Origin of the sequence: Glycomyces amatae, from assembly GCF_020991375.1 — a bacterium.
Classification (GTDB): domain Bacteria; phylum Actinomycetota; class Actinomycetes; order Mycobacteriales; family Micromonosporaceae; genus Glycomyces; species Glycomyces amatae.
The window spans coordinates 225,118-336,238 of record NZ_JAJLQZ010000001.1 but is presented as its reverse complement, the minus strand read 5'-3'; the positions used below and the strand labels follow the sequence as shown (position 1 = coordinate 336,238).

General features: G+C 71.5%; 117 protein-coding genes, 1 tRNA gene and 1 pseudogene (2 of these 119 running past the window's edge). 65 read left to right on the top strand and 54 right to left on the bottom strand.

Annotated features, from left to right (window positions below; translation table 11 throughout):
• The 4 genes from LO763_RS01645 to LO763_RS01630 all read left to right on the top strand — a co-directional run.
• Positions 1–1,226, top strand: the 3' portion of a protein-coding gene (locus LO763_RS01645) for an FtsK/SpoIIIE domain-containing protein (protein WP_230600105.1). Its footprint begins 1,195 nt before the window's first position; the window shows 1,226 of its 2,421 coding nt (coding positions 1,196–2,421); the start codon falls outside the window, past its left edge; it ends in the stop codon at positions 1,224–1,226.
• On the top strand, positions 1,223–1,849 hold the full coding sequence (locus tag LO763_RS01640) for a hypothetical protein (RefSeq protein WP_230600104.1): 627 nt from the start codon (positions 1,223–1,225) through the stop codon (positions 1,847–1,849). The genes LO763_RS01645 and LO763_RS01640 overlap by 4 nt, the downstream gene beginning before the upstream one ends.
• Before the next feature lie 94 nt (positions 1,850–1,943).
• Complete coding sequence (locus LO763_RS01635) at positions 1,944–2,828, top strand: hypothetical protein (RefSeq protein ID WP_230600103.1); 885 nt, start codon at positions 1,944–1,946, stop codon at positions 2,826–2,828.
• Positions 2,829–2,837: 9 nt separating this feature from the next.
• A complete protein-coding gene (locus LO763_RS01630; protein ID WP_230600102.1) occupies positions 2,838–3,155 on the top strand; it encodes a hypothetical protein in 318 nt (105 codons plus the stop codon).
• Positions 3,156–3,205: 50 nt separating this feature from the next.
• On the opposite strand, the gene LO763_RS01625 is transcribed toward LO763_RS01630, so the two are convergent.
• The gene (locus LO763_RS01625) at positions 3,206–3,604 is read right to left on the bottom strand and encodes a hypothetical protein (RefSeq protein WP_230600101.1); all 399 of its coding nucleotides are present in this window, start codon (positions 3,602–3,604) and stop codon (positions 3,206–3,208) included.
• Positions 3,597–3,962: a hypothetical protein gene (locus LO763_RS01620; RefSeq protein ID WP_230600100.1), complete on the bottom strand. Its 366-nt coding sequence runs from the start codon at positions 3,960–3,962 to the stop codon at positions 3,597–3,599. The genes LO763_RS01625 and LO763_RS01620 overlap by 8 nt, the downstream gene beginning before the upstream one ends.
• Positions 3,963–4,074: 112 nt before the next feature.
• Between LO763_RS01620 and moaC the strand changes: the two genes are divergently transcribed.
• Genes moaC through LO763_RS01600 form a run of 4 tightly spaced genes read left to right on the top strand, consistent with a single transcriptional unit; the run spans position 4,075 to position 6,624 of the window.
• Positions 4,075–4,563, top strand: coding sequence for a cyclic pyranopterin monophosphate synthase MoaC (gene moaC / locus LO763_RS01615; RefSeq protein ID WP_230600099.1), 489 nt, complete (start codon positions 4,075–4,077; stop codon positions 4,561–4,563).
• Positions 4,560–5,051, top strand: a complete 492-nt coding sequence (locus tag LO763_RS01610; RefSeq protein ID WP_230600098.1) for a MogA/MoaB family molybdenum cofactor biosynthesis protein — start codon at positions 4,560–4,562, stop codon at positions 5,049–5,051. The genes moaC and LO763_RS01610 overlap by 4 nt, the downstream gene beginning before the upstream one ends.
• Positions 5,048–6,214, top strand: a complete 1,167-nt coding sequence (locus LO763_RS01605; protein ID WP_230600097.1) for a molybdopterin molybdotransferase MoeA — start codon at positions 5,048–5,050, stop codon at positions 6,212–6,214. The genes LO763_RS01610 and LO763_RS01605 overlap by 4 nt, the downstream gene beginning before the upstream one ends.
• Positions 6,211–6,624, top strand: coding sequence for a molybdenum cofactor biosynthesis protein MoaE (locus LO763_RS01600; protein ID WP_230600096.1), 414 nt, complete (start codon positions 6,211–6,213; stop codon positions 6,622–6,624). Before LO763_RS01605 ends, LO763_RS01600 begins: the two co-directional genes overlap by 4 nt.
• 324 nt (positions 6,625–6,948) lie before the next feature.
• Here the strand turns inward: LO763_RS01600 and LO763_RS01595 are convergent, their stop codons facing one another.
• Positions 6,949–7,593: a copper resistance CopC family protein gene (locus tag LO763_RS01595; RefSeq protein ID WP_230600095.1), complete on the bottom strand. Its 645-nt coding sequence runs from the start codon at positions 7,591–7,593 to the stop codon at positions 6,949–6,951.
• Between the two features lie 195 nt (positions 7,594–7,788).
• Between LO763_RS01595 and LO763_RS01590 the strand changes: the two genes are divergently transcribed.
• On the top strand, positions 7,789–8,781 hold the full coding sequence (locus tag LO763_RS01590) for a Gfo/Idh/MocA family protein (protein ID WP_255671495.1): 993 nt from the start codon (positions 7,789–7,791) through the stop codon (positions 8,779–8,781).
• A 4-nt stretch (positions 8,782–8,785) separates the two neighbouring features.
• Here the strand turns inward: LO763_RS01590 and LO763_RS01585 are convergent, their stop codons facing one another.
• The 14 genes from LO763_RS01585 to LO763_RS01520 all read right to left on the bottom strand — a co-directional run bounded on the left by LO763_RS01585 (position 8,786) and on the right by LO763_RS01520 (position 21,400).
• Complete coding sequence (locus tag LO763_RS01585) at positions 8,786–9,667, bottom strand: hypothetical protein (RefSeq protein ID WP_230600093.1); 882 nt, start codon at positions 9,665–9,667, stop codon at positions 8,786–8,788.
• A 34-nt stretch (positions 9,668–9,701) separates the two neighbouring features.
• On the bottom strand, positions 9,702–10,970 hold the full coding sequence (locus LO763_RS01580) for a hypothetical protein (protein WP_230600092.1): 1,269 nt from the start codon (positions 10,968–10,970) through the stop codon (positions 9,702–9,704).
• A 4-nt stretch (positions 10,971–10,974) separates the two neighbouring features.
• The gene (locus LO763_RS01575; RefSeq protein WP_230600091.1) at positions 10,975–12,282 is read right to left on the bottom strand and encodes a hypothetical protein; all 1,308 of its coding nucleotides are present in this window, start codon (positions 12,280–12,282) and stop codon (positions 10,975–10,977) included.
• 48 nt (positions 12,283–12,330) lie between these two features.
• Positions 12,331–12,732, bottom strand: coding sequence for a YbaB/EbfC family nucleoid-associated protein (locus LO763_RS01570; protein WP_230600090.1), 402 nt, complete (start codon positions 12,730–12,732; stop codon positions 12,331–12,333).
• Positions 12,729–13,067 carry a YbaB/EbfC family nucleoid-associated protein gene (locus tag LO763_RS01565; RefSeq protein WP_230600089.1) on the bottom strand — a complete coding sequence of 113 codons (339 nt, stop codon included), beginning with the start codon at positions 13,065–13,067 and terminating at the stop codon, positions 12,729–12,731. The genes LO763_RS01570 and LO763_RS01565 overlap by 4 nt, the downstream gene beginning before the upstream one ends.
• A gap of 227 nt (positions 13,068–13,294) precedes the next feature.
• Positions 13,295–14,977, bottom strand: coding sequence for a WXG100 family type VII secretion target (locus tag LO763_RS01560; RefSeq protein ID WP_230600088.1), 1,683 nt, complete (start codon positions 14,975–14,977; stop codon positions 13,295–13,297).
• A 2-nt stretch (positions 14,978–14,979) separates the two neighbouring features.
• Positions 14,980–15,723 carry a hypothetical protein gene (locus tag LO763_RS01555; protein ID WP_230600087.1) on the bottom strand — a complete coding sequence of 248 codons (744 nt, stop codon included), beginning with the start codon at positions 15,721–15,723 and terminating at the stop codon, positions 14,980–14,982.
• A gap of 44 nt (positions 15,724–15,767) precedes the next feature.
• Positions 15,768–16,091 carry a hypothetical protein gene (locus LO763_RS01550; RefSeq protein ID WP_230600086.1) on the bottom strand — a complete coding sequence of 108 codons (324 nt, stop codon included), beginning with the start codon at positions 16,089–16,091 and terminating at the stop codon, positions 15,768–15,770.
• Between the two features lie 269 nt (positions 16,092–16,360).
• Entirely contained in the window at positions 16,361–16,699 is a 339-nt protein-coding gene (locus tag LO763_RS01545; RefSeq protein ID WP_230600085.1) for a hypothetical protein, read from the bottom strand.
• Between the two features lie 15 nt (positions 16,700–16,714).
• A complete protein-coding gene (locus LO763_RS01540; RefSeq protein WP_230600084.1) occupies positions 16,715–18,268 on the bottom strand; it encodes a hypothetical protein in 1,554 nt (517 codons plus the stop codon).
• Between the two features lie 239 nt (positions 18,269–18,507).
• Positions 18,508–19,395 carry a PPE domain-containing protein gene (locus LO763_RS01535; RefSeq protein ID WP_230600083.1) on the bottom strand — a complete coding sequence of 296 codons (888 nt, stop codon included), beginning with the start codon at positions 19,393–19,395 and terminating at the stop codon, positions 18,508–18,510.
• Positions 19,396–19,405: 10 nt separating this feature from the next.
• Positions 19,406–19,708, bottom strand: a complete 303-nt coding sequence (locus tag LO763_RS01530; protein ID WP_230600082.1) for a hypothetical protein — start codon at positions 19,706–19,708, stop codon at positions 19,406–19,408.
• Between the two features lies 1 nt (position 19,709).
• The gene (locus tag LO763_RS01525) at positions 19,710–20,444 is read right to left on the bottom strand and encodes a hypothetical protein (RefSeq protein WP_230600081.1); all 735 of its coding nucleotides are present in this window, start codon (positions 20,442–20,444) and stop codon (positions 19,710–19,712) included.
• 92 nt (positions 20,445–20,536) lie between these two features.
• A complete protein-coding gene (locus tag LO763_RS01520; RefSeq protein ID WP_230600080.1) occupies positions 20,537–21,400 on the bottom strand; it encodes a hypothetical protein in 864 nt (287 codons plus the stop codon).
• 332 nt (positions 21,401–21,732) lie between these two features.
• Here LO763_RS01520 and LO763_RS01515 point away from each other — a divergent pair, with 332 nt between their 5' ends.
• From LO763_RS01515 to LO763_RS01485, 7 genes and pseudogenes are all read left to right on the top strand, one after another.
• The gene (locus tag LO763_RS01515) at positions 21,733–22,011 is read left to right on the top strand and encodes a hypothetical protein (protein ID WP_230600079.1); all 279 of its coding nucleotides are present in this window, start codon (positions 21,733–21,735) and stop codon (positions 22,009–22,011) included.
• A 45-nt stretch (positions 22,012–22,056) separates the two neighbouring features.
• Positions 22,057–22,446, top strand: coding sequence for a hypothetical protein (locus LO763_RS01510; RefSeq protein WP_230600078.1), 390 nt, complete (start codon positions 22,057–22,059; stop codon positions 22,444–22,446).
• A gap of 233 nt (positions 22,447–22,679) precedes the next feature.
• Positions 22,680–25,637, top strand: a pseudogene (locus LO763_RS29520) (ATP-binding protein); the annotation flags it as partial.
• Positions 25,634–27,556: a hypothetical protein gene (locus tag LO763_RS01500; protein ID WP_230600075.1), complete on the top strand. Its 1,923-nt coding sequence runs from the start codon at positions 25,634–25,636 to the stop codon at positions 27,554–27,556. The pseudogene LO763_RS29520 and the gene LO763_RS01500, both read left to right, overlap by 4 nt.
• A gap of 3 nt (positions 27,557–27,559) precedes the next feature.
• Complete coding sequence (locus LO763_RS01495; RefSeq protein ID WP_230600073.1) at positions 27,560–28,099, top strand: hypothetical protein; 540 nt, start codon at positions 27,560–27,562, stop codon at positions 28,097–28,099.
• A complete protein-coding gene (locus tag LO763_RS01490; protein WP_230600072.1) occupies positions 28,096–29,244 on the top strand; it encodes a M23 family metallopeptidase in 1,149 nt (382 codons plus the stop codon). The genes LO763_RS01495 and LO763_RS01490 overlap by 4 nt, the downstream gene beginning before the upstream one ends.
• A gap of 284 nt (positions 29,245–29,528) precedes the next feature.
• The gene (locus LO763_RS01485; RefSeq protein WP_230600071.1) at positions 29,529–30,185 is read left to right on the top strand and encodes a hypothetical protein; all 657 of its coding nucleotides are present in this window, start codon (positions 29,529–29,531) and stop codon (positions 30,183–30,185) included.
• A 139-nt stretch (positions 30,186–30,324) separates the two neighbouring features.
• Here the strand turns inward: LO763_RS01485 and LO763_RS01480 are convergent, their stop codons facing one another.
• The 3 genes from LO763_RS01480 to LO763_RS01470 all read right to left on the bottom strand — a co-directional run bounded on the left by LO763_RS01480 (position 30,325) and on the right by LO763_RS01470 (position 32,685).
• Complete coding sequence (locus tag LO763_RS01480; protein WP_230600070.1) at positions 30,325–30,645, bottom strand: hypothetical protein; 321 nt, start codon at positions 30,643–30,645, stop codon at positions 30,325–30,327.
• A complete protein-coding gene (locus tag LO763_RS01475; protein ID WP_230600069.1) occupies positions 30,642–31,610 on the bottom strand; it encodes a hypothetical protein in 969 nt (322 codons plus the stop codon). Before LO763_RS01475 ends, LO763_RS01480 begins: the two co-directional genes overlap by 4 nt.
• Before the next feature lie 211 nt (positions 31,611–31,821).
• Complete coding sequence (locus tag LO763_RS01470) at positions 31,822–32,685, bottom strand: hypothetical protein (RefSeq protein WP_230600068.1); 864 nt, start codon at positions 32,683–32,685, stop codon at positions 31,822–31,824.
• Positions 32,686–32,892: 207 nt separating this feature from the next.
• On the opposite strand from LO763_RS01470, the gene LO763_RS01465 reads away from it, so the two are divergent.
• Positions 32,893–35,196 carry a hypothetical protein gene (locus LO763_RS01465; protein ID WP_230600067.1) on the top strand — a complete coding sequence of 768 codons (2,304 nt, stop codon included), beginning with the start codon at positions 32,893–32,895 and terminating at the stop codon, positions 35,194–35,196.
• A 50-nt stretch (positions 35,197–35,246) separates the two neighbouring features.
• Here the strand turns inward: LO763_RS01465 and LO763_RS01460 are convergent, their stop codons facing one another.
• The gene (locus LO763_RS01460; RefSeq protein ID WP_230600066.1) at positions 35,247–35,981 is read right to left on the bottom strand and encodes a hypothetical protein; all 735 of its coding nucleotides are present in this window, start codon (positions 35,979–35,981) and stop codon (positions 35,247–35,249) included.
• A gap of 373 nt (positions 35,982–36,354) precedes the next feature.
• On the opposite strand from LO763_RS01460, the gene LO763_RS01455 reads away from it, so the two are divergent.
• The 4 genes from LO763_RS01455 (at position 36,355) to LO763_RS01440 (ending at position 40,111) form a co-directional block, all read left to right on the top strand.
• Complete coding sequence (locus tag LO763_RS01455; RefSeq protein ID WP_230600065.1) at positions 36,355–37,089, top strand: DUF7873 family protein; 735 nt, start codon at positions 36,355–36,357, stop codon at positions 37,087–37,089.
• A gap of 594 nt (positions 37,090–37,683) precedes the next feature.
• Positions 37,684–37,983 (top strand): hypothetical protein, encoded by a 300-nt coding sequence (locus LO763_RS01450; protein ID WP_230600064.1) that lies wholly within the window; start codon positions 37,684–37,686, stop codon positions 37,981–37,983.
• A gap of 333 nt (positions 37,984–38,316) precedes the next feature.
• Positions 38,317–39,021, top strand: a complete 705-nt coding sequence (locus tag LO763_RS01445; RefSeq protein ID WP_230600063.1) for a sensor domain-containing protein — start codon at positions 38,317–38,319, stop codon at positions 39,019–39,021.
• Between the two features lie 199 nt (positions 39,022–39,220).
• Complete coding sequence (locus LO763_RS01440) at positions 39,221–40,111, top strand: class I SAM-dependent methyltransferase (protein ID WP_230600061.1); 891 nt, start codon at positions 39,221–39,223, stop codon at positions 40,109–40,111.
• A gap of 12 nt (positions 40,112–40,123) precedes the next feature.
• Here LO763_RS01440 and LO763_RS01435 read toward each other — a convergent pair whose 3' ends face one another.
• A complete protein-coding gene (locus LO763_RS01435; RefSeq protein WP_230600060.1) occupies positions 40,124–41,269 on the bottom strand; it encodes a hypothetical protein in 1,146 nt (381 codons plus the stop codon).
• A 440-nt stretch (positions 41,270–41,709) separates the two neighbouring features.
• Here LO763_RS01435 and LO763_RS01430 point away from each other — a divergent pair, with 440 nt between their 5' ends.
• The 6 genes from LO763_RS01430 (at position 41,710) to LO763_RS01405 (ending at position 49,840) form a co-directional block, all read left to right on the top strand.
• Positions 41,710–42,558 (top strand): hypothetical protein, encoded by an 849-nt coding sequence (locus LO763_RS01430; protein ID WP_230600059.1) that lies wholly within the window; start codon positions 41,710–41,712, stop codon positions 42,556–42,558.
• A 184-nt stretch (positions 42,559–42,742) separates the two neighbouring features.
• Positions 42,743–43,588: a putative endonuclease domain-containing protein gene (locus LO763_RS01425; RefSeq protein WP_230600058.1), complete on the top strand. Its 846-nt coding sequence runs from the start codon at positions 42,743–42,745 to the stop codon at positions 43,586–43,588.
• Between the two features lie 411 nt (positions 43,589–43,999).
• Positions 44,000–44,437 (top strand): hypothetical protein, encoded by a 438-nt coding sequence (locus LO763_RS01420; RefSeq protein ID WP_230600056.1) that lies wholly within the window; start codon positions 44,000–44,002, stop codon positions 44,435–44,437.
• A gap of 5 nt (positions 44,438–44,442) precedes the next feature.
• On the top strand, positions 44,443–45,039 hold the full coding sequence (locus tag LO763_RS01415) for a DUF1707 SHOCT-like domain-containing protein (RefSeq protein ID WP_230600055.1): 597 nt from the start codon (positions 44,443–44,445) through the stop codon (positions 45,037–45,039).
• A 301-nt stretch (positions 45,040–45,340) separates the two neighbouring features.
• Positions 45,341–48,337, top strand: coding sequence for a S8 family peptidase (locus LO763_RS01410; RefSeq protein ID WP_230600054.1), 2,997 nt, complete (start codon positions 45,341–45,343; stop codon positions 48,335–48,337).
• A gap of 417 nt (positions 48,338–48,754) precedes the next feature.
• A complete protein-coding gene (locus LO763_RS01405; RefSeq protein WP_230600053.1) occupies positions 48,755–49,840 on the top strand; it encodes an arabinan endo-1,5-alpha-L-arabinosidase in 1,086 nt (361 codons plus the stop codon).
• A gap of 57 nt (positions 49,841–49,897) precedes the next feature.
• Here LO763_RS01405 and LO763_RS01400 read toward each other — a convergent pair whose 3' ends face one another.
• The 4 genes from LO763_RS01400 to LO763_RS01385 form a co-directional block, all read right to left on the bottom strand.
• A complete protein-coding gene (locus tag LO763_RS01400; RefSeq protein ID WP_230600052.1) occupies positions 49,898–50,170 on the bottom strand; it encodes a hypothetical protein in 273 nt (90 codons plus the stop codon).
• Between the two features lie 214 nt (positions 50,171–50,384).
• Entirely contained in the window at positions 50,385–52,100 is a 1,716-nt protein-coding gene (locus LO763_RS01395) for a hypothetical protein (RefSeq protein WP_230600051.1), read from the bottom strand.
• A 5-nt stretch (positions 52,101–52,105) separates the two neighbouring features.
• Positions 52,106–52,423 (bottom strand): hypothetical protein, encoded by a 318-nt coding sequence (locus LO763_RS01390; protein WP_230600050.1) that lies wholly within the window; start codon positions 52,421–52,423, stop codon positions 52,106–52,108.
• 291 nt (positions 52,424–52,714) lie between these two features.
• On the bottom strand, positions 52,715–53,437 hold the full coding sequence (locus LO763_RS01385) for a winged helix-turn-helix domain-containing protein (protein ID WP_255671492.1): 723 nt from the start codon (positions 53,435–53,437) through the stop codon (positions 52,715–52,717).
• 367 nt (positions 53,438–53,804) lie between these two features.
• On the opposite strand from LO763_RS01385, the gene LO763_RS01380 reads away from it, so the two are divergent.
• The 4 genes from LO763_RS01380 to LO763_RS01365 all read left to right on the top strand — a co-directional run bounded on the left by LO763_RS01380 (position 53,805) and on the right by LO763_RS01365 (position 57,217).
• On the top strand, positions 53,805–54,827 hold the full coding sequence (locus tag LO763_RS01380) for a hypothetical protein (protein ID WP_230600049.1): 1,023 nt from the start codon (positions 53,805–53,807) through the stop codon (positions 54,825–54,827).
• 46 nt (positions 54,828–54,873) lie between these two features.
• Complete coding sequence (locus LO763_RS01375; RefSeq protein ID WP_230600048.1) at positions 54,874–55,596, top strand: LmeA family phospholipid-binding protein; 723 nt, start codon at positions 54,874–54,876, stop codon at positions 55,594–55,596.
• 427 nt (positions 55,597–56,023) lie between these two features.
• Positions 56,024–56,875, top strand: coding sequence for a sulfurtransferase (locus LO763_RS01370; RefSeq protein WP_230600047.1), 852 nt, complete (start codon positions 56,024–56,026; stop codon positions 56,873–56,875).
• A 30-nt stretch (positions 56,876–56,905) separates the two neighbouring features.
• On the top strand, positions 56,906–57,217 hold the full coding sequence (locus LO763_RS01365) for a DUF1416 domain-containing protein (RefSeq protein WP_230600046.1): 312 nt from the start codon (positions 56,906–56,908) through the stop codon (positions 57,215–57,217).
• Positions 57,218–57,729: 512 nt separating this feature from the next.
• Here the strand turns inward: LO763_RS01365 and LO763_RS01360 are convergent.
• Positions 57,730–58,248, bottom strand: coding sequence for a winged helix-turn-helix transcriptional regulator (locus tag LO763_RS01360; protein WP_230600045.1), 519 nt, complete (start codon positions 58,246–58,248; stop codon positions 57,730–57,732).
• Between the two features lie 83 nt (positions 58,249–58,331).
• On the opposite strand from LO763_RS01360, the gene LO763_RS01355 reads away from it, so the two are divergent.
• Positions 58,332–59,675, top strand: a complete 1,344-nt coding sequence (locus tag LO763_RS01355) for an MFS transporter (protein ID WP_230600044.1) — start codon at positions 58,332–58,334, stop codon at positions 59,673–59,675.
• Between the two features lie 407 nt (positions 59,676–60,082).
• Here the strand turns inward: LO763_RS01355 and LO763_RS01350 are convergent, their stop codons facing one another.
• Both LO763_RS01350 and sigJ read right to left on the bottom strand, forming a co-directional pair.
• Positions 60,083–60,523, bottom strand: a complete 441-nt coding sequence (locus tag LO763_RS01350) for a carboxymuconolactone decarboxylase family protein (protein WP_369431898.1) — start codon at positions 60,521–60,523, stop codon at positions 60,083–60,085.
• Between the two features lie 74 nt (positions 60,524–60,597).
• The gene (sigJ, locus tag LO763_RS01345; protein WP_230600042.1) at positions 60,598–61,530 is read right to left on the bottom strand and encodes an RNA polymerase sigma factor SigJ; all 933 of its coding nucleotides are present in this window, start codon (positions 61,528–61,530) and stop codon (positions 60,598–60,600) included.
• A gap of 73 nt (positions 61,531–61,603) precedes the next feature.
• On the opposite strand from sigJ, the gene LO763_RS01340 reads away from it, so the two are divergent.
• Positions 61,604–62,251 carry a hypothetical protein gene (locus LO763_RS01340; RefSeq protein ID WP_230600041.1) on the top strand — a complete coding sequence of 216 codons (648 nt, stop codon included), beginning with the start codon at positions 61,604–61,606 and terminating at the stop codon, positions 62,249–62,251.
• Between the two features lie 16 nt (positions 62,252–62,267).
• Here LO763_RS01340 and LO763_RS01335 read toward each other — a convergent pair whose 3' ends face one another.
• Positions 62,268–63,353: an NADH-quinone oxidoreductase subunit D gene (locus LO763_RS01335; RefSeq protein WP_255671578.1), complete on the bottom strand. Its 1,086-nt coding sequence runs from the start codon at positions 63,351–63,353 to the stop codon at positions 62,268–62,270.
• A gap of 160 nt (positions 63,354–63,513) precedes the next feature.
• Here LO763_RS01335 and LO763_RS01330 point away from each other — a divergent pair, with 160 nt between their 5' ends.
• From LO763_RS01330 to LO763_RS01305, 6 genes are all read left to right on the top strand, one after another.
• On the top strand, positions 63,514–63,954 hold the full coding sequence (locus LO763_RS01330) for a DUF1707 SHOCT-like domain-containing protein (RefSeq protein ID WP_230600039.1): 441 nt from the start codon (positions 63,514–63,516) through the stop codon (positions 63,952–63,954).
• Between the two features lie 245 nt (positions 63,955–64,199).
• Positions 64,200–64,604, top strand: coding sequence for a hypothetical protein (locus LO763_RS01325; RefSeq protein WP_230600038.1), 405 nt, complete (start codon positions 64,200–64,202; stop codon positions 64,602–64,604).
• Between the two features lies 1 nt (position 64,605).
• Complete coding sequence (locus LO763_RS01320) at positions 64,606–64,920, top strand: type VII secretion target (protein WP_230600037.1); 315 nt, start codon at positions 64,606–64,608, stop codon at positions 64,918–64,920.
• Between the two features lie 17 nt (positions 64,921–64,937).
• Positions 64,938–65,651, top strand: coding sequence for a hypothetical protein (locus LO763_RS01315; protein ID WP_230600036.1), 714 nt, complete (start codon positions 64,938–64,940; stop codon positions 65,649–65,651).
• A 14-nt stretch (positions 65,652–65,665) separates the two neighbouring features.
• Positions 65,666–66,379, top strand: coding sequence for a hypothetical protein (locus tag LO763_RS01310; RefSeq protein ID WP_230600035.1), 714 nt, complete (start codon positions 65,666–65,668; stop codon positions 66,377–66,379).
• Between the two features lie 8 nt (positions 66,380–66,387).
• The gene (locus tag LO763_RS01305) at positions 66,388–66,750 is read left to right on the top strand and encodes a hypothetical protein (protein ID WP_230600034.1); all 363 of its coding nucleotides are present in this window, start codon (positions 66,388–66,390) and stop codon (positions 66,748–66,750) included.
• Between the two features lie 109 nt (positions 66,751–66,859).
• Here LO763_RS01305 and LO763_RS01300 read toward each other — a convergent pair whose 3' ends face one another.
• Positions 66,860–67,225, bottom strand: a complete 366-nt coding sequence (locus LO763_RS01300) for a VOC family protein (RefSeq protein ID WP_230600033.1) — start codon at positions 67,223–67,225, stop codon at positions 66,860–66,862.
• Positions 67,226–67,311: 86 nt separating this feature from the next.
• On the opposite strand from LO763_RS01300, the gene LO763_RS01295 reads away from it, so the two are divergent.
• On the top strand, positions 67,312–68,259 hold the full coding sequence (locus LO763_RS01295; protein ID WP_230600032.1) for a helix-turn-helix transcriptional regulator: 948 nt from the start codon (positions 67,312–67,314) through the stop codon (positions 68,257–68,259).
• A 26-nt stretch (positions 68,260–68,285) separates the two neighbouring features.
• Here the strand turns inward: LO763_RS01295 and LO763_RS01290 are convergent, their stop codons facing one another.
• Entirely contained in the window at positions 68,286–68,615 is a 330-nt protein-coding gene (locus tag LO763_RS01290) for a hypothetical protein (RefSeq protein WP_230600031.1), read from the bottom strand.
• Positions 68,608–69,000 (bottom strand): hypothetical protein, encoded by a 393-nt coding sequence (locus LO763_RS01285; RefSeq protein ID WP_230600030.1) that lies wholly within the window; start codon positions 68,998–69,000, stop codon positions 68,608–68,610. The genes LO763_RS01290 and LO763_RS01285 overlap by 8 nt, the downstream gene beginning before the upstream one ends.
• A gap of 333 nt (positions 69,001–69,333) precedes the next feature.
• On the opposite strand from LO763_RS01285, the gene LO763_RS01280 reads away from it, so the two are divergent.
• The 6 genes from LO763_RS01280 (at position 69,334) to LO763_RS01255 (ending at position 73,671) form a co-directional block, all read left to right on the top strand.
• Positions 69,334–70,182, top strand: a complete 849-nt coding sequence (locus tag LO763_RS01280; RefSeq protein ID WP_230600029.1) for a Scr1 family TA system antitoxin-like transcriptional regulator — start codon at positions 69,334–69,336, stop codon at positions 70,180–70,182.
• A complete protein-coding gene (locus tag LO763_RS01275; protein ID WP_230600028.1) occupies positions 70,136–70,387 on the top strand; it encodes a DUF397 domain-containing protein in 252 nt (83 codons plus the stop codon). The genes LO763_RS01280 and LO763_RS01275 overlap by 47 nt, the downstream gene beginning before the upstream one ends.
• Before the next feature lie 208 nt (positions 70,388–70,595).
• On the top strand, positions 70,596–71,144 hold the full coding sequence (locus LO763_RS01270) for a hypothetical protein (RefSeq protein WP_230600027.1): 549 nt from the start codon (positions 70,596–70,598) through the stop codon (positions 71,142–71,144).
• 154 nt (positions 71,145–71,298) lie between these two features.
• A complete protein-coding gene (locus tag LO763_RS01265; RefSeq protein WP_230600026.1) occupies positions 71,299–72,039 on the top strand; it encodes a hypothetical protein in 741 nt (246 codons plus the stop codon).
• Positions 72,040–72,308: 269 nt separating this feature from the next.
• Positions 72,309–73,181: a peptidoglycan-binding protein gene (locus LO763_RS01260; protein ID WP_230600025.1), complete on the top strand. Its 873-nt coding sequence runs from the start codon at positions 72,309–72,311 to the stop codon at positions 73,179–73,181.
• 100 nt (positions 73,182–73,281) lie between these two features.
• Positions 73,282–73,671, top strand: a complete 390-nt coding sequence (locus tag LO763_RS01255) for an HXXEE domain-containing protein (RefSeq protein WP_230600024.1) — start codon at positions 73,282–73,284, stop codon at positions 73,669–73,671.
• Positions 73,672–73,750: 79 nt separating this feature from the next.
• Here LO763_RS01255 and LO763_RS01250 read toward each other — a convergent pair whose 3' ends face one another.
• From LO763_RS01250 to LO763_RS01225, 6 genes are all read right to left on the bottom strand, one after another.
• On the bottom strand, positions 73,751–74,173 hold the full coding sequence (locus tag LO763_RS01250) for a hypothetical protein (protein WP_230600023.1): 423 nt from the start codon (positions 74,171–74,173) through the stop codon (positions 73,751–73,753).
• Positions 74,174–74,189: 16 nt separating this feature from the next.
• On the bottom strand, positions 74,190–74,687 hold the full coding sequence (locus LO763_RS01245) for a hypothetical protein (RefSeq protein WP_230600022.1): 498 nt from the start codon (positions 74,685–74,687) through the stop codon (positions 74,190–74,192).
• Position 74,688: 1 nt separating this feature from the next.
• On the bottom strand, positions 74,689–75,177 hold the full coding sequence (locus LO763_RS01240; RefSeq protein ID WP_369431897.1) for a WXG100-like domain-containing protein: 489 nt from the start codon (positions 75,175–75,177) through the stop codon (positions 74,689–74,691).
• A gap of 136 nt (positions 75,178–75,313) precedes the next feature.
• Positions 75,314–75,637, bottom strand: coding sequence for a WXG100 family type VII secretion target (locus LO763_RS01235; protein WP_230600020.1), 324 nt, complete (start codon positions 75,635–75,637; stop codon positions 75,314–75,316).
• A gap of 1 nt (position 75,638) precedes the next feature.
• The gene (locus LO763_RS01230; RefSeq protein ID WP_230600019.1) at positions 75,639–76,043 is read right to left on the bottom strand and encodes a YbaB/EbfC family nucleoid-associated protein; all 405 of its coding nucleotides are present in this window, start codon (positions 76,041–76,043) and stop codon (positions 75,639–75,641) included.
• A gap of 201 nt (positions 76,044–76,244) precedes the next feature.
• Positions 76,245–77,234 (bottom strand): glycoside hydrolase family protein, encoded by a 990-nt coding sequence (locus LO763_RS01225; protein WP_230600018.1) that lies wholly within the window; start codon positions 77,232–77,234, stop codon positions 76,245–76,247.
• Between the two features lie 228 nt (positions 77,235–77,462).
• On the opposite strand from LO763_RS01225, the gene LO763_RS01220 reads away from it, so the two are divergent.
• Genes LO763_RS01220 through LO763_RS01210 form a run of 3 tightly spaced genes read left to right on the top strand, consistent with a single transcriptional unit; the run spans position 77,463 to position 79,740 of the window.
• Positions 77,463–78,206, top strand: a complete 744-nt coding sequence (locus tag LO763_RS01220; protein WP_230600017.1) for a LamB/YcsF family protein — start codon at positions 77,463–77,465, stop codon at positions 78,204–78,206.
• The gene (locus LO763_RS01215; RefSeq protein WP_230600016.1) at positions 78,203–78,853 is read left to right on the top strand and encodes a 5-oxoprolinase subunit B family protein; all 651 of its coding nucleotides are present in this window, start codon (positions 78,203–78,205) and stop codon (positions 78,851–78,853) included. Before LO763_RS01220 ends, LO763_RS01215 begins: the two co-directional genes overlap by 4 nt.
• A complete protein-coding gene (locus tag LO763_RS01210) occupies positions 78,850–79,740 on the top strand; it encodes a 5-oxoprolinase subunit C family protein (protein WP_230600015.1) in 891 nt (296 codons plus the stop codon). Before LO763_RS01215 ends, LO763_RS01210 begins: the two co-directional genes overlap by 4 nt.
• A 392-nt stretch (positions 79,741–80,132) precedes the next feature.
• Here the strand turns inward: LO763_RS01210 and LO763_RS01205 are convergent, their stop codons facing one another.
• The gene (locus LO763_RS01205; protein ID WP_230600014.1) at positions 80,133–82,199 is read right to left on the bottom strand and encodes a bifunctional copper resistance protein CopD/cytochrome c oxidase assembly protein; all 2,067 of its coding nucleotides are present in this window, start codon (positions 82,197–82,199) and stop codon (positions 80,133–80,135) included.
• Positions 82,200–82,417: 218 nt separating this feature from the next.
• Between LO763_RS01205 and LO763_RS01200 the strand changes: the two genes are divergently transcribed.
• Entirely contained in the window at positions 82,418–83,533 is a 1,116-nt protein-coding gene (locus LO763_RS01200) for a DUF5925 domain-containing protein (protein WP_439650256.1), read from the top strand.
• A 128-nt stretch (positions 83,534–83,661) separates the two neighbouring features.
• Here the strand turns inward: LO763_RS01200 and LO763_RS01195 are convergent, their stop codons facing one another.
• Positions 83,662–84,060: a carboxymuconolactone decarboxylase family protein gene (locus LO763_RS01195; protein WP_230600012.1), complete on the bottom strand. Its 399-nt coding sequence runs from the start codon at positions 84,058–84,060 to the stop codon at positions 83,662–83,664.
• Between the two features lie 12 nt (positions 84,061–84,072).
• Complete coding sequence (locus LO763_RS01190; RefSeq protein WP_230600011.1) at positions 84,073–85,299, bottom strand: MFS transporter; 1,227 nt, start codon at positions 85,297–85,299, stop codon at positions 84,073–84,075.
• 73 nt (positions 85,300–85,372) lie between these two features.
• Here LO763_RS01190 and LO763_RS01185 point away from each other — a divergent pair, with 73 nt between their 5' ends.
• The 3 genes from LO763_RS01185 to LO763_RS01175 all read left to right on the top strand — a co-directional run bounded on the left by LO763_RS01185 (position 85,373) and on the right by LO763_RS01175 (position 88,691).
• Entirely contained in the window at positions 85,373–86,329 is a 957-nt protein-coding gene (locus LO763_RS01185; RefSeq protein WP_230600010.1) for a TetR/AcrR family transcriptional regulator, read from the top strand.
• 173 nt (positions 86,330–86,502) lie between these two features.
• Complete coding sequence (locus LO763_RS01180; protein ID WP_230600009.1) at positions 86,503–88,020, top strand: collagen-binding domain-containing protein; 1,518 nt, start codon at positions 86,503–86,505, stop codon at positions 88,018–88,020.
• Positions 88,020–88,691, top strand: a complete 672-nt coding sequence (locus LO763_RS01175) for a DUF1275 family protein (protein ID WP_230600008.1) — start codon at positions 88,020–88,022, stop codon at positions 88,689–88,691. Before LO763_RS01180 ends, LO763_RS01175 begins: the two co-directional genes overlap by 1 nt.
• 205 nt (positions 88,692–88,896) lie before the next feature.
• Here LO763_RS01175 and LO763_RS01170 read toward each other — a convergent pair whose 3' ends face one another.
• A complete protein-coding gene (locus LO763_RS01170; RefSeq protein ID WP_230600007.1) occupies positions 88,897–89,886 on the bottom strand; it encodes a TIGR01777 family oxidoreductase in 990 nt (329 codons plus the stop codon).
• Positions 89,887–90,186: 300 nt separating this feature from the next.
• On the opposite strand from LO763_RS01170, the gene LO763_RS29515 reads away from it, so the two are divergent.
• Complete coding sequence (locus LO763_RS29515) at positions 90,187–90,849, top strand: pentapeptide repeat-containing protein (protein WP_230600006.1); 663 nt, start codon at positions 90,187–90,189, stop codon at positions 90,847–90,849.
• Between the two features lie 208 nt (positions 90,850–91,057).
• Here LO763_RS29515 and LO763_RS01160 read toward each other — a convergent pair whose 3' ends face one another.
• Positions 91,058–91,411, bottom strand: a complete 354-nt coding sequence (locus LO763_RS01160) for a MoaF-related domain-containing protein (protein WP_230600005.1) — start codon at positions 91,409–91,411, stop codon at positions 91,058–91,060.
• A gap of 129 nt (positions 91,412–91,540) precedes the next feature.
• Positions 91,541–92,833 (bottom strand): hypothetical protein, encoded by a 1,293-nt coding sequence (locus LO763_RS01155; protein ID WP_230600004.1) that lies wholly within the window; start codon positions 92,831–92,833, stop codon positions 91,541–91,543.
• Between the two features lie 422 nt (positions 92,834–93,255).
• On the opposite strand from LO763_RS01155, the gene LO763_RS01150 reads away from it, so the two are divergent.
• Positions 93,256–96,309, top strand: a complete 3,054-nt coding sequence (locus LO763_RS01150; RefSeq protein ID WP_230600003.1) for an ATP-binding protein — start codon at positions 93,256–93,258, stop codon at positions 96,307–96,309.
• A 13-nt stretch (positions 96,310–96,322) separates the two neighbouring features.
• Here the strand turns inward: LO763_RS01150 and LO763_RS01145 are convergent, their stop codons facing one another.
• The 7 genes from LO763_RS01145 to LO763_RS01115 all read right to left on the bottom strand — a co-directional run bounded on the left by LO763_RS01145 (position 96,323) and on the right by LO763_RS01115 (position 102,097).
• Positions 96,323–96,643 carry a DUF952 domain-containing protein gene (locus tag LO763_RS01145; RefSeq protein WP_230600002.1) on the bottom strand — a complete coding sequence of 107 codons (321 nt, stop codon included), beginning with the start codon at positions 96,641–96,643 and terminating at the stop codon, positions 96,323–96,325.
• Positions 96,644–96,754: 111 nt separating this feature from the next.
• Positions 96,755–97,414, bottom strand: coding sequence for a hypothetical protein (locus LO763_RS01140; RefSeq protein WP_230600001.1), 660 nt, complete (start codon positions 97,412–97,414; stop codon positions 96,755–96,757).
• 171 nt (positions 97,415–97,585) lie between these two features.
• Positions 97,586–98,386, bottom strand: a complete 801-nt coding sequence (locus tag LO763_RS01135) for a DUF4097 family beta strand repeat-containing protein (protein ID WP_230600000.1) — start codon at positions 98,384–98,386, stop codon at positions 97,586–97,588.
• Positions 98,383–99,042, bottom strand: a complete 660-nt coding sequence (locus tag LO763_RS01130; RefSeq protein WP_230599999.1) for a response regulator transcription factor — start codon at positions 99,040–99,042, stop codon at positions 98,383–98,385. The genes LO763_RS01135 and LO763_RS01130 overlap by 4 nt, the downstream gene beginning before the upstream one ends.
• Positions 99,030–100,289, bottom strand: coding sequence for a sensor histidine kinase (locus LO763_RS01125; protein ID WP_230599998.1), 1,260 nt, complete (start codon positions 100,287–100,289; stop codon positions 99,030–99,032). The genes LO763_RS01130 and LO763_RS01125 overlap by 13 nt, the downstream gene beginning before the upstream one ends.
• Before the next feature lie 95 nt (positions 100,290–100,384).
• Entirely contained in the window at positions 100,385–101,029 is a 645-nt protein-coding gene (locus LO763_RS01120) for an excalibur calcium-binding domain-containing protein (protein WP_230599997.1), read from the bottom strand.
• A 228-nt stretch (positions 101,030–101,257) separates the two neighbouring features.
• Positions 101,258–102,097 carry a helix-turn-helix transcriptional regulator gene (locus tag LO763_RS01115; RefSeq protein ID WP_230599996.1) on the bottom strand — a complete coding sequence of 280 codons (840 nt, stop codon included), beginning with the start codon at positions 102,095–102,097 and terminating at the stop codon, positions 101,258–101,260.
• A gap of 101 nt (positions 102,098–102,198) precedes the next feature.
• Here LO763_RS01115 and LO763_RS01110 point away from each other — a divergent pair, with 101 nt between their 5' ends.
• The gene (locus LO763_RS01110; RefSeq protein ID WP_230599995.1) at positions 102,199–102,906 is read left to right on the top strand and encodes an SDR family oxidoreductase; all 708 of its coding nucleotides are present in this window, start codon (positions 102,199–102,201) and stop codon (positions 102,904–102,906) included.
• Positions 102,907–103,272: 366 nt separating this feature from the next.
• On the opposite strand, the gene LO763_RS01105 is transcribed toward LO763_RS01110, so the two are convergent.
• Both LO763_RS01105 and LO763_RS01100 read right to left on the bottom strand, forming a co-directional pair.
• Positions 103,273–103,349: transfer RNA gene (locus LO763_RS01105), tRNA-Pro, on the bottom strand.
• A 126-nt stretch (positions 103,350–103,475) separates the two neighbouring features.
• Positions 103,476–104,372, bottom strand: a complete 897-nt coding sequence (locus tag LO763_RS01100; RefSeq protein WP_230599994.1) for a metallophosphoesterase — start codon at positions 104,370–104,372, stop codon at positions 103,476–103,478.
• A gap of 24 nt (positions 104,373–104,396) precedes the next feature.
• Between LO763_RS01100 and LO763_RS01095 the strand changes: the two genes are divergently transcribed.
• The 9 genes from LO763_RS01095 to LO763_RS01055 form a co-directional block, all read left to right on the top strand.
• On the top strand, positions 104,397–104,852 hold the full coding sequence (locus LO763_RS01095) for a GatB/YqeY domain-containing protein (RefSeq protein WP_230599993.1): 456 nt from the start codon (positions 104,397–104,399) through the stop codon (positions 104,850–104,852).
• Between the two features lie 92 nt (positions 104,853–104,944).
• Positions 104,945–106,576 (top strand): peptide chain release factor 3, encoded by a 1,632-nt coding sequence (locus LO763_RS01090; RefSeq protein WP_230599992.1) that lies wholly within the window; start codon positions 104,945–104,947, stop codon positions 106,574–106,576.
• A complete protein-coding gene (gene rsmA, locus LO763_RS01085) occupies positions 106,576–107,445 on the top strand; it encodes a 16S rRNA (adenine(1518)-N(6)/adenine(1519)-N(6))-dimethyltransferase RsmA (RefSeq protein WP_230599991.1) in 870 nt (289 codons plus the stop codon). Before LO763_RS01090 ends, rsmA begins: the two co-directional genes overlap by 1 nt.
• 2 nt (positions 107,446–107,447) lie before the next feature.
• A complete protein-coding gene (locus tag LO763_RS01080; RefSeq protein ID WP_230599990.1) occupies positions 107,448–108,401 on the top strand; it encodes a 4-(cytidine 5'-diphospho)-2-C-methyl-D-erythritol kinase in 954 nt (317 codons plus the stop codon).
• Positions 108,402–108,565: 164 nt separating this feature from the next.
• Positions 108,566–108,925, top strand: coding sequence for a YbaB/EbfC family nucleoid-associated protein (locus tag LO763_RS01075; protein WP_230599989.1), 360 nt, complete (start codon positions 108,566–108,568; stop codon positions 108,923–108,925).
• A gap of 3 nt (positions 108,926–108,928) precedes the next feature.
• Positions 108,929–109,261 carry a hypothetical protein gene (locus LO763_RS01070; protein ID WP_230599988.1) on the top strand — a complete coding sequence of 111 codons (333 nt, stop codon included), beginning with the start codon at positions 108,929–108,931 and terminating at the stop codon, positions 109,259–109,261.
• The gene (locus LO763_RS01065) at positions 109,258–110,400 is read left to right on the top strand and encodes a hypothetical protein (RefSeq protein WP_230599987.1); all 1,143 of its coding nucleotides are present in this window, start codon (positions 109,258–109,260) and stop codon (positions 110,398–110,400) included. Before LO763_RS01070 ends, LO763_RS01065 begins: the two co-directional genes overlap by 4 nt.
• Positions 110,401–110,639: 239 nt before the next feature.
• On the top strand, positions 110,640–110,966 hold the full coding sequence (locus LO763_RS01060; protein ID WP_230599986.1) for a YbaB/EbfC family nucleoid-associated protein: 327 nt from the start codon (positions 110,640–110,642) through the stop codon (positions 110,964–110,966).
• A gap of 4 nt (positions 110,967–110,970) precedes the next feature.
• A protein-coding gene (locus LO763_RS01055) for a hypothetical protein (protein ID WP_230599985.1) crosses the window boundary here: on the top strand, positions 110,971–111,121 show its 5' end (the start). Its footprint extends 182 nt past the window's final position; 151 of the gene's 333 nt are visible here — the first part of the coding sequence; the start codon lies at positions 110,971–110,973; its stop codon lies beyond the right edge, outside the window.

The following is a 111,121-nucleotide window of genomic DNA, read 5'->3' as shown; positions in this document are numbered from 1 at the left end:
TCCTCACCAGCTTGAACGAGGAGATGACGCGCCGCTCCACGGTGATGAAGCGCCACGGCGTGGCCTCCTTCTCGGGGCTGCGCGAGCACGAGGCGTACCCGCGGATCGTGTGCGTGGCCGACGAGTTCCAGGTGCTCCTGGCCGGGAACGACCGGGTCGCCTCCGAGGCCGTCGCGCTCCTGGAGAACCTGGCCCGCAAGGGCCGCTCGTACGGGGTGCACCTGGTGCTCGCGTCGCAGACGATCTCCGGCATCGAGGCGCTGTGGGCCAAGAAGGACTCGATCTTCGGGCAGTTCCCGATGCGCGTCGCCCTCCCCGGCGCCCGGACCGTGCTCGACCACAACAATGACGCGGCGACCCGGATCTCCCTCGGCCAGGTCGTGGTCAACCCCGAGGGCGGCACCGCCGGGGCCGACCGGATCGCGCGCTTCCCCGACACCGACCCCGGGGTCATGCTGCGGCTGCGCGAGCAGCTCGGCGCGGCCCACGCCGGGGTCGGCGCGCCGCGCGTCTTCTACGGGTACCGGCCGGTGCACCTGGACGAGACCCTGCCGGGCGAGCGGCGCCCGGGCCGGGCCCTGGTGGGCCGGGAGGTCTCGCTGCGGCTCGACGCCGCCGGCGTCGACCTCGACCGCAGGCCCGGCAGGCACCTCGCGGTGCTCGGCTCCGACCCCGTGGGCGGCGAGGCCCTCGAAGCGGCCGTGGCGTCCCTCGCCGGGAACGGCGCGCGGGTCCGGGCCGTCGACTTCACCGGCACCGCCGCCCTCGGTGCGGCCGAGCGGATCGCGCCCGAATCGTTCGTCGCGGCGCTCGCCGAGGTCCCCGACGACACGATCGTGGCCGCATGGGGGCTCGACGCGGCCGCGTTCGACACGAAGGCGCAGCAGGCCCTGCGCGCCCTGCTGCGCACCGGCCCGGCCCGGGGCGTGCACCTGCTCGCCTGGTGGCGGAACTTCCGGCGCTTCACCGACGACATCGGCGGCAGCGCCGGACGCGAGGACGTCGCGTGCGCGCTCGTCCTCAACCTGCCCGGCGGGGAGATCATGTCGCACTTCGGCACCCAGTTCCAGCACTGGAACCCCCGGTCCGGGCGGGCGCTCCTGGTCGACCGGCACGCCGACACCGGGAGCGGGCGGCTCGTCGTCCCGTTCTCGCGGCCCGACGGCCCGGGGCCGGGACCGCAGCGCAGCGGCGAGACGACGCCGATGGAGAGGACCCGCCCGTGACCGCCTTCGACGACTACCTCGCGCAGCTGCGGCGCCTCGACGAGGCGCGGCGCAGCGCCGACGAGGCCGCCGCGCGCACCGCGACCGCGACCGAGTCGCTCGGCCAGCGGGCCGCGCGCCTCGCCGAGCAGGCGGCCGCGCAGCGGGCGGCCGTGGACGAGCTGGCGGGCGCCGCGCGCACGGCGCCCCCGCATCGGGCGCCGGCCCCGCCGCCGCTGGGCGACCCGGTGGCCGAGATCGACGCCGCCGAAACCGAACTGCGTTCAGCCGCGACGCAACTGGAGGAGGCGCGGTTCCTCGCGCACCGGCCGCCGTGGCTGCCGCGGTGGCGCTCGGACGAGCGCAACGGCCTGATCTACGGGGCGTTCGCGGCGGTGTGCGTGGTGGCGCAGCTGCTGGTGCTGCGCACGTTCAGGGCCGATGACATCGGGGCCGCGATCATGCTGGGCGCCCTCCTGATCGCCGCACCGCTCGCGGCGTTCTGCCTGGGCTGGTTGACCATCGGCGTGGCCGCGCGCCCGAGGATCGGCGACGAGTCGGCGAGACTCGAACGCAACTTCCGCCTCGGCCTGGTCCTGTGCGGCTCGACGCTGCTGGTCGCCTGCATGGGCTTCTTCAGCTGAGCCGCAAGCACTGTCGCAAACCCGACAGCTGCTGATCGGCACCCCGGCGCGTCATTCGCCCGGTGTTCGAACAGGCCCCCATAGCGTCTGCTCCGTGACCACGTACGAACATGAAGCGCCCCTGCGGCTTCTGCAAGACAATCCGAAGCTGGCCGAAGAGCTGTACTGCGGGCTGCTGGGTCGCCGCCTCCCGGACTACACCGGCGTCGAGACAGGGTCGGAGGCGATGACCCGCGAGCATGAAGCGGTGGTCCGCAACTGCGACAACGTCACCGTCTTCTACAGGGACGGCGAGGCGGTCTTCGCGCTGCTCTTCGAAGTGCAGCGAAGTGAGGACAAGCGCAAGCACTACAGCTGGCTCGACTACATCGCCTCGGCACGAAGCCGGCTCAAGTGCCCGGTGGCACTGGTCGTCATCACTTTCGACGAGGTGACCGCGAAGTGGGCGGGCGAGCCGATCGACACAGGCCACCCGAGTCTGATCCTCTACCCGCTGGTGATCGGTCCCTGTCAGATCCCGGCCATCACCGATCCGAGAGAAGGGCGCGAGAATCTGGCGGTCTCCCTGCTCTCGCTGATCGCGCACTGTCGAGGTGCGCGGGGACCGGCGGTCATGCGGTCCTACTACGAATCGATTCGTCACCTCGACCAGGAGGACTGGACGAGATACGCTGAATTGGCGCTGAATGCGCTGGGAGAGGAAGACTTGATCATGAGCCTTCAGGAGATGATCGTGAACGACGGCAATCTGCCCAAGAGCTACAGGGTGGGTCTCTTCGGCGAGCGGTACGACAGAGGCAGGGCCGACGGAAAGGCCGAAGGCGAGGCGATCATGCTCCTGCGGATCCTCGAATCGCGCGGAGTCGTCATCAATGAGGCCGCCCGCGGTCGCATCCTGGAATGCGGCGACAGCGAACAGTTGGAGCGCTGGGCCGACCATGCACTGTCCATCGAGCACATCGAAGAACTCTTCGTCTGAAGCACGATCATGATCGACGCGCAGACCTACCGGAAACTGATCGAATCAGACCCGGCGCATTCGCCTTATTGGCCGGGCAGTCTTTTCAACCTGGCCTATTTGGCGGGATACACACGCTCCCTCGGATTGGCCGGCGCCGAAGAACTGTCCGCGGAGTTGGTCGCGGCACTGCGACCGGGCGTGCACCTCCGAGCCGATCAACTCGGTGTCTCGATCCCAGACGAATTGCGGGTGCGCATAGATTCGTGTACCGACTGGGAGCAGTGGGGACCGCTGATGACCGAATTCGATGCCGTCGTCGACCGTGTGCGCGACCAGACCGGCTGAGCTTCGATCGATGGAGACGGCGCGGTTCCCCACTCGGGGACCGCGCCGTCTCACCTGCGGCGCTTCAGCAGGTACACCAGGCCCGCGACCGGCAGCACCAGCGGCACGTACCCGTAGCCCGAACCGAAATGCGACCACACCGACGGCTCCGGGAACCAGTCCGGCACCGCGAAGCTCAACGCCCCCACCGCGACCACGCCGGCCAGCTCGACGCCCACGGCCGCCAGCGCGAGCCCGGCCGCCCCCCGGATGATCGCGACCGCGGCCACCAGGTAGATCGCCGCGGCGATCGCGCTCAGCGCGAAGCTCACCGGCGCCTCGCCGAACTTCGTCGCCACCTGGAACAGCGCCCGCGCCCCCGCCGACACCGCGAACACGACGTAGACGAGCACGATGAGCCGCCCGAAGCCCGCCGCGAGCGAACGCGGGTCGGCGGTGCGGTCAGCCATGGATCTGGAACTCCCAGATCTGGTGGACGCGCAGCATCAGCGCCGCGACGACGAGCCCCGAGGCGGCCACCGTCCCGATCCCCCAGCGGCTGCGGTCGATCGAGCCCCAGAAGGTCGCCGCGACCGGCACCAGCAGCGTGGTCACCAGGTAGGAGAAGAACAGCGCCTTCCCGCCGCCCGCCTCCCCGGGCACGATCGCGATCGACGCCGCGAGCTGCGCCAGCAGGAGCGCCTCCAGTACCGCGACTCCGACGAGGTGGCGGCGGCCCACCCGCTGCGAGCGGGCCGTGTCGACGAAGAACCACGCGCTCATCGCCAGCGCGGCGGCCTGGACGGCGAGGTAGAGCCATTCGATCACGCACCTGACGCTAATACAGGCCCCCCGCGGCGAATCCGAGGCCGCACCGCGAAGTGGCCGCCGCGGCGCCGAAGGCTCGGCGGCGTCGGCCCCCGCGACTAGACTTCGCGGCATGGCTGACCTCACGCACGTCGACTCGACCGGCGCCGCCCGGATGGTCGACGTCTCCGGCAAGGACGTCTCGCAGCGCTCGGCGCTGGCCACGGGACGGCTCGCGACGACCCCGGAGGTGGTCGCGGCCCTGCGGGACAACTCCCTGGCCAAGGGCGACGCGCTCGCCACCGCCCGGATCGCGGGGATCATGGCGGCGAAGCGGACGCCCGACCTGGTGCCGCTGTGCCACCCCATCGCGATCAGCGGCGTGAAGGTGGAGCTCACGGTCACCGACGAGGGCGTCGACATCGCCGCGCGCGTGAAGACCGCCGACCGCACCGGCGTCGAGATGGAGGCCCTGACCGCCGTCACGGTGGCGGCCCTGACGCTCGTGGACATGGTGAAGGCCGTCGACCCGGCCGCCGCGATCACCGACGTCAAGGTCGAGGAGAAGCTCGGCGGGAAGACGGGCGCGTGGCGGCGCGAAGCGCCGGGGGCGGCCCGGTGACCGCCGTGAGCGCGCTCGTCGTGGTCGCCTCGAACCGGGCGGCCGACGGCGTGTACGAGGACGAGTCCGGGCCGATCCTCGTCCAGGGGTTCGCCGCCTGCGGGTTCGGCGTGGCCGGCCCGGTCGTCGTCCACGACGGCGACGAGGTCGAGCAGGCCCTGCGCGACGCCGTCGACGACGGCTTCGACCTGGTCGTCACCTCCGGCGGCACCGGCCTCACCTCGAAGGACCTCACCCCGGAGATGACGCGCCGCGTCATCGACCGGGAGGTGCCCGGCATCGCCGAGGCGATCCGCGCCGCCGGGCTCGCGAAGACCCCGCACGCGGCCCTGTCGCGCGGCGTCGCCGGATGCGCGGGCACGACCCTGATCGTCAACCTGGCCGGATCGAAGGGCGCCGCGAAGGACGGGCTGGCGGTGCTCACCGCCGCGCTCATCGAGCACGCGGTCGCCCAGCTGCACGACGGCGACCACGAGAGGAACCCATGAGCGACACCCCCATGCCCTGGGCCGAGGCCCGCGAGACCGCCTGGGCCGCCGGCTACGAGGCCCGCCCGGCCGCCGCCGAGCTCCCGTTCGACCAGGCCCTGGGCTCGGCGCTCGCCGCGCCGCTCATGGCCGTCTCCGACCTGCCCGCGTTCCCCACCTCCGCCGTCGACGGCTGGGCCGTCGCCGGGCCGGGCCCGTGGCGGATCGGCGGCGCGGTCCTCGCCGGTCAGGTCCCCGAGGCGCTCGGGCCGGGCCTGGCCGTCACCATCGCCACCGGCGCGCAGGTCCCCGAAGGCGCCGAGGGCCTCATCCGCTTGGAGCACGGCCGGGTCGAAGACGGCGCGGTGGAGGGCCCGGTCGCGCGCGAATGGCGCGGGGCCGGGGAGGAGGCCGCGCGCGGCGAGGAGCTGCTGCCCGCGGGCACGCCCGTCACCCCGCCCGTGGTCGGGCTCGCCGCCGCGGCCGGGCACCTGACGCTGCCCGCGCACGGCAGGCCCGGCGCGCGCGTCGTCGTCTTCGGCGACGAGCTGCTCGCCACCGGCGTCTCCGAGAAGGGCCGGGTCCGCGACTCGCTGGGCCCGATGGTCCCCCACATGCTGGCGGCCGCGGGCGCCGAGACGGCGCCGAGCCTCGGGCCGGTCGAGGACACCCTGGACGCGCACGTCGCGGCCCTGCGGGCGGCGCTGGGCGAGGCGGACCTGGTGTGCACCACCGGCGGCACCATGGTCGGCCCGGTCGACCACCTGCACGCCGCGCTCGCCGAGGTCGGCGCCGAGTACGTGCTCAACACCGTCGCAGTGCGGCCGGGGTTCCCGATGCTGCTGGCGCGCACCGGGGACGGGAAGTTCGTGGCCGGGCTGCCGGGCAATCCGCAGTCGGCGGTGATCGCGGTGGTCACCGTGGTCGCGCCGCTGCTCGCGGGCCTGCGCGGGCTGCCGCTGCCGCCGCTCGGGTCGATCCTCCTGTCCGAGGACGTGCCGGGCCGGGGCGACTTCACGCACCTGGCCCTGGTCGACCCGGCCGGGCGCCGGCTCGCCCACCACGGGTCGGCGATGCTGCGGGGCCTGGCGGGCGCCGCCGGTTTCGCGGTCGTCGGGCCGCACGACAACGCGACCGCGGGCGCCGCGGTCGCACTCGCACACGTCCCTGGAGCAGATTCATGATCCGCGCACGCGTCCTCGACGCACCGCTCGATGCCGCCGAGCACGAACGGGCGGTCGCCGCCGCCGAGGCCGGGGCGGTCGTCTCGTTCTCGGGCGTCGTCCGCGACCACGACCACGGCCGGGGGGTGCTGTCGCTGTCGTACGAGGGGCACCCGTCGGCGGGCGAGACGCTGCGCGAGGTCGCGGAGGAGATCGCGGCGCGGCCCGGGGTGCGCGGCGTGGTGGTCTCGCACCGGGTCGGGGACCTCGCGATCGGGGACCCGGCGCTGGTCGCGGCGGTCGCGGCCGAGCATCGCAAGGAGGCGTTCGAGGCGTGCGCCGACCTGGTGGACGAGGTGAAGGCGCGGCTGCCGATCTGGAAGCACCAGTTCTTCGACGACGGCACCGACGAGTGGGTCAACTGCCCCTGAGCGGGCGCAACGGTCCGGCTTTCCGCCGGGCCGCGGCCGCGCGCTCGCGCGGGGCCGGCGTGGGGAGTGGCATCGGCGTTCGCATGTCCGACCGCGTTCGCGCGATGCCGACGCAAGGACCGCTCCGGCCAGTCCCGGGAGCGCGCCCGCGCGGTCCGGGGGAGGCGCCGCCTCCGGCCGCGCCGCGTTCACCCTTTCGGGTGGAACGGGCGCGGCAGGGCCGCTTCGGGGCCGTTTTCTGTCAGACCCGCCTGCCAGGATCGCGGCAGACTTCCCTCCCCTCTCGGGAGGGTGGGGGTTTGGGATGGTAAAGGCCTTAAGCCCTCATTCACCCTTCTCGCCCTCGGACCCGCCGTCCTTCGGCTCGTCGCCGGACTGCTTGCGGCCCACGGTCCTCACCAGGATCACGCCGCCGCCCACGACCACCAGCAGGCCCAGCAGGATCGCGGCCAGGGTCGCGCCCGTGTTCGAGTCCTCCGGCTCCGCGGCGTCCGTCGCCTCCGGCTCGGCGGCCTCCTCGGTGGTCGGCGCGGCGGACGTCGCCGCGTCGCTCGAGGGCGCCTGCGTCGGCGCCGAGCCCGGCGCGTACAGGTCCTCGGGGATCGCCTCGACGGTGAACGACAGCGAGCCGTCCACCCGGTGCCCGTCCTCCGAGATCACCCGGAACGCCACCGTGTACTCGCCCGGCGCGGTGTACAGCATCGGCTGCGTGAAGGTGTCGCCGTCGAACGTCGGGTCGGCCACGTCCACCGTCGCGCCGGTCGCGTCGGTCACGGCGATCTCGGTGGAGGGCCCGTCGAGGGTCTCGGAGAAGGTCGCGGAGACCGAGGCCGGGGCCTCGGCGAGGACCGCGCCGTCCTCAGGGTCGGTGCCCGTGAGCGCGGCGTGCGCCGAAGCGGGGGAGGCGAGTCCGAGCGCCAGCGCACCGCCCGCGGCGGCGGCCAGCAGGAGCGCGGCGGTCCGTTTCATGGGAGTTCTCTGCATTTCGCCATAGTGCCATGGGGTCCGCGGCGCCCCGGTGGGTGAATGGTCACACCGGCCACCGGACCGCGGACCGCCGGTCACGCTGCGTAGGCGTCTTCAGTGGAAATGGGCCTCTTAGCGGAGATAGTACCGCTGACCCTCGTGTTGACGATCGCCAGAAGTTGTGGTGTGCTTACGTCCATGGTTGAACCGATCCGATGGGGAATCCTGGCGACCGGCGGAATCGCATCGACCTTTGTGGAAGATCTTGCCCTCCTCGACGATTGCCGCGTCACCGCTGTGGCCTCTCGATCGGCGGAGCGCGCCGCCGCGTTCGCCAAGAAGTACGACATCCCCCACGCCTGGGACTCCGCCCAGGCGCTCGCCGCTGACGACGAGGTCGACATCGTCTACGTCGCCACCCCGCACTCCCACCACTACCTGCCGACCCTGCAACTGCTCGAGGCGGGCAAGCACGTCCTGTGCGAGAAGGCGTTCGCCTACAACGCCGCCCAGGCCCGCACCATGTTCGACGTCGCCCGCGAGCACCAGCGGTTCCTCATGGAGGCCATGTGGACCCGCTGCAACCCGGCCATCCGGGAGATGCGCCGGGCCATCCAGGAGGGCATGATCGGCGAGGTCGTGTCCGTCCACGGCGGCTTCTCCCTCGCGGGCGACATCCCGCCCAGCCACCGCCTGCGCAACATCGAGCTCGCCGGCGGGGCCCTGCTCGACCTGGGCGTCTACCCGCTCACGCTGGCGCACCTGGCCCTGGGCGCCCCCGAGTCGGTGTCGGCGACCGCGGTCATGGACACCACCGGCGTCGACGCCCAGACCGCGATCACCCTCAAGTACCCGAACGCGATCGCGCAGCTGTCGTGCTCCTACCGCGGCGGGCCGGGCAGCGAGGTCACCATCGCGGGCACCGAGGGCCGCATCGAACTGCGCGACTACGCGTACCGCCCCAGCGGCTACACGCTGGCGCGGTACAACGAGGCGCCGCGCGAGTTCGAGGCCCCGTACGTGGGCCACGGCTACGTGCACGAGGCCCTGGAGGTCCACCGGGCGCTGCGCCAGGGCCGGCTGGAGTCCACGCTCGTGCCCCCGCAGAGCACCATCGAGGTCATGGAGATCATGGACGAGGTGCGCGCCCAGATCGGGCTGCGCTACCCCGGCGAGACCCACCCGAAGTAGGGGGTCAGTACTCGATCTCCCTGCGGGCGGCCTCCCGTTTCGCGACGATGGCCGCCTGCTTCTCCCGCAGCCAGGCGACGCGCGCCTCGGCGTTCTCGATCGTGGTGTCCTCGGCCTGCTCGACGACGACGCCGCGGCGCTCGGCCTCCTCCCGGAACACCTGGTCGAGGCCGGGCAGCAGCGCCATGACGGGGCCGGTGAAGAAGCCGGTCGCGGCCTCCTTCGTGAAGATCCAGCCCTTGTACTCGATCTCGCACACGACCTGGCGGCGCCCGGCCTCGGGGTCGCGGAGGGCGAGGTCGCCGACCATGGCCCACAGGGTGAAGATCGCGGCGGTGGCCCGCTCGGAGACCCAGCCGCGGCCGGGGACCGGCGGCAGCAGGTTCTCGATGGACTCGGTGAAGGTGTCGGTGGAGAGCTTCTGGATGATCCCGTCCAGGGACCGGGTTCGGATGGCCTTCACCTTGTGCCACTTGGCGGTGCCGCCGTCGAAGCCGACCTCGTCGGGGCCGATGTCGATGGTCCCGAAGTTGTCGAGCAGCCCCAGGAGCATCCCGGTGCCGGTGGGGGGCTTGTTGCCGGCGGTGATGAGCTTGCCGAGGCTCCACTGCCACTCCTCGGTCACGGGCGAGGCCGGGAGCGGGAGGCGGGCGAGCAGCTCCTCGAAGTCGCCCTCCTTGAAGGCGGACTTGGTGCTGGAGGCGAGGTTCTGGGCGGCGTCGCGCCGCTCGGCGGCGTAGCCGGTCGCGGCGTCGACCTTGCCGCGGGCGAAGCCCGCCGCGGCGTCGCGCTTCTCGCGGGCGGTCTCGACGCCGACGTCGACGACCATCTTCCCGGCGTCCTGCGCGCGCTGCTTGATCTGCTCGAGGCGGTCTTTCATTCCCATGCGAGCAAGATACAGCTTTGTGGCCACCGGGTGGTCACCCAGCGGCGCGAGTCCGGAAGGGCTTCTTGGCCTTCAGGTCCAGCCGCGGCGTGAAGGACTCGATATGGCCGCTCTCGGGCCGCCACACCCGGTAGACGTCGGCGCGGACCCGCAGGTCGGCGACCATGCCGGGGGCCACGGCGATCTCGGCCTCGGCCCGGGCGGCGGTCTCGCCGGTGTGGACGGCGGTGCCGCGCACCGGCGCGAACCGGCCGTCGACGGCGACGGTGAGGCGGTGGGCGCCGGGCGCGAGCGGGTAGAACCAGCTGCCCCACGACACCGGCACCGCGGTGCCGTCCACGGCGGCCTCCGGCGCAGCGGCGTAGGCGGCCGACAGGTCCGGGACGTCGCCTTCGTGCGCGACCACCGCGCCGGGGCGCCGCTCGGCGCTGACCCGGTGCTGGCGCAGCTGGAAGCGGACCAGCACGCCGGTGGCGCCGGACGGGAGCACGTCGCGGTGGCGCCACCCGTCGGCCACCTGCACCGCGGTCCCGCCCTCGACCGGTTCGACGCGTCCCAGGCGGAAGTCGAGGTGGTCGCGGACGCGGCGCTGGAGCCTGCTCCGGTCCCAGCTGAGCGCGAGGCCGCCGAGGAAGAGCACGACCAGGGCCGCCGGGCACGACAACCAGAACACGAGCTGCCCGGTGCCGGTCGGATAGACCCGCGCGAACGGGCCCGAGCCCACCCGTTCGGCGGTCTCGTAGGTGAACACGGTCGCGGCGACGCACAGCAGGAGGCCCGCGGCGATGAGCGCCCAGCCCGCCGTGCGGGCGGTCTTCGAGCCCGAGCCCCGGGGGCGCAGCCGTTCCAGGGTGTCGACGCGGGCGATCGGGGAGACGTGCCGGTCGGTCGAGACCAGGTCCCCGGTCTGGTCGGTGGTGAGGCAGACCCGCTCCCCCGCGCTGACGTCGACGTGCGCCTGCGCCGCGCCGCGGCCCTGCGCCTCCACGAGGTGCGGTCCCGGCTCGACCTGCACCTGGTGGCGGCCGTCGCCGCAGCCGACCACGGCGCCGTCGACGAGCAGGACGCCGGCCGCGCCGCCGCCCGCGCGGGTGCTGAGCAGCACGTCGATCACGCCGAGGCCCGGGCCCGGGGCGGCCTCGGCCGTCCTGCCGGCGGTGAACTCCGCGGTCGGGGCGGCCGCGACCGGCAGCGGGCCGAAGGTCTCGACCCTCGCGGGCCGCTGCACCCAGGCGTCCATCGTCTGCACGGGCACGTCGCCGGCGTCGAAGTAGCCGGGCCGGGCCGGTCGCCGCTCCCCCATGGCGCTACTGGGTGAACGCTTCGGTGATGTCGGTCGAGCCGCCGGTGCCCATGAGGCGCCCGACCGTGCTCACGGTCTTCACGCCCGCCTCGGCCCACGGGCCGGAGACCTTGCCCATGAACTCCAGGACCGGCTTCATGATCTTGTTGGTCGTCGCGAAGGTCTGCATGACCTCGTAGACCTTCTTGAGGGCCTTGCCGATCGTGATCACGGCGTTGACGACCGAGCGCATCATCGCCGAGGCGGCCGAGGCCCCGAAGGTCACCACCGAGGAGGCGAGCGCGACGAGCCAGGCCATGATCTCGTCGACGCACCAGTCGGAGACGAGGCTGATGAGCCACTTCTGGATGGCCGTGGCCAGGGCCTCGCACAGCCGCAGCAGGCTCTCCAGGATGATCGTGCGGTCGGCGAGCTCGAAGACGCCCTCGGCGAACTCGCCGATCTTCTCGCGGGCGGCGTCGCCGTCCTGGCCGTGCCACTGCTTGAGGGCGCCTTCGGGGATCGCGGCGATGCCCTCGCCGATGGGGTGCATCTTCTCGCGGATCTCCTGCCAGCGCTTGATCTCGTCGCCCATGCGGGAGGGGTTGCCGGTGACCATGCCGATGAGGTCGTCGACCGGTTTGATGAGCTTGATCAGGAACTCCATGCCGTTCTGGAGCAGGAGGCTCAGGGGGTTCTCGAAGAACGTCCCGATGTCGCCGCCGATCTGGAACACCGAGTTGGTCAGGTCGCCGAGGCCGCCCATGACGCTGGAGACGCCGTCCTGCGCGCGGACGACCTCCTTGACGGCGTCGACGCCGTTCACGGTGTTGTTGTAGAAGGACGGGCCGGTGACGCTCTTCCACGAGTCGGTGCGGATCGCGTCCCCGGCGCCGGAGTAGTTGAAGGTGCTCCCCGCGACGTTGAAGGACTCGCCGAGGCCTTCGGGGGCGAGCTCGGCGAAGGCCTGCGCCATCTCGTCGTCGGCGTTGGCCCAGTCGGTGCGGCAGGCCTCGAGCCGCCCGGCGTGGCCCTCGATGCCGTCGGCCATCATCTGGAACAGCGAGCGCAGCTCGCCGATCATCGAGAAGTAGCCGGTGGCGAAGGTCGCCGCGCCGCACAGGCCCCACCCCATGAGGTCCATGCCGTCCTTGTCGACCTCGGCGCTCAGGGCGGCGGCGTCGGGCTGGACCTGGCGCAGCGCGCCTTCGGCGGCGCTCAGTTCGGCGAGGGTGACGCTGGTGATGTCGACCATGGGCGGGCTCCGATCGAGGGCGGCGCCGCGGGCGGCGGCGAAGCGGCGCGTCAGTGATGCGTCAGTGGCGCCGCTCACGTGATTGTACTGCCGGCGGGCGCGCCGCCGCCTCCTGCGGGCCAGAGGTCAGCGGTCGGTGCCCTGGTCGAAGCGGCCGCGCATGTGCTCGGGCAGGCTCTGGCGGACGATGCCCATGACGTCGATCCGGTCCCCCACGAGGGCCTGCGCCATCTCGGTCATCTTGACGCCGTAGGCGGCCTTGGCCTCCTCGATGACGGCCATGACCGCCGGGCCGAGGGTCTGGCGAAAGCGCATCGCGGACTCGTCGATGCCGATCTCGGCGACCTTGCCGTCCGCGTCGAGCTTGACGCGGATGCGGCCGTCCTCGGAGAACGCCTCGACCTCCGTCGTGCCCATCTCCTCGGCCAGCCGGTTGTACTTCTCGAGGGTGGCCTCGGCCTCGGCCTGCATCCGCTCGAGGCGGGCGAGCATCTCCTGCGGGCTGGGCCGCTCGCTGCGGTCGGTCACGGCTGCTCCTCCGTGTCGGGGTCGACGGGGCGGACGCCCCCGCCGAAGAGGTCGGCGGGCGCCGGAGCGCCCATGATGCCGGCCATGGCCGCGGACAGTTCTGCGGCGACCTTGCGGTCGGCGGCCCGGATGGTCTCCACGATGAGCTCGCCGAGCTCGTAGCCGCTCAGCTCGAACGCGTTCAGCCGCAGGTCGAGTTCCTTGAGGTTGCCGGCGGCGCCGGCGACGACCCTGACCGCGCCGTCCTCGCTCACCGCCTCGCCCTCTGCCTCGACGGCGAGGCGCTGGATCTCAGCGGCCCGCTGCCGCATGTCGGCGGTCGGATCGTCGGTCATGGCCCTCCCTTCATCAGGCCGCGGCAGGAGGCCGCGGTCACTCCCGATGCTAATGGGGCGGTGCTCGCCGCCGGTGACGGCGGGTGACCGATGGGCGACGCCCCCGTCGCGAACGGGAACGCGACCGCGCCGCGCCGCGCCCGGCCGGAGGCGTGACCGGGCCGTACCGCCGTCCGGGAACGGCAACGGCCGGGCCCGCGATCGCGGGCCCGGCCGTTGCGAAGGTGCTACGCGTAGGGGTCTTCGGCTTCGTTCCCGATACCCCAGACGTCGTCGTCCTCGGTGAGCCAGGTACCGGTCTCCTGACCGTCCTCGCCTTGGCCGCCCATGCCGCGGCCGCCGGCGCCGCCCATCATGCCGCCCATGGCGCCGCCGCGGCCCATGCCGCCGGCGCCTCGGCCGCCACCGGCACCGCGACCGCCACCGGCCCCGGCGCCCATGCCGCGGGCACCGCCGCCGGCGCCCATCATGCCGCCCATGCCGCCGCCGATACCGCCACCGGCGCCGGCTCCGGCGCCGATGCCGCCACCGGGACCGCCGCCCATGCCGCCACCGCCGGGGCCGCCGCCCAGGGAGCCGCCGCCGAGGCCGGAACCGCTGCCGAGCCCGCCGCCGGAGGCCAGGCCACCGGTGAGGTCGTCAGGATCGGGACTCGAGGGCGACCACGTGTTGTCGTCCAGGCCCCCCGGTCCGTCGGTGTCGGGGAAGGTCGGGGACGTCGGCGTGCCGATGTCCCCGGGACCGTTGCTGTCCGGCAGGTTCGGGGATGTCGGCGTGAGCCCCTTGGGGGACCCGGGCGGTTTCATGTCGCCCAGGCCGGGGGGCGCGCCGCCGCCGGGAGGGGACCCGCCGTCGAGGCCGCCGCTGCCGGGGTTCTCGACGTCGCCGCCCTCGTTGAAGGCGGTCGGCTCGGAGGTCTTGGCCTCGGTGTTGATCTCCGAGACCGCCAGATCGGTGTTCTCGTGGCGGTCGGTGATGTCCTCGTTGACCTGGGTGGCCTGCGCTTGCAGCTGCTCCTGGCCGTCGGTGCCGAGGCTGTCGGTCTCGCGCTTGGCGTACTCGTCCGCACGGGTGCGGGCGAGTTCCTCGCCCTTCATCCCGTCCTCTTCGTAGTCCGGGTACTGGTTCGTGTGCTCTATGTACATGTCATAGATGCGCTCTCGCTCTTCCTGGACCTCGTCGATGATGGTGGGCTCGAAGCCGGCCCACTCCATCGCGACCTTGGTCTCGTCGTCCGGGAAGACTTCGCAGGCCGCGAAGTACGGCGGCCGGATGTGGATCTTGTGCGAGCAGGCGGCAGCGTCCTCGAGGTGGAACTTCGGCGAGGGGTAGACGCACTCGTCGCGGCCCTGCTGCTCATAGATGCTGTCGGACTTCTCATCGAGGATCTTGACGGCGCCGCCGACAGTGCCCTCTTCACCCCAGATATCGGCGAGGACGGTCCGGGCGTTCTTGATGACCTTCTCGACCTGCTCTTCGAAGGCGTCGTAGTCGTCGCCCTTCCAATCCTCGGAGAGGGTGGAGAGGCCGGTCTTGAGGTTCTCGGGCACATCGCTGAGCGTCTGGTAGATGTTCTTCCACTCAGAACTGATCTGCTCCATCGAATAATCGTCGGCAGGTTCTGGACGAAGGGACCTGACAAGCGAGTTGACCGACTGGCCGTCCGGCAGTGCGTAGGTCTGGATGTCTCGCGCAGGAGAGACAGTGGCGGTCTGACCGTTCTTGGGGACGGCCGACATGAGCCGGAGCCAGGCCTCCTCGGCGGGTTCGACGACCTTGGCGGTGCATTCCTCGCCGAGATCGCAAGTCGGCGTCTTCAGCAACTCGTTGATGCGGGCCTCGATCGCGGACTTCTCCATCCCGACCTCGGCGTCACCGTAGTCTTCCTTCTCGAAATCTTCTTCTGCCATGTCTAGAGCCCACTCTCTTTCTTGGCGAGGAGGTCGGCATGCGTCTGCGGCATGTATTCGTTCAGCACCCAGTCGACCAGTTCCTCATCGGTGAACGGGTATACCGGTTCGTCATCGTTGAAAACACCGGGGTCGTTGAAGTGCGTGATGAACACGTAGACGATCAGGTCGCCCTTGAGACCGATGGCGTTGAGTTGATGCCCCGTAGACGTGGTGGACGCGAAGTAATGGCTCGCATCCCAGTCGCCTTCGATCTCACCCTCCTGCGGGCTCAACATTTCGACGCCGTCGATCTCGATGGCCTCTTTGAGCTGCTCGACGCGGCCCTCGAAGTTCTCGGCCGCCTCTTCAGGTGAATCCCACGGCACCCCGCCGACGTCGATGCTCGCGTCCCCGGGAATGTCCTTGCCGTTGAGGTTGTACGAGGGAAGCGTCGCGGAGGCACCGCAGGTGAACGCCTCGCCGTCGAGACCACCGCCGGTCGCACTGCTCACGAGACCGCTGCCGCCCAGATCCGTGACGCCCATGAAGTCCTGAAGGGTCTGGATGTCGTCGAAGGCCTCACAGCCATCCCAGTCGATCATCACGCTGTACGAGCCGACCTCGGAGCTGCCGCCTTCGCTGGAGCCTCCGTTGTCGTCCCCGTCTCCAGGGGCGGGCAGCTCGTTGCCGCCGCAGCCGGCCAGGAGCAGACCGGCGGCGCCGAGTGCGGCGAAGCCCTTGATCAGGGTCAGGTTTCGGGTCACGTCCGTAAGTCCTCTCTGTCGGTCGCCCGGTTGCCGGCTGACCACTATGACAATTCGCCGTCGAAGTCGGCCGCGCTCTGCGCGTCGGTCTCCTCGTGCAGGTTGCCGGACTCTTCGAGGGTGTCGATGATGCCGTGCAGGGATTCGCGCAGTGCCTGGAGGTTGTCCCAGGTCGTGGAGTGGAAGGTCTCGTACGTCCCCCGCGCCGCGTCCGATCCGCCCATGGCGCCGAACGCGGGCATCTTGCCGAGCGCTTCACCGTTGCGGAGCTTGGGGATGATGTCGTTCTCGACGATGTCCAGCTGCGCCTGGACCTTGGTGCGGTAGGCACGCAGCGCTTCGGGATCGACCTGCTTGCTAGTCGCCATCGCGTTCCCTGTCTGTGAGTTCAGTACCTGCGGTACGTTCCCCCCGACGTGCGGTTCGACGCCATCGCGCGAGGACGCGAGCGGTTCAGGGCGGAACCTGCTTGCTGCGTTGCGCCCTCGGGGGGATTACGCGGGTCTCGGATGTAAGTTCAACGACCACGTTAGCAGGGGTGTGCAAACCGTGTTCCCCCTGAATGATTGCGCCGATACGGGGCGTGACCGCAGCTCACGGACATGTCCGCGCTCCAGTCGCGGCCGGAGGGCACGGGTCAGGCGTAGAGGTCGTCGCCGTCGGTCATGCGGAGCAGGTCCGTGGCGACCTGCTGGTCGACCACGCCGCCGTTGTCGATCGCGGTCTGGAGTCCGGCCATCAGGCCGTACAGGGTGCCGCGCAGGTACTGGAGGTTGCGCCAGGACGTCGCGTGGAAGTCGGCGTACTCGACGGCCGCGACCTCGGCGGCGCCGGGCGCGGTGCCGAAGGCCGGGGCCTTCCGCAGGTCGCCGTCGCGCAGCACCGGGATGATCTCGCCCTCCAGCTCCTCGAGCAGGTCGCCGAGGAACTGGCGGTACCGCTCGAGCGCGGCCGGGTCGAAAGCGCGCGTGTCCATGCGGGGGCTCCTTCTCTAGGCGTAGGGGTCGTCGTCCTCGTTGACGTAGCCCCACATGTTCTGGTTCTCGACCAGGTCGACGTCGGCTTCGCGCTCCTTGTCCTCCGCGGGCCTGGCGACCCCGGCGCCGGCGGCGCCGCCCATCATCGCGGCCGAGCCCCTGGAGCCGGAGCCCGCGGCGGCGGCCGCGGGTGCGGCCGCCGCGCCGGCGGTCGCGGGGCCCATGGCGGCCGTCGTCGCGCTGGTGGCCGCGGGGGCGGCCGCGGCGGCGCCGGGGCCGGCGACCGTGCCGTAGCCGGATCCGCCCGTGGCGGGATCGCCGCTGGCGAGGCCGCCGCCGGGCCGCTCGCCGCCGTCGTCCTCGGCGGGGGGCTCCTCGCTCCCGGGGGCCTCGCCCGAGGGCGGGTCCAGGGACGGGTCCTCGCTGGCCAGGGGCGCGGAGGTGCCGGCGGGCTGGTCCATCGGCGGGGGTTCGAGGTCCATGTACGCGGGGTCGGCCGCCGCGGGGTACTCCTTGTCGCTGCGCACGGTGCGCACGGTGCGCTCCTCGCCGTCGGTGTCGGCGCTGCGCTGGTCGATGTCGTCGTTGATCTCGCCGTGCCGGGCGTCGTAGGCGCCCCAGCTCTGGTCGACGAGGGTCCCGTAGTGCTCCATCGCGTCGGCGACGGCGAGCTCCTTGGCCTCCTCGACGGTGAGGCCCTTGGGGTCGAGGCCCTCGCGCTCGACGTTGACGGGGCTGGCGTAGTAGTCGACGTAGTGCACGATGCGCTCGTCGATGTAGTCGATGATCTCGGTCGCGAGCTCGGGTTCGGCGCCGCCGAGGGCGAGCACGTGCTCGGCGTCCCGGCAGGTGTACTGGATGCAGTCGCCGTGCCACCATGCGGGTCTGATGTGGACGGACACCCAGCTGTGCCACTCGCCGTCGATCCAGAACTGCGGTGCGGGGTAGGGGATCTCGCCGGAGTCGCCGCCCTGGAGGGAGTAGAGCGCCTCCTCGGTCGACTGGAGGCCCGCGACGGTGGCGTCGATGTCGTCGATGAGGTCGTCGACCAGTTCGCGGGTCTTCCCGCACGCGGCCTCGAAGGTCTCGAAGTCGGTGCCGGACCAGCCTTCGGCGAGGTCGGCGAGGTTCGACCTGATCCGCTCCGACCAGTCGGCGAGGCGCCCGGCCACGTCCTCGGTCCAGGCGCCGCGCAGGCGCTCGATCGAGTGCGCGTCGGCGTACTCGGGCCGCACGGCGCCGACGGCGGCCCGGAAGTCGGCCTCGGTCGGGAAGGCCATCCCGCCTTCCTTGGGGCGCAGCCGGTACAGCTGGCGCTCGACGGGGACGGCGGAGACGAGCTGCTGCCAGGCGGTCTCGGCGGGGTGCGCGGTGGGGTTGGCGCACCCGGGGTTCGAGCAGGCCTGGCGCTGCGGCGGGACGTACTCGTCCGGGAGCGTCTGGATCGGCCCGGGCGCGGAGGGCTGCGCGGTCGCGGGGGCGGGCTGCACGTCTCCGAACGCGGGGGCCCCGGCGGCCGGGGCGGCGGCGTCGAGTCCCTGGTAGGACTCGAGCGGTTGGTCGCTCATGGGTGCGCACCTCGCGGCGGGAGAGGGGTCGGTGTCGCCCCTCACGGTAGCAACCGGACGCCAGGCGCGGAACCCTCGAACGCCCGGCGGGGGCGTGTTCGCCTTCGGTGCGGCGTCCGCCGGCTTCGATGTCGGCCTCGACCGCGGCGGCGCCGGGGCCCGGTACCCCCCCTCCTCCGCGGTCTCCGCGTACCGCGCGACGGTCACGCCCGGGGCCGTGGAGCGGCGCGGGCCCGGGCTCACCGCCCTTGCGCCTCTTCGGGATCGGGGATGTTGCCCTCCCACAGGTCGCGGAGGCCGCCGACCGCGCCGAGCCCGGGGCCGCCGAAGCCGCTTCCCCGTTCGCTGCCCTGGAGGGCGTGCAGTCCGGGGCTGACCGCGGCGTGGCGGCCGCCGGAGGTCGTCATGAGCGCGTCGAGTCCGTACGCCGCGAAGCCCTCCAGCGTGTCGGCGACATCGGCCCCGGCGATGTCGACGGGGTCGCCGGCGCCCTTCTGGAATCCGAACGTGAAGGCGGTGAACCCACCGGTGAGGGCGGCGCAGTCGCTCGCGAGGGAGGCGAGCGCGGACTCGAAGCGCTTCACGGTCGCGGCGAGAGAGTCGGCGACGGTCCGGGCGCCGGCCATGATCGCGGGGGCGCCGGACGCGGTGGAGGCTCCGGCGAGGGCGGCGAGGTAGGCGGTGAGGTGGGCGTCCATAGCGGCGGCGCAGGCGGTGAGGAAGAGCCAGTAGACGGTGAGCGTCACGGCGAAGGCGACGAGCTGGGCGCCGATGAGGAGGGCGGTGGCGGCGAGCTCCTGGAGCTGGCGCTTGACGTTCCCGGCGGCCTCGGCGAAGGCGTCGGCGTCGTCGCCGGACCAGTGCTCGGGGGTGACGGCGTCGATCTCGGCCTGGAGGGCTTCGGCGGCCTCGGTGTTCTTCTCGGCGAGCATGATCCACGCGCCGCCGGCCTTCATGACGTCGCCGGGGTTGCACTGGTTCGTGTACACGCCGGCGGCCAGGGACTGCACGGCGGGACCGAAGACGACCGCGGGCGGCGCGATGGCGACCGCGCAGCCCTTGATGACGCCGTCGTAGTACGGCGCCATCTCCTCGCCCGCGTCGTAGATGCCCTGTCCTGCCGACATGCCGGTCCCCTTATTCGCCGCCGAACGAGCGCGCGCAGGCCTCGTCGGCGTCTTCCATGTCCTGCGCGCACCCGTCGAGGGCCTCGCGCATCCGGCGGAAGGACTCGGCGGCCGCGGCCATCGACTCGGTCGCGGCCGAGACGGCCGTCGTGTAGGAGGCGGCCATCGGCAGCGCCACGGAGGCGTGGAGGCCGCGGTCGACGGCGCTCAGCTCGGGGAGGATCGCGTCGGTGCTCTCCAGGACGGGGACGACGTTGGCGTCGATGTTCGCCCCGACCTGTCGGACGAATGCGGCGTCGAAGACTCGTCCCATGTCACTGCCCTGCCTTTCGCTGGATGGTGTCGTTGAGCTGCTGGATGCGCTCGATCATCTGCATGGCGGCGCTGCCGGCGCGCTGCGCGTCCTGTGGCGCATTGTCGACCGCCTCCGCCACCTCGGCGGGGGCGGCGCCGCGGGCGCGCTCTTCGGCGAGGGTCCGCAGTTCGCCGCGGGCGCGCGCGATGAGGGAGGTCAGGGCTTCGCCGAGGCCGTCGACGCCGCGCTTGCGGGCGTCGGGTCCGATCCACACGCCGGCGACGGCGCGCTCGGAGCTGGAGGTGACGCTGAGGTCGCCCTCGTCGGCATGGACCTCGGCGTTGAGCACCTCGCGGGCGGGTTCGGCGCGGGCGCTCTGGGCCCGGCGCATGGACTTGAGGACGCCGTCGAGCCGGTTGGCGACGGCGCGGTCGACCTCGGGGTCGCGGCTGAGGGTCTCGGCGGGGGCCTCGATGCCGAGGCGTCCGCGCATCATGGCGGCGAAGGCCTCGTAGCCGCCGCCGGCGGCGGCCTGCTGGAGCCGGCCGACCGCGTCGGCGCCCGCGGCGAGCGCGTCGTCCGCGTCGGCTCCGGGGCGCGGCAGCCGTCCGGCGAGTTCGGTGACCAGGCCCGCGACGACGCCGGGCGGCTGCCGGAAGCCGGCCGCGGAGACCTCGACGATGATCTTCCCGCCGTCGACGCGCAGGGTGACGTACTCGTCGAGGTCGGTGAAGATCGGCTCGGCGTCGTTCACGGTGGCGGCTCGCTTCGGTCGAGGTCACCCCGAACAATAGCGAACCTCCGTTTACGGAGCGTTCGCCCCGGTTTCGGCGCCGCCCCGGAGGGTCACCGGTCGGACGCGGCCTCCGCGTCGGTCCGCTCGCCGTCCCCGTTGCCGTTCTCGAGGGGCCAGACGGTGGCCTCCACGGACCCGACCAGTTCGAGGGGGCCGACGAGTGAGGCGGTGCGGGCGACGGTGAAGTCGTCGAGGGCCAGGAGGCTGATGCCGCCGCGGCTCTGGGCGACGGCGGCGTAGAAGGCGCCGGTGCCGCGGTCGCGGAAGACCCAGCCGGGCCGGGTGTCGGTGGGGATGGTGGGGACCTTGGTGCGCTGCAGGCTCCCGGTCGCGGCGGTGTCGGGCGCGTACGGCGACACGGGGTGGCGCGGCTCGGGCGCGGCGGGCGGCGGGTAGTCCTGCGACTCGGGTTCCATCGGGGTCTCCGTGTAGTCCGGCATCTGGTAGCGGGTCGGGTCGCCCGACACCGGGATCGGCGGCGGGGCCGACGCCTGGTCGGGCACCGCGATGAGGGTGCGCATCTCGACCTTGCCGGCCACGTAGCTCACCAGCCACAGCCCGATCGCGAGGGCCAGGAGGTCCATGCCGACGGCGAGGAGTACCCGGAGGTTGGCGTTCAAACCGGTGCCGATCTGCGCCAGGGAGAACAGTCCGGCGGCGAGGGCGAAGACGACCAAGCCGAGGAGGGCGCCGGTCATGACGGCGGGGCGGCCGAGCCTCGGGAGCGGGGCGGAGGGCCACTTCTCGGCGGCGCGCACGCCGCCGAGGGCGGCGGCCGCGAGGGCGGCCACGGCGAGACCGGCGACGGCGAAGGCGACCGCGGCGACGGTGAGCCGCCCGGCGATGTCGTCGATGTAGTCCATGGTGGTCTCCGCGAGGTCGGTGCTCGGCCTGGTGGCCGGCGGTGTGGGCATGAGCGTGCGGCACCGGGCGGTGCCGCGCGTCGGGGTCTATTGTGCGGTGCCGGCCCGGTTTCGAGCGTAGGACACCGGGCCTCTCCAGTTTAGTGTCGGATTACCGACACGGAGTGATCGCGCCCACCGGATTGTCTTTCCGCGGTCAATCGGTTTCACTGTGCCGTGGCGGGCCGAACGGTCGCTCTTCGAGCCGACGAAGGTGCGTTCCGTCAGGGGCCCGGCATATGATGAGGGCAGACCCCGCAATGGGTTGGGAGACAAGAATCATGAGTGAAAATTGCGTTACGTGAGACTCGAGTGACTCCTGTGACGGAAGGATGGGACTGACGATGATGAGAGAGACACTCTGGACGGTGGCCGCGCACGCCCAGGCCGGCGCCGAGATCAACACGCAGGGGATCATCGGATTCTTCCTGTCCCGGATCGCCCCGATCCTCCTGGCGATCCTCGGCCTCATCTTCATCGCCCGGGCCAACAAGGGCGAGGTCAGCCGCGTGCTGACCTCCTCGACCATCGCGATCCTCGGCATCGCCTTCATCGCCGGCGCCGTGGTCCTCGTGGCCGTCGGCGGCGGACTGGTCGACGTCCTCTTCAGCCAAGAGGACTAGCACGCCCCACATCGCCCCTGAGGTAAGGCCGGACGGAGGACGCCCATGCGCTTGCGCACCGACGACGACATCTACCGTGCCCGCCTGCTGTACCTCGGGCCCCCGGGCTACACCCTCCCCGTCCATCTCCCTTACGGGCAGTACGGGGCCTTCGCCGCGATACTGGCCCTGTTCATGTTCCTCCGATGGGTCTTCACCGGGGACGTCGAGCTCTTCCCCTCGATCGAGATCGCCCTCGCCCTCGTGGCCACCTCGCTGATCTTCCGCTACGTCGACGCCGACCGCCCCGCGACCACGGTCCTGCGCACGCTGCTCACCGATTGGAAGCACACGCGCGACGCCGGCCAGGAGACGCGGACCCCGACGTTCACGACCCGTTCGATCCGCCTGCGGCCCGCGCTCGTGGAATCCGACCGACCTGAGGAGCGCCTATGAGCGGCGAGGATCGCCGACAGCCCGTCGCCAAGTTCTCCGCCCCCCGGCCGCCCGCGCCCGTGCGGGACCGGGAGCGGTCCGCCGGCGATCTGGGCGACGACGCGACTGCGCTCGCGGACGCCGTCTTTCGGGCGGAGCCCGTACAGAGGCAGAGCCGGGCGGAGCCCGCGCAGCGGCAGAACGGGACCGAGGCCGCGCAGTGGCAGAGCCGGCCCGACACGGCCCCCGCCCCCCAGGCGCCGACACCGCCGAGGGCGGCAACCCCGCCGGCCCCGGTCCACTCCGCCCCCTCGTCGGATCCCGTTCGACACGCCACGCCACCTGCGTCGACGACCCCGCCGTCCACCGCTCGTCCACAGGGTTATCCCCAGAGTTATCCACAGAATCAGCCGAGTTATCCACAGGGGTATCCACAGCGTTACCCACAGGCTCCGACCAGCGGGAATCCACAGGGTTATCCACAGAACAGCGGAAGTTATCCACAGCAGGCCCCGAGTTATCCACAGGCTGTTGACCAGGGCCGCGGAAGTGTTTCCACAGGTCGCAAACCGGCCTCGCAAACCGGTCAGCGGGTGCCGGGGCAGGACCTCGTCCCGGTCAGGAAGACCCGCACCGACGCCGTCCATGTGGAGACGGCCGACGACAAGCCGACCCGCGTCAAGCCCATCGGCGGCCACAAGGAGCGCCAGCCGCTGCGCGAGCTGAGCCTGACCGAGATCGCCGGGCACGTCACGTTCACGCCCGCCTCGGTCACCGCCTGGTACGCGCTGCCGGGCGTGCGCTGGTCCTTCCGCCCCGACCTGGAGCGCGAGGCGCTCATCATCGCGATCGCCGAGCAGTTCGCCGGCCTCGCCGGGATGCGCGTCCACCTGCGGCGCACCACCCGGCCGTTCCCGGCCGACCAGTGGGCCCGCACCGTCGACCGCTACACCGCCCGACCGCTGCGCACCGTCCCCGGCGGCACCAGCTGGGCCGACCACCTGGTCGCCGCCCAGCGCCACCTCCAGCAGCTCTCGCACGCCGAAGGCGAGACCTACCTCGGCATCACCTTCTCGCGGCGCGGCGCGTTCGACCAGCTCGGCGAGAAGGTCGGCCGCATGTTCGGCCGCGGCACCAGGCTCTCCGAGCGCGAGAAGATCGAGAAGCGCAGCCTCCAGTTCGACGAGGTCCTCGGCTCCTTCGGGATGCGCGCGCGCCGCGCGACCACCGCCGAGCTCGAAGGGCTCGTCTACCGGTCGGTCGCCCTCGGCATGGAGCCGCCGCGCCTGCTCTCGGGCTCGGGGAGCGACTGGGAGGCCGGGGACGTCCTGGCCCTCACCGAGTCGATCGAGCGCTACCGCAGCCCCTACGGCTCCACCGTCAAGCTCGTCAACCGCCTCACCGGCGAGGAGAAGCACACCGCGGTCCTCACCGTCGGGCGCATGGAGGAGCTCGAGATCCCCCAGCGGCACGAGCCGTGGCTGCACTTCCACGAGCGCTGCCCGTGGCCGGTCGAGCTGTCGAGCCGCATCGACATCCTCGGCCCCGGCGAGGCCTTCCGCGACCTCGACCACCGCCTGCGGCTCATCCGCAGCCAGCAGCGCGACTACGACGAGCACGCGATGGACGCCCCGCCCGAGCTCCAGCGCCTCGCCGAGCGCGCCCTGGGCGTCGGCGACGAGATGACCACCGGCCTGCCCATCGACGCCGCGCGCGCCCACGGCTGGCACCGCCTCGCCGTCACCGCCGACACCAAGGAGGAGTGCCTGGAGCGCGCCCGCACGCTGATGCAGATGTACCAGCGGGACATGCGCATCAGCCTCCAGCACCCGAAGAACCAGGACTGGCTGGCCCGCGAGTTCATCCCGGGCGAGCCGGTCGCGCAGACCGGGTACGTGCGGCGCATGCCCGTCAAGCTCTTCGCCGCGGCCCTGCCCCAGGCGGCGTCCACTGTGGGCGACCAGCGCGGCGACCTCATCGGCCGCACCGCGGGCACCTGCCGCCGCCCGGTCTTCCTCGACCTGCACTTCGCCACGGAGGTCCGCGAGAAGTCGGGCCTGAGCGTCTTCGTCGCCGAGCCCGGCGGCGGCAAGTCGACCCTCATGGGCGCCATCGGGTACCTCGCCGCCAGGCGCGGCGTCCAGGTGACCCTCCTCGACCCGTCGGGCCCGCTCGCGAAGCTGTGCGAGATGCCCGAGCTCAAGCCGTTCTCGCGCGTGCTCAACCTGACCGGCTCCGAGTACGGGACCCTCGCGCCGTACGCGCTCATCCCGTCCCCGCGGCGCGAGCACTACGAGGACAGCGCCGACGGCCAGCGCGAGTACGACATCGCCGTCTCCAACGCCCGCTCCGAGCGGCGCATGCTGGTGCAGGACATCTGCGCGATGCTGCTGCCGCCGCAGGTCCAGCGCGAGGCGAGCACCGCCCGCCTCCTGCGCCACGCCGCCCGCCACGTCCCGGCCGAGGAGGACTCCGCGCTCGAGGACATCGTGGAGACCCTCCAGGACGCCGAGGACCACATCACCGGCGATGGCGCCGAGCTCGCCGCGCTCCTGCTCGACACCGCCGAGATGCCGCTCGCGAAGCTGTTCTTCGGCAACCCCGACAAGGGGGTCCTGGAGGACGACACGGCGCTCACGGTGATCACCATGTCCGGGCTGCGCCTGCCCGACCTGGGGATCGAGCGCGAGTACTGGTCGGCCGAGGAGGCGCTGGCGCTGCCGATGCTGCACACCGCGCACCGCCTGGCCGTGCGCCGCGCCTACGGCGGCGACATGCACCGGCGCAAGCTGGTGGGCCTCGACGAGGCGCACTTCATGGAGGGCTGGAAGTCCGGCCGCTCGTTCCTGGTGCGCCTGGCCCGCGACTCCCGCAAGTGGAACCTGGCGGCGCTGGTGGCGAGTCAGAACCCGAAGGACATCCTCGGGCTCGACGTGCAGAACCTGGTGTCCACGGTGTTCGTCGGCCGCATCGCCGAGGACGCCGAGGTCGCCGAGGAGGCGCTCAAGCTGCTGCGGGTGCCCACGGGCGTCGGCTACGAGAGCGTGCTCGCCTCACTGTCCGAAGTGGATGCGGCGGAAACGCGGAAGCTCCCCTACCGCGAGTTCGTGATGCGCGACGTGGACGGCCGCGTCCAGCGCATCCGCGCCGACTTCAGCTGGGTCCGCGGCCTGCTCGACTACCTCAACACCACCCCTGGGGAGGAGCAGTGACCGACCCCTCCGCGCACGACCTCGCCCCTCCCCCGACCGGACAGCGATCCCCCGGCTTCGCGAAGCGCGCGGCCGGACGGCTGGCGCGCATGGTCCTCGTCCTGGCCACAGCGGCCGGGGCCCTGGCGTTCACGCCCGGTACGGCCGGGGCGCAGGGCGACGAGGGGTGCAGCGACTACGAGTGGCACACCGAGTGGTCGGGCTGCCTCGACGAACTGCCCACAGGTCAAGAGCTCCCGTGCGAGGCCGCACCCCAACCGGCCTCACCGGACTCGGGCATGGCCGGCTGGTTCGCCGAGCCGAGCCGACTCGACAAGAGCGAGGGCATCGGCACCTACAGCGCCTACGGCTACGCCGGTTACCAACTGCCGATGTACGGCTCGCAGCAGATGAGCATCGGCGGCCAATGCGTCGACTCCGTCTCGATCCCGAACGGCGCCGATACCGCGAACGCCCTGGCCAACATGGAGTTCAACCTGTCCGTGGCCACTGTGGGTGCGGCGAACTCGATGCGCCAGGCCGCGTGGGAGCCGGACAACATGTGGGGCTGGTCGAACCGCTTCATGGAGCAGGGCACCGAGGTGCTCTACAGCCAGATCTTCACCGTCTTCGGCGCCGTCACCGTCGGCCTCATCGGCCTCTACCTGCTGTGGCGCTCAAGGCAGGCCGACATGAACAACGCGGTCACCACCGTCGCCTGGGCGGTGCTGATCCTGGTGCTCGTCACGGCCGTGGTGCGCTGGCCGGTGAAGGCGGCCGAGTACACCGACCAGGCGCTGACCATCGGCATGAACCTGAGCACGGTCCTCATCAACGACGACGCCGTCGAGGGCTGCATCCGCGAAGACGGCATGGACCAGGACCGGTACGACGAGCTCAAAGAGCTCAACGGTGAGAACTTCTGCATCGACACCCGCACCGCCGCCGTGGTCGCCTCCGACACCGTCTCCGGCCAGGTCCTCTACCAGAACTGGCTGCGGACCATGCTCGGCCAGAGCGAAGAGGTCACCTACCAGGAGCGCAACGGCGAAGTCGTCGAGGATGCCGAAGGCAACCCGGTCGTCACCGAGTCGAACGCCGCCTACAAGTACGGGCCCGCCCTCTTCGCCGCGCAGGCCTTCTCGTGGGAGGAAGATGCCGAAGCGCAGGACCCGGGCACTCGCAACGACCTCATCGAGGAGAAGCAGGAGACCTGGCAGAACCTGGTCGCGCAGATCCAGACCGAGGACCCGGAGGCCTACGCGAACATCAGCGGCCAGCGCGCCTGGGAGCGCACCGGCACCGGCTTCCTCGCCCTGCTGACGGCGATCTTCTTCTCGCTGTTCGACCTCACCGCGTCGATCCTCATCATCCTCGGCTTCATGATCGTGCGCTTCGCGATCGTGGCCCTGCCGATCATCGGCACGATCGCGCTCCTGCGCCCCGCGGGCGGGCCGTTCAAGCGCCTGGTCAACACCGTGCTCGGGGCGATCATCAACGTCGCGATCTTCTCGCTGGCGGCGGTGATCTACATCTGGGCCTCCAGCCGCATCCTCGCGACAGCGATGCCGGTATGGCTGCAAGTGGTCATGATCGGTCTGCTCGGCGTCGCCGCATGGCTGCTCCTGAGACCCGGGCGGCGCATCGCCGGCCTCGTGGCCGGCGGCGGGCCCGCGGACGCCTTCCTGGGCCGCCGGATCGACTCCGACAAGAGCGCCGAGCGTGAACGCGAGCTCGACCGTGCCAGGCAGCGACGCAGCGACGCCAGGCCCGAGGAGTCCTCCGACACCGTCCGCACACCGCGCGGGACGAGCGACCCGCTGCCCGAGCAGCAGACGACCGCCGACAGGCCCGCGGGCTCGACCAGCGGGGCCGCCGGTTCTTCGACCGGTGGCGGGTCCAGTGGCGGAGAGGTCTACCGGCCTTCGAGAGGGGAGTGATCGATGAACCGCGCCCTCCGGATCATCTTCTCCCGGTACGGGATCGTCGCCATCATCCTGGTGCTGGTGCTCGGGGTGATCGCGCTGGCCCAGACCCGCGAGCAGACCCCGCTCGACGGCGGCGACTCCGGAGCCGAGAGCCCCGAGGGCGCGCCGACGTCCGAGATGATCACCGCCGACGACGGGTTCGCGACCGAGGAGTGCGAAGGCGACGGCTGCTACGCGGAGGAGGAGCTGCCGCAGGAGGCGGTCGACCGGGCCGTGGCGTTCACCGAGGCCTGGCTCAACCCGTACGGTTACGGCCCCGACGGCTGGTACGACTCGATCGCCCCCTACCTCACCATCGAGAGCGCCGGGCTGATGCAGGGCGTCGACCCGATCTCGGTTCCCGCCGAAGAAATGACCGGCGAACCCGCCGCCGAGGGCCAGAAGGTCACCGTCGAGCTCGACACCGGCACGCTGACGCTCACGATGACCGAGGGCTCCAACGACTGGACGGGGAACGACTGGCTCGTCTCGGCGATCGACTGGACGCCGGCATGAGCGGCATCGGCGACGATGAGGTGAAGGAGCCCCGGTTCCGCGTCCCGAAGCGGTTCCGACCGCTCATGTGGACGCTCGCGGTCCTCAGCGTCTGCTGCCTCGGCGCGGTGGTCTCGATCGTGCAGCTGCTGTCCGACCAGTCGAACGACGAGGACGGCACGGTGACGCTGGCGGGCTGCGGCAGCGACGTCGTGATCGACCCCGACGCGGAGTTCCCCAAGATCGGCCCGTACGGCTCCGAGCAGATCAAGAACGCCGCCATCATCATCAAGGTCGGGCAGGACCTCGGCATCCCGGTGCGCGGCTGGATCGTCGCGGTGGCGACCGCGATGCAGGAATCCGGTCTGACGAACCACGGACACCTCGGGGACCGGAACGACCACGACTCGCTGGGCCTGTTCCAGCAGCGGCCGTCGACGGGCTGGGGCACGCCCGAGCAGGTCACCGATCCGGTCTACGCCTCGACCAAGTTCTATGAGAAGTTGCAGACCATCGAGAACTGGGAGAGCCTGCCGCTCACCGTCGCGGCGCAGCGGGTCCAGATCTCGGCCTTCCCGGACGCCTACGCGAAGCACGAGCCGCTGGCGACGCAGATCGTGGACACGCTGACCGGCGGGGGTTCCCGCGTCTCGGCGGTCGACACCGATCTGGGGACCTGCGCGCAGCCGGGCGACTTGTCGGCGGCGGGCTGGATGGCGCCGGTGCGGGCGCCGATCTGGTCGGGCTTCCAGACTCCCGAGCGTCCGACGCACCACGGCGTGGACCTGGGTGCGGAGCGGGGCACGCCGGTCGTCGCGGCTTCGAGCGGGACCGTGATCACCGCGGAGTGCAACGCGAGCCTGTACGGGGAACCGTATTCATGCGATGTGGACGGATCACCGGAGGTCGCGGGCTGCGGCTGGTACGTCAACATCCTGCACGCCGGCGACTACCTGACCCGCTACTGCCACTTCCAGTACGCGCCGCAGGTGAAGGAGGGCGACGTGGTCCAGGCCGGCCAGCTCCTGGGCTATGTGGGCACCTCGGGCCGCTCCAGCGGCCCGCACCTGCACTTCGAGACGCACCTCAACGGCGACCGCAGCTCGGCGGGCGCGGTGGACCCGGTGGCCTTCATGAACCAGATGGGCGCCCCGCTCGGTTTATGAGCGGGTGTCCGCTGGGAATCGTTCGGTCCGGCTCTTTCGGCAAGTCAAGCGGTTCACGGTTTCATCCGGTCGGTCCGGAAACCTGATGCCTTGCGAGCCAAGGCTCCCCGATAATCCGGACTTTGCGCTCAGATGGACGCCGATGAGTAGAATCGCCGCCTCTGCTGGTCGATTCGAGTAAAGGTGTCCTGAATACGACTGCCCCTGGGAGCCCTCAGTATCCGCCGCCCGGTCAGCCTTACGGTCCCCCGCCGGGAGCGGCGGCGTACGGGCCCCAGGTCGGCGTGCCGGGGTTTCCGCCTCCGCCTCGCAAACGCGGCAAGGGCCTGGCGATCACGCTCACCGCGGTCGGCGTCGTGGCGGTGCTCGGCGCGGTCCTGGTCGGCCTGTACGGCGCGGGCATGATCGGCCCCACGCGGGACGAGGAGGCGGCCGAGGCGGCGCCGCCGGAGCACCGCTTCGACGAGGAGCTGTGCGACAAGGTCGACTTCGCGGCCTTCGGACCGGAGCTCTCGCAGGACGGTCCGGTGGAGGTCAGCGCCGAGCCGATCGCGGACGGCATGGGCGTCAAGCTTCTGGACCAGATCGACTGCTGGATGTACTACGGCCACATGGACGGCGGCTCCATGAACGGCCAGTTGTCGATCACGATGCAGTACAACACGACCGAGGAGAGGGCCGCCGAGGCCTACAGTCCGGGCATGTTGGCCCCGGAGGTGCAGGACCTCGCCGAGCCCTACGAGAGCTCCTGGGACGAGGGGCTGATCGGCCAGTACCGCTGGGAGGGAGAGGCCGACGCCGTCACCCACGCGATCTTCCGCGACGGCAACGTCGTCGGTGCCGTCAGGTTCGCGTGGTCGGGCGGGGTTTGGGACACCGACCGCATGATGACCGGCGTCCAGGACATCGCCGAGCAGCTGATGGTCCAACTCGACCGCTGACCCTCGGAACACTTCGCCGAGGCGGATCACCGCTTGCGGCGGCTGTGACCGAATGGCTGGTGTCGGATCCGTATGGCAGGGTCTAAGGGTCGGCGCGCCGCCCCACCGCGGTGCGCCGACCGACCTCTATTTCAGTGGTTCAGCCTTCGCGGCGGGTGATCGAGTCCCACACGTCGACGGCCTCGGCCACAATCTCCTCGGCGTTCCTTGTGGCCCATTCGACTTCGAGTGGAGCGCAGATCCGCAAACCCGGGGCATCGGTGTCGAGCCTGATCACCGATCCGAGGGCTGCCGACCTTCCCGTCCGGGCATCGGCCACCGTGACTCGGAAGCGGGATTGCGCCGGGAACGCCTCGAAGTACAGGCGCCGGCCGTCGATGACCGCTGCGAAACGGGCACCGTCGAAGTCGTCGGAGAGCGTCGTACGTCGAGTGGTTTCGCCTACGGCGTTGCGGTTCACAGGGCCACCGCCTCTCGGAAGAGCCGTGTCGCGTCGAAATGACGTTCCCACAGGCCGATGTAGGGACCGATCGGACTGGTTCGATGCACTCCTTGCGGCGGCGTGCCCGCCAGCGGCGAGGACCGCTCGACCTTGGCCGTGCCGACAGCCGTGCGCGTCTGTTCGCCTGGCGCGCTTCGTTCGATGCGTTGCCGATCGATCCCGATCGGCAACGATGCTTCTCCTGCCATTCGTTCGCGCATAGGCCCCACCTCGAACAGTTCTTGGCGGCCTTGAGTGCCCTTGTCGGCGATCGTCAAACCGATCATACGGAACAAAAGGGTCTTCGTGGTCTTCCAGAATCGCAGTCGGCTATCGTCTGCGGCGCTGCCCTGGACGAGATGGGCGCGGTGCAGTTCCTTGGATTCGACCAGGAAACGCGACCAGGCTTCTTCGCGGAGCTTGCCGAAGTAGTGGCGGTAGCCGTCGTCGTTCGTTCCGAACGGGGATCCCCTGAGAGGTCGGGGCGGTTCGTCACCGGAGCGGCCGGGGGCGGGTCGAGGTTTCTCGGCCCTTTCGGGGGTGGAGCCGGACGGCCGCTGACCGGACGGTTCGGTTTCGGGCGACGGGTCGGGCAGTTCGCCTCGGCGGTGCCTGCCGGTTCGGTGGTCGGCGAACCAGCCGGGGGAACCGTACGGGCCGGGGTCGAGTGGATCGCGGGGGCGCTGCCGGTCGATGATCCACGTGTCGCCGGGCCGGTGCCGCAGATGCGGCGGTTCGTAGCGCGGCGAGCGGGGGTCCAAATCGGGGACGGTGGAGTCGGTGGAGTCGGGGTCGTAGCGGTACGCGCCGGGCGAGTCCGGGGCTGCCGGAACGGTGTAAACCACCTGCTCGAGGTAGGTGGGAACGCCCGGTCGGCGGTTGGAATTCGCACCGGAACGGCTGTTTCCGGGCAGCCCGGAATCGAGTATGGTCGTAGTTGCCAAGGGAGCTTGCTCCTCTGGATATGGGCCGCCCGGTGGAATCAGTTTGGCGACAGATGGCCACCGGGCGGCGTCGATGAGACGTCCCTATGAAATTGGTCAGTTGATCTCCACTGGACAAGCGGAGACGCACTGACCAAATGGTGAGCGAGCATCGGCCGGTTGTCAACCACCGGGCACGGCGTGTCGCCGAATCTTATGTGGAACTTGGCCTCTAAGCTTTTACGAGGCCGTCTCCACCTTCGAGCGATTCGACGCAGTCTCCTTGCACCGCAAGCTGGAACGCAAAGGTCTCGATCTTCAGGTCACCATCGAGCTTGATCTCGGCCTCGAACACCATGGGGCCCTCGGCAGAGTCAAGGCTGTTCAGGTAACCAGTGGTGGCCCCGTTCGTCGCAGTCCAATCCGCAATGGCCGCATCAAGGTCCTGGGCCGTTATGCCGGAGTACGAATCGCATTGCATGGCAATGGCGGCCTGCGGATTTCGTTCGACTACGACCGCTCGGAGGAAGTCCGCGGCTACGGTCTTGGGGTCGACTGCCGACTCGGTGCCCTCGCTGGCAGAAGGCTGATCTGCCTCATCATCGGGTTGAGTCGCGTTGGAGACGCAGAAGGAGCCATCATTCTCTTGAACGGTGACTACGAAGTCTTCGTGCCTTTGTGTGCCTTGGTAGATATACGAGACCGTCCCTGCGACCATGATGCCATCACTTGATTGCACAGGGTCCCCGGTCTCCAGATCGACACGTGTGATGCCTCCAAGTTCATCGGCATAGGCCTGGCGAATGGTATCGAGGTCTGCCGGAGTCAGTTCCGGTGAGGCATCGTCGCAAAGTGAGGCCTCGGCTCGATCGGCGTCCTCATTCGAGCCGTATCGCAGGTAGCGCCAAGCCGCGTTGTTCGCGGTGGAGGCGGGTTCGTCTCGGGAATCGCCCTCCTCGTCGCTGCCGCCCGCGGCGAAGCCCGGGGCCACCCAGGCTCCGAGTGCCAGGACCACGGCCCAGGATCCTGCCATGGCGCCCACTCGGGCCCATTTGCGGGGCGGGTCGGCGAACTGGGCGGCCTCGGCCTCGTCCACCGGCACGACGCGGTACCGCTTCCCGGACGCGTCGTGGACCGTCGACCCGCCCGCAGCCGGCCTCTTGGGGCGCACACCCCGGGCAACACGCCGAAACAAACCCATGGCCATCACCCTATTGGACCGGGCCCCACCGGCTCAAGCAGTAGTCCTCAACTCGTCGTTCACGGACCCCATGGGGAGGCGCGCCGACCGTAGTCTGATGCCATGAGCGCCCCCTCGTACCGCCCGGTCGACGACCTGCCCGGCGGGCCTCTCGAGGCCCGCAGCGAGACGGTCCATCTCCGCATCGAAGCGCATCTGCGGGACCGGTGCGGCATCGACACCAGAGCGGTCCGGGACTGCTTCGTGTGGAACGGCCTCCAGGCCGAGGTCGAGGCGGCGGGGTCCTCCGAGGTGGGGGACGCGTTCCTGGAGCGGGCGGGCGCGGAGTTCGAGCGGCAGGCCGGGCTGGCGGTGCGCGGGCTGGACCGGGCCATGCTGTGCCTGTGGGTGCACCACAGCACCGTGCGGGCCTGGAATCACACCTACCGGGTCGACCTGCTCACCAGGTGCATGATCCAGTTCCGCGACACGGTGCGGAAGTGCTGGAGCCTGGACGAGGAGCCGGACGCGGCGGTCGAGCTGGCGCTGCGGCTGTGCGATCTGGTGCGCGAGGAGGTGCTGCTGGAGGACCGGTTGAAGACCGGTTCGCGGCTGCGCTACTGCGAGGCGCTGGACGCGGTGATCGACTCGTGTTCGGCGGTGCTCGGGGAGGCTCGCGGGCCGGAGAATCCGGTCGCCGCCTACGTCCGGGACGAGGTGATGGTGCGCCTCCAGTACCACCTGCAGCTGCGGGAGGCGAACCAGGCGCTCATCGCAAAGTCGCGCGGCCAGCGCAAACGCTATGAGATGCGCAAGGACCTGCGGCGCCTGGTGAACTCGTGGCCGTTCTCGTCGGTGGAGCTGTCGAAGCTCAACGCGCACCGGCAGGCCCTGGAACGGTTGCAGGAGACGCAGGACCGGAAGCAGCCGTGGATGCGCGTCGACGAAGGCCGGATCGTCTACCTGTTCCCGTTCGGCGTCAACGGGATCGACTACGAGGCGATCACGTCCCGGCTGAAGCGGGCCCATGAGCAGCGCGAGGAGGGCCCAGGGCCGCTGGTGCGCCCTACGGCGATCATCGACCATTTCACGTACCACGCCGACATCTGGGAGCCGCGCCTGGCGCAGGAGCAGCGGTTCGACGGGCTCGAGGTGCTCCTGCCGAAGGTGCGGCTGCACGTGGACGCGGAGACCGTCGAGGAGTTGAGCGCCTCGGTCCGGTTCTCGCCCATGGGCGTCCACTGCCTGCGCCTGGAGCGGACGGTGGAGGACCTGTACCCGAGCGAGCTGCACGCGGCGATGTTCCGGGCGGCGCGGGAGCACGGCACGATCGAGGTCGCCTGCGACGGCGCCGACCGGACCTGGGACCGGCTGTCGCGGTTCGCCCGCGACCTCATCCAGCGCCAGCTGCACGGGCAGCTCAACGACGACCCGGACGACGACGCGCCCGTGTCGATCCAGAGGGGACGCTCGCATGTGCTCGTGCGGGTGCTGCGCGCAAGCGAGCGGCGGCGGGAGTTCGAGCCGCACATCGGCGGCATGGACCGGCCGATGGTGCAGGACGGGCGCCGGCTGCTGACCCTGGTGGGCGCCTCGGTGCTCCTGCACGCCGCGCCGGACGCGAAGGAGTCGCTGTGGGACTGGGTGCGCCTGTCCGACGACCACAGCAAGCGGGTCTGGAACCAGCGCAACCAGGGCGACCTGCTGATCTCGACGGAGAACACGACGGTGATCGCGGCCTTGGACGCCCCGAACTTCATCTCGGGGGATCTGGAGGCGGTCGCGGAGTTCACGGCGTGCCTGAGCGGGACGCTCGCGTCCTGGAACCACCAGCTGGACCGGTACCGGGCCAGCGTCACGGGGTTCATCGCCGCGTACAACCGGCCGGGCGCGGACCGGTCGGCGCAGTTGGAGGCGATGAAGGCGGCGCGGTCGCGGATGCTCGGGTTCGAGAGCGAGACGCGGCAGGTGATCTCGCTGCTGCATTCGCCGAATCTGCTGCGGTCGCCGTCGAACGCGGCGGCGCTGCGGCGCCTGCTGGCCGTCAGCGGCGTGGACGAGCAGTTGGAGGCGTTCGAGGCGCGGCTGAACGAGGTCATGGCGGACCAGTCGGAGGCGACGCTCCAGCGCTGGGAGGGGGACCGGCAGCAGCGCGTGCGGGACTCGGCGACGGCGGCCGTGTCGGCCTTGAGCATCTGCGCGGCCATCAGCATCTGGCAGGCGGCGAAGGTGTGGTCGCCGGCGGGCTGGAGCGCGCTGACTGCGGTCGTGGTGTTCTGGGCGGTCGCGTACGTGTCGCACCGGTGGGTGTCCTACAACGGCCTCAAGTCGACGCTGAAGTATTTGGTGAAGGCGCCGTTGACGTTCGTGCGCTGGACGTGGGCGGGTGCGGCGGCGTGGCGGATGCGCTCGATCGGCGGGCGGTAGGGCCGGTCGGCGGGGCGGTTCGCGTGGGCGGCGGGTGGAGCGGGGCCCGGTCAGCGGCGCTTGTCCTCCAGGTAGCGCATGAGGTTCGCGGCCGACTGCTCGAGTTTCGCGTCGCCGTCGATGACGTCGCGCAGGTCGCCGGGGTCGCACGGGCGGCGGTCGGCGAGGTGGGCGATGTCGAGGAAGTGCGGGCGGACGCCGGTGCGGCGGTAGGCCGCGAGCTTGTGGTGGCCGTCGATGAGGAACGCGGCGCAGTCCTCTTCGTCGCCGGGCGGTTCGGATCTGAGGGTGACGGCGAGCGGGCGCTCGCCCTCCTCGATGGCTTCGGCGTAGGCGGCGAGGGTCGCCGAGTCGTCCGGCGGCCACGTGTCGGTGGGGATGATGGCGGTGCCCTCGGTGCCGATCGGCTCGTCCGGGTACCACCAGGCGGTCCCGTTCTCACCGAACGGTTCGATGTGGACGTTCGCGTCGGACCAGACCCGCGCCCCGTAGTAGCCGGGCTCGAGCAGTCCGAAGATCGGGCGCGCCAGTTCGACGGGGTCGGCGTCCTTGGGTTTGCGCAGGAGCGAGCGCAGCCTGCCCAGCGAGCCGCGCAGTCCCGGGTCGCGGGTGCGTATGGCGAACCGGTCGATCGAGCCGGAGCCGGTGTAGCCCTCGACGATGACCGGTTTCCATTCGACGCGCAGGGAGCTGGCCCCGTCGTGGCCGCCGACCGACAGTGTGCCGTCGCCGTCCTCGATCTCGCGCACCCGGTAGCCGAGCGACTCGGCCAATCGCGTGATCATCTGCCCTCCGTCCTGCCACCGGTCCCCTGTCGGCGGTCGTTGTCAGCACTGCGGGCCGTGCGGGCGTGCGCGCGCCGGTTTCGGAGCGCTTTGTCTCGTTTCCGCGGTCCGGTCGGAGTGCAGTGTCCGGCCGGGCGTCTCGGCCTGCAGTCATCCATCCTAAGACCCGACGTCATGTTCGTCGGCCCGCGGGCCGCGGGCCCCAGGAGCGACTCCTCCCCTGCCCCGCCCGTCTACCCGCGAGCGACGGGTTCGAAACACCCGGTGTTCACTTCGGGGGCGCGCCGGCGCGCGGACGCGTCCGGCGGGTTTACCGTGTTGCCGCGGTGGCGGCCGGGCCCTATGGTGGAGCTCGAAAGTGAGGACTGCCCCCGTGACCAAGTTGAACCAGATCATCGCCATCGAGAAGAGCGTCAAGGCCAAGTCCGTCCGCGCGCTCGGCGACGCCGGCCGCGAGCTGGCCAAGGCGCCGCTCCTGTCGGGCATCTCCCGGACCTACCAGCCGAAGGACGAGGAGGGCGAGCAGCTGCCGCCCGAGTCGACGAAGGTGCAGCGCCGGGTCGAGGAGCAGCTGCGCGAGGTCGCCGCGGCGATGACGCGCCTGTTCGACGTCACGGCCACCAAGGACCGCGCGAACGCGGCCGCGACGGCGGACATCGTCGTCGACGGCGAGGTGCTGGTCGCGGACGTCCCCGTCACCTACCTGCTGTTCCTGGAGAAGCAGCTGGGCGAGCTCCAGGCCTTGGTGAAGGCTCTGCCGGTGCTGGACGCGGCCGAGTCGTGGACGTTCAACGAGGCCGCCGACGGCTACGCGACCGACCCGGTGAGGACGGTGCGCACCAAGAAGGTCCCGCGAAACCACGTCAAGGCCGAGGCGACCGAGAAGCACCCCGCGCAGGTCGAGGTGTACTACGAGGACGTCCCGGTGGGGTACTGGACCACGGTGAAGTTCTCGGGCGCCGCCCCGGCCAAGCGGGTCGCGACCCTCGCCGACCGCCTGGAGCGGCTCCAGACCGCCGTCAAGTTCGCCCGGGAGGAGGCCAACGCGACCGAGGTCGTCGACGAGAAGATCGGCGACAAGGTCTTCGGCTACCTGCTGGGCGAGTAGGCCCGCAGACCCCCCTGTTTTGAGCGGCAGGGGTGGCGCGCAAGCGCCGAACACGCTGAAACTGAGATTCAAGTCGCAGTACGGCGTCGTCATGGTGGGGGTTCGAATCCCTCCCCCCGGCTCGACCGGCCGTGGGGTAGCCCAATTGGTAGAGGCAGACGGCGAAGACTCAGACTCTCGCTCCAGATTCAGCATTCGCCACGCCGTCCGATCCGCGAGCAGCTCCTTTGGGACATCGATGTTGGAGGTTCGAATCCTCCCCGCCGCACCACATGCGGCGGTAGCTCAATGGCAGAGCACGGTGCTAGCAGCAGACTCAACGGCTGCCGGAAGGACCGGAACGGCCACTATGTGGCACATGGCGGCCCGGTGTCGAGGTCAACGACCCGGGCCGCACCTATGCCTCCCGAACGGTCTTGCGGCGCTTGCGGGCCGGGCCCATAATGGCGCGCATGACCGACGACGGAAAGGGCGATGCCGCGTAGGCCGCCCGCGCGAGTACGCGCACAGCAACCCCGGCACCCCCGCTCCTGGCGGCGGTCCCGACCGATCCCCCGCATCCCCGGCGCCTCGGGCGCCCTCCAGGCCGCGGTCGTGCGGCTCGAGAACGCCGACACCCTGTTCGGCGCAGGGGACATCGCCGAGTCGTTCCTGGAATGGCGGCGCTGGGTCCGGCGCCCCGTACGGCGGTTGAGCACCGCTTGCAGCCCTTGCCCCTGCCCCACCTGCGGGTTCGGGGCACGCGAGACCCTCGAACGGGCGGTGCACCGGCTCCCGAAGCGCCAGGCCCGCGAGCTGCGCCGCCTCCTCGGCCCGCTCGACGAGCGCTTCCTCTCGCGCACGGTCCCGGTCCCGAGCCGCATCGAGCACCGGTGGTGGGCGTGCCGGGCCTGAACCCGCGGTCACGGCGCCCCGGCGGCGCGCCGCCTCGGCGCCGCGGCCCTCCCGGAAGCGGAGCGAACACGGCTGCGGCGCCCTCGCCGCCGATGCTCGCGCCGATATCCGATGCGCGGCGCCGGCGCGAAGCCCGCCGGACCGCGGCGCCCCGTTGCGCACCGCGCGGAACGGCGGCGATCGCCCGCCCGACGCCCCTAGGAACCGGCCGCGACGTCGTGTCGTACCGCTCGCCCCGGGGTGGGCCCGACCGGGCGGGTAGGGCGGGCCCTACCATCGAAATACCTGCTCACCGGCTCGTCGGAAGGCCTCGGGGAGCCGAGAATTGACGTCATGAACAAGATCTTCAAGCAGCTCGGCGCCGACTCCGGCTACCTGCTCTCCGCGTTTCCGATCGCCCTCCCCGCGTTCGTCATCACCGTGACCGGTTTCTCCGTCGGCCTCGGGACGGCGGTCATATGGATCGGCGTGCCGATCCTGGCCGCGACGCTGTTCGCCATGCGCGGCCTCGCCGCCGCCGGCCGCAGCCAGCTCCCGGCCGTCCTGAACCGCCCGGTCCCGCCGGCCCACTACAAGCGCGCCCCCGAGTCCGCCTCGGCCCTGCGCCGGTACCTGACGCCGCTGGCCGACGGCCAGTCGTGGATGAATCTGCTGTGGGGCCTGGTGAACTTCCCGCTGGCGATCCTCGGCTTCACCGTGGCGCTGTCGTGGTGGGCCGCGACCCTCGCGTCGCTGACCTACCCCCTGTACGCCTGGGTGATCCGACGCGCCACCGGCGAGGGCGAGGGCCTGGAGTACGCGACCCGCTGGCTCGGCTGGGGCGACTCGTACGCGGCCCTGTCGACGCTGGCCGTCCTCGGCGGCCTGGTCATGGCGCTGCTGCTGCCGCTGATCCTGCGCGGCCTGGCGCTGACGCAGGCCTGGCTCGCCCGGGGCCTGCTCGCGTCGATCTCGGAGGCGGACGCGCCGCACGGCCCGGTCCGCACCCGCGAGTTCGGCGACGAGGTCACCCGCGTCCAGGAGCGCCTGGCGACCTGAGGCGCGACCGCCCCCGGGCGGCCCGCGCACCCGAAGATCCACGACGGCCCCGCCACCGCGGCGGGGCCGTCGCCGCCGTCCGGGCCCGGCCTCGCCCGAACCCTCATTCCGTCCTCGTCCGGTCCACGACCTCCACGACCGGACGCCGGCACCGTTCTCCTACCGGAAACGGTTTTCAACCGGTGCTAGGTTGGGGCGCATGGCAGGACACGGACACCACCACAGCGGCCACCACGGCCCGCACGAGCATTCGGCGGTGTTCGACTTCGCCGAGGCCGCGCCCCGGCTCCGCGCGCACGCCGACGCCGAGACCGACCGGTACCGCCGCTACGCCGCCGCACTGGCCCCGCCGGGCGTCCGCGTCGCGGCCGACATCGGCTGCGGGGCCGCGTCCATGGCGTTCGCGCTCGCCGAGACCCTCCACGACGCGCAGGTGGTCGCGGTCGACGCCGAGCCGGCGATGATCGACCTCGTCCGCGAACGCGCCGCCGAGCGCGGCACCCCCGTGCGGACCGCCCTGGCCTCCGTGGACGACCCCGCGGCGCTGGCCGCCGCGGTCGGGGCGCCTGCCGACTTCATCTGGGCCGGGCACGTCCTCCACCACGCCGCCGACCCGCAGCAGGCCCTGGACCACCTGGCCGGCCTGCTCGCCCCGGGCGGGACGCTCGCCATCGGCGAGGGCGGCACGGCCGCCCAGTACCTGCCCTGGCACCTGGGCGTCGGCCGCCCCGGCCTGGAACTACGGCTCATCGAGGCCGGCTCGCGCCGCCTCGAAGACGAGAGCGCCGAACGCGGCGGGACACCGCTCCCCTACGGCTGGAACCTCGCCCTCGAGCGCGCCGGGCTCCGCGAGGCGCGCAGCGTCCACGAACTCGACGCGGCCCCCGCCCCGCTCACCGGCGGCGACCTCGAGCACGCCGTGAACGCCCTGGCCGCCAAGGTCGACTGGTTCGCGCACTACCTGAGCGAGGAGGACCGCACCGCCTGGGCCGAACTGCTCGACGAGGCGGGCCCGCACTGGCTCGGACGCCGCCGCGACCTCCACCGGCTGGGCGTCGACGCGGTCCACACCGCCGTCAGGCCCCGGTGACCGCCTCGCGGCTCAGTCGTCGGCGTCGAGCGTCCCCGACTCGATCTCCAACTGGAACAGCCGGTCGAGCGCGGCCAGTCCGTACACGTCCTCCAGCGCCTCCGAGCACGCGAAGTCGCTGAGCAGGTCGAACCCGTCCCGCACGCCGAGCCGGCCGAGCCGGTACGCCGCCTCGATCCGCCCCGACCAGTGGAAGCACCCGTCGACCGCCAGCACCGAGTACGCCTCGACCCCCACCCCGGGGCTGATCCCGTACATCGCCTCGGCCGCGTCGACCCCCAGGTGGTGGTCCATGACCGCCTCGACGCCCTTGATGAGCCGCCACAGCGCGTCCTCGGCGTCGGCGACGCTGTCGTCGGCGAGCTGCTCGGCGCAGATGATCCGCAGCCGCGGGGTCACCATGGGCGCGTTCGCCAGGTGCCGCAGTGCGAGCGCGGCAGCGGAGCGGTTGACGTGCCGCAGCGCGTTCGCGGCGCTGTGCCGCACGTACTCGCTCACGGTGTCGTCGGTGACCAGCTGCATCAGCGCGATCCCGGCCGGGCGCGCGGCGCAGTCGACGAGGGCGCTGGCCGCGTCCAGGCGGTGCCTGTCGGCGACGGCGGCGTCGGCGGCGATCGCCTCGAGGACGCGGGCGGCCTCGTCACCGCGGTACCGGCTCATGTGCTCGGCGGCCTCCAGCCGCACCTCGACGTCCACGTCGGGGTCGGCGGCGACGGGCGAGAGCCGCAGAGCCATGTCCTCGCCGCCGAGGTCGACCAGGTCCTGGACGAGCTGGATGCGCAGGTCGACGTCGATGTTCTCGTTCCTGACGGAGGCCACGAGGCTGGCCATGGCGCGGTCGCGGCGCTCGGCGGGGGCGCCGGGGCCGGCGGCGGCCTCGACGGTGGCGGAGACGGCCGCGCCGATGGTGGGCTCCTCGGCCGGGTCCCAGAACACGGTGCGGGCCGCATCGGCCTGCGGCGGCTCGGCGCCGCCGCGGAGCCGGGCGAACTGGCGGCGGCGCTGCCACCGGCAGGCGGCCCAGGTCGCGGCGATCGCGGGCCCGAGCAGGCCGTACCCCCACAGGCGGCCGAGGCCCAGGAGCTCGACGACCGGGACGGGTGCGAGCACGGCGGAGCACCGGAGGGTCCACAGCTGCATTGCATCGGCCTTCGCCATACGTTGAACCTCGGGTAGGAGCGTGGGTCTGTGCTGCCAGAACTTCTCGGTACGGCCCCCGCCGGCGGCCGCGGCGGGGCTCCCGCCGCGGCGCCGTGCACGGCCTCGGCGTCGAGACGGGGGCCGTGTGCGCGGTGCCGGGGCATGAAGCGTAGTCCCGCAGGGGGAAACACCGTCGCACAGGGTGTGCGACGGGTCCGTGGCCTGCGGTCAGACCGGGAACGGTTCGTGCCGGAATGCGGTCGTTGATGCCGTTCGGGCTCCGGACCTGGGTTTTCTGGGCGCCACGATGTCGCCAGCAGCCTGTACGATCGGAACCACCCCCGGTGAAACCCGTTCACCAGCCCGGCCGGCGTGGAAGTGCTCTTGAAGCTCGGCGTGCGACCCGCCGCGGGGCCTCCTGACCCATCCCATCTGAGCAGACGAGGCGTGACAGAGCGATGACGTATCCGCCCCCTGGCGGCGAGAACCCGCAGTACCAGCTGCAACCCGAGCCGCAGCAGCCCAGCGACCCCTACACGCAGGGGTACAACAGCACGCCGCCGCCCGGGAACTACTACCAGCAGCAGCCGCCGCAGTACTCGCAGCCGCCGGGCCCGCAGATGATGCCGCCGCAGATCGGCGTGCAGCAGGGCTACCCGTCGGCTCCCGGCTCGGTGCTGCCCCCGCCGATCCCGCCCGCGAGCTCGGGCAACAACCTCGGCATCATCCTCGGCGTGATCGTCGCGATCGTCGTGGTCCTCGGCGTGGCCGCGGTCCTCATCATCCCGGGTCTGACCGAGGACGAGGAACCGCAGGCGGGCGGCGACGACCCGGCCACGAGCGAGGAGGCCTCCGAAGAGGCGACGTCGGAGGAGCCGGCACCCGAGACCACCGAGGAGGCGGCCCCGACCGAGGACACCGGCGGCGGCGCCCTCGAAGGCTGGGGCACGCCGATCAACTCCGAGGACGCCTACGACACCTCCACGCCCGAGGGCGCCGCGATCTCCTACCAGGTCGCGCAGGACAACGGCGACGACGCGGCGATGCAGGCGCTGGTCAGCTCCAACGCGACCGACGACATGCTGTGGGACCTCGACTGGGAGATGAACGACACGACCGACCCGTACGGCTTCCTGTACTGGGGCGTCTCGCGCGAGGCCGACGGCGAGGTCCAGGCCTGGTCCGGCTGGACCTTCGACGACCTGGCCCCCGACTCGGAGGACGACCTGTCCACCGGCTACACCTACACCCTGGTGGAGGAAGACGGCCAGTGGAAGCTGTACGACCTGGTCTACGGCGCCCCTTAACGGCCGGCCGCGAACCCGAAGCGGCGCGGGCGCCTCCTTGGGAGGCGCCCGCGCCGCTTTCACGTTCACCGCCCGTACCCTCCACACAGGCCTTGAGCTGCGCTTTCGCTGCACCGCCTCGAAGTTATCCACAGGCCGAAAAACACTTGTTGACGGTATGTCGCCACTCGATCACAGTTGACACATGACGCGACTACCGATGTACCGCAGCAGCACCGCCACCCTGACCCGACCGGCCCACGACCCGGACGGCCCCCGCGCCGAGGAGGACCTCCTCCTGCGGTTCGAAGCCGCCTTCGAGGCGGACTTCAGCCTCGTGGCCACCGGCCGAACGGCCGCCTGGATCCACGGCTTCGACGTCCTGCCACCGGGATCCGACCAGCGCGACTGGCCGGTCGAGAGCTCACCGGACCCGCTCCTGGCCGACATCACGGTGGTCGACGGCCTCCCGGTGACCACGCTCGCCCGGACCCTCGTCGACTGCGCGGCCGACCTGCCGCGCCTGGAGGCGGTGGCCGCGGCCGACCAGTTCCTGCGGGCGGGCGTCGACGCGGGCGCCCTGGCGGCCGCGCTGGAGCCGGTCCACGGCGACCGGCTGCGCCGGGCCAACGCGACCCTCCTGGCGGCCGACCCGCGGTCGGAGTCGCCGATGGAGTCCTGGACGCGCTGCCTGATCGCCGACGCCGGACTGCCCACCCCGGTCCCGCAGCTGCGGGTGCGGACCCCGAACGGCAGGTCGAAGTTCCTCGACTTCGGCTGGGAGCGCTGGAGAGTCGGGGTCGAGTACGACGGCATGGGCGCGCGCCTGGGCCTGGAGGCCGAAGCCAGCGACCGCCGTCGGCACCAGGTGCTGCGCAACCTCGGGTGGGAGGTCGTGGTCCTGACCGCCTCTGACGTGATGGAGCATCCGCGCCCGTGGCTGCTCAGGGCCCGGGACCTGTTCCTCGAACGCGGCTGGGACCCGAGCGCCAATGAGATGAAGGACGTCAACGCCCGCATCGAGGCGGTGAGCATGGCGCTGAAGCCTTAGCGGCCGAGACCCCCGGTCGGGGCGGGGGGCGCCGCCCGCCCCCCGGGACCCGCGGCCCCGAGAGGGGCAGCTCCCGGCGGCCCCGGCCACGGACGCACCGGGCTCGAAGCAGTGCGGGCGAGCAGCACACCCGCCGGGCGGCCGCATCCTGAGACGAGTGAGAAAGGCGACACCAGCGGCGGCAACCGGCGCGAAGCAGCCGCCGCGGGCCGGGCAGCAGGGACGCCGCACAGCGGGCAAGGCGTGCATCAAGGGTGGGCGGGCGATCGCGGGAGGGTGGGGGTGGGGCGGGGCGGGGGGAGGGCCCCGGGGCCCGGCGCGTGAAGGGCCGGGGCCGCATTCGCGGACCGAGCATCGGGCGAGGCCGGGCTAGGATCGGTGCGAGCATTGTTCGAGTCAGTGGGAGCGCACGTGGCGGAAGGGTCCTTCGCAGGTTTCGCGCGCCCTGCCGTCCCCACGCCGCAGGAGATCCGCGACTGGGCGCTCGACCCGTACTCGGTCGCGCCCGAGGGCCGCCAGTGGGACCTCACCCTCGCCACCGACGAGCTCGTCGACACCTGGCTCGACCTCGCGGCCGACGCCACCTGCCCGAAGCGGTCCTTCGCGCTCCACGTGCTCTACATCTACGCGGCCGATGCGGTGCGGACCAAGTTCCGGGTCCACTCGCGCAAGCGCGTCGACCGGCTCCTCGATAAGGCGGGCGAGTCGCGGGACCAGTATGTTGGACTGTGGGCCGCCAACACCAAAGCGCTCATCCGCCAACCGGACCTGTTCGACTACCACGAATGGTGCAACGGCGGGCTCGTGCGCAGGCCGAGGCGGCTCAACCCCGGCCCGACCAGAAGGTGAACGACATGGCCACGCCCGACCCGAACATGCGCGTCTCCAACGCCGAGCGCGAAGCCATCATCGCCAAGCTCCACGCCGCCACCGAAGAGGGCCGGCTCGACCTCGACGAGTTCGCCGACCGCTCCCGCCAGGCCTACGAGGCCCGGACCTACGGCGAGGTCGCGGGCCTCCTCTCCGACCTGCCCGAGACCGCCGGGGCCCTGGCCGTCCCCGCCGCCGCGAGCCCCGTAGCCGCCGGCGCGCCCACCGAGCTCCGCCTCGCCCCCAAGGCCTCTTCCCTGGAGCGCAAGGGGGACTGGCTGGTACCGCAGAAGATCGTCGTGGACGCCAAGGCCAGCTCCGTCAAGCTCGACTGCCGCCACGCCGTGATCAGCTCCGGGCGGGTCGACATCGACGTGAACCTCATCGCCTCCTCGCTGGAGGTCGTGCTGCCCGCAGGAGCCTACGCGGTGGACGACGACACCGACATGATGATGAGTTCGGTCGACAATAGGGCCTCCTACAAAGGAGGCACGGGAATCCGATTCGCGATGTCCGGCCGGTCCAAGGCGAGTTCGGTGACGTTCCGCTATGAGCGCCGATTCCTCTGGTGGCGCTGGTGAACCGGTCCGCCGGTCACCTGTCGTTCACTGAATGCCCTCCAGCGGAACGTCCTATGTAACGGGCGCATAACAGTCATGCCGGTTCCCGGCATTCTCCTCATATGAGGGTTTACACCGAACCTTCCTCGCAATAGGCTCCTTTCCGTGCGCCGCAGTCACGGCAGGCTCGCGAACCGTGACGCGAGTCCCCTCCGGGCGGCGCACTTCCCCTTCGAGAGGAGCTCATCGCATGGGATCTCCGTCCCCCCGCCTGCCGAGACGGCGCGCGTCCAAGCGCGCCCGAGCAGGAACCCGAGCCGCCATGGCGGCCGCCTCCGTCCCACTGGTGGTCGCCGCGCTCACCACCGCGGCCGGTCCGGCCGCGGCCGACCCTCCTTCGCTGCCCGAGGTGACCCCGCAGTACTTCAAGGAGGCCTCGGGCGCCGCGGTCGAGTACGAGGACGGCTACTACGTCGTCCAGCTCGCCGCGGACCCCATCGCCACCTATGAGGGCGGCGAGTCCGGCCTCGACGCGACCGCCCCCGCCGAGGGCGAGACGATCGACTTCCAGGCCGGCGCGGTCGAGGAGTACAGCGACTTCCTCGCCGAGGAGCGCGCCGGCGTCATCGCCGAGCACGACGTGGACGCGCTCGCCGAGTACGACACGGTCCTCAACGGCTTCGCCGCGCACCTGACCGCTGACGAGGCAGAGGAGCTGGCCGGGAGCGACGACGTCCTCGCGGTCATCCCGGACGTGATCTACCAGACGACCGGCGCGGTCGACGCCACGAAGTTCCTCGACGTCGCAGGGAAGAACGGCGCCTGGGAGGAGGAGTTCGGCTCCTCGAAGCGCGCGGGCGAAGGCGTGATCGTCGGCGTCCTGGACACCGGCATCTGGCCGGAGAACCCGGCCCTGGCGCCGCTGTCGGAGCCGCGTCCCGACCAGGCGACCATCGACGCCAAGTGGAACGGCGAGTGCGAGACCGGCGAGGACGAGGACCCGGCCGGCAACATCGAGTGCAACAACAAGCTCATCGGTGCGCGCTGGTTCGACGCGCGGGGCGTGTCGGCCGACGGTTACGCGTCGCCGCGCGACTCGGACGGCCACGGCACCCACACCGCGACGACCGCGGCGGGCAACTACAAGACGAAGGTGGTCGTCGACGGGGAGAAGATCGGGACGTTCTCCGGTCTGGCCCCGGCCGCCCGCCTCGCCGCCTACAAGGTCTGCTGGGGCGGCTGCTCCGGGCTCGACCTGGTGGCCGGTATCGAAGCGGCCGTGAACGACGGCGTGGACGTCATCAACTTCTCGATCGGCTCGACGGGCACGCCCGAGTTCGTCGACTCGGTGTCGATTGCGTTCTTCAACGCCGCCGCGGCGGGCGTGTTCGTGGCGGCCAGCGCCGGCAACGACGGCCCGACCTCCACGGTCGACCACCAGGAGCCGTGGGTGACCACGGTCGCGGCCTCCACGCACGACCGGACGTTCCGCACGGAGCTGGAGTTCGGCCGCGACGAGATCGACGCGGCCGGCATGGTCGGCGAGGCGAAGTGGTACGTGAAGAACGCGGTGGACGCCGCTTATGACGACGTCGACCCCGAGGCCGCGGCCACGTGCGACGCGGACACGCTGGACCCGGAGAAGACCGAGGGCTTCGCGATCGTGTGCGTGCGCGGGAACCTGTTCACCGACAACGCGAATCAGGTGGCGGCCGCGGGCGGCACGGCGCTGATCGTGGTGGACCAGTCCGACCGGGGCCCGGCCAACGTGGTCACCTCGCAGTCGGTCCCGGTGCTGCACCTGTCCTATGAGGACGGCCAGGCGCTCCAGGAGTGGATCGACTCGAAGAAGAACCCGAGGATCGAGGTCGAGACGTCGGAGCTGGAGTACCAGAACGCGCCGAGCATGGCCGCGTTCTCGTCGAACGGCCCGGCGCTGGCGGCGGGGCAGAACCTGCTGAAGCCGGACATCACCGCCCCCGGCGTCGAGGTGGTGGCGGGCGTGACCCCGGACAACCACGCGGGCAACGACTTCGCGACGAACCAGGGCACGTCGATGGCGAGCCCGCACATCGCGGGCCTGGCGGCGCTGCTGAAGTCGGCGAACCCGGACTGGTCGCCGATGGCGATCAAGTCGGCGATCATGACCACGTCGTACCAGACCGACCAGGACGGGAACCCGATCCAGCGCGACGCGGCGGACGCGACGCCGTTCGACTTCGGCGCCGGTCACGCGGACGGGGCCGAGATGCTCGACCCGGGCCTGGTGTACGAGTCGTCGCCGGTGGAGTGGATCCAGTACATCTGCGGCACGGCCGAGGCGTACAAGATCCAGGCGAACTGCGACGCGCTCGGTTCGATGGAGCCGTCGCAGCTGAACTACCCGTCGATCACGGTGGCCGAGCTGACCGGCACGTACGAGGTGTCCCGCACGGTCACGAACATCTCGGACAAGAAGTCCACGTACAAGGCCGACATCACCGCTCCCGCGGGCTTCGAGGTGTCGGTGGACACCGAGAAGTTCACGCTGAAGCCGGGCGAGTCGCAGACGTACACGCTCACGATCACGCGCACTGACGCGGCGTTCGGCGAGTGGGCGTTCGGCGACGTCACCTGGGTGGAGAAGAAGGGCACCAAGACGGTCCACGAGGTGCGTTCGCCGATCGTGGTGAAGCCGACGCAGCTGGCGGCGGCCGACGAGGTGTCGTACACGGGCGCTTCGGGTTCGGCCCAGCTCGATGGCGTGGCGGGCTTCGACGGCTCGCTGAGCGCCACCGTGACGGGCCTGGTGGCCTCCGACGCGCGGACGGCGACGCTGACCGACCCGGACTCCTCGACGTTCCCCGCGGACGCCCCGGTGGAGAACTCGCACGTGGTCTCGTACGAGTTCACGACGCCGGCCGACGCGGCGCTGGTGCGCTTCGCGACGTTCGACGAGGAGCACCCGACGGGTACGGACCTGGACCTGTTCGTGTACGTCAAGGAGGCGGACGGTTCGCTGACGCTGGTGGCGAACTCGGCGTCGGGCGGTTCGAACGAGACGGTGACGCTGCCGGGCGGTTACACGTTCGTGGTGTTCGTCGACGAGTGGGCGGGTCCGTCTCCGCTGGAGGCGACCCTGCACGCGTGGGTGGTGCCGGGTTCGGACGAGGGGAACCTCGAGGTCTCCCCGGCCGAGCAGGACGTGACCCTGGCGGGCGCGTTCTCGCTGGACCTGGCGTGGTCGGGCCTGGACGAGGGCTCGCGCTACCTGGGCACGGTCGAGTACGGCGCCGACGGCGAGTCGGTCGACTCCACGGTCGTGGGCGTCACCACCTGACGGGTTCGAGCCGCGGGCTCGAGTGATCGCGGCGCCCGCCGCGTCGGCTGGACCGGACACCGGTCCGCCGATGCGGCGGGCGCCTTCGTCTGCGCGGAGCGGTGCCGGCGTGAGGGGGCGGGCACGATGGCGCGGTGGCGGTGGCGGGGCGCCTCGGAAGCCGTGGCGATCACTGTTCGAACGGTGGTACCGGTGTGGTGTGAGCGCTGTCGGCCGTCCACAACCCCCGCCCTCCACTCAGTGTTAAAAGCATCGGGGGTAAGGAAGTCTGCTCCGATCCTGTCCGGGGGGTCCGACAGGAATCGGGCCGGAGTCCAAGGGGCGGCGCGGCATTCACCCGAACGATTGACCTCCTGTCATGTTTCCGTTAACATCGACCCGTCTCAATCCATCGATTCTTGGACAAGGCGGTCCTGAATGAAACGGAAGCGCACCTCCCTCATCGCCGCGCTCGCGGTGGCGGGCATCGCCGCCGCGAGCCTGACGGCGCTCTCCCCCGCCGCGTTCGCCGACCCGGGCCGCGGGCCCGGACACGGGCATGGCCACGGCCATGGGCACGGCCACGGCCACGGGCATGCCGACCAGGCCTGCGCCGCCGATGCGCCCGGCACCCTCGGCGGCGACCTCGGCGCCCACGACCCCGGCCTGTTCGCCCCCTGCGACGACGGCGAGCCGTGGTACGTCTTCGCCACCGGCTGGGGCCCCCTCGGCGAAGGCAACATCACCATCCGCACCTCCACCGACGACGGCGCCACCTGGACCTATGTGGACACCGTCTGGGACGTCAAGCCCGACTGGCTCACCGAGGCCGTCCCGGGCGTCGACAACCTCTGGGCCCCGGAGATCTACGAGGACGGCGGCGACTACTACCTCTACTACTCCGCCTCGACCTTCGGCGACCAGCGCTCGGTCATCGGCCTCGCCACCAACACCACCCTCGACCCCGCCGACCCCGACTACGAGTGGGTCGACCAGGGCCAAATCTGGGAGTCCAACCCGGGCGACCCGTACAACGCGATCGACCCGACGATCCTGGAGGCCGACGGGCGCCACTACATGGCCTACGGCTCCTGGTGGCAGGGCATCTACATGCTCGAACTCGACTGGCCCTCCGGGAAGGCGCAGTCCGGCGCGGACCCGGTCCACATCGCCGGACGCGGCGGCGCGGGCATCGAGGCGCCCGCGCTCGTCGAGCACGGCGGCTACTACTACCTCTTCACGTCGTGGGACGCCTGCTGCGCGGGCGCCGATTCGACCTACAACATCCGCGTCGGCCGCTCCACCTCGCCGACCGGCCCGTTCACGGACGCCGAGGGCGTCGCGCTCACCGACGGCGGCGGCACCCTCGTGCTCGGCGCCCACGGCGACTACGTCGCCACCGGCGGGCAGTCGATCGCCAACGGCCTCATGGCCTACCACTCCTACCACGAGGACGGCCACTTCGACCTCGGCATCGAGGCCATCGAGTGGCGGGCCGGCTGGCCCGTCCTCGACGGGAGCTAGAGGGTGCCGACGGACCTCGGGCGGCGGTGAGGGGCGGGCGCGCCCGCCCCTCACCGCTCAGCCGCGGCGCTTCGCGTCCCGCTTGATCCGGAAGGCCTGGCCGAACGAGCCCGCGGCGGCGATGAGCATGGCCGACAGGACCGGCGCGGTGAACTTCGGGTCGACCGGCGAGTCCAGGGCCGTGAGCACGATCGAGACGAGGGCGACGGCGCCGACCAGGCCGATGCCGAGCAGGTTCAGGTTCTTGCGCTGGGCCCGCTCCTCCTCGGTCATCCCGCCCGGGTGCGGCGACCGGGACTGGTTCGGCGGCTGGGGATTCGGATAGGTCATGTCGAGGGCTCCCGTCGTTTCGGTGTCGGAGCCCCACCTTCGCCACCGGCGTCACGAGCCGGTCATGGCGCCGTCCCGGAACGGTCCGCACCAGGGGAAAACCAGAATCCTATAGGATGCAACCTGTGTGAAAGCGGTCCGTGCGACGAGGACCCGCGCATGCGAAGGGGCCGCGGTCGGGTGGACTGCGGCCCCTCGTCAGCGGTTGCGGCGCTTACGCGTACGGGTCCTCGTCGGCGTCGCGGATGATCCCCCAGATCTCCTCGTCCTCCTCGAGCCAGTCCTTGTGCTCGCCCTGCGCGTCCTGGTCGCCGCCCATGCCGCGGCCGCCCGCGCCCATGCCGCCGCCCATCATGCCGCCCATGCCCATACCGCCGCCGCGGGCGCCCGCGCCGCCGCCCGCGCCCTCACCGGTGGAGGAGGCCGCGCCGACCGGGAACGACCCGCCGCTGCCGAGGGTCGCGCCGCCCCCGCCCAGGCCGCTGCCGCTGGCGAGACCGCCCCCGGTCCCGCCGCCGCCGGTCCCGCCGCCGGCACCGCCCGGGGGCTGGAGGTCACTGCCGCCGGTGGGCGGCCCGTCCCCCGCGTCGAACCCGTTCGACCCCGCGTCGAGGCCCTCGTAGGAGCCGGCGAGCATGTCCGAGGCCTCGCGGAACGTGGAGGGGTTCGACGGGTGCGCCTCCGGCGTGAAGGTCCCCGCCGACTCCTCGGCGTTCTCCCACCGGTTGATGACGTCCTCGTTCGCGATCTCGGACCGCGCGTTGTAGTCCTCGACCCCCGCGTTGACGTCCGCGCTGATGTTGTTGTTCGCGTCCGCCTGCGCCCACAGCGCGGCCTGCTCGGGCGTGGTCGGCGGGTCGAGGTTCTTGCCCTTGTTGATGTAGTACTCGGTCTGGTTCTCGACGTAGTCCGAGACCTCGTCCACGTAGTCCTTGTTGAAGCCGCCGAGCTCCAGCAGGGCCCCGATCAGGCCGCCGTCGTTGTCGCAGCCGGCCGTGACCTGGCAGTCCCCGTTGGAGAACGGGGGCCGCACGTGCACGAACGGGTCGGTGTACAGCTGCTCCATGTCCGAGATCCAGTACAGCGGCGCGGGGTAGGGCAGCTCGCCCGAGTCGCCGCCCTGGAGGCCGTAGAACTCGTCGGCCTTCTGCTCCAGCAGGCCGACCGCGCCCGAGGTGGCGTCCCCGATGTCGTCGCACACGGTCGCGCAGTTGCCGATGACGACCTCGACCTGCTCGGCGAACGCGTCGAAGTCGTCGCCCTTCCAGTGCTCGGAGAGGATCCGCAGGCCCGCCTTGAGGTTCGGGGCGACCCCGGTCTCCGGGTCGGTGTCGAACTCGGCCTTGAAACCCTGCCAGTGGGTGCTGATCTCCCTGAGCGCGTACTTGTCCGGGCTGTCGGGGCGCACCTCGTTCACGAGGGTCCGGATGTCGTCCTGGCTCGGCGCGGGCGTGCCGGTGGTGACCACCGTGAGGCCCGCGACCTGCCCGGCCACGGGGATCGCCGAGACCAGTTTGATCCAGGCGTCCTCGGCCGGGTTGTGGACGTTCTGGCACTTGGGGTCCGAGCAGGGGCGCCCGGACAGGAACAGCGCCTCGGCGTCCAGGCGCTGGTACTCGACGATGGTGGAGTCGTCGGGCGCGGCGCCCTGGTCCCACTCCTCGCGCTGGTGGCGGTCGCGGCCGGGGTGGTCGTCGTCCTGGTCGCGGCCGCTCTTGCCGCCGTCCTGGTCGTCAGGGTCGTCCTGGTCGTCGGGGTTCTCGTCGTCGGCCTGGTCGTCAGGGCCCTGGTCGTCGGCTTGCGCGTCGGGGTCCTGGTCCTCGGCGCCCTGGTCGGCATCGTCGGCGTCGGCCTGGTCCTCGACCGGGTCGTCGTCGTAGTCCTCGTCGAGGCCGTCGGGGTTCTGGGTGTCGGTCTGGGTATCCGGCATGGCGGTCAGTCCTTGCTTCGCGACAGGTGGGCGGCGGACTCGTCGTCGGTCGCGACGGCGCGCTCGGCGACGCCGTCGACGGTGGCGATGATGCCGGCCAGGTCGGCTCGTAGGTCCTGGAGGTTGGACCAGGTCAGGCGGTGGAACTCGCGGTAGGCCTCGCGGGCGGTGACGCCGCTGTCGAGCAGCCCGAACCCGGGTTCGACACCGAGGTCGTTGCCGTGGCGCAATCGGTCGATGAGCGAGTCGAGGTGGTCCAGGCGGCCCTGCGCGACTTCGCGGAACTCGGCGAGGGCTTCGGGGTCGACGGCGCGATCGGACACGGGGTCACACTCCAATGAGGCGAGAGGATGGGGTCCAAAGCGAACTCAATTCTATCCACCCTGTGCAACCCCATGGGTACGGAGAGTTGCGGCTTTTGTCCGTTTAGGACATCTTTATTGAGGGGTATAGCATGGTAAACATTCCTTATCAGGAATGGTCGCATTGACGATTCCAAGCACACTGATCGATCGTTACCGCTGTAGGAACAGCAGTCGCTCTGTCAACTTTGGAAACAACGAAAGGCGGGTCCCGAAGGACCCGCCTTTCATGCCGCCCGATGGGGTGAGCGGTTACGCGTCGACCCGCTGGGGGACCGGCTCGCTCTCCCGCAGACTGTCCGGCGGCGGCGCCACGAACTTGTAGCCGACCTGGCGCACCGTCCCGATCATCGACTCGTACTCGCTGCCGAGCTTGGCCCGCAGCCGCCGCACGTGGACGTCCACGGTGCGGGTCCCCCCGAAGTAGTCGTAGCCCCACACCTCCCGCAGCAGCTGCTCGCGGGTGAACACGCGCCCGGGGTGCTGGGCCAGGAACCGCAGCAGCTCGAACTCCTTGTACGTGAGGTCCAGCGGGCCGCCCTTGAGCTTCGCGGCGTACGTGTCGGGGTCGACGGTGAGGTCGCCGGCGCGGATCACGGCCGGGCCCGCGGCCGTCGCGGCGTTCGGCTTGCCCGTGGCCAGGCGCAGGCGCGCCTCGACCTCGGCCGGGCCGGAGGAGGCCAGGAGGAGGTCGTCGACGCCCCAGTCGGCCTGGAGCGCGGCCAGGCCCGCCTCGGTGACGATGGCGAACAGGGGGACGGTGAGGCCGGTGGCCTGGAGGACGCGGCAGGTGGCGCGCGCGTCGGCGAGGTCGGCGCGGGCGTCGACCATGACCGCGTCGGGGCTCGGGCCGCTCAGCAGCGCCCGCACGTCGCGGCCGGCGTAGCGCGCGCGGTGCGGCAGGAGCTCCAGGGACGGCAGGATGGACTCAGGGGACTCCGGCACTGGGTTGGAAGTGAGGATCAGGATTTCCATAGCAGTCCTCCGCTGATAGGTGAGCACACGCGACTATCGCTCTTCCCGGCTTCGGCGACGGGCGGGCTTACAACATGCGGTAGGTGGAGTCTGGACCAGTGTAAACGGCCGCCATGTAAAAGACCAGCGCCGCCGCGGCGAAACCTCACTATGCGGGACCGGCCGATGCAAGGCGCGCGACCACCGCCGTTCACCGCGCCGACACGCGCCGCTCATGGAGGACCGATCGACCGGCGCCGATGCGCTGCCGGTCCGGGCGCCTCCCGCCGCGCCCGGGCGGTCAGCCGTCCGGGCGATCCGGTCGACACCCCGCGTACGGCCCTTCGAAGGTGAACAGTGCACAGAGGGCTTGCCGTAGGCTGTGGTCGTGTCGTACAGCCGACCCGACGAGACCTGGGGCTATGAACCGCCCGAGGCGGCCGCGCCTCCCGAGGACCCCGCCTGGGACGCGACCCGCCAGGAAGCCGAACCCACCCGCGCCGAGCGCAGGCGGACCGCCGCCGCGCCCCGACCGGGCGCCACCGGCGCCTACCGGACCGCCGGCGCCGACGGGCGCGAGGACCACACCCTGCCGCCGCCCGGCACCCCCCTGCTCCACCGGCTCCCGGCCCTCGCCGTCACGGTCGTCGTCAGCGCCGGGCTCGTGCTCGGCGCGCAGATGGAGCGGCCGGTCTACGCCGCGGGGATCGCGGTGCTCCAGCTCGCCGCGGTCGCGCTCGTGACGTGGGTGCGGAAGGTCGAGGGCGCCTGGGTGGCCCTGGCGGTGGCGTCGGCCCTGGCGCTGGCCGCCGACTGGGTCGCGGTGATGTGGACGCCGGTGTCGCTCCTGCCGATCACGGTGCTGCTCGCCCTGGCGTTCGGGGCGGCGGTGGCGGGCCAGCTGCTGCGCCGCGAGCACACCGGGGTGACCGAGAGCCTCGGGTTCACGATGCTCCTGTGCGTCGCGGTGTGCGGCTACGCTTGCTACATCGCCCTGTCGCGCCTGGGCTCGGCGCCGCCGGCGATGTACTCGGCGGTGGTCGCGGCCGGGACGGCGATCCTGGCGGCGCGCGCGGTGGACCTGGTGATGCCCGATCCGCGGATCAACCGGCAGGTGACGCGGGGCGCGTTCGGGATCGTCATCGGCACGATGTGCGGCACGGCCTCGGCGGCGTACGCGGGGCTCGTGATCGAGGGTCCCGAGCCGTCCCACGCGGCGATCGGCGGGTTGTTCGTCGCGCTGATCGCGGTGCTGTCGGACCTGGCGTGCGGGTACATGTCGGCGTCGCGGCGGATCGACGGGGCCGGGACGGCGCCGAACCCGGTGGTGAGCGCCGCGGGACCCCTTCTGGCGTTCGCGCTGACGGGCCCGGTCGTGTACCTGTTGTCGGCGTACTACATGATCGACTGACACCTCCGCTGACACCCCGTCCACCGTTTTCCCCTGGAGACCCCTGGTGAAGATCCTCCGCCGCGTGCTCATCGTCCTGGTCGTCCTCGTCGCGCTCGTCGCCCTCCTCGACCGGGTCGCGAACGCGGTCGCCGAGGGGCGCATCGCCGACGAGGTCGCCGCGGCGGCCGCCGAGAACGGCGCCTACTCCGACCAGCGCCCGGAGGTGTCCATCCACGGCTGGCCGTTCGCGACGCAGGCGTGGTCGGGCGAGTTCGAGCAGATCGACATCACCTTGAAGGACGTCGGTGCCGAGGGCCTGGTGCTCCCGTCGCTGGAGATGGCCGCGCACGACGTCGAGGCGGACTGGCGCGAGCTCTCGAGCGGCGGCGACGCGGTCGCGGGGACGCTCGACGTGACCGGGTCGATCTCGGTGGCGTCGATCGAGGCGCTGCTGTCGGAGCGGACCGGGTTCGACCTGTCGATCGACGAGGACGGGAACGCGACGGTGACGACCTCCGAGGAGCTCGCGGGGGTCACGATCGACCTCCAGGCCACCGGGGCGGTCGAGCTCGGCGCGGACGAGCTGCGGTTCACGCCCGACGCGGTCGAGTCGCTGACCTCGGGGCTCCCCGGGGAGCTCCAGCCGCTGCTGGACGCGTTCGCCTCGGAGCTGACCTCGACGGTGGCGCTGCCGGAGCTGCCGTACGGCATCCAGTTGGTGGAGCTCGCGTTCGAGGGCGACGAGGTCGTGGTCTCCGGTTCGGCCGAGGACGTCGTCCTGACCTGACCGTCACGCACCGTCCGCATCACCGTCCGCATCGCGAGAACGGGTGTGGATTCGGGGCGGGAAGTCTGCTAGCGTTCTGCCCATGCGCAAGCCGATGCTCACCAAGCGGCGCGCGATCGACTACTGCATGATCGCGACCACGCTCTGTCGAATGCCCTAGGCGACTCGCCCGGCCCTCGGGGCCCGGAGGCAGTCGCCGCATTGCGGCCCAGCGTGCGCGAACTCCAGAGCAAGACCCCCGGTTCCACCGAATCCCATCGCCTCTTCGCGCGATCGGCACCGGGGCGTCGTATCGGCTGACGGTTCAGGACCTCGACTCCTGAACGAACCCTGCTCGGCTGCGACCTCGCAGCGACCCGCACCTCCACCTGGGCACGCTCCGGAACCGAACCCAAGCCATTCCATTTAGCGTTCAGGAGAGAACCACATGGCCCGTGAAGACGTGCTGGTCACCGCCGATTGGGCGGAAGCGAACCTCGACACCCCCGGCGTGGTGTTCGTCGAAGTCGACGAGGACACCGCCGCGTACGACAGCGGACACATCAAGGGCGCGGTCAAGATCGACTGGAAGGACGACCTCCAAGACCCGGTCCGCCGCGACTTCGTCAACCAGGAGCAGTTCTCGCAGCTCCTGTCCGAGCGCGGCATCGCGAACGACGACACCGTCGTCCTCTACGGCGGCAACAACAACTGGTTCGCGGCCTACGCGTACTGGTACTTCAAGCTGTACGGCCACCAGGACGTGAAGCTGCTCGACGGCGGCCGCAAGAAGTGGGAGCTCGACGCGCGCGACGTCGTCACCGAGGTCCCGCAGCGCCCGGCCACGAACTACGTCGCCGGCCCGCTCGACTGGAGCCTGCGCGCCAAGCGCGACGAGGCCGAGGCCGCCATCGGCGTCAAGAACCTCATCGACGTCCGCTCCCCCGACGAGTACGCCGGCCGCCTCCTGGCCCCGGCGCACCTGCCGCAGGAGCAGTCCCAGCGCGGCGGCCACATCCCGACCGCGCTGAGCGTGCCGTGGTCCAAGGCCGCGAACGAGGACGGCACCTTCAAGTCCGACGCCGAGCTGCGCGAGATCTACGTCGACGAGGCGGGCCTGGACGAGTCCAAGGCGACCATCGCCTACTGCCGCATCGGCGAGCGCTCCAGCCACACCTGGTTCGCGCTCCGCGAGCTCCTCGGCTACGAGGACGTGAAGAACTACGACGGCTCCTGGACCGAGTACGGCTCGCTGGTCGGCGTGCCGATCGCCCTCGGCGACGAGCCCGGCACCAAGTAGCACCGGCGACGGTACGGAAAGGAACATCTGATGTCTGACAGCTGCGCTGCACCCGACCAGGACGCGGCCCTGCCGGCGTCGGTCGATCTCGAGAAGGAGACCGTGCTCACCGGCACGGTCGTCAACGGCGAGGGCGAACTGGTCCAGGGGGCCTATGTGCGCCTCCTCGACGGCACCGGCGAGTTCACCGCCGAGGTCGTGACCGGTGAGGGCGGCCAGTTCCGCTTCTTCGCCGCCCCGGGCAAGTGGACGCTGCGCGCGCTCTCGCGCTACGGCGACGCCACCGGCGAGGTGGAGGCCGCGCGCGGCCTCAACGAGACCAGCCTCGCCGTCAGCCGTTAGCTAGCCTGCGCTCCCGCGGACGGCGTCCGCGGGAGCGGCACTGAGACGGCTTGGGGACACCGGCGGCCGCGCGCGGACGCCGGCAGGAGGTACGACAGCTCGCAATTCCCGGTCCCGAGCAGCGAAAGGGCCCGTCGCGACAGCGGCGGGCCCTTTCGGCGTCCCCGGCGGCCTGCCCGCGGACGCGGCGGCCGGTGGTGCCGCCGGAACGCGAACTGGGCGAACGGCTGCGGCCCCCCGAACGCGGCGGGCGGTGCCAGGTGGTCAGCAGGTCCGCCGCGGGCTCGGGGCCTGTCCGCGAGCATGGCGGGCAGTGCCGGTCCGCTTCGGGGCGGTCCGAGGGCCGGGTCCGTTCGCTGTGGGGCGCGGGCCGTCCGGCCTCGCCGGAGACGCCGCTCGGCTCCCACCGCCGCTGACCGGCTGCCGGTCCGCCGTCCTCGTCCGCGACTCGGTGTCAGGGCGCGATGGGGACCGTCGTCATCGTCGGGGTGCTCGCGGCGCTGCCCTCGGCGTCAGGGCGCGGCGGGGACGACCGGTTCGAGGAGCCGGCGCGGGCGGTTCATGGCGCGGCTGACCGGGTCGTCGCGCTTGGGGCCCGGGCCGGGGTACATCTCGACGTCGGCGGGGGCCACCGGGCCGCATTCGGGGCAGTCGCTGGAGGGCAGGAGGGCGCTGCCGCAGTCGGCGTGGCGGAACAGCCGGGGCGGCTCGCCGCCGATGTGGCGCCTGCCCCACACGCTGAGGGTGTAGATCACCGGCCACAGCTCGATCCCGGCGTCGGTGAGCAGGTACTCGTACCGGGGCGGAGACGGCTGGTACTGCCGCTTCTCCAGCACCCCGCCCTCGGTGAGGCGGGCCAGGCGGTCGGAGAGGACCGCCTTGGGGATGTCGAGGCGGACCTGGAAGTCGTTGAAGCGCCGCACCCCGTAGAGGGCGTTCTGGACCACGAGCAGGGTCCAGCGCTCGCCGAGCAGCTCGAGCGCGCGCGAGAGCGAGCAGTCCTGCCCCACGTAGTCCTTGCCGAGTGCCATGACCGCATCCTACCCCGGTTCATTCATTGAACCAACACTGCTACGCTCCGGTGAGTTCATTGAACGAACCTAGGAGTCCCATCGTGACGACACTCGCCGCCGCCAAGGCGCCCACCGGGACCCGCGCCGTCCTCGCGCTCCTCTGCGCGGCGCCGCTGCTGGTCATTCTCAACTACTCGACCCCGCTGATCCTCGCCCCGCAGACCACCGCCCACCTCCACGCGGGCGCCGCCGGCCAGACCTGGATCATCAACGCCGTCTCCCTCGGCCTCGCCGTCCCGCTCCTCACCTCCGGCAGCCTCGCCGACAACCACGGCCGCCGCAAGGTCTTCGTCGCCGGGGCGTGGCTGTTCACCGCCGCGCTCCTGCTCGCCGCCCTCGCGCCGAACACCCTCGTCTTCGCTCTCGCCCGCGTCGTCCAGGGCGCAGCCAGCGCCGCCCTGCTGACCTCGAGCCTCGGCATCATGGGCGCGGTCTTCACCGGCGCCGACGACCGCAGGCGGGCCACCGCCGCCTACGGGGCGATGATGGGCCTCGGCGTGGGTGCCGGAGGGATCCTCGCGGCGCTGCTGAACGCCGCGTGGGGCTGGAACGGCCCCTACTGGCTGTACGCCGCGGCCGCGGCGGGCCTGGCCCTGGCCGGACGTGCCGCCCTCCCCGAGTCGCGGGCCGAACACGTCCGCCGGGCCGACGTGGCCGGGACGGTCACCCTCGGGCTCGGCGTGGCCGCGCTCATGGCCGGGCTGACGCTGGGCCGCCAGGACTGGTCGGACCCGGCGGTCATCGCCCTCCTCGCCGCCGCGGCGGTGTCCACGGCCGCGTTCGTCGCCGTCGAGCGGCGGGGCCGGGAACCGATGCTCGACCTCGCCCTGTTCGCCCGCCCGGCGTTCCTGGTCGCCTCGCTCGGCGCCCTGGTCGCGGGCGTCGCGGTCATCAGCATGATGAGCTACCTGCCGACGGTGCTCCAGTCCGAGACGGGGCTGGGACCGGTGGCGACGGCCGTGGTGTTCGCGGTCTGGTCGTTCGCGGCATTCGCCGTCTCGTTGCAGGTCAAGCGGTTCGCGCTCTCCTCCGGCGCGCTCCTGGCGGCGGCGCTCGTCCTCGCCGGAATCGGCTCGGTGCTGCTGACCGGTCTCGCCGACGGCTGGTCCTGGTGGCACGCGGTGCCGGCGCTCGTGGTCGCCGGGGCGGGTTACGGCGCGATCAACCCGGCGCTGACCCGCCTCAGCATCGACAGCGTCCCCGCCGATCGGGGCGGCATGGGCTCGGGCGTGAACAACACCATGCGCTACATCGGGACCGCCGCGGGCATCCCGATCGTGACGACCCTGGTGGGCACCGTCGGCACCGACGGCGCGCTGTGGATCTGCGCGGCCATCGCGGTCCTCTCGGCAATCGGCTTCTCCTTCCTGGCCAGGCGGTCCTGACCGAGTGCAATCGGGCTTGTCCGAGCGCGTCCGGGCTCTGCCAAGCGTGACGAACCCGATGGTCGGGCTTGATCGGCCCCGGCCGGGCTTGATCAGAGTTGGCCGGGCACTGATCAGACTCGACTGGTCCCGGTCTCAAGGACCGCCGTTCGGTTTCGTCGTGCGGTTATGCAGTCGGCCCGGTCCTCTCGGTGCGGCCTCCTCACCTCGGCGCCGTCGCGGGTCATGCAGGCAACCTGGGCTCCTCGGTCTCGTTCCCCTTCCGCTCTGAACTTCGGTGTCGCCCCGCTCCCACTCCGGGCTCCGGTGCCGCTCCCCCTTCCGGTCCGGGCTCCGGCCCCGGGCTCCGGTCGGCACCGCCGCAACGCGGCGGCGCCGACCGGAGGGGCCTCAGCGCCTGGGCGCCGCTAGGCCTCGGTCTTCTTGTACCGCGAGGCCTTGGTGACCGGGTCGTAGAAGCCCGCCGGGGTGCGCAGTGTGACGTTGATGCGGTTCCAGGCGTTGATCTGGGCGCACATCGCGACCAGGGCGGCGATCTGCTCGTCGTCGAAGTGCTTGCGCACCGCCTCCCAGGTCTCGTCGCTGACGCCGTGCGGGTTGTCGGCGAGGCGCGCCGACTCCTCGGCCAGCGCCAGCGCGGCCCGCTCCTCGTCGGTGAACGCCGGCGCCTCGCGCCAGACGGTGACCAGGTTGAGCCGCTCGGGATCGTCGCCGCCGTGGACGGCGTCCTTGTAATGCATGTCGACGCAGTAGCCGCACCCGTTGATCTGGCTGGCGCGCAGCTTCAGCAGCTCCATGGTGCGAAACGCGACGGGCCCGTTGTGGAACAGCTTCTCGTTGGCGAGCATGTTCTTGTAGTACTGCTTGGCGAACTCGGTCTCGGTGAAGGCGAGTCGGGGTTCCATGGCGGTTCCTTCCTGTTCTACGGTGCGGCCCCGGTGTGCAGGCCGTGGAATTTGTGCGGGTTGCGGACGTAGTCGATCCGGGCCACGCGCCCGGCGTCGACGCCCAGGGCGATGACACCGTCGATGTGCTCGCCCCGGAGCACCAGGAGTGCGGCGTCGCCGTTGACGACGACGTACCTGAAGGTGCGGTCCGGGTACTTGGCGTTGATGCCGACGAGGAAGCGGGCGATCCGCTCGCCGCCGTAGATGGGGTTGCGGGCGGCGCGCACGACGCCGCCGCCGTCGGAGATCATGACCGCCTCGGGGTCGAGCAGCCGCAAGAGCCGGTCGAAGTCGCCGGTGCCGGTCGCGTCGGCGAAGGCCTCGACGACGGCGCGGTGCCGCTCGGGGTCGACGTCGAAGCGGGGGCGCCGCTCCTCGACGTGCTCGCGGGCGCGGCTGGCGAGCTTGCGGCAGGCGGCGGCGCTGCGTCCGAGGGCCTGGGCGACCTCGTCGAAGGTGAGCCCGAAGACGTCGTGGAGGACGAACGCGGCCCGCTCGGCCGGGCTCAGCGTCTCCAGGACGACGAGCATGGCCCAGGACATGGCGTCGGCGAGGCCGACGGTCTCGGCCGGGTCCGGCTCGGTCTCGACCGGTTCGGGCAGCCACGGGCCGACGTAGGCCTCGCGGCGGGTGCGAGCCGAGCGGAGCACGTCGAGGGCGAGGCGGGAGGTGGTGGTGACCAGCCATCCGGTGAAGTCCTCGATCGCGGCGAGGTCGCTGCGCTGGAGGCGGATCCAGGCGTCCTGGACGACGTCCTCGGCTTCGGCGACGGAGCCGAGGAGGCCGTAGGCGACGCCGATCAGGCGCGGTCGGAGCGCCGCGAACTCGGCCAGGACGCGGTCCTCCGCGCCCTCTGCGGTCCGGTTCTCGTGCGCTTCCGATGCGTTCATGTCGAGTGGACGGCGCATGGTTCAAGAGTGTGACATCCGATCGCTGATTGTGACCGGCATCGCGGGAACGCGATAGGGCAGACTGTCACTCGTGTTCTCGAACGTCTCGGCGCGGTGGCGCCGCCGCCTGCGCGTCGCCGTCGCGGTGTGGGCGGTGCTGCTGGTCGCGGCCGCGTTCGCGGCGTCGCAGGCGACGGTGCGCGAGCAGATCGAGGCGGCCGAGGCCCGCGCCGTGATGGACGCGGTGCTCGGGGAGGCCGCGGGGTCCCTGACCGGCGCGGCGGTGCTGGCGGCCGGGCCGCTGCACGCCGAGGCGTGCGAGGTGACGCCGGCGCGGCCGGGCCTGTCGCTGGAGCGGACCCTCCAGGTCTCGGGCGCCACGGCCGACCAGGTCGACGCGCTCGTCGAGCGGTTCTCGCTCCAGCTCATGACCGAGGGCGCCGAGGAGGCCTCGTGGTCGGGCGAGACCGAGGACTACATCAGGGTGCGGATCAACGCCCCGGGCACCGACCCGGTGGGCGGGCGCTGGTCCGAGCCCGTCGCGGTGCAGGCGGTCACCGGCTGCCGGCCGCTGGGCGCGCCGGTCGCCTCGTTCGCGCCGGAGCCGCCGCCGGAGGCCGAGGCGTCCTGGGAGTTCGGCGCGCTCGACTGCCCCGGCGGCGAGGCCCTGTCGAGCTGGACCGAGCCGGTCGAGGCGCAGCCGATGCGCGTCCATGAGACCACCGGCGGCTGCGTCTGACTCCTTTTCGGCGCCTTCACTTGTCGATGTCGCCGACGACGAAGAACATGGAGCCGAGGACGGCGATCATGTCGGGGATGAGGCACCCGGTCATGAGGGTCGACAGGGCCTGCACGTTCGCGTAGGACGCGGTGCGGAGCTTGAGCCGCCACGGGGTCTTCTCGCCCCGGCTGACCAGGTAGTAGCCGTTGGCGCCCAAGGGGTTCTCGGTCCATGCGTACGTCTCGCCCGCCGGCGGCTTGAAGATCTTCGGGAGCTTGACGTTGACCGGCCCGGGCAGGGCTGCCGCGCGGTCGAGGCTCGCGCGGGCGAGCCCGATCGAGGCCGCAACCTGGTCGAGGAGGCAGATGAAGCGGGCGTAGCAGTCCCCTTCGGTGCGCACCACGACCGGCACGTCCAGTTCGCCGTAGCCGAGGTAGGGCTCGTCGCGGCGCAGGTCGAAGTCGAGGCCGCTGGCGCGCGCGACCGGGCCGGTGACGCCGTACGCGGCGGCGGTCGCGGCGTCGAGCACGCCGACGCCCCTGGTGCGGGCGGCGAAGATCTCGTTGTGGCGCAGCAGCCGGTCGAGGCGGACCATGCCGGTCTCGACCTCGTCCAGGGCCCGGCGGGCGCGGTCCTCCCAGCCGTCGGGGACGTCGCGCTTGAGGCCGCCGACGCAGTTGTACATGTAGTGGATGCGTCCGCCGCTGGCCTCCTCCATGACCGCCTGGAGGCGCTCGCGTTCGGTGAACGCGTAGAACATCGGGGTGATCGCGCCGATCTCGAGCGGGTAGGAGCCGAGGAACATGAGGTGGTTGAGCACCCGGTTCATCTCGGCGAGGGCGGTGCGCAGCCACACCGCGCGCTCGGGGACCTCGACGGCGGCGAGTCGCTCGGCGGCGAGGGCGACGCCGAGTTCGGAGGAGAACGCCGAGAGCCAGTCATGCCGGTTGGCCAGCAGCATGATCTGGCGGAAGTCGCGCACCTCGTAGAGCTTCTCGGCGCCGCGGTGCATGTAGCCGACGATCGGCTCGCATTCGGTGACGCGCTCGCCGTCGACGCGGAGCCGCAGGCGGAGCACGCCGTGGGTGGAGGGGTGCTGCGGGCCGATGTTGAGCACCATGTCCTGGGGTTCGGTCCCGGCGCCGACGCCGATGACGACTGATTCGCGCTCGCTCACCGCCCCATAGTCCCAGTTTCGCACCGGTTCGGGAAGTGTCTGGCCGCGTGTTGTCGCGCCCTGGCATCCTAGGGGGAGCATCCGACAATGGAGGTGTGGCCGAATGGACCGCGATCAGATGCGCGCGTCGGAGTCCGACCGGCAGGTCGTCATGGAGCGGCTGCGCCAGGCCGTGGAGGAAGGCCGCCTGGACGTGGCCGAGTACCAGGACCGCGTCGACGCCGCCATGCAGGCCCGGGTCTACTCGGAGCTGGACGTGCTGATCGCCGACCTCCAGCAGCTGTCCCCGCCGGGCTTCGCCGAGCAGCAGGTCGAGCCGACGCGGGAGATGCGCCCGCCCCTGTCGAAGGCGAACCAGCAGTTGCGGGACGGCCAGGAGCCGCGTCCGAGCAAGTGGAAGATCACCGGGGTCGCCGCGGCGATCATCGTGGCGATCGGGCTGGTGCTGTTCATCGCCGCGCCGGAGCTGTTCCTGTACCTGGCGATCGGGGTCCTGGTGGTCCTGGTCCTGTTCGTCGTGGCCGCGTTCGCCGGCCTGTTCTGAAGCATCGCGAGGGCCCGCCTCCCGTCGGGGAGGCGGGCCCTTCCCGTTGCCGCCATGGGGCCGTGACTCCCTGTTTCGTGCCGTTCGGCGAGTCAATCTGACACCATCGGACTCATTGCGCCACAAGACATTTCAACTGTCGCAAACCGGTACCCCAGAGTGAGCGCTTCTTTCCTATAGTCCGGAGTTGGACTTGCCGACCGACCAGCTGGTTTGCGCTGGCCCCCAATCGGAACGGAGCAGCGATGGACAACCCCTTCGCCAATATCAGCAGCCCCGGCGACGCCCGCGCCGCATTGGCGGACTGGAAGGAACGCGCCGACCAGCGGGCCGCCGAGGCGATCGCGGCGTCGGAGGCGGTGCAGGAGCTCACCGCGGTAGGTCAGGACGCCAACGGGGTCGTGGCCGTGAAGCTGAACTCCAGCGGAGCGATCATGGAAGTGCGGTTCTCGACCGATATGCAGCGCATGCAGCCGCGCCATGCCGAGCGGCAGTTCATGGAGGCGTACGGCAACGCGGGCCAGGCCCTCATGCGAGCGGCCCAGGCCGCCGTCAGCGAACGCCTGCCGGACTCCTCGCCGACTGCGCGCGCCCTGGTCGACTCCATCAAGATGCGCTTCCCCGAACGCGAAGAAGAGGACGAGGTCTGACATGGCCGACCACTTCGACGTCGTCACGGACGACCTGCGCGCGCATGCGGGCAACATCGACGCGATCCGGGAGCGCTTCGCCGCTGTGCTCGGCGCGATCAATTCCGTCTCCCAGGACGACGAGGCCTACGGCATCATCTGCCAGTTCCTCCCCCCGATCCTCGCCGATCGTCAAGAGGAGCAGAAGGAGTTGACGGCCATGGCCCAGGAGAATCTCGAACTGCTCGCCGAAGCAGTGCGCGCCACGGCCGAGGACTATGAGGCCGCGGACGAGGCGAGCGCCCGAGAGCATCGCGGCATCCACGATCAGATCTGAGACGCGGAGGCGACCCCTTGAACGACCTCGTAGCCACCGAAAGCGACCTTCCCGTTCAGCCCGGAGCCGCCGTCGCCGGCGCGGGCATCGTCGAGTCGTACGCCGGTCTGGCGCAGGCGATCGACTCAGGCTCGTGGATCGACGCCTCCGTCGCCGGTCTCGGCGTGGCGCTGGAGACCGTCGGCGCCGTGATCGACCCGATCGGGACACTCGCCTCGGCGGGCGTGGGATGGCTCATCGAGCACGTCGAGCCGCTCCAAGAGGCGCTCGACATGCTCGCGGGGAGCCCCGACCTGGTCGAGACGCACGCGATGACGTGGGACAACGTAGCGAACGAGTGCTTCGCGATGTCCGAGCAGCTGGCGGCGTTCATCGACACCGACGTCGAGTCCTGGGACGGCGAGGCCGCGGACGCCTACCGCGACAAGGGCGATGCGAACGCGGACGCGCTCGGTTGCCTGGGAGGCATGGCGCTCTCACTCGGCACCGCGACCCGAGGCGCGGGGCAACTGGTCAGCATGGTCCGCGAATTCGTGCGGGAGTTCGTCGCCGAGTGCATCGGCTCGCTGATCGCCTGGGCCGCCGAAGTCGCGTTCACCGTGGGCATCGGCGCCGCCTGGGTGATCCCGAAAGCGGTCGTGAAGATCACCGAGTGGGTGGGCAAGATCTTCGGCTGGATCACCGGTCTCATCGACTCCATCACCGCTCTCCGCGACCTCTTGTTCGGATGATGAGGAGCCATCCTGTGAAACGACTGATCCTCCAAGCCGCCCTCATTCCGATCATGTTCTCCCTCTTCGGACTCAACGCTCGGAGAAGGAGAAAAGGCAATACGACGCTCTCCAGCTCGGGGCACCGATCCGGAGGCCGACAGACCAGGACCAACATCGAGAACGCTCGGGTCGGCGGTACTGGCACCACCGACTCGACCTCACTGAACTCGACCACATCGACGCCGGCTCCGAACCGGTACAACTCCAACGGCGACCCCATGAGGGAGCTCGGCCCCGGGCGGGAGACCCATCCGGCGGAATGGGACGGCCTCATAGCGGAGGCGGAATCGTACGGAGTCGAGATCAACTACCGCGAGGGAGCGATCTACTACGGTCCAGGCACGTCACCGGGCAATCCCGGTCAGCTGGTGATCGATCCGGACGCCTCATACTCCGCTCTCCAACACGAGATGAGCCATATCCGCGATGATCAGAACGCCGGCTGGCTCGGTATGCGAGGGGCGAACGACCGCGAGTTCCTCATGAGATCCGAGTATCGTGCCTACCAGACCGAGATCGACTACGCCACGTCGCTGGGACGGGACGATCTGGCGGGAGAACTGACCACCTTGCGAGACGACCGGCTCAACCAGATCGACGCGGACTTTCCCCCTGAAGCGCGGATCGTTCCCGACGAGACGATCGATCAGGTCTTCGGCGGCATGCAGATGGACTGGAACCGATAAGGATGTCAATGTTCGAAGAGGACCCGTACTTCGGCGGGATGCCGACGAGCACCCTGATCGAGAACGCCGAGAGCACCACCGCGTCGGTGATCACGAGGGGCAGGTCGATCGTGCAGATCGGGATGCGAGCACGAACCGATGCGAGCCTCGTGGAGAAGCTCGCAGCGTGGTCGGTCGATCCTGAGTTCCAGAAGACACGCTGGACCGGGTTCATCACCATGGCATGGGTGTCGGTGTGCGGAATGGCCTACTCGCAGCCCTCCGACGAGGGACGCGCCAAGGTCCGTGAAGTACTCGCCCAATGGGATCGCGATGAGCGGCGGCTTCTGCTGAACTGGTCCAAGCACGAATCCTGGTTCGACGGCGTCTGATACGGCGGGAGCACTCCCCGCGCAGCCTGCCGCCTTCGGCGCGCTTCTTCAGGTGGAAGTCCCTGTTCGGGCCGACCCCGGGTCGCGGGGTCGGCCCTTTCCTGGTCGGTCAGTCGATCGGGGCCACCCGGATCAGGTTGCCGTCGGGATCGGCGACCACGAAGGTGCGGCCGAAGACGTCGTCGGTCGGTTCCGCCACTACTCGTACGCCTTTGGCGGTCCAGGATTCGTAGAGGGCGTCGACCGACGCGGGGGCGCCGTCGACCGCCAGGCACAGCTCGCCGGTGCGGACTGTCGTTGCCGCGAGGTCGACTTCCGCTCGGCTCCACAGCGCGAGTTGCACTCCCGGGGCGAGGTCGAACGCGATGAACGCCGGGGTCTCGAAGACCGGCTTCATGTCGAAGAGGTCGCCGTAGAAGCGCGCCGCCGCGGGGGCGTCGCTGACGTAGACGATGAACTGGTTCGGTACGGGCATCACTGCTCTCCTTCGCGGTTGTCGAAGGCGCCACCGTAACGGTGGAACATGCCGGAATCCGTCATGTTCACTGCGAACATGGGGAGGTGACTCCGGACAGGTTCTTCTCCCTGCTGCTCGCGCTGCAATCGCGGCCCGAGACGACCGTGGCCGCGCTCGCGGACGAGACCGGCGTCTCGGCCCGGACCGTGATCCGGGACCTCAACTGGCTGCGGGACGCCGGGTTCCCGGTCCTCATGCGGCGCGGGAAGTACGGCGGCGTCTTCATGCTCCCCGGCGGCACGCTGGACGCGGCCCGGCTGACGCCCCGCGAACGCGAGCACTTGACGCTCACCGGCCTGGACGAGGAGCAGCGGCGGCGGCTCGGGGTCGAGCCGGTCACCGGCCGGGCCCTCCGCAAGGTCGTCGGCGCGCGCCCGAGCGAGGACGTGCTGCCGATCGGCGACCTCGTGGTCAGCGACAACCGGCCGTGGTTCGGGCGCGAACCCGAGGGCGTGACGCCGGCGGAGCTCATCGGCGATCTGCGCCGCGGGGTGCGACTGCGCGTCGAATACCGGCGGCCGGGCGAGCCCGCGACCCGCCGGACCGTGGATCCCTACGGACTCTTGGCGAAAGGCGGGCGCTGGTATCTCGTCGCCGACCAGTCCGGCGAACCGAGGCTGTTCAACCTCCAGCGCATCGCCGCCTGGGAACCGCTGCGCGCCGCCCGGCGGCTGCGGACCGGGGCGCGCCTCGCTGCCGTCGCGGCCGAGCTGACGTCGGGCTGGGAGGCCGAAGGCGAGGTGACGGTCCGCCTGCTCATCAAGGACTACCAGGTGCCGCGGGCCGAGCGGATCCTCGGCAGCCGGCTGTCGATCGCCGGGCCCGGCGGGGAGGGACGCACTGCGGCCGTCCTCCGCTGCCGCGAGCTCGAGGACGTGCGCCAGCTCCTGCCGTTCGCCGACACCGTCACCGTCCTCGATCCGCCCGAGGCGCGCCGCCGTGTCAAGGAGCTGGCACGCCAGATCCTCGACCACTATCCGCCAGCGGACTGACCTCGATTCTGCAGGCGCCCGGCCGCTCAGTCGTCGTCGGGTTCGGCGATGAGGGCGAGACTGCGTTCGATGATCCAGCCGCACCACTCGTCGCCGTTCCAGGCCCGGTTCCAGACCGGATCAGGGTCCGGATCGGTGATGAAACGCCCGCACTCACGAGCGCCCGCACCGTCGTCCACGTCGATCAGGTACTCCGGCGGGCCGGGCGTGTACCGGTGCGGGACCGGCGATATCTGGTAGAGCGAGAACACCGCCGGACCCCGCCGGAAACACCCCAGGTAGCCGTCCACGCCCGGCTCGCCGTCCGAGCGGAGGTTGTACGGGCCCTCATCGGCCGGACTCGCGGTCCTAGCCATTGCAGAACCGCCACGACACCGGCGCCGCATCGACCTGGTGCTGCCCCATCGGTTTGGGTCCCTCGGGGCGCGGGAGGCGCCCGACCGGCGGGCGGGAACCGAGGCGGCAGCCGCTGTAGAAGACCCGGAACGCCGACTCCTCCACCCAGATCTTCCAACTCGGCTTGTGCGACCGCCAGAACGGCCCCCACGTCGCCTTCAGATCCCCGGAGTTGAGCCCGGAGATGACCAGCACCAGGTCCTCGCGCTCACCCGTGGTCACCTGGAACGAATCCGGCGCATCGGCACTGGAGACACGGACCTTGTACTGCCGGAGGTCGTCATGGAAGGCCCCCCGTTCGAGTGAAATCGGATCGGGTGCGCCGGAGCGAATCGGATCGGTCATCGCCGTAACTCCATTTCGGATTATCGGATTTCCGACAGCGGGGAGCCAGAAGACCGCGAATCGTCGTCGGGAGGCCGCGGCCTCCTGACTTTCCCACCGAATCGCGACCAGTCGAATGGCTCGCGACTTCCTCAATCTAGGTGCGCCACAAGCCCTTGACCAGCGAGTTCGCGCGCTGTGTTGACCATGCCGATTGGACCGTGCCGGTAAAACCGGCACGGTCCAATCGGCATTGCTCAACCGTGCCGGAAAAACAACTGGTGATTGACTTGTCACAGCGGAGTGTCATCATGGAGGGCCGAATGGTCACAACTCCCACTTTGGAGGACTTCCATGGCGCAATCCCATCTCGCCAAGTGGTACTCGGGCCGAACCTTCTGGCTCGGCCGACAGCGCATCAAATACACCCAGACCGAGGCCGCCCGGTTCCTCGGCAGGCAGTACGAGGCCTACTCCAATCTGGAGAAGGGAAAGATCTTTCCCGCCGTAGGCGACTGCTACGCGCTCGCCGACCTCTTCAAGCTCAGCGACGAGGTGAAGGAGTACCTGGTCGCCATCGCGCGCAACGGCGCCGAGCAGAACTTCCAGACCGACCGCCGCTTCAACGCGCTCTGCCTCCAGATGGCCGAGCAGTTCTACGGCTCGATCTTCAAGTGGGACCCGCTGTTCATTCCGGGCATCGCCCAGACCCGCGCCTACCACTTCAAGATCCTCCGCGAGGCCGAAGGCACCAACGACGAGCAGCTCAATCGCGGCTGGTCCTTCAAGATGGAGCGCATCCGGGCCCTGTTGAGCCGCAAGGACAGGCCGAAGGTGGTGCTCCTCATCAGCGAGACCGCCCTCCTGAACCTGCGCTTCCTGAGCGAGGCCGACCGGCGGGAGCAGCTCGACCGCCTGCGCGAACTCGACGCCCGTGCGGGATGGCAGATCAAGATCGTCTCCGCACTCCACCCCGAAGCCGGAGGTGCATTCTCGATCTACCGCCCGGCCAAATCCCAAGCCGGCGGACCGCCTTTCGCCTATGCGGAGGTGTGGGACAACAGCTGGTGCATCGAAAATCTCGCCCGAATCGCGCGTTACGATGACCTCTGGCAGATCCTCCTGGGGAAATCGATCACGCTGAAGGAGTACCTCGATGACCGACGTGACGGCTTGGCGCAAGAGCACTCGGAGCGGCAGTGACAACAACTCCGACTGCGTCGAACTTCGCCGCGCCTGGCGCAAGAGCACTCGCAGCGGCGGTGACAACAACTCCGACTGCGTCGAACTCACCGTCTGCGACGACTCGGACGGGTTCCATGTCAGGGACTCGAAACTCGGCGACGCCTCGCCCGTGTTCGACCTCGCCGCAAGCGATCTCGCGAGCCTGCTCCGCGCCGCCGGTTAGCCGTGGCGCAGCGCGCACTTCAGGTTTCGTGACACGCCGATACGAAGGTTGACATCGCGGCGGCCATCGCTCACCATGTACAACATGTGTCCATTTCGTAGCAGGACACCCATGAACCCAATCGAATAGGGCCTTCAAGAAATGCCGCCCGGTGACCCAAAAGCTACCAACTTTTCACCGGGCGGCCCCAAGCAAAGGAGCTAGTCCTTTGTCGTACCCGACCCTACCTGAAATCGGCGTGCCCGAAAACCGCCCGACACCCTCCCAGGGGAGCCTTTCGCGGTACGTCTTCCGCACCTCCCCCTACGACCAGCACGACCCCGGCCCCTGGCTCTGGAAGCCCGACCCCGATTACCGGCGCGACCTGCGCACCGGCCGCCACCGCCGCGACGAGGCCCCCGACCCGCTGCCGACCGTGAAGCCCGCCCGGCCCCGCCCCTACCCGGTCGGGCCCGCGCCCGGCCTCGACATCGTGCTCCGTCCCGCAGTGTCCCGCCTCGGCGCCGAGCCCCTTCCCGGGCTCGCGACCCGTCCCGGCGCCGCGATCGGCGAGGGCTGCTCTGATCCGGCGCCCGTCGACCCGTTCGAGCGGCTCCGCGAAGACGCCTGGACCCGCTTCCTCGAATGCTCGGCATCGCTCGCCGCCGCACACACGGCTCGCCGCAGGCCTTCGCTGCTCACCAGGGTCGGAGCGACGCTCAAACGCGCCGTCCGCCGTGCCGTTTCCACGGCCCGGTTCGCGCCTTCTCCCTCCTGACACCACCTCCGCCAAGACCCGGCCGCGACACGGCGATCGTGAACAGAAAGGAGTCTCTGTGCCAGTAGGCAATAGGCACGAGCTCGTACTCGCACTGGTCAGGGAGGCCCCTGGACTTCTGGGAACGCTGATCGAACGAACCACCGGAACGGAGATGCCCGACTACGATGCGGTCAAAAGCGGCCGCGAGGCCCATAACCTCAACCGCCCGACCGAACTGTTCGTCGATGCGGTGCGCGTGTTCTGCCAGGGCGAGACCCCGCAACTCGCCGCAGTGGTCGAGATGCAGCACCGAGAAGTCGAGAAGAAGCTCTTCGACTGGCCGCACTTCCTGTTCGCCGCTCGGGTCGAACACGGCTGCCCGACCATCCTGGTGGTGCTCACCGTCTCGGTCAAGACCGCCGAGTGGGCTCGCAGGCCCATCGATGGCGGACTCGGACAATCGCTGGTCAGGCCGGTGGTGATCTGCCTCGAAGAACTCGAACCCGACTCGGACATCGGCGTGAGCATCCTGCGCGCCTTCACCGATAACGTCACTGAAAACGACCTGCGACAGCTCTCCGCCGCGCTCGCAGACCTCCCTGCCGACCTGGCCAGGCAGTATGCTGGCATCGTGTCCACCGGGCTGCAGGGGACCGAAAACTTCACGACCTGGAGGGACCTCATGGCACTCGAAGACTACGTGTACCAGAACGACTACGCGCGAGAACTCATCGCCAAAGGCGAGCTCAAAGGCAAAGCCATCTCGATTCTCCAGGTTCTCGCCGCGCGCGATATCGAGGTCCCCGAGCGGGTGCGCAAGAAGATCCTCGCCTGTCAGGACCAGGCACAGCTTGAGCACTGGCTCGCCCAGGCCGCGGTCACCGACGACATCGTGCGGCTCTTCTCCGAATAAGCGCCCTCACCGCCCCATGGTGCGGGCATCGTGCGCAGGAGGGGCGTCTTCGTTCAGTGCGAAGGCGCCCCTCCTGCGCGTTTCACGGCGCCCAGAGCTGGATGAGCAACGGTCCGCGAACAGGTCGATGCCGGTCGTAGTTCTCGAATTTGGAGATTTGTTTCGCTTCAGGACTTCCCGACGAAAGATTTCTTCGATATGGTTCCGTGACATCGGCTGTAACGCCGGTCACCCCCTCGGTGCGTCGACCCTTGAAGGGACACAACGACATGACCCACCAGCCACTCGAAGGCACCTCCCGGCGCTCGCTGCTGCGCCGCGCCGCCCTGCTCACCGGCGCCGTCGGCGCCGCGACCGTTCCCGCCGTGTTCGCCGCGCAGCAGGCCAGCGCCGCGACCACGGTCGACATGGAGCTCACGGTGATCGCCGCGATGGTCGACCCGCCGCGCTCGGGCACCGGCATCACCCTCGGCGCGGGCCCGTCCGTCACCGCCGTCGAAGCGGCGCTCCGCGACAAGGGATTCCTCAGCAGCACCTATGTGGACGGCCATTACGGCACCTCCACGATCAGCGCGTACGCCGCCTGGCAGCGGTCCCTGGGCTACAGCGGGCTCGACGCCAACGGGCTCCCCGGCCCGACCTCCCTCACCGAGCTCGGCGAGGCCGAGGGCTTCACCGTGACCCGCAAGATCAACGTCGGCGCGAACAACACCAGTTACGGCGGCAAGCGGGTCAACACCCGGACCAGGAACATGCTCGCCGCCGCCGACGCCAAGCTCTCGTGGAGCATCACGCTCACGCAGGGCTCCTACACCCCCGGCAACCCCGACTCGGCCGGCACGCACGACGGCGGCGGCGTGGTCGACATCGCCGTCGGGTCCCTGTCGACCACGCAGCGGTGGCAGACGGTCAAGGCGCTGCGCGACGTCGGGTTCGCGGCCTGGCTGCGCACCCCCGCGCAGGGGTTCTCGTACCACATCCACGCGAACGCGGTGGGCGACACCGACATGGCCGGGGTGGCGCAGCGGCAGGTCCACGACTACTTCTTCGGCAAGAACGGCCTCGCCAGCCACGCCGCCGACAACACCCCCAGTGCCTACAAGGGATCGTTCACGTGGTGGGAGAAGGTCGGCCGCGGCTAGCCCCGGACCCGCTCCCGGGCCGGGCCGGCAGGGCACGACGGGCCCCGGCCCGGGGCGCCTACGCGATGGCGCCCTCGGCGTCGCGTTCTATGCTCGAGCGGTGCGGAACGTGTGGGCGTGGGTGGTGTTCGGGGCCTTCGCCCTGCACAACCTGGAGGAGGCGCTGGCCGCTCCCGCGTACTTCGAGCGGATGGCGGGACGGTTGACCGTCCCATGGCCCTCCCCCGCCGCGTTCCAGGCCGCCACCGCCGCGGTCACGCTCGCCGGTCTGGTCCTGACCGTCCTGGCCGTCCGGTTCGACCGGCCCGGACTGGTCACCGTGATCGCCGTCGTCATGCTGGTGAACGTGCTGGTGCCGCATGTGCCGCTCGCCCTCTACAGCGGCGGTTACGCGCCGGGCCTGGTCACCGCGGTGCTGCTGAACCTTCCCGCGGATCTGTTCTGGCTCACCCGTTTCCGGCGGTCGGGGCCGGTCGGCGCCGAGCGGTGAGCTTCGGCGCTCCCGCGAACGGATAGTCCACATGCGAAGGGGCAGGCGGGTCACCCCGTCCGCCCCTTCTTCGTTCGCCTTAGAGGGGTTCGATGTCGCAGTTGCCCAGGGCCCCCCGGCGCAGGGTGTCGAGCGCCCGCTCGGAGACCACGAGGCTGCCGTTGGCCGAGGCGCCGAAGTCGTCGGACTCGGCCCGTCCGGTCAGCTGGAGCCACCGCCACTTCGGCAGGTCGATCGGCTCGCCCGCCAGCTCCTCGGCGTCCTCGCCGAGCACGACCTCCGCGTCGGCGAGCCGGTAGCCGGAGAGCCCGGCCGCCTCGATGAGGCCCGCGAGGTGCTCGGTCACGACGAAGCAGGGGGTGGACTCCAGGATCTCGTCGCCGAGCCAGTCCTGGATGACGTACTGGAGCCGGGAGACCGCGGGCGGGTGCACCGAGGTGTCCATGACCGTGCCGTCGCCGAGCTCACCGGCGACTTCAGGCCCCAGGAGGTAGTAGTTCATGCGCGGATCCTAACAGTCAGGGGACGGACGGATTGAAGTTCGAGCCGAGCTTCAGGTCGACCTTCGTGGCGTGGTCGAGGATCTGCTGGCGGGTCGCGTTCGGGTGGTCCTTGTAGAACTGGTTCCACTCCTTCCGGATCTCGCTCAGGTGGACGCGGCTGTTCACCTGGCCCTTCGGAATGCCGCGGAGGTTCTGGAGCGAGTGCAGCTCGGAGGCGGTGAAGCGGCCGGGGTAGCGCTTCATGATCTGCTGCTCGACGGCGTGGTGGACGACCACCTTGCCTTTGAGGTGCGGGTGCTTCCCGAAGAAGTTGGCCTTGTAGTCGTGGCTCGTGGCCTTGCCGACCGTCGCGCGCCAGCGGCGCCGGGTGGCCTTCGCCGTCGGGTTCGTGACCGCCTTCTGCACCCACTTCCCGCCGCCCTTGCCGGTGCGGAAGAAGTTGGTGTTGTTGATGAGGCCCGAGATGATCTTGGCGCCCTTGGCGGTCGCCTTGCGGGCGGGTCGCGTGCGCATCCTAGCCATTGAGGACCGCCTCGATGGCCATGTTGATGAGCTGCTCGACGAGCATCGAGGTGATCATCTTGAAGATCGGGATCTCCAGGAGCGAGGCCCCGAAGGTCACCGCGGCCGTCGCGATCGCCTGGGCGATCTGGATGGCGAGGGTGACGAGCTGGACGATCATCTGGAGTTTCAGGGCCAGGACGACGCCGGCGGCGATCATCAGGCCGATGCTGATGATGTTGGAGGGCTCGCCGATGTCCTGGATGTTGCGGACGGCCGACTCGCCGTCCTCCCATTCGGACTTGAAGGCGGCGATGTCCTCGCCGACGTTGTTGTCGATGACCGTCTTGGCGGCCGATTCGAGCTTGTCGATCGCGCCGGTGACCTGGTCGGCCAGGTCGGTCCAGGTGTTGCCGAGGTCGAACAGCCGCTCTTCGTCGGGTTCGGGCCAGTCGTAGCCGATCATGCTGAGGAAGCTCCGCAGCTCGGAGGGGAGTTGCATACCCACGGGGGGCTCCTTAGTGGAGGGGCGCGCGGCGTTCGAAGCGACGCTGGGCGCCTTGGGGGACACGTAGCGTTATGCGCGAGTCGATGCGGGCCGGTGCGAGCGGCCGTTGGAAGCGAAGGGTCTGGGGGCGTCAGAGGCCGAGCCGGTCGAGGATCCGCCGGAAGAGCTCGGCGATCTCGCGGTCGTTCTCCTCGTGGTCGTCGGCTATCTGCCGCAGCGTGTCGGCGTAGTCGCGGAGGTCCTCGATGTTGGTCGTGACGCACTCGGTGATGGCCTCCATGCAGACCTGGTGCGCGATGTCGAGCAGCGAGCCGATCATGTCGCCGCCGAAGGATTCCGCCAAACCCTCCACTGAGGATTTGAACTGGTCGAACAGGTTCTGGACCATCTCCGTGGCGGCGTCGAGTTCGGTCGCGCCCTGCCGGATCGATTCGGTGTCGAGCTGCACCACCATGTCAGGCTCCGCTCTGGAGTTTCTTCATGACCGTGCTGATCTGCGCGGACATCTCACGCATCCGCTGCAGGCCCTGGTCCTGGATCTTGGCGATCGACTCGCCGAGGGCGTCGAGGTCGGGCGCGGGCGCGTCGGCGGAGAGGGACTCGGCGCGGGCGTCGAGGGCCGCGTTCACGGCCTTGCGCAGCTCCTCCTCCAGGAACTCGGTGCCCTCCTTGAGGACCCGCTCCTCCACGAATCTGAAGCGCTCGACGCGGCCGTCGGCGCCGAGGGTGATCTTGATGCGCCCGTCCGCCGCCTCGGCGGTGACGGGCGGGACCTGGTTGTCCTGTCGATGCCGCCTGACGTCGTCGAGGGCAGAGCGGGCATCGGCCAGCTGCTGGGCGATCTCATCCTCACCGAACATGCCGCCTCCGGGGTTCTCAGTGGACTCGGTTCGAGACCCAGCATAGACCCGGTGCGCCACCTTTGGGTCCCCCGAAAGTGCCGCTCTACCAGCGGTTTCGACAGCGTTGTTTACAGTGCGTCATCGTCCCGTTTCGACCCTGTCGGGACCGTTTTGCGTCGCGCCCAATGTGCACTTGCGACACTCTGAGCGCCTTCCGTGTCAGGCGGCGCCGCCGCGGAGGGCGTCGGTCCGGGCCGGATCGGGCCGGTAGTCGAAGTGCTCGTCGCGGTCGCAGCGCAGCCAGCCCTCGCGCACGTGGAGGCGCGCGACCTGGACGGTGGAGCGGCGCCCGCCGCCGGGGTGGGTGAAGTAGTAGAGGAAGGCCTCGTCGGGGCCCTGGGTGAGGGCCATGGCGTGGTGGCCGAGGGCCTCGTCGAAGGCGCGGCGGCCGGGCCCGGCCAGGAGCGGGACCGGCTGGCGGTGCCAGTGCTCGAGGTCGGTGGAGCGGTGGACGAGCAGGCCCGCCCAGCCGTCGGTGACCATCCAGTAGACGCCGCCGAGGGCGAAGACCGTGGGGCCCTCCTGGGCCTGGTCGGTGACGGCGGGCCCGGCCGGGGTCCAGGCGAAGAGGTCCTCGGAGTCGGCGGCGTAGATGCGGCTCTCGCGGCGCTCGTCCTTGAACCACATGCGCCGCTTGCCGTTCGGGAGGCGGTGGACGGTGGCGTCGATGGCGCGCTCGGAGTCGACGGCGAGCGTCGAGCGGTAGGTCCAGGCGTCGAGGTCGCCCGAGGTGTAGTGGCGGATCTCGGCGGGGCCGGACCAGTCCTCGCGGACGCCCTCGAGGTAGGTGACGTACATGTGCCACTGGTCGCCGTGGCGCAGGATCTCGGGCGCCCACCAGGTGTCGCCGGGGGCGGCCCCGAGGCCGGCCACGGTGCCGGTGTAGGTCCATTCGCGCCCGTCGGGGCTGGTGGCGCGGCCGATCTCGGTGCCGTGGACCCAGGCGACGCCCGCGTCGGGCTGGTTGGCGCGGCGCTGGGTGTAGTAGAGGTGCCACAGGCCGGTGGCGGGGTCGTGGACGACGGTGGGGTCGGTGGGGCCGTCGAAGACCGGGTCGGTGAACAGGGGCGCGGGGGCGGCGTTCGCCGGGGCCGCCGCGGCGGTCTCGGCGCGGAAGTCCTCGGGGCTCGGGGTCAGACCGGTCGTCATGGTTCCTCCAAGGGGAGTCGGCGGCCGGCGGGGCCGGACCCGGCGGGGTGCTTGAAAGGTAGCGGTTGGATAGCGCTTGCCGCAAGAGGGTTCCAGCGTAACCGGTGCGCCCGCGGAAGTCGAGTGTGGTCCTGGTCGCGGCGTCGCGTCCCACCTCTGCCCGTGCGCGAGATTTCACCCCGTGTTCCCGAAGCGCCCGAATCCCTCGCGTTCCGGTACCGTGAACGCATGGACCTCAACGCGGACCTTGGGGAGGGTTTCGGCCGCTGGGAGCTCACCGACGACGCCGCGCTGCTGCGGATCGTCACGAGCGCCAATGTCGCGTGCGGTTTCCACGCCGGCGACCCGGCCACGCTCCGACGCGTGTGCGCGCTCGCCGCCGAGTCCGGCGTGCGCATCGGCGCCCAGGTGTCCTATCGGGACCTGGCCGGGTTCGGGCGGCGCGAGATCGACGTCCCCCCCGCGGAGCTCGCCGCCGAAGTGGCCTACCAGATCGGGGCGCTCCGGGTCTTCGCCGAGGCCGCCGGGCAGCGCGTCGAGTACGTGAAACCCCATGGGGCCCTCTACCACCGGTCCGGACGCGACCCGGTCCAGGCCGAGGCCGTGGTCGAAGGGGCGCTGCTCGCGGGGGTGGGGACGGTCCTGACCCAGCGCGGCTCGGAGCTCGCCCGGGCCGCCGGGCGCGCGGGACTGCGGGTCGTGGGCGAGTCCTTCGCCGACCGGGCCTACCTGGGGAACGGGCGCCTGGTCGCGCGGGGGACGCCGGGGGCGCTGCTCGAACCCGCCGCGGCCGTCGCGCAGGCGGTGGACCTGGCCGCGGACGGCGCGGTCACCGCGATCGACGGCGCGCGCACCCCCGTCGCGTCCGAATCGATCTGCGTGCACGGGGACGGGCCCGAGGCGGTCGCGGTCGCCGCGGCGGTCAGGGCCGCATTGGACGAACGAGGCATCGACGTGGAGGCATTCTCGTGAGCACCGCAAGAACCACCGCCCACCGGCTCAGGCCGCTCCCGGCAGGGCCGCGGGGCATCCTGATCGACTGCGGCACGACGGCGGCCGCGCGCGCCTGCTACCGGTCGCTCCAGGCCCGGCGCATGTCGGGGCTGCTGGAGGCCGCCGACCTCGTGCCGGGCGCGACCACCGTGCTGGTCGACGGCGTGGACGAGCCGGAGCTGCTCGCGGCCGAACTGCCGGGCTGGCCGCTGGACGAGGAGGCCGAGCCCGCGGGCGAGACCGTCGAGATCCCGGTCTGCTACGACGGGCCCGACCTCGAGGCGGTCGCCGCGCTGTGGGGGGTGGGCGCCGACGACGTGGCGGACATCCACTCCAGTGTGGAGTACGAGGCGGCGTTCTGCGGGTTCACGCCCGGGTTCGCCTACCTCGAGGGGTTGCCCGAGCGGTACCACGCGCCGCGCCGGGAGACCCCGAGGACGGCCGTCCCGGCCGGGTCGGTCGCGGTGGCCGGGCCCTACACCGGGGTGTACCCGCGTTCGAGCCCGGGGGGCTGGCAGCTGATCGCGACGATGACGAACCCGGGTCGACTGTGGAACGAGCACCGCGAGCCGGCGGCGCTCCTGGTGCCCGGCACGCGGGTTCGGTTCGCGGCGGTGCGGGTATGAGCCGCATCGAGATCCTGCGCGCGGGCGCGCTGACGACCTGCCAGGACGCCGGGCGGCCCGGCTGGGGGCACCTCGCGGTGCCGCCCTCGGGAGCCGCCGACCGTCCCTCTTGGAAACTCGCCAACCAGTTGGCGGGCAACCCTACCGGGGCGTGCGCGCTGGAGACGACGCTGAACGGGTGCACGGTCAGGGCGCATCGGAGCGTCACGGTCGTGGTCGGGGGCGCGCCGTGCCCGGTGACGGTGGACGGGCGGCCCGAGGCGTGGGGGCAGCCGGTGAAGCTGGAGGCCGGGTCGGTGCTGGACGCCGGGCCCGCCGAGGTCGGGGCGCGCTCGTACCTGGCGTTCTCCGGTGGGCTGCATCCGAAGTCGAGCCTGGGCTCGCACTCGACGTGCCTGCTGTCGGGCCTGGGGCCCGCGCCGTTGCGGGACGGCGACACGATCCCGCTGGGGCCGAGCCTGGCGCATCCGCCGCTGCCGACGCAGTGGCCGGCGCCGTGGGCGGGGATCGGCGACGAGATCGTCATGAAGCTCCACTTGGGACCGAGGCTGGAGTGGTTCCGGCCGGACGCGGCCGCGGAGCTGGCGCGCGGGGTGTGGACGGTGTCGGAGCACTCGAACCGGATCGGGCTGCGGCTGGAGGGGCCGGCGCTGGAGCGGGTCGACGCGGAGCGGGAGCTGCCGAGCGAGGGCATCGTGGCGGGGGCGCTCCAGGTGCCGCCGAGCGGGCAGCCGATCCTGTTCGGCGCCGACCATCCGACGACGGGCGGTTATCCGGTGGTCGGGGTGGTCGGGCCGGAGTCGCTCGCGGCGGCGGCGCAGGCGCGGCCGGGCACGCGGATCAGGTTCGCGCCGATCCCGATGCCGTACTGGAGCAAGCGGGGCTGAGGCCGGACGCGGGGACGGCGCAGGCGCGGGGCCGCGCCTGGAGCCGAAGGCTCCGGCTCCGGCTCCGGCTCCGGCTCCGGCTCCGGCTCCGGCTCCGGCTCCGGCTCCGGCTCCGGCTCCGGCTCCGGCTCCGGCTCCGGCTCCGGCTCCGGCTCCGAGGAAGCATAGAACGGGCACACCTCACGCTTTCGGGTGAAATCCAGCCGATCGGGGGCGCAGAGCGGCGTTTTCTGTCGGACCCGCCTGCCAGGATCGCGGCGACCCTTCCTTCCCCTCTCGGGAGGGTGGGGGTTTGGGATGGCCGACAGGCTCGGGGATCCGGGATGGCCGCAGGGACAGTGGTCCGGAATGGCCGTTGCGGCGCGGCCCGCGACCTCGCGGCGCGGCCGCGGCTAGCGCCGCTCCTGGTCGAGGCTGGCGAGGTAGGCGTTGTAGACCTCGTGCGGGTCGTCCTCCAGATGCCCCGAGGCGCTGGCGCGCTCGGCCATCCGGTCGAGGCGCCGCCCCTCGCGCTCCTCCGAGCGCGCCCACTGGGCGATGAGCACGCCGATGATGATCAGGCTCGGGATCTCCCCGAACGCCCAGGCGATGCCGCCGCCCGCCCGCTGGTCGGCGAGCAGGTCGCCCACCCACGGCATGGCGATCTGCGTGTACCAGCCCTCGGCGATGAGGGTCGTGCCCATCATCAGCGTCAGGCCGAAGATCGCGTGGAACACGATCGACACGAAGTACAGCAGCACCTTCGCCGGGTACGAGAGCGGCCGCGGCTTCGGGTCGGGCCCGATGACCACCCAGAAGAACAGGCACCCGGCGGCGAGGAAGTGCGCCGTCATGAACAGGTGCCCCAGGTGCCCGCGCATCGCCCACTCGAACATGCCGGTGAAGTACATCAGGTACAGGCTCGTCAGGTAGACGAGCAGGGCCACGAGCGGTCGCGACACGAACCGCGACCAGCCGCTGTGCACGAGCGCGAGCAGCCACTCGCGCGGCCCCCCGGCCCGGTCGGGCTTGAGGGCCCGCAGCGCGAGCGTGACCGGCGCGGCCAGCACCAGCAGGATCGGGGCCAGCATGTTCAGCGCCATGTGCTGGACCATGTGGGCGCTGAACAGGACCATCCCGTACTTGCCGAGCCCGGTGGAGGTGGTGAGGACGACGACGCCCCACCCGGCGATCCACAGGGCCGTCCGGTACCACGGCCAGGCGTCGCCGCGGCGGCGCAGCCGCACCACGCCCGCGACGTAGAAGCCGGTGAACACGAGCGCCATGGCGCAGAACAGGATCGACGGGTACCAGTCGGCGGCGACCGCCGTGAAGCTGATCGGCCCCGGGGTCGGGAATCCGAGCAGGGCCGTGTTCGGGTCCGGGAGCTCCTCGGCGGGCGGCGGGGTCACCGACAGGGACGAGGCGAGGCCGAACGCGACCGCCATGAGCCCCAGTTCGACCGCGGCGAGCCGCGTGAACGCGCGCCGGTCCCCGGCCTCGACCGCGGGCAGGGTGCGGCGGCGGTGGGCCCAGCCGAAGAGGCCGCCGACGGCGAGCACCGCGAGCTTCGCGAGCGCGATGCGCCCGTACGCGGACTCCCACAGGTCGGTGAAGGCCACGTTCGCGACGAACACGATCAGGCCCGAGGCCGCGACCGCCGGGTAGGCGAGGGCGGCCGCGAACGAGTAGCGGCGGGCCGCGGTCGCGGGGTCCTTGCGGGCGATGAACAGGGCGAGCAGGCCCCCGGCCCAGAACGCGGCGGCGAGCACGTGGATGAGCAGGCCGTCGACGGCGATCTGGTGGTTGCCGTTCGAGGCCGAGTGGCCGGTGAAGATCGGCGGCACGGCGGCGGCCACGGCGAGCGCGGCGGCGCAGGCCGCGCCCGGGATCGTGAACGAGCGGGCCGCGACGACGGCGGCGGCCGCGGCGAGCAGGGCCGTCAGCCCCAGCGCCTGCCCCTGCTCGTACTGGGCGATGTACGACCACAGGCCGGGCGCGGTGACCTCCGAGAGCGGCCGGGCGAAGGTGTTCGCGAAGTCGACCGGGAGGCTCACCAGGGCGACCAGGGCCCACCCGGCGGAGGCGGCCGCGCCGATGCGCAGCCACCGCCACGACTGGGCCGAGAGGCGGCGGCGCGCGCCCGGCCGGCCGGGCAGGAAGCACGCGGCGGCCACGGCGCAGCCGATCGCGGCGAGCATCGCCAGGTCGTAGCCGTACTTGAGGAGTCCGGCGGCCCACGTGACCGCCGGGTCGGCGGCGGCCAGGCCCGGGAGGGCGGCGACGTCCACCGCCCCGCCCAGGTCGAGGGCGATCACGGCCGCGAGCAGCCCCGCCAGGGCCGCCGCGGCGACGGCCAGGACCCGCGGTCCGCGACCCGGGGGGCGGTCCGCCTGCGCGCGCGGCCCCCCTCGGGGACCGCCGCCGCCGCCAGGTATGGTGGCGGCGGTGTTTTGGCTGGTCTCGGTCGATGCGGTCACGTAACCCAGCATGGCTGATTAATCCAGCTCACGCCCCACCGGGTGGGGTCCAGTTATCGCCGGCAACTCCCAGGCGCGCCAGAGGGCGGCCTCCAGTCATGTCGGAGTCATAAGGCACACCACGGTGCGCCGTAAATCGGCAGTCACGGCGACGCCTGCGGCGCCGTACTTTTCTATGGTGGATCGCGATGGGAATCATCGAAAGACGCGGTGAGATCATGAACCTGCTCCAGGGAGGCGGCGGAGTGCTCGGCAACATGCACTTCACGCTCGACGGCTCGGACGACCCGTCCAACGTGCTGAACCTCATGGCCTTGGACGCCTATGTGACCGGCGCGCAGCCGCACGCGGTGGTCCGGGCCCTCGACATGGTCGCTGACGACGTCGACCTGATCCCCGAGGGCGGTTCACTCATCCGGTCGATTTCGGGGATCTCCTTCCTCCAGCTGGTGACCGGCGAGGGCTGGACGCTGCGGACGCAGCGGTGGCGCGACGGCACGGGCCAGGCGGTCGTGACCGCCGAGACGCGCGAGCGGGCCGAGGAGGTCGCGGCGTACGTCACCGACCGGACCGGTCCGGTCGAGGAGCCCGGCGAGGACAAGGTCGACATGGGGTTCTGGTACCGGTCGGCGCGGGGGCCGTTCCGGTCCACCCGGTCGATCAGCGCCCCGCGCTGGCCCGAGATCGAGCGGAACTACTCCGCGGGCGCCGGCTCGGCGCTCGGGAAGCTCATGGCCACCCAGTCCTCGGACGTGACCGGGCGGCTGGTGCTGCTCCACGGCCCGCCCGGCACGGGCAAGACGACGGCGCTGCGGGCGCTGGCGCGCGAGTGGGCGCCGTGGTGCCAGGTGGACACGGTCCTCGACCCGGAGGCGTTCTTCGCCGACCCCTCGTACCTCATGGAGGTCATCATCGGGTCGGAGATGGACCTCGCCCTGGACGACGGGGAGACGCGGCGCGGGCACTGGCGGCTGATGGTCCTGGAGGACTGCGACGAGCTCATTCGCGGCGAGGCCAAGGAGGCGTCGGGGCAGTCGCTCGCGCGGCTGCTGAACCTGACGGACGGCCTGCTCGGGCAGGGCCGCGAGATCATGGTGGCCATCACCACGAACGAGCGCCTGGACCGGCTGCACCCGGCGGTGGTCCGCCCGGGCCGGTGCCTGGCGCAGATCGAGGTCGGGGCGCTCTCGCCGCTGGAGTCGGCGGACTGGCTGGGCGCGGGCACCGTGCGCGAGCCGATGACGCTGGCCGAGCTGTACGCCCAGCGGGGCGGCACCGACCCGACCAGGACCGAGACCGCGATCCCGCACCAGCAGGTGGGGCAGTACCTCTAGGTCGTGTCTCACGACCCGACCCGTCCGCCTGCGGGACGCGGCTCAGGCGTTGGACGCCGGTGGGGGCGGTGCCGTGCGGCACCGCCCCCACCGGTGCGACGAGGTCCTGGCCCGAGACCTCGTCGCGGTCATGCCTCGGCGTCGCGTTCGGCGAAGACCGCCTTGGCGTGCTGGAGCGCGTTGATGGCGGCCGGGAAGCCCGCGTAGACGGCGATCTGGGTGAGCGCCTCGACCACTTCGGCCCTCGTGCACCCGGCGTTGAGGGCGCCGTTGATGTGGAAGCGCAGCTGCGGGGCGGCGTTGCCCAGCGCGGCGAGCGCTCCGAGGGTGACGAGCTGGCGGTCGCGCGGCTCGAGCCCCGGCCTGGTGTGGACTTCGCCGTATCCGAACTCGACGATGAAGCGGCCGAGGTCGGGGGCGATGTCGGCGAGCGAGGTCACCACGGTGGGATCGGTCTCGCCGGAGAGGTGCTGGAGGGCCTTCAGGCCGCGTTCGTATCGTTCTCCTTGTTGTTCGGGTTGCTCCATGTGGGATGCTCCTTAATCGCGTGTGGGTTGGATTCGCTTGCCCCACAAGGCCAATCCTGCTGCAACCAGGAGCGTCGCCGCAAGGGTCCAGGCCAGGCCCGGGAAGCCGTGCGCGGCGGCGGCCCGGGCGACGAGCGGGCCGGCCGTGGCGCCCACGTAGAAGCAGAACATCGCCACCGAGGAGGCCGCGGCGCGGTGCTCGCCGCCGAGCTCGCCCGCGGTCTGGGTCGTCGCGGGCGCCACGATGCCGAGGCCGCCGATGAGGACGGCGAGGAGGATCGCGAGCACGACGAGGTGGCCGTCCGCGAACGCGGCGGCGACCATGGCCCCGGCGGCGGCGACGGCGCCGAGCACGACCTGGGCGGGGCGGTCGAGCCGGGCGAGCGGGATCGCCAGGAACGGCAGGGCGATCATCACCGGCAGGGCGCTGGCGCGCAGGGCGAGCATGCCTCCCGCGCCGGTCACGACGCCGGTGAGCTCGATGCCGGTGTAGACGGCGACCATGGCGGCCATGGACAGCGCTCCGGCGCCGAGCATCGGCAGCAGCTCCCGGATGCGCAGGACCCGCGGGATCGCGGCGTAGCTGCGGGCCAGGCTCGCGCCCTCGGCGGGGCGGTCGGGCAGCATGACGCGGCTCGCGGCGATCGCGACGAGGCCGAAGAGGACCGCCGAGCCGGTGAAGACCCAGTGCCAGTCGACGAACCGGATCGCGGTCTGGGAGGCGAGCTGGCCGACGACGGTGGCGGCGAGGAACGAGGTGATGATGGCGGCGACGGCGACCGCGCGGCGTTCCGGGGCGATGCGGGAGGTCGCGTAGGCGGTCATGGCCGGCGGGATCGCGCCGACCGCGAGGCCCTGGAGGACCCGCAGCGGCAGTGCGGCGGCGAACGTCGGCGCCAATCCGGTCAACAGTGTGACCACCCCGGCGGCGATCAGGCCGGCGACCAGGACGCGCCGCTGGCCGAAGCGGTCGGCCATGGGGCCGAAGAGGAGGAACCCGCCCGCGTAGCCGAACGCGAAGGCGCTGATGATCCAGGTCATCGCGCCGAGGCCGACGTTCCAGGACGCCTCCATGGCACCGAACATCGGTATCGGGGTGTACATCTGGCCGGTGGCGAGGAGGGCGGCGAGCGCGAAGACGGGGACGGCGCGGCGGGCCGGGGTGTGGGTCGGGGCGGTGCCGGCCGGCGGTCGGGCCGGGGTGCGTCCGGTGGGTGTCGCGGTGGCGGTTGCTGTCATGGCGGCCAATCTAGGCGTGGCCGGACCTCGATGTCAACCAAATAGTTGGTTTTCTTCTGGTAATCTGGACCTCATGCCGATGCATGAGGGGAAACGCTCCGACGCCACCCGCAGGGCCCTGCTGCGCGCGGGCCGCGAGGAGTTCGCCGAGCAGGGCCTGGCCGGGGCCCGCGTCGACGCCATCGCCGAGGCCGCCGGCGTGAACAAGGAGCGCATCTACGGGATCTTCGGCAGCAAGGACAAGCTGTTCGACGCGGTCCTCATCGACGCGATGCAGGAGTTCACCGAAGTGGTCGACCCGCTGTGGAAGACCGGCGACATCGGGGGGTTCGTGGGCGACCTCTTCGACTACCAGCGCCGGCACCCGCAGCTGCTGCGGCTGCTGACCTGGGAGTCCCTGCACCGCGGGGGCGACGCGCACGACGTCGGGGGGTGGCGGCGCGAGCACTACCGGCAGAAGCTGGAGGGAGCGCTGACGCACTTCGGGACCGACGATCCGTTCCGGGCCGGGCTGATGACGCTCGTGATCTGCGGGATGCCCAACTGGCTCAACCTGGTGCCGCAGCTGCGGCGGCTCATGCTGGGCGACCGGGCGGAGGACGCGGCGGCGATCAAGGCGTTCCTGGTGCCGTTCGCCGAAGGCGCCGCGCGCGCGGCAGGGGCGGGCGGCGGTCCAGTCAACGCATTGACCGGCCTGGTGTCGGCGCCGAAGGACGCGGACCGCGTCGAAGGCGCGGCGGGGGCCGCCGCGAAGGCGGCCGGGACCGGCGGCGCGGACGACGCGGAGGCGGCGCCGGTCGATGCGGAGGCGGCGGCCTCGGACGATCGGAGTGCTGAGGTCGCAGGCGATCCGGTGGCGGCCGCCGCCGAGCGGCTGCGCCGGGCCCAGGCCGAGGCCGACGAAGCGAGGGCCGCGCTCGGGGAGGCCCTGCGGGCCGCGAACGCGCGGGGCACGAGCGCGAACCGGCTCGCCAAGCAGGTCGCGGGCACCGTCTCGCGCCCGGTGGTCCTCAGACTGCTGGCGGAGTGAGCGGTCGCGGCGCCGGCGAGCGCGCCGCCCGATCGCCGCTTCACCGGTGGTTTCCCGGCTCCGCGGCGAACCGCCGTGTTTCGTTCACCCTGTTGCGGGGCGTTGCGCCGATAGGCTGATCGCGGTTCCCCCCACCGTCATCGACCGTCGATCATCCCCAGGGGGAAAACACCGTGCACATCAGATCCGCGAGCGCCCGCCGGACCAGGCGCCTCTCATTGGCGAGCACCGCCGTGGCCGTCGCGGCGCTGGCCGCGGCCGCCATAGCCTTCGACGCCGCCGGGACCGGCTCCGTGGCGCAGGCCGCGACGGTCACCTACGACCCGCTCGCGAAGGCGCTCGACTTCAACACGTTCGTGGAGAACGAGACCACGCTGGTCTCGACCGAGTCGGAGGGCCCGATGGCCACCGGCGGCGACCTCGTCATCAAGGGCTCGTACAACGTCGACATCCACGGCGAGGCGACCTACACCGTCCCCGGCGACGCCCGGCCGACCGCGCTCGTCGTGGGCGGGCGCGTCGACTACAGCCAGGACCCGGCGACATCGGTCGTCCAGGTGCTCGGCGATGGCTACGTGAAGGTCGGCGACCTCACCGGCACCACCGTGAGGACCACCGACGACAACAACGCGTCGGTCAACACCCGGCTCGTGGCCTCCGGCGCCGCCTACGACAGCACACCGCGGATCGAGCTGACGGCCCGCCAGCCGGAGGCATCGGTCGGCCCGGCCTCCCCGATCGACTTCGCCGACGCGTTCGCCGAGTTCCGATCGCAGTCCCAGGACCTGTTCGTGTGCCGGGCGCACGAGGTCGCGATGACGGACGCCGCGGGCGCCGCCGTCCCGAAGGGCGGGGTGGCCGAGGGCCAGCAGATCCGGATCACGCTGGAGCAGGGCGTCACCAACGTCCTCAACGTGACCGGCGAGGACCTCAACAACATGGCGGACTTCGTCTTCGAGAACCAGCCGAACGCCGACACGCCGCTGCTGATCAACGTGGACACCGGCGGGACCGGCGGCGAGTTCGACTGGGACGTCGCCAGCCAGGCGGGCATCAGCGGTGACCAGGCCCCCTACATCCTCTGGAACTTCAAGGGCACCACGCGTCTGAACATCGCGTCCGGCGACACCGTCGAGGGCAGCATCCTCGCCCCCGACGCCGATTACAGCGATGTGAGCCCGGCGAACGTCGAGGGCCAGATCATCGCCGCGAACGCGAACTTCGGCGACGTCGGTGAAAGCGGCGGCGAGGTGCACTACTTCCCGTTCGCGGCGCAGCTGGCCTGCGAGACGGACGAGCCGTCGCCCAGCGAGACCACCGACGAGCCGACCACCGGCGACGAAACCTCCTGTGAGCCCACCGAATCGCCGACCGACGGGACCGCGACGCCCTCCGAGGAGCCGACGACCGACGAGCCCACCACCGAGGAGCCGACGACCGACGGACCGACAACGGACGGACCTACGACCGACGCGCCGACGACGAACGGACCGACCACCGACGCGCCCACTGACGACGGCTCCGAACCGCCGGCCGGCGGCGGGACCGACGCGGCCGGCGACGGCTGTCCGCCGCTGACCACCACCGGCGGTTCCGTGGGCCCCATGGTGATCGCCGCAGGCGTCCTGATCGCGGTCGGCGGAGGCGTCGTGGCGCTCGCCGCCGCCAAGCGCAAGGGCGCCCGGAGCTGATGGCCGGCCCCGTCGACCGCATCGGCGCGCACGCCTGGACCGCACTGGTCCTCACGGCGCTCGCCGGCGCGGTCGACGGGGCGGGGTTCCTGGGCCTCGGACAGCAGTTCGTCGCCAACCAGACCGGGAACGCGGTGCTGCTCGCAGTCGCCCTCTCCGGGGAGCTCACCGGCCGCGACGACGGCCTCTCCTCGGTCGGGCCGTTCCTCTCCCTCGCCGGATTCGCCATCGGGGCAGTGCTCGCGTCGCTGGCGACGCGGCGCCACGTGCTCACCAGCTTCGGCGTGCCGCTCCTGCTGGTGGTGGAGGTGGTCATGCTCGCGGCGGCGGGGCTGGCGGGCATGTTCGAGGTCGCGATCGCCCTGGCGGCGTTCGCGATGGGCGTGCAGTCGATCCACGCGGCGCGAATCGGCCTGTCCGGGGTGACCACGACGGTGCTCACCGGGACGCTCATCGCGCTGTCGGTCAACCTGTCCGGGGGCCGGAGCGCGCTGCGGACGGCGCGGTTGCAGGCCGGGGTGTGGGCGGTGTACCTGGTCGCAGCGGGCCTCGGTTCGGTGCTGGCGTATGCGGTGTCGTTCAGCGCGGTGTGCTGGGCGGCCGCGGCGGTGGCGGCGGCCATGGCGGTCGCCGCATTCGTCGAGACGCACCGGAGCAGGGCCGGGGACTGACGAGCGCCGCGCGGCCGGAGGGCCGGCGCCCCGGTGCGCACCGGGAGCTGAGGCCTCCCGACAGGCGGCAACACACAGGCCCGGATCCGGCCGCCACGCGGCCGGATCGCTCAACGCAGGTGCCGATGAGCGAAGGTGCTCCGCTCAGGCCGCGCAGACGTGGATGCCGGCAGGACCGATACGACGACGCCAACGAAGAGGTGGCTCAGGCCGCGCGGACGTGGATGCCGGGGGTGCGCACCAGCGGCCACCGGCGGTTCCCGGCGACGCGGCGGGCGAGGTCGTCGGCGGCGGCCTCCCAGGCGGGGTAGGTGAACGCGAACCCGGCCGCCTCCAGTCGGCCGGGGATCACGCGGCGGCTCTTGAGCAGCAGCTCGGTGTCGCTGCGCAGCGCGAACGCGCCGAGCTCGGCCATCCACCGCGTCGCGGGGAGGCCGAAGTGGCCGCCCCAGGCCCGGCGCAGGACCCGCATGAAGTCCTTCTGCCGCAGCGGATGCGGCGAGGCCAGGTTGACCGGGCCCGACAGGTCCGCTCGGTCGATGAGGAAGAGGACGGCGCGCACGAAGTCCTCCTCGTGGATCCACGACACGTACTGGCGGCCGCCGCCGACCGGACCGCCGAGGCCGAGCAGGACCATGCGGGAGAGGACGTCGAAGACCGAGCCGCGGTCGGGGCTCATGGTCATCGCCGAGCGCATCGCGACCTTGCGGGTGTGCGGCGTGTCGGCCTCGTCGAGGGTCCGCTCCCAGGCCTGTGCGATGGCGATGCTCTCGGCCCAGTAGGCGGGCGCGTCGGGCTCGGCGCCGCCGATGACGCCGGTGGCCTCGTCGTTGGCGCGGCCGAAGGTGTGGGCGTAGATGGTGGCGGTGCTCGCCTGGAGCCAGACGGGCGGGGGCGCGGTCGCGGCGGCGACGGCCTCGCCGACGACGCGGGTGGAGTCGATCCTCGAGTCCATCATGGCCTTGAGGTTCTCGGGGGTGTAGCGGCAGCTGACGCTGCGGCCGGCGAGGTTGACAACGGCGTCGGCGCCGTCGATCGCCTCGGCCCAGGGGCCGAGGGTGCGTCCGTCCCAATGGAGGTGGTGGGGGCGCGAGGGGTTGCGGGTGAGGACGATGACGCGGTGTCCGGCGGCCAGCAGGCCGCGTTCGAGGACGGCGCCGACGTTGCCGGTGCCGCCGGGGATGACGATCTTCATGGGGCTGCCTCCTTTGAGGCAACGATACGCCCGAAATTGAACACGTTCAAATATGATCTTGGCGTCACTCCGAAGAAAGGACCGGTTCTCGGGGCCGCTCCGCGCAGGCGCCGCCCATGCCCTGAGAGGCGGCGGGCGGCGAAGTGTCACACCCACCGGGCACCCTTGAAACCGGGGCGCTTGCGAACGGGCTCCTGTTGAACCTCCCCTGCGCCGAAACCGGCGGCCTCGAACACGCGCGGGCGGAAATGTCGGTGCGGTGCCGTACCCTGCCGGGGTCATGACGACTGAGGAGGCCCGGTGAAGTTCAGGAAGATCGACGAGCAGCGCTCGATGCGCCGACCGCTGTGGGAGGCCGACCGGCTGCGACCGCTCGACGAGCAGCCCGATCCGGACTTCGAGCTGAGCGAACGGCTGGTCGACGGCCTCGAATGGACCGGCGCCCACGCCGACGGCAGCCTGGACCAGTCGCTGCTGCGCGGCGTCGACCTGTCCGGGACCGCTCTGGCGCCCTTCGAGGTGGTCGACACCGCCGTGGAGCGGTCGGTGCTGTCGAACGGGCGCTGGGAGCGGACGACCGCGCGGCGGCTCGAGATCACCGACAGCCAGCTGGTGGGCTGGCAGGCCCAGTTCTCACTGGCGCAGGACGTCTACATCGGCGACTGCCGCGCCGACTTCGCCGGCGTCTCGATCGGGACCGCGAAGGGACCGCTGGTGTTCGAGCGGTGCCGCTTCATGAACGCGACCTTCCTGGGCGACTTCTCGAAGGCGGTGTTCATCGACTGCACGTTCCCGGGCGCGGACTTCTCACGCGTGTCGAACGCCAAGGGCTGCGACCTCCGCCGGTCGGATCTGAGCGGCATCACGGGCCTGATGAGCCTGCGCGGCGCGCTGATCACGGCAGACCAGGCCGTCGCGATCGCGGGAGAACTGGCGACCGCCGCCGGGTTCAAGCTGGCGTAGGCCGGTTGCGGCGTTGCGGCGTTGCGGCGTTGCGGCGTTGCGGCGTTGCGGCGTTGCGGCGTTGCGGCGTTGCGGCGTTGCGGCGTTGCGGCGTTGCGGCGTTGCGGCGTTGCGGCGTTGCGGCGTTGCGGCGACTGATAATGACCATCACCGCCGCCCTCATCCACTGACCTAGCCGGGTTTCCCCCTTCGCTGCGACCGAAAACGGCTATTGCTCCATTAGGCCACCTCCCGACAGGTCCCGCTCCTGGAAGGTCCCGGTGCGCACCTCCGCGGACCGCCCGCCGCCCTCGTCGAACGACCAGAACGCGGTGAGCCGCTTGGTGTTGAAGTCCATGACATGGGCCACCGCCGCTCCCGAGACCTCGTTCCAGCCCACCAGGTAGACGCCGTCGGAGACCTCCCCCACGTACAGGTCGACGGTCCCCGAGCCGCCCTCGGCGGCGCCGTCGATCATCTCGTAGCGGAGCTTGTCGCCTTCGGGCCCGTAGGTGTTGTGGAAGACGACCCCGTTGTCGAGACGGATCTCGAAGACCTTCCCCGCGAACGCGAAATCACTCATGTCCGGCTCCCTTCCTTGGATTTCCCGGTGCGCCGAATCAGACCGGCGGTTGCCGACCGCCCTCCAACCTAGGAGCCGGGCGACGCGCAGACCGGCGATTCACCGACTCCGAATGCTCAAGATCGGACGTCACCGGCCGTCGGCATCACCGCCTTCCCCCTCGGTTTCCGCCGGGCGGTCCGCGCAAACCTCCGCAGGGCGGTCGACATGCGGTTCGATGGCCTTCGCGGCGGTCTCGAGCCGGAGGCGGAAGTCCGCGTCGTCGGAGGCCGACAGCGATTCCAGTGAGGTCCGCCTGCGCCGCAGCGACTGCTCCAACCAGGCCTGCCACTCCGGCGCGCGCTCGGCCGCCCCCACGGTCTCCGGCCTCCAGACCCGCATCGGCGCCCCGGTGGCGGGGAATCGCGGGTTCGGTTTCAGGCCCTCGGGCTCGGGCAGGAAGTCGCGGATCGCGGCCTCGGTCCAGCCGCGCGAGCGCAGGAACGACTTGGTGACCCACACCGTCGGGTCGCCCCGCCGCACGAACCGGGGCCGCGGGCGCGCGTCCGGACCGCCGGTCTCGGGTTCGGGCAGTAGAGCAGCCGGATCGCCGGTTTCAGGCGGTGTCTCGGGTTCGGACGGCAGAGCAGCCGGATCGCCGGTCCCGAGCGGAGTCCCGAATGCGGGCGGTCGCGGCTTCGATCGGGCCGTGCCGGCGGGTCGGCGCCGCCGCTTTGCGGCGGGGCCTCCCAGTAGGTGTGTGGGCCCGGTAAGAACTCCAGCCTCGGGTTTCGCGGCCGCCGCGGTGCCTTCCGGTTCAGATGGCCGCCGTGGCGCGGAACCCGGCGTGGCGTCTTCCGCGACTGCCGCGACGCCTTCCGGTTCGAATGGCCGCCCCGGCTCGGCGCCTGGTGCCGCGCCTTGCGCGGCCGCTCCGGTGCCTTCTGGTCCGGATGACCGCTCCGGTTCAGGGCCCGGTGCGGCGTCCGGTGCCGCTCGCGCCGGTCCGGTCCGCCGCGCTTCGGTCCCGGCGAGACCGCGCCTCCGGGCGGTGTGGGCCAGCGAGCAGAGCAGCCACCTGGTGAAATGCTCCCGCAGCGGCTCGGAGGGGACTGTGGCGAACGGCAGTGCCCGTGCGACCATCTCGGGTCCTTGCAGCGTGTCGCCCTGCTCCGAGAACGGTCTCGCCGCTCCGGCGCCGCGGTCCGGGAAGGGGCCCGGCATCGGCGGGGCGGTGCCCGCCGAGTGCTCGGCGGGGCTCGGATCGAGTGGTGCGGTGCCGAGCAGGTGATCGGCGAACAGGGCCGGGGCCCGGGAATCGGTGGTGGGTTCCGCGTCGGCCGGAAGGCCCGCGTCCGGCGGGGCGATGCCGCCGGGGTGGTCGGCGTGGGCCTGCGGCCCGGCCTGGTTCCGTGAACTGACTGATGGTCTCGTTGCCGCCATCGCACCGTCCAATCGGTCGATCGCGCCTCGCCCGAAGGCGCCGCGCTCGCTATTCAGTTGCCGCGGCGACCGTATCCACCGGGTCCGACAATTTCCGCCCCAGCGGTCCTCATTCGGGGGAAAAAGTTTCTCGCATCGCCGCCGGCGGCGTGCGGGCAGCGGTCGTGGCGGGTCCTCCTCGGCGCGGAGCCGGACATCCCGCCGGCAGCGGGTCGGCCACCGCGATCACGCTCCCGATCGGCATGGAGGTCGCACCTCCCCGCCAGCAGCGGGGCGGCGGTCCGGATGCCCCGGCCGTTTTGTCGCACCCTTCGGACACCCTTGTGTCCAGGGGCCCGTGCAGCGCCCGTCGCCTTCGGCGTGCGCCTCGTTCCGCGCCGCCGCTCCCGGCCTGGTCGGCGGGGCAGGGCACACTTGCCCGTATGCGCGTACTCCTGCTCGGGCCCTTCGCCGTCCGCGACGACGAGGACCAGCCCGTCGAACTCGCCGGGGCCCGGCTCCGCGCGCTCGTCGCCCGCCTCGCCCTCGAACCGGGCCGCGAGATCTCGGCCGACACCCTCACCGACGCCGTCTGGGAAGGCGAGGCGCCCTCCGCGAACGCGCTCCAAGCCCTCGTCTCACGCGTGCGCCGCGCCGTCGGCGCCGAGCGGCTCACACGCGGCACCGCCGGCTACCGGCTCGCCCTCGACCCGGCCGACGTCGACGTCCTCCGCTTCGAACGCCTCGCCGAGACCGGCCGCCGCGGCGACCTCGCCGCCCTCCGCGAAGCCGAGTCCCTCTGGCGCGGAGCGGCCTTCGCCGACCTGCTCGACCTCCGCTTCGCCCGGGCCGAGGCGGTCAGGCTCGAACGCCTGCGCTCGGAGACCGCCCGCGAGCGCCTCGCCCTCGAGATCGCGGCCGGCGCCGACGTGCTCGCCGAACTCGAACCGGTCGCCGCCGCGCACCCGCTCGACGAGCGCTGGCAGGCCCTGCTCATGCGCGCCCTCTACGCCACCGGCCGCCCGGCCGAGGCCCTCGACGTGTTCGAGCGGACCCGCGGGCGGCTCGCCGACGAGCTCGGCGCCGACCCCTCCGCCGAACTGGCCGAACTGCACCTCCACGTCCTGCGCCGGAGCGCCGCGCCGACCGCGCGCCCCGAGCGGCGCCGCAGCAACCTCAAAGCCCAGCTGACCAGCCTGGTCGGGCGCGAGGCCGACCTCGAAGCGCTCGCGGCGGCCCTCGCGGCCGCGCGCCTGGTCACCGTCACCGGGCCCGGCGGCGCGGGCAAGACGCGCCTGGCGGTCGAGGCCGCCGCCCGCATGTCCGACCTCGCGCCGCAAGGGGTGTGGCTGGTCGAGCTGGCGGCGGTGGTCGACGACGCCGACGTCGCGCCCGCGGTGCTCCGCGCCGTGGGCGCCCGCGAGGCCGGGCTGCTGGAGCCCTCCGCGCACGACGCGGCCTCCCGCCTGGAGGAGTACTTCGCCGATCAGGACGCGCTCGTGGTGCTCGACAACTGCGAGCACCGGATCGGGGCCGCCGCCGCCCTCGCCGCCCGGCTCCTGGGCGCCTGCCCGGGCCTGCGCATCCTCGCCACCAGCCGCGAAGCCCTCGCGATCGGCGGCGAGCGGCTGTACCCGATCCCGCCGCTGCCGCTGTCGGCCGACCGTCCTGAGGAGAGCCCGGCGGTGCGGCTGTTCTGCGAACGGGCCGCCGCGGTCCGTCCCGGTTTCGCCCTCGACGCGGCCAACACCCCTGCGGTCGTGGAGATCTGCCGCCGCCTGGACGGCCTGCCGCTCGCCGTCGAGCTGGCCGCCGCGCGCATGCGGGCCCTGGACGCGGCCCAGATCGCCGCCCGCCTGGACGACCGGTTCGCGCTGCTCGCCGGGGCCGACCGCACCGCCCCCGAGCGGCACCGCACCCTGGAGGGCGTCATCGCCTGGAGCTGGGAGCTGCTCTCGGACGCCGAACGGGCCCTGGCGATGTGGATGTCGGTCTACCCCGGCGGGGTCGGCCTGGACCGGGTCGGCGACCTCGGCGCGCTCGCCGGGCTCGTCGACAAGTCCCTTGTGGAACATGATGGCGGTCGGTACCGGATGCTCGAGACCATCCGGTCCTACGCGGCCGCGCGGCTGGACCGCGACGGGGACGGCGAGGCCGAGCGGGACGCCATGGCCCGCTACTGCGTCGACCTGGCCGAGCGGTCCGACGACGAGACCCGGTCGGCCGTCCAGCTCGAGGCGATGGCGCGCCTGGACGCCGAGCACGACAACCTGCTCGCGGTCCTCGGCCGATCGGTCGCGAACGGCGACAAGGAGACCGGTCTGCGGATGGTCGCGGCCCTGTTCTGGTACTGGCATCTGCGCGGCTTCCGCAGCCAGCTCCAGCACTGGTTCGCGGCCGTGCTGGGCCTGCCCGGCGAGGTCCCCGCGCCACTGCGGCCCGCGGTCCTGCTCATGACGGGCATGTCGCAGAGCCAGCTCGGCGACCCCGAGGCGGGGGCCCGCTCGATCACCGAAGGCATCGCCTTGGGCCGCAAGGCGGGCGGCGGGATCGCAGGACGGGCGCTCATGGCCATCGCCCCGGCGTTCCTGTCCGACCCGGACGTCGCGGGCGACCTCGCCTCGGCCGGGGGCTGGGAGCGGGGCATCGTCCTGCTCACGGCGGCGGCCGTCGGCGAGGGCTCGACCGGTCCCGAAGGCGCCGCGCAGGTCGAGCGGGCCGAGGCCGAGTTCACGGTGCTGGGCGAGCGCTTCGGCCTGGCGTCGGTCCTGCGGATGCGCGCCGAGTACTGGGCACGGCGCGGCGACCACGACGCGGCCCGGGAGGCGCTCGCCCGGGCGGCGCGGCTCCTCGACGAGCTCGGGACGGCCGCCGACGCCGCCGAGACCTACGCCGAGCTGGGCCTCGCCACCGCCCTCGGCGGCGCGGTCGAGCGCGCCTGGGAGCCGCTGGCGCTGGCTTCGGAGCGGACCGACGCCGACCGCGACCCGCACACCACGGCGTACGTGCGGTGGTGCCGCGCCCAGGTGCTGCTGCACGCGGGCGACCGGGCCGAGGCGCTGCGCGAGCTCGACGCCGCCGAACGGGTCTTCGACGGCAGCGTGGAGGACTCGCGGGTGCAGGTGTGGGGGGCGGCGCTGCGCGCCGTGGCCGCCCTCGCCGAAGGCGACGCGGCGCTGGCGCGCCGCAGGCTCGGCGCGCTGACGAGCTCACACCTGACGGCGGCGGCGGACCCGAACCTCGCCGTGGCCGCCAGGGTCGGCGCCGCCGTCGCCCTCGCGGACGGGGGCGCGGACCGCGCGGCGACGCTGCTGGGGGCGGCCTTCGCGCTGCTGGGCGCTGCGGACGGACGCGGGTACGACGCGGCCCTGCGCACCCCCGAGCGGGCGCGGGAGGCGCTCGGCGACCGGGCGTTCGAGGAGTCCTTCGAGCGCGGCACCGCGATGGGCCGGGACGCGGCGGTCGAACTGCTGCTCGCGGAGAGCGCCCGGGGCTGAGACCGGAAGGCGCTCAGGGCTTCCACGGCCGCACATCGACGACGGCGCCGGTCGGGAGCGGCCCGTAGAGGTGCGGGTAGCGTTCCGCGCCCGGGGCGGGGGCCTCGTAGCGGAGGGGCGCGTCCACGAGTTCGGGGTCGATGACCAGGACCACCAGCGGCCCGGTGAAGTCCCCGTACACGAGCGCCGCGACCGCCGGGAGCTGCTCGGGGAGCGAGCAGTGGATGAAGCCCTCATCGGCGAGCGTCCGCCCGCGTGTCGAGCCCTCGTACCGGCCCGAGGCCAGGGCGGCCTCCCACAGGGCCGGCTCGGTCAGGTGCAGGAGTTCCGTCATGCCCGCGAACACTACGCCACCCGCTGCGGGACGGCACCGGCGTTGACGGCACTGGCATTGGCGGCGGCCGCACCACGGTGGTGCGGCCGCCGCCGGAACGGCTCGCCTCGCTTACAGCCGCTCCGCCTTGCGGAAGTGGCCGCGGGCCGGGCGCAGGGCCAGGAGGACGACGCCGAGGACGCAGCCGGCGACGATCACCGCGAAGCGGGCGCCTTCGAGGGCCGGCAGCCAACCGGGGTAGGCGGCGTAGGCGGCGTCCAAGAGGGCGGCGGCGTCGAGGGAGCGCACGGCCGCGTCGTCCGAGGCGTCGAACACGGCCTGCACCTTCTCGGCGGCGGCGGCGTTGCCGGCCATGATGAGCGCGTTCCCGGCCAGTACCAGCGGCAGTGCGATGAAGGAGAGGACGCGGGCGAACCGCTTGCCCGCCAGGAGCAGTGCGCCGAGGGCCGCGACGGCGGCGGCGATGGCGAACGGCGCCCAGATCGCGACGCCGCGCTCGTCGAAGGCGAGTCCGGCCGCGGCCAGCACGCCCGGGTCCCGGCCCTGGCGGGCGGCCTCGGCTTCGGCGGCGGCCTGGACGTCGGCGCCGTAGAGGAGGCCGACGGCCGGGATCGAGGCGAACGCCAGCGCGATCGCGAAGTGGAGGACGGCGGCGAACGCGACGGCGGCGGGGCGGGCGGTGCGGACGGTGTTCATGGCGGGCTCTTTCGGTTCGAGCGGATCGGGGTCCGAGCCGGGCGCCTCCGGGAATCCGGTGGTGCTCGGCTCCATGCCGACAGGTTCGCCCGCCGTGCTGACGCGGGGCTGATACGGCGCTGATACCGGTCCCGGCGATGCTGACACGCCCGCTGACCGTCTGCGGCGCAACGGGTCCGGACGCGGCGCCGCCCGCGACCGGGCGGTCGCGGGCGGCGTTCGGGTTTCCGGTGTCGGGTCTGGAGGTCAGGCGGCGTACCTGACGGTCAGGTCGCCGACGCCCGCGTTCACCGAGATGACCCGGTCGGCCTTCGCCTCGGCGTCGGTCGCGATGTCGATGTCCTGCTCGCCCACGCCGGCGTCGAACCGGACCGCGTAGACGGTGCCGTCGTCGGGGACCTCGATGACGACGTCGCCGGTGCCGGCGGTGACGGTGATGTCGCCGAGGACCTGCTCGAACTCCAGTTCCACGTTGCCGACGCTGGCCTCGACCTCGAGGTCGGCGGTGCGCAGGTCGACGCCGTGGACGTCGCCCACGCTGGTCTCCACGGCGACGTCGCCGTCGAGCCCGTCCATGCGGATGTCGCCGACCTCGGTGGCGGCCTCCGCGGCGGTGCCCGCGGGGAGCGCGATCGTGTAGTCCACGCGGCATTCGTTGATGCCGCTGAACAGGCCCCAGCCGTCGTCGCAGGCGGCCATGGCGGTGAAGCGGCTGCCGATGACCTCCTCGGCGACCTCGGGCTGGCTCCCGCGCCACACGGCGTGGGAGCGCAGCTCGACATCGGTCCCGGAGGCCTGCTCCAGTTCGATGTCGCCGAGGTCGACGCCGATGTCGGCGTTGGTGACCGGGCCGGCGAACCGCTCGTCGGTGGTGGTCCACTCCTCGGGCGAGGAGGCCGCCCAGATCCAGACGCCGGCGACGGCCATGACGAACAGGAGCAGGGCGCCGGTGAGCGTGCCGCCGACGATCCACCAGACCTTGCGGTTGGGGTACGCGGGCTCGTCGGGGAGGGCGGTGTCGGACTGCTTCTCGGGGGTGTCGATCATGACCGGTCCTTCGGGTTGCCTTGCAGGAACTTGAGAATGGCGAGCACGCGGCGGTTGCCGCTGTCGGAGGGCGGGAGCCCGAGCTTGGTGAATATCGAGTTGATGTGCTTGCTGACGGCGCCTTCGGAGAGGAACAGGACCTCCGCGATGCCGGCGTTGGAGCGGCCTTCCGCCATGTGCGACAGGACCTCCCGCTCCCTGGGGGTGAGGCGGTCGAGCTCGTCGCCGTCGCGGCGGACCAGGAGCTGCGAGATGACCTCCGGGTCGAGGGCGGTGCCGCCGGCGGCGACGCGGCGCAGCGAGTCGAGGAACTCGGCGACGTCGGCCACCCGGTCCTTGAGGAGGTACCCGATGCCGCGCATCTGCCCGGTGAGCAGTTCGACCGCGTACCGCTCCTCGACGTACTGGGAGAGCATGAGGATCGCCAGGTCGGGGTAGCGGCGGCGCAGCACCAGGGCCGCGCGGACGCCCTCGTCGCTCTGGTCGGGCGGCATCCGCACGTCCGCGACCACGAGGTCGGGGCAGTCGCGCTCGACCGAGCGCAGGAGCGCCTCGGCGTCCCCGACCGTGTCGACGACCTCCATGCCGCCGATCTCCATGAGCCGGGCGAGGCCCTCTCTGAGCAGGACCGAGTCTTCGGCGATCACGACGCGCATGGCAGCTCCGCTTCGATGGTGGTGGGCCCGCCGAGCGGGCTGGTCAGGTGGAAGGTGCCGTCGACCGAGCGGACGCGGTCGGCGAGCCCCTTCAGGCCGGTGCCGCCCTCGGGGTCGGCGCCGCCGCGGCCGTCGTCGACGATCCTCAGCCGCAGGCGCTCCCCGGCGAGGGCCACCTCGACGGCGGCGTGCTCGGCCCCGGAGTGCCTGGCGGCGTTGGTGAGCGTCTCGGAGACCACGAAGTAGGCGACGGCCTCGACGTCGCGGGCGACGCGGCGGTCCATGTCGACCTTGAGGCGGACGGGGATCGGCGAGCGGGCGGCCACCGCCGAGAGGGCGGCGTCCAGGCCGCGGTCCTCCAGGACGGCGGGGTGCAGGCCGCGCACGAGGTCCCGTAGGTCGGTGAGGACCTGTTTGGACTCCTCGTGGGCCTGAGCGAGGGCCTTGGCGGCGTCCTCGGGCAGGTCGGTGAGGGTGGCGCGGGCGATGCCGAGGTTCATGGCGAGGGAGGTGAGGCGCTGCTGGGCGCCGTCGTGGAGGTCGCGCTCGATGCGGCGCCGCTCCGCGTCCGCCGCGTCCACCGTGGAGTCGCGGCTGGCGGTGAGGTCGGTGACGCGCAGCTCCAGCTCCTCGACCCGGTTGGCGCCCAGGAGCTGGCGGGCCATGAGCGCGTCGAGTGCGGCCAGGCCGCGGGTGAGCCAGGGCGCGCCCAGCACCGTGACGAGCCCGGCGCCGCACAGGATCCAGTGCCGCAGGCTCACGCCGCTGCCGGAGGCCCCCAGGAGCGGGGCGGCGAGCATGGCCGGGCCGAACGTCCAGGCCACCGCGGCGAAGAGCGCCGCGAACGGGCCGTAGAGGCCGGCGATGACGTTGTAGGAGAAGGGCCGCCAGGTCTTGGGGCTGCGCAGGACGTCCAGGACGGCGCGGAGCGAGAATGTCACCGCCGGCGTGGGCGCCGCGGGCCACCGGGCGCCGAGGAAGGCGGCGTGGCGGCTGCGCTGCACCGCGGCGAGGACGCCGCTGACGACCAGCATCGCGCCGAGCGCGAGGAGCGGGACCACGACGGTGAGGAGTCCGGCGAAGGCCGTGGCCACCAGGCCGACGATGACGCTCCCGCCGAGGGGGCCGATCACGCCGCCGGTCACGAGGTGCATGAGGGAGCGCCACGTCTCCCCTTCCCATAGGGCCCGCACCGCGATGAGCGGGGCTTGGCGCCAGAGGGGCGCCGGCGTCGCTGAGATGTCCATGCCTAGAACAGTAGGTTCGCGGGGCGGCCTCCCACATTGCCGCTGGGCTCCGACTCGGGGGTGAAGTTTTCTCCACCCCCGAGCGGGAGGCGGGCTCACTCGCAGGCGACGCCGTCGCCGTCGCGGTCGAGATGGGAACCGTAGCCGGGGTGGCCGGCGTAGACCGGTGCGGCGCCGGCGGCGCGGGCCGCGTCGCAGTTCTCGTAGTAGACGCCGCCGTCATCGTCGTCGTCATCGCCGCCGCCGCTGTCGTCCCCGCCGCTACCGCCGCCTCCGCCGGAGGAGGACGAGTCCTCGCAGGCCTCGCCGTCGCCGTCGCCGTCGAGTCCGCTGCGGTAGCCGTCCTCGTCCTCGTAGAGCGGGGCGACGCCCGCGTCGCGGGCGGCGTCGCAGTTCTCGTAGTAGACCTCCTCGGCCTCCTCCCGCTCCTCCTCGGCCGCTTCCTCGGTGGTGGGCTCGGGTTCGGGGGAAGCCGACGTGGGCGCTTCGGTGGAACCGTAGAAGGTCGTGCGGTCCGAGGGGAGTTCGAATCCGGACTCCGAGGTCTCGTCCTCGGTCGGTTCCCCGGCGATCGTCTCCGTTTCGGGATCGTCGTCGTCGATCATGTTGAGGACGCCGCCGCAGCACAGCACCGGGACGGCGAGGACGAGGATCACGGCGACCTTCTCGGCCGTCGACATCTGGGACCAGGATTTGACGCGGGTCCGCTGCGGACCCGCCGTCGAGGGATCGGTGGACACGGTCGTCTCCCATAAGGGTAGGAGGAGCGTGCAGGGGTACGAGCAGGTTATGCCCGCATCCCGGGACCCGTGAATCCTTCTTGCGGTCGAACGGCTACCAGCCGTTAGGCCCTCACTCGTTCGGGGCATGGCGAAGGCCCCGAGCGGAAACGAGGCCGGAAACCCCGCTGCGGACTCGGCTCGCCCGGACAAGCGGCGGCGCGCCGGTGCGGGCGAGGGCACGCCTGCTCACTCCACGAGCGTCTGCGTGCCGAGCACGACGGCGAGGGCGAGGCGCTCGGCGTCCTCGGTACCGGGTTCGGCCGAGTAGACCATGATGCGCAGGTCGTCCTCCGCGACGACGAGGGTGTCGCAGTCGAGCGCTATCGGCCCGACCTCGGGGTGCTCAATGGTCTTGCGCCGGCCGCTCCTCGGATCCGGGGCGTCCGCCCCCCACAGTTCGACGAAACGGGGGCTGTGCGCGCCGAGCCTCCTCACGAGGCGGTGGAGGCGGGGGTCGGCGGGGTAGCGGGCCGCCGTGAGCCGCAGATCGGCGACGAGCTGCGCCTGGAGCTCCGCCTGCTCCTCGGGGGTGTGGACGACCCGGTTGCCGGGCCCGACGAGGTTGCGCCAGATGCTGTTGCGCTCGATGCCCTGCCAGGCGGAGGCCGCGCCCATCAGCGCGTCGTACGGGGCGTTGGCGACGACGAGGGTCCAGGTCGCGTCGTAGACGGCCACCGGCGTGTTCGCGAGCCGGTCGAGCAGGCGCTGCACGCTCGGGGTGATCCGCGAGGAGACGGTCTTGCGGCTCGGCACGGGCTGCCCCGAGAGCCGGAAGAGGAGCTCGCGCTCGCCGTCGGTGAGCCGGAGGGCGCGGGCGAGCGCCTCGACGACCTGGACGGACGGCGAGGTCGCCCGGCCCTGCTCGAGCCTGGTCAGGTAGTCGACCGAGATCCCGGCGAGCCCGGCGAGCTCCTCCCGGCGCAGGCCGGCCGCGCGGCGCCGCCCGCCGACGGGGACCCCGACCGATCCGGGTGAGACGCGGTCGCGCCAGCGGCGCACCGCCTGACCGAAATCCCAGTGCTCCATAGGTCGAGTGTGCATCGGACGGCGGCCCGTGTCCTGGCCCTGCCGTTCCTACGACAAGCGGACGACTGCCCGCCGCTCCGAAAAAGCCCGAGGATCGACGCATGACCACGACACTCATCACCGGGGCGAACAAGGGCCTCGGCCGGGAGACCGCCCGCCGCCTCACCGCCGCCGGGCACACCGTCTACGTCGGCGCCCGCGACGAGGCCCGCGGGCGCGCCACCGCCCGCGAACTCGGCGCCCGGTTCATGCACCTCGACGTGACCGACGACGCCTCCGTCCGCGCCGCCGCGGCGCAGCTCGAGGCGGAAGGCGGGCTCGACGTGCTCGTCAACAACGCCGGCGTCGAACCGCGCCTCCCCGGCAACGCGGTCCCGGCCCCGGCGGACACGACCGCCGACGAACTGCGCACGACCTTCGAGACCAACGTCTTCGGCATCGTGAGGACGACGCACGCCCTCCTCCCACTGCTCCAGCGCTCCGCCGCGCCCGTCATCGTCAACGTCTCCAGCGGCCTCGGCTCACTCGCCGGCCTCAGCGATCCCGCGAGCCCCGTCCACTTCTATCCGGGCCTCGGCTACCCGACGTCGAAGGCGGCGGTCAACGCGATCACGGTCCAGTACGCCAAGGCGCTCCCCGGCATCCGCGTCAACGCGGTCGACCCCGGCTACACGAACACCGACCTCAACGGCGGCACCGGCACGCAGACCGTAGAAGAGGGCGCCGAGATCATCGTGCGGGCGGCCCTGCTCGGACCGGACGGCCCGACGGGGACGTTCACCGCCGCGCAGGGACCGGTGGCCTGGTGAGCGCGGGCACCGTGCTCGTCACGGGCCCGACGGGCGGGCTCGGCCGCTCGGCGGTGACGGCGATGGCCCGCCGACCGCGCCGGGGAGCTCCTCGCCTCCGGGGCGGTCGGCCCCCTTCGCGCGCTCATCACGAACGCCGGCGTCACCGTCGCCGACACCCGCACCGCAACGGCGGACGGCTACGAGGTCGCGTTCGCCGTCGACCATCTCGCCCACGCCCGGCTGATCTGCGACCTGCTCGACTCGGTCGCGCTCGACGACCGCTGGGCGCACCTGCGGGACGGGCGCTTCGTCGTCAAGACGAGCGAGCGCGAGGTCGAGCCGTTCGCGAACGAAAAAGAGGGCCTTTCGGCCCCCTCTTCGCTGTGGTCGGGTTGACAGGATTTGAACCTGCGACCCCCTCGTCCCGAACGAGGTGCGCTACCAAGCTGCGCCACAACCCGATGTTCTGTTTTCCGTGCGCACGCTGGGCATCCGCATCGGGTTGAAATGCTACCCGAGGCTCCCTGCGCTCGTCGAACGGGGTCCGCGAAGGTCGGGGCCCGGTCACACCCGGGCCCCGCCCGCGGCTAGAAGGCCCGCGGCACGAACGTCAGGAGGCTCGCCTCCGGGGCGCACGCGAACCGCACCGGCGCGTACGGGCTGGTGCCCAGCCCCGCCGAGACGTGCAGCCACATGTCCTCCCACGGGTGCAGGCCCTTGACCCGCTCCCGGTCGATCCCGCAGTTGGTGACCAGCGCCCCGTACCCGGGCACGCAGACCTGCCCCCCGTGGGTGTGCCCGGCCGCGACGAAGTCGTAGCCGTCGCGCGCGAACTCGTCGAGCACGCGCGGCTCCGGCGAGTGGGTCAGCCCGATCGACAGGTCGGCGCCCTGCGGCACCGGCCCGGCGACCAGCTCGTAGTCGTCGAGGTCGAAGTGGGGGTCGTCCACGCCCGCGAAGTGGACGTCGAGCCCGGCCACGACCTTGTCGACCGCGTGGTTGTTGAGGTCGGACCACCCGCCGTCGGTGAGGACCTTCCGCAGCTCCTCGGTCGGCAGCGGCTCCCCGTACTTGTGCTCGTGGTTCGGGTTGAAGTACTGGAGCGGGTTCTTGAACACCGGCGCGTAGTAGTCGTTCGAGCCGAACACGAACGCGCCCGGGGCGCCCAGGAGCGGCCGGAGCGTCTTGGACACCAGGTCCACCGCGTCCGGGTGGGCCAGGTTGTCGCCGGTGAGGAGCACCAGGTCCGGGTCGAGCGCGGCCAGGGACGCGACCCAGTGGGCCTTGCGCACCTGGCCGGGCGTCATGTGCAGGTCGGAGATGTGCAGGACGCGGATGGGCTCGGCGCCCTCGGGCAGCGCCGGCACCGCGAAGTGCCGGAGCGTGTACTGGACGCGCTCGTATAGGGAGGCGTAGGCGAGTGCCAGCGCCCCGGCGCCGACCCCGATCCCGGCTGCTGCGGCAAGTCCACGGCTGATCTTCATACCCCAACGGTAGATTGTCGAGATATGAACGAGCTGAAGACCCAGTTGGAAACCGATATGCGAGCCGCCCTCAAGGCCCAGGACAAGGTGACGCTGGGCACGCTGCGCATGGTGCTGGCGGCGGTGAAGAACGAAGAGATCGCAGGCAGCGCCCCGCGCGAGCTCGACGACACCGACGTGGTGAAGGTCCTGGTGAAGCAGGCGAAGCAGCGGCGGGAGGCGGCCGAGGCGTTCCGCGCGGGCGGGCGCGCCGAGGCGGCGGACGCCGAGCTCGCCGAGGAGGCCGTGATCAAGCGGTACCTGCCGAGCGAGCTGACTGAGGCCGAAGTCACGCGGCTGGTGCGCGACGCGATCGCCGAGGGCGGCTTCACCGGCCCCAAGGACATGGGCAAGGTCATGAAGGCCCTCGGCCCGAAGACCGCCGGGCGCGCCGACGGCAAGGTCGTGGCCGGGATCGTGAAGGCCGAACTGGCAGGGTAGAGCGGCGCGCCCGCGTCGCCGTCCACGGCTATGGTTGAACGTCGGGCCCGCTCCGCCCTCCCAATCCAGTCACGCCACACCTTGAGGAACCCATGTCCAGCCACATCGCGGCCGAGGCCGCGCGCCGCCGCACCTTCGCGGTGATCTCCCACCCCGACGCCGGCAAGTCGACGATCACCGAGGCCCTGGCCCTGTACGGCCGCGCCATCTCCTCGGCCGGCGCCGTCCACGGCAAGGGCGACCGCAAGGGCGTGGTCTCCGACTGGATGTCCATGGAGCAGGACCGCGGCATCTCCATCACCTCCGCGGCCCTCCAGTTCGAGTACCGCGGCTGCGTCGTGAACCTCCTCGACACCCCTGGCCACGCCGACTTCTCCGAGGACACCTACCGGGTCCTCACCGCCGTCGACGCCGCCGTGATGCTCCTGGACGCCGCCAAGGGCCTCGAGCCGCAGACCCTGAAGCTGTTCGAGGTGTGCCGGGCCCGGCGCATCCCCGTCATCACCTTCGTCAACAAGTGGGACCGCCCCGCCAAGGACGCCCTCGAGCTCATCGAGGAGATCGAGACCCGCATCGGCATCAAGCCGACCCCGGTGACCTGGCCGGTCGGCGTGGGCGGCGAGTTCCGCGGGGTCATCGAGCGGGTCGGGTTCGCCGGAGGGGACGAGGGCCGGCGCGAGGCGGGCCCGCAGGTGCCGGGCATGGTCCGCTACGAGCGCTCCCCCGGCGGCCAGCAGCTGGCCGTGGCCGAGTTCCTGGACGAGGACGCCGCGCTCGCCGCGTTCGGCCCCGACTACGAGCGCGCCCGCGAGGAGTCCGAGCTCCTCTCCGAGGTCGAGGCCGACTTCGACCCGAAGACCTTCGAGGCCGGGCACACCACCCCGACCCTGTTCGGGGCCGCGCTCGTGCACTTCGGCGTGGGCCAGCTCCTCGACCTCCTGGTGGACATCGCGCCCTCCCCGTTCGCGCGCGACGACGCCGCGGGCGGGCCGCGCGAACTGGAGGCGGGCTTCTCCGGGTTCGTGTTCAAGTCCCAGGCGAACATGAACGCCTCCCACCGCGACCAGCTCGCGTTCATCCGCGTCTGCTCCGGCAAGTTCGAGCGCGGCATGCAGGTCACGCAGGCCCAGACCGGCCGCACCATGTCCACCAAGTACGCGCAGACGCTCTTCGGGGCCTCCCGCGACACCGTCGAGGAGGCCTGGCCCGGCGACATCGTGGGCCTGGTCAACGCCACCGGCCTGTCGGTGGGCGACACGATCTACACCGGGAGGGCCGTCGAGTTCCCGCCGCTGCCGGCGTTCGCGCCCGAGCACTTCGGGGCGCTCCAGATGCACGACACCTCCAAGGCCAAGCGGTTCCGCCGCGGCATCGCCCAGCTCGACGCCGAGGGCGTGGTGCAGGTGCTCTACTCCGAGCGCCGCGGCGAGGCCACGCCCGTGCTCGCCGCGGTCGGCCCGCTCCAGTTCGAGGTCACCGTCGCGCGCCTGGCCGCCGAGTTCGACGTCCCGGCCACCATCGACCACCTGCCGTACCAGCTCGCGCGCCTCACCGACGCCGAGGGCGCGGCCCGCCTGCGCACCTCGCCGGGCGTCGAGGTGTTCACGCGCCCCCGGGACGGCGCTCACCTGGTGGCCCTGCCGAACAAGTACCGGATCCAGACCATCGTCAACGACCACCCGGGGTTGAAGCTCGAGCCGCTCCTGGCCGGGGGCCAGGGCTGATGGCCCGCCTGCTGACCTCGGGCGACGTCCGGGCCCTGTCGCGGGGCCTGGCGATCTCGCCGACGAAGAAGTGGGGCCAGAACTTCGTCGTCGACGCGAACACGGTGCGCCGCATCGCCGCCGCCGCGAAGCTCGACGCCGACGACGTCGTCATGGAGGTCGGCCCGGGACTCGGCTCGCTCACCCTGGCGCTCATCGAGACCGCCCGGCGCGTCGTCGCCGTCGAGATCGACCCGAAGCTCGCCCTCGCCCTGCCCACCACGGTCGCCCACCGCGCCCCCGAGGAGCACGGGCGGCTCACGGTCGTGGAGGCCGACGCCGCCCGCATCCGCCCCGAGCAGCTGCCCGAGCCGCCCACCGCGCTCGTCGCGAACCTGCCCTACAACGTGGCCGTGCCCGTCGTCCTGCACGCCCTGGAGCACTTCCCGAGCCTCCGGAAGGGCCTGGTGATGGTCCAGGCCGAGGTGGGCGACCGGCTCACCGCGCAGCCCGGCTCGAAGATCTACGGCGCGCCCAGCGTCAAGATGGCCTGGTACGCCAAGGCGCGGCGCGCCGGCTCGGTCTCGCAGAACGTCTTCTGGCCGGTGCCCAACGTCGCCAGCGCCCTGGTCGCCTTCGAGCGCATCGAGAGCCCGGAGGCGAACCGCGTCGAGGTCTTCGGCGCGGTCGACGCCGCGTTCGGGCAGCGGCGCAAGATGCTGCGCCAGTCGCTCAAGTCGTGGGCCGGCGCGGGCGCGGACGCGGTGCTCGAACGGGCGGGCATCGAACCCACCAGGCGGGGTGAGTCGTTGGACATAGCGGAGTTCATCGCCCTCGCCGACGCCAGGGAGGCGCTGGGCGAGACCGCACCGCCACCGCAGGAGGCCTGAGAATGACCGGACAGACCGCGCCCGCCCAGCCCGCCGGGCCGTCGATCAGCGTCGACGTCCCCGCCAAGATCAACCCGCACCTGGGCGTCGGGGACCCCCGCGCCGACGGCTACCACGCGCTGTCCACGGTGTACCAGGCGATCAGCCTGCACGACACCGTCTCCGCCGAGCGGCTCAGCACCGCGGAGGGCTCGGAGGGGCCGGGGATCAGGCTGACCCTCTCGGGCGAGGGCGCCGGGACGCTGCCGACGGACGAGGCCAACCTGGCGTACCAGGCCGCGAAGCTCGTCGCCCTGTACGCGGGGATCGAACCGGACGTGCGCCTCCATGTGAACAAGCGCATCCCCGTCGCCGGGGGGCTCGCGGGGGGCTCGGCGGACGCGGCCGGGGCGCTCATCGCGTGCGCGCGGCTGTGGGAGGTGCCGATCGGCGACGCCGAGCTGCACCGGCTCGCGGCCGGGCTCGGCTCCGACGTCCCGTTCTGCCTCAAGGGCGGCACCGCGATCGGCGCCGGGCGCGGCGAGGAGCTGACGCCCGTCGCGGCGAAGGGGTCGTGGCACTGGGTCGTGGCCACGACGGACACGCAGATCTCGACGCCCGAGTGCTACAAGGAGGTCGACCGGCTCCGCGAGGACGGCATCGGCCGCTTCTCGTCCGACGTGGACGCGATCGTGCAGGCGTTCGAGGGCGGCGCGAGCGCCGACGAGCTCGCCCGGCTCCTGGTCAACGACATGGAGGCCGCGGCCGTGAGCCTGCGCCCGCAGCTGGCCTCGCTCATGCACGGCGGGCTCGCGGAGGGGGCCCTGGCCGCGCACGTCTCCGGTTCGGGGCCGACGGTCCTGTTCCTGGCCCACGACGTCAAGCACGCGGTGGCCCTGGCGCGGCGCATCCGGATGCGCGGCGGGGCCCGCAGCGTCCACTTGGCGCACGGCCCGGTCGAGGGCCCGGCGGCCTGAGGCGCGGCGGTCACGTTTCCGTAAAGAATTTTACGGGTTGTTTACCGATCGGCCCGGACACGCCCGTGTCGTGCCCGATCGTCACCTCGGCGCAGCAGGACATTCATTCCCCGTTGGTACATTCGTAAGGCTATGACCGCCCTTCACGAAAGGTGCCCGGAACGATGCCCTCCGTATTCGACGACCCCGAAGGCTACATGCGGGACTTCCAGAGCCGCATCGCGACGATGGTCGACAAGGCCTCCTCGCTGAACGAGGCGATGGAGGCGGCGCAGGCCACCGCCAAGTCCCCCGGAGGCGAGGTGCGCGTGACCGTCGGCCTCGGCGGCACCCTCCAGGAGATCAAGCTCAGCTCGCAGGCCCAGACCCTCACCCCCCGGACCCTGGCCGCCCTCATCAAGGAGACGTACGACGAGGCGGCGATCCAGGCGGGCAACGCCTCCACGCAGGCGCTCGCCTCCGTCTTCGGCGAGGACAGCGAGATCGTGCGGCAGGCCAAGGCCAGCAGGCCGCCGGAGGACTGACCCGTGCAGAACAACAACGACATCCCCTCCGAGGACGCCTTCGACAAGCACGCCGACGCCATCAGGTCCAAAGTGGTCGACGTGGTCGGGCAGGCCTTCGACGCCGCGGAGCAGAAGGGCTTCGGCGACGTCCTGGACTTCGGCATCATCAACCTGCCGTTCGCCGGCGGCGCGGCCGACCTGGCGAACAAGGCGAAGGACGCCATCGGGCAGGCCCGAGAGGGGACCGAGGAGCTCGCCGTCCAGATCAAGGAGACCGGCGAGGCCTACCACGACAACGACGGGGCGGTCAGCGCGTCCTTCAAGCAGTTCATCGATGAAACGGAGCAGGCATGAACGACCTCGTCGTCGATCCCGACAAGTCGGTCCCCGATGCGGGCACGCTCACCGGCGCCAGGGCCCTGGCGAGCGCGCAGGCGCTCTCGCAGTCCGAGACCGACCTGGAGAAGGGCCTCAACGGCACGGTCATGGCCCTGGACATCCTCGCGATGGTCGTGAACCCGCTCAAAGAGCTGATGATGGCGGGTGTCGGCTTCCTGATCGAGCACGTGGGCCCCCTCCGCGACTTCCTCGACGCGCTCGCGGGCGACCCCGTCTCGATCAACGCCACCAAGGACACCTGGAAGAACATCGAGGCGGCGCTGAACCAGGCCGCCGCCGACCTGGTGGACGACGTGAACTCGATGTCCGAGTGGACCGGCGACACCGCCGACGCCTACCGGAACGTGGTCGCCGACTTCGGCGACGCGATCACCGCCGCGAGCAGCGCCTCGGGGAGCATCGCGAAGTACATGGAGGCCATGGGCGTCTGGACCGCGATCACCCGCGGACTGGTGCTGGAGCTCATCTGCGACTTCGTGTCGCGGGTGATCATGTACGCCCTGTCGGCGCTGGCGTCCGCGTGGTTCACCATGGGCGGGTCGATCACGGCCATGATCAGCGCCGTCATCGCCGAGGCCATCGCGGTGATCGCCCGGATCGCCGACAAGATCGCCAAGCTCGGCAAGGCCATGCAGGGGCTGAAACCCCGCATGGGCAGGGCCTCGCAGATCCTCGACGACGTCGGCGAGTCCGTGGGCAGGTTCGGCACCAAGATGAACGCCAAGGCCATGACCAAGCATCACGACTTCAACATCAAGTCCATGAAGATCCAGGACGCGAACCTCGACGGCTACAAGGGGGCGGGCCCGCTGGGCAGGGGCAGCGTGCCCAAGACCCAGCTGGACTTCCAGAACAAGGTCTACGACACGATGAGCAACCCGTTCGGCTCCGGCAACATCCCGCACACGTCGAAGGCGACCGACGTCGTCAACCAGGGCGTGACCCCTCCGTTGAAGTGGGGCGACCACACGCTCGTCGACGGGAAGACCGTCGGCGACGTCATCACCGGCTACCCGATGACCGGCTTCAAGGGCGGCCTGGGCGGCGGTTCCGGCGCCCTCCAGCACGAGGGGCCCCAGGAGACGGAGGAGTGACGGCGGCCGCGGGGCCCGGTCCGCGAGGGCCGGGCCCCGCGGCGACTGTTGCAGTTCCATAAAGAAATCCGATGGGAACGGGCCGGATCCACCTGGCCCGCGACCCGCGCCCGGGTCCGGAAGGGCCGCAAAGCGCACCGACTCGTAACCAAGGCTGGATACGTTCACGCCGTCGCAAGCCTGTTTCGAGAAAGGTGCGGGGAACCATGCCCTCCGTGTTCGAAGATCCAGAAGGATTCATGCGGGATTTCGAGACCCGCATCAACACCATGGTCGAGAAGGCGTCCTCTCTGGACGAGGCGCTGGGAGCGGCCGCGGCCACCGCCCGGTCGGAGGGCGGCGAAGTGCGCGTCACGGTCGGCCTCGGCGGCGTCCTCCAGGAGATCCACCTCAGCAGCAAGGCGCAGACCCTGACCCCCAGGACCCTCGCCGCCATGATCAAGGAGACCTACGACCAGGCGGCGGTCCAGGCCGGCGACAACTCGGCCCGGGCGCTCTCCGACGTGTTCGGCGAGGACAGCGAGATCGTCCAGCAGGTCAGGGCGAACCGCCCCACCGGGGAGTAGCCGCGTGCAGGACCGCAACGACATCCCCTCCGCGGACGCGTTCGCAGCGCACGCCGAAGGCGTCAGGACCAAAGTGGTCGACCTCGTCGCGCAGGCCTTCGACGCCGCCGAGCAGAAGGGGTTCGGCGAACTCCTCGACTTCGGCATCGTCAACC

Coding starts and splice junctions, on each gene's coding strand:
- LO763_RS01630 (WP_230600102.1), top strand. CDS start 2,838: ATGATCGACGCGCAGACCTACCGGAAACTGATCGAATCAGACCCGGCG.
- LO763_RS01625 (WP_230600101.1), bottom strand. CDS start 3,604: ATGGCTGACCGCACCGCCGACCCGCGTTCGCTCGCGGCGGGCTTCGGG.
- moaC (WP_230600099.1), top strand. CDS start 4,075: ATGGCTGACCTCACGCACGTCGACTCGACCGGCGCCGCCCGGATGGTC.
- LO763_RS01605 (WP_230600097.1), top strand. CDS start 5,048: ATGAGCGACACCCCCATGCCCTGGGCCGAGGCCCGCGAGACCGCCTGG.
- LO763_RS01600 (WP_230600096.1), top strand. CDS start 6,211: ATGATCCGCGCACGCGTCCTCGACGCACCGCTCGATGCCGCCGAGCAC.
- LO763_RS01595 (WP_230600095.1), bottom strand. CDS start 7,593: ATGAAACGGACCGCCGCGCTCCTGCTGGCCGCCGCCGCGGGCGGTGCG.
- LO763_RS01590 (WP_255671495.1), top strand. CDS start 7,789: ATGGTTGAACCGATCCGATGGGGAATCCTGGCGACCGGCGGAATCGCA.
- LO763_RS01585 (WP_230600093.1), bottom strand. CDS start 9,667: ATGGGAATGAAAGACCGCCTCGAGCAGATCAAGCAGCGCGCGCAGGAC.
- LO763_RS01580 (WP_230600092.1), bottom strand. CDS start 10,970: ATGGGGGAGCGGCGACCGGCCCGGCCCGGCTACTTCGACGCCGGCGAC.
- LO763_RS01565 (WP_230600089.1), bottom strand. CDS start 13,067: ATGACCGACGATCCGACCGCCGACATGCGGCAGCGGGCCGCTGAGATC.
- LO763_RS01560 (WP_230600088.1), bottom strand. CDS start 14,977: ATGGCAGAAGAAGATTTCGAGAAGGAAGACTACGGTGACGCCGAGGTC.
- LO763_RS01550 (WP_230600086.1), bottom strand. CDS start 16,091: ATGGCGACTAGCAAGCAGGTCGATCCCGAAGCGCTGCGTGCCTACCGC.
- LO763_RS01545 (WP_230600085.1), bottom strand. CDS start 16,699: ATGGACACGCGCGCTTTCGACCCGGCCGCGCTCGAGCGGTACCGCCAG.
- LO763_RS01540 (WP_230600084.1), bottom strand. CDS start 18,268: ATGAGCGACCAACCGCTCGAGTCCTACCAGGGACTCGACGCCGCCGCC.
- LO763_RS01535 (WP_230600083.1), bottom strand. CDS start 19,395: ATGTCGGCAGGACAGGGCATCTACGACGCGGGCGAGGAGATGGCGCCG.
- LO763_RS01530 (WP_230600082.1), bottom strand. CDS start 19,708: ATGGGACGAGTCTTCGACGCCGCATTCGTCCGACAGGTCGGGGCGAAC.
- LO763_RS01520 (WP_230600080.1), bottom strand. CDS start 21,400: ATGCCCACACCGCCGGCCACCAGGCCGAGCACCGACCTCGCGGAGACC.
- LO763_RS01515 (WP_230600079.1), top strand. CDS start 21,733: ATGATGAGAGAGACACTCTGGACGGTGGCCGCGCACGCCCAGGCCGGC.
- LO763_RS01510 (WP_230600078.1), top strand. CDS start 22,057: ATGCGCTTGCGCACCGACGACGACATCTACCGTGCCCGCCTGCTGTAC.
- LO763_RS01495 (WP_230600073.1), top strand. CDS start 27,560: ATGAACCGCGCCCTCCGGATCATCTTCTCCCGGTACGGGATCGTCGCC.
- LO763_RS01490 (WP_230600072.1), top strand. CDS start 28,096: ATGAGCGGCATCGGCGACGATGAGGTGAAGGAGCCCCGGTTCCGCGTC.
- LO763_RS01465 (WP_230600067.1), top strand. CDS start 32,893: ATGAGCGCCCCCTCGTACCGCCCGGTCGACGACCTGCCCGGCGGGCCT.
- LO763_RS01460 (WP_230600066.1), bottom strand. CDS start 35,981: ATGATCACGCGATTGGCCGAGTCGCTCGGCTACCGGGTGCGCGAGATC.
- LO763_RS01445 (WP_230600063.1), top strand. CDS start 38,317: ATGAACAAGATCTTCAAGCAGCTCGGCGCCGACTCCGGCTACCTGCTC.
- LO763_RS01440 (WP_230600061.1), top strand. CDS start 39,221: ATGGCAGGACACGGACACCACCACAGCGGCCACCACGGCCCGCACGAG.
- LO763_RS01435 (WP_230600060.1), bottom strand. CDS start 41,269: ATGGCGAAGGCCGATGCAATGCAGCTGTGGACCCTCCGGTGCTCCGCC.
- LO763_RS01430 (WP_230600059.1), top strand. CDS start 41,710: ATGACGTATCCGCCCCCTGGCGGCGAGAACCCGCAGTACCAGCTGCAA.
- LO763_RS01425 (WP_230600058.1), top strand. CDS start 42,743: ATGACGCGACTACCGATGTACCGCAGCAGCACCGCCACCCTGACCCGA.
- LO763_RS01415 (WP_230600055.1), top strand. CDS start 44,443: ATGGCCACGCCCGACCCGAACATGCGCGTCTCCAACGCCGAGCGCGAA.
- LO763_RS01410 (WP_230600054.1), top strand. CDS start 45,341: ATGGCGGCCGCCTCCGTCCCACTGGTGGTCGCCGCGCTCACCACCGCG.
- LO763_RS01405 (WP_230600053.1), top strand. CDS start 48,755: ATGAAACGGAAGCGCACCTCCCTCATCGCCGCGCTCGCGGTGGCGGGC.
- LO763_RS01400 (WP_230600052.1), bottom strand. CDS start 50,170: ATGACCTATCCGAATCCCCAGCCGCCGAACCAGTCCCGGTCGCCGCAC.
- LO763_RS01395 (WP_230600051.1), bottom strand. CDS start 52,100: ATGCCGGATACCCAGACCGACACCCAGAACCCCGACGGCCTCGACGAG.
- LO763_RS01385 (WP_255671492.1), bottom strand. CDS start 53,437: ATGGAAATCCTGATCCTCACTTCCAACCCAGTGCCGGAGTCCCCTGAG.
- LO763_RS01370 (WP_230600047.1), top strand. CDS start 56,024: ATGGCCCGTGAAGACGTGCTGGTCACCGCCGATTGGGCGGAAGCGAAC.
- LO763_RS01365 (WP_230600046.1), top strand. CDS start 56,906: ATGTCTGACAGCTGCGCTGCACCCGACCAGGACGCGGCCCTGCCGGCG.
- LO763_RS01360 (WP_230600045.1), bottom strand. CDS start 58,248: ATGGCACTCGGCAAGGACTACGTGGGGCAGGACTGCTCGCTCTCGCGC.
- LO763_RS01350 (WP_369431898.1), bottom strand. CDS start 60,523: ATGCTCGCCAACGAGAAGCTGTTCCACAACGGGCCCGTCGCGTTTCGC.
- sigJ (WP_230600042.1), bottom strand. CDS start 61,530: ATGCGCCGTCCACTCGACATGAACGCATCGGAAGCGCACGAGAACCGG.
- LO763_RS01335 (WP_255671578.1), bottom strand. CDS start 63,353: ATGGTGCTCAACATCGGCCCGCAGCACCCCTCCACCCACGGCGTGCTC.
- LO763_RS01330 (WP_230600039.1), top strand. CDS start 63,514: ATGGACCGCGATCAGATGCGCGCGTCGGAGTCCGACCGGCAGGTCGTC.
- LO763_RS01325 (WP_230600038.1), top strand. CDS start 64,200: ATGGACAACCCCTTCGCCAATATCAGCAGCCCCGGCGACGCCCGCGCC.
- LO763_RS01320 (WP_230600037.1), top strand. CDS start 64,606: ATGGCCGACCACTTCGACGTCGTCACGGACGACCTGCGCGCGCATGCG.
- LO763_RS01305 (WP_230600034.1), top strand. CDS start 66,388: ATGTTCGAAGAGGACCCGTACTTCGGCGGGATGCCGACGAGCACCCTG.
- LO763_RS01300 (WP_230600033.1), bottom strand. CDS start 67,225: ATGCCCGTACCGAACCAGTTCATCGTCTACGTCAGCGACGCCCCCGCG.
- LO763_RS01290 (WP_230600031.1), bottom strand. CDS start 68,615: ATGGCTAGGACCGCGAGTCCGGCCGATGAGGGCCCGTACAACCTCCGC.
- LO763_RS01285 (WP_230600030.1), bottom strand. CDS start 69,000: ATGACCGATCCGATTCGCTCCGGCGCACCCGATCCGATTTCACTCGAA.
- LO763_RS01280 (WP_230600029.1), top strand. CDS start 69,334: ATGGCGCAATCCCATCTCGCCAAGTGGTACTCGGGCCGAACCTTCTGG.
- LO763_RS01275 (WP_230600028.1), top strand. CDS start 70,136: ATGACCGACGTGACGGCTTGGCGCAAGAGCACTCGGAGCGGCAGTGAC.
- LO763_RS01265 (WP_230600026.1), top strand. CDS start 71,299: ATGCCCGACTACGATGCGGTCAAAAGCGGCCGCGAGGCCCATAACCTC.
- LO763_RS01260 (WP_230600025.1), top strand. CDS start 72,309: ATGACCCACCAGCCACTCGAAGGCACCTCCCGGCGCTCGCTGCTGCGC.
- LO763_RS01250 (WP_230600023.1), bottom strand. CDS start 74,173: ATGAACTACTACCTCCTGGGGCCTGAAGTCGCCGGTGAGCTCGGCGAC.
- LO763_RS01245 (WP_230600022.1), bottom strand. CDS start 74,687: ATGCGCACGCGACCCGCCCGCAAGGCGACCGCCAAGGGCGCCAAGATC.
- LO763_RS01240 (WP_369431897.1), bottom strand. CDS start 75,177: ATGCAACTCCCCTCCGAGCTGCGGAGCTTCCTCAGCATGATCGGCTAC.
- LO763_RS01235 (WP_230600020.1), bottom strand. CDS start 75,637: ATGGTGGTGCAGCTCGACACCGAATCGATCCGGCAGGGCGCGACCGAA.
- LO763_RS01230 (WP_230600019.1), bottom strand. CDS start 76,043: ATGTTCGGTGAGGATGAGATCGCCCAGCAGCTGGCCGATGCCCGCTCT.
- LO763_RS01225 (WP_230600018.1), bottom strand. CDS start 77,234: ATGACGACCGGTCTGACCCCGAGCCCCGAGGACTTCCGCGCCGAGACC.
- LO763_RS01220 (WP_230600017.1), top strand. CDS start 77,463: ATGGACCTCAACGCGGACCTTGGGGAGGGTTTCGGCCGCTGGGAGCTC.
- LO763_RS01210 (WP_230600015.1), top strand. CDS start 78,850: ATGAGCCGCATCGAGATCCTGCGCGCGGGCGCGCTGACGACCTGCCAG.
- LO763_RS01200 (WP_439650256.1), top strand. CDS start 82,418: ATGAACCTGCTCCAGGGAGGCGGCGGAGTGCTCGGCAACATGCACTTC.
- LO763_RS01195 (WP_230600012.1), bottom strand. CDS start 84,060: ATGGAGCAACCCGAACAACAAGGAGAACGATACGAACGCGGCCTGAAG.
- LO763_RS01190 (WP_230600011.1), bottom strand. CDS start 85,299: ATGACAGCAACCGCCACCGCGACACCCACCGGACGCACCCCGGCCCGA.
- LO763_RS01185 (WP_230600010.1), top strand. CDS start 85,373: ATGCCGATGCATGAGGGGAAACGCTCCGACGCCACCCGCAGGGCCCTG.
- LO763_RS01175 (WP_230600008.1), top strand. CDS start 88,020: ATGGCCGGCCCCGTCGACCGCATCGGCGCGCACGCCTGGACCGCACTG.
- LO763_RS01170 (WP_230600007.1), bottom strand. CDS start 89,886: ATGAAGATCGTCATCCCCGGCGGCACCGGCAACGTCGGCGCCGTCCTC.
- LO763_RS01160 (WP_230600005.1), bottom strand. CDS start 91,411: ATGAGTGATTTCGCGTTCGCGGGGAAGGTCTTCGAGATCCGTCTCGAC.
- LO763_RS01155 (WP_230600004.1), bottom strand. CDS start 92,833: ATGGCGGCAACGAGACCATCAGTCAGTTCACGGAACCAGGCCGGGCCG.
- LO763_RS01150 (WP_230600003.1), top strand. CDS start 93,256: ATGCGCGTACTCCTGCTCGGGCCCTTCGCCGTCCGCGACGACGAGGAC.
- LO763_RS01145 (WP_230600002.1), bottom strand. CDS start 96,643: ATGACGGAACTCCTGCACCTGACCGAGCCGGCCCTGTGGGAGGCCGCC.
- LO763_RS01140 (WP_230600001.1), bottom strand. CDS start 97,414: ATGGAGCCGAGCACCACCGGATTCCCGGAGGCGCCCGGCTCGGACCCC.
- LO763_RS01135 (WP_230600000.1), bottom strand. CDS start 98,386: ATGATCGACACCCCCGAGAAGCAGTCCGACACCGCCCTCCCCGACGAG.
- LO763_RS01130 (WP_230599999.1), bottom strand. CDS start 99,042: ATGCGCGTCGTGATCGCCGAAGACTCGGTCCTGCTCAGAGAGGGCCTC.
- LO763_RS01125 (WP_230599998.1), bottom strand. CDS start 100,289: ATGGACATCTCAGCGACGCCGGCGCCCCTCTGGCGCCAAGCCCCGCTC.
- LO763_RS01115 (WP_230599996.1), bottom strand. CDS start 102,097: ATGGAGCACTGGGATTTCGGTCAGGCGGTGCGCCGCTGGCGCGACCGC.
- LO763_RS01110 (WP_230599995.1), top strand. CDS start 102,199: ATGACCACGACACTCATCACCGGGGCGAACAAGGGCCTCGGCCGGGAG.
- LO763_RS01100 (WP_230599994.1), bottom strand. CDS start 104,372: ATGAAGATCAGCCGTGGACTTGCCGCAGCAGCCGGGATCGGGGTCGGC.
- LO763_RS01095 (WP_230599993.1), top strand. CDS start 104,397: ATGAACGAGCTGAAGACCCAGTTGGAAACCGATATGCGAGCCGCCCTC.
- LO763_RS01090 (WP_230599992.1), top strand. CDS start 104,945: ATGTCCAGCCACATCGCGGCCGAGGCCGCGCGCCGCCGCACCTTCGCG.
- rsmA (WP_230599991.1), top strand. CDS start 106,576: ATGGCCCGCCTGCTGACCTCGGGCGACGTCCGGGCCCTGTCGCGGGGC.
- LO763_RS01080 (WP_230599990.1), top strand. CDS start 107,448: ATGACCGGACAGACCGCGCCCGCCCAGCCCGCCGGGCCGTCGATCAGC.
- LO763_RS01075 (WP_230599989.1), top strand. CDS start 108,566: ATGCCCTCCGTATTCGACGACCCCGAAGGCTACATGCGGGACTTCCAG.
- LO763_RS01065 (WP_230599987.1), top strand. CDS start 109,258: ATGAACGACCTCGTCGTCGATCCCGACAAGTCGGTCCCCGATGCGGGC.
- LO763_RS01060 (WP_230599986.1), top strand. CDS start 110,640: ATGCGGGATTTCGAGACCCGCATCAACACCATGGTCGAGAAGGCGTCC.